Source organism: Allomuricauda sp. F6463D, from assembly GCF_023015965.1.
GTDB lineage: Bacteria > Bacteroidota > Bacteroidia > Flavobacteriales > Flavobacteriaceae > Flagellimonas.
Genome location: NZ_JALKAN010000002.1, coordinates 1,094,747 through 1,189,530 on the forward strand (window position 1 = coordinate 1,094,747; position 94,784 = coordinate 1,189,530).

At 38.5% G+C, this 94,784-nt stretch carries 76 protein-coding genes and 1 tRNA gene (1 of these 77 cut by a window edge); 32 read left to right on the forward strand and 45 right to left on the reverse strand.

What is annotated here, in order from left to right:
• From MWU56_RS13305 to MWU56_RS13325, 5 genes are all read left to right on the forward strand, one after another.
• Nucleotides 1–41: the 3' portion of a hypothetical protein gene (locus MWU56_RS13305; protein WP_247045061.1), read on the forward strand. The gene continues 847 nt to the left of window position 1, outside the view; 41 of the gene's 888 nt are visible here — the last part of the coding sequence; its start codon lies off the left edge, out of view; it ends in the stop codon at nucleotides 39–41.
• A 146-nt stretch (nucleotides 42–187) separates the two neighbouring features.
• Nucleotides 188–1,309, forward strand: coding sequence for an efflux RND transporter periplasmic adaptor subunit (locus MWU56_RS13310; protein ID WP_247045062.1), 1,122 nt, complete (start codon nucleotides 188–190; stop codon nucleotides 1,307–1,309).
• Between the two features lie 12 nt (nucleotides 1,310–1,321).
• Complete coding sequence (locus tag MWU56_RS13315) at nucleotides 1,322–4,612, forward strand: efflux RND transporter permease subunit (protein WP_247045073.1); 3,291 nt, start codon at nucleotides 1,322–1,324, stop codon at nucleotides 4,610–4,612.
• A complete protein-coding gene (locus tag MWU56_RS13320; RefSeq protein WP_247045075.1) occupies nucleotides 4,612–5,937 on the forward strand; it encodes a TolC family protein in 1,326 nt (441 codons plus the stop codon). The genes MWU56_RS13315 and MWU56_RS13320 overlap by 1 nt, the downstream gene beginning before the upstream one ends.
• A gap of 2 nt (nucleotides 5,938–5,939) precedes the next feature.
• Nucleotides 5,940–6,122: a CPXCG motif-containing cysteine-rich protein gene (locus tag MWU56_RS13325; RefSeq protein WP_247045077.1), complete on the forward strand. Its 183-nt coding sequence runs from the start codon at nucleotides 5,940–5,942 to the stop codon at nucleotides 6,120–6,122.
• A gap of 33 nt (nucleotides 6,123–6,155) precedes the next feature.
• Here the strand turns inward: MWU56_RS13325 and MWU56_RS13330 are convergent, their stop codons facing one another.
• From MWU56_RS13330 to MWU56_RS13360, 7 genes are all read right to left on the reverse strand, one after another.
• Nucleotides 6,156–7,349 carry an MFS transporter gene (locus MWU56_RS13330; protein WP_247045079.1) on the reverse strand — a complete coding sequence of 398 codons (1,194 nt, stop codon included), beginning with the start codon at nucleotides 7,347–7,349 and terminating at the stop codon, nucleotides 6,156–6,158.
• A gap of 348 nt (nucleotides 7,350–7,697) precedes the next feature.
• A complete protein-coding gene (locus tag MWU56_RS13335; protein WP_247045081.1) occupies nucleotides 7,698–8,498 on the reverse strand; it encodes a hypothetical protein in 801 nt (266 codons plus the stop codon).
• A gap of 23 nt (nucleotides 8,499–8,521) precedes the next feature.
• Nucleotides 8,522–10,237 carry a SusD/RagB family nutrient-binding outer membrane lipoprotein gene (locus tag MWU56_RS13340; RefSeq protein ID WP_247045083.1) on the reverse strand — a complete coding sequence of 572 codons (1,716 nt, stop codon included), beginning with the start codon at nucleotides 10,235–10,237 and terminating at the stop codon, nucleotides 8,522–8,524.
• A 30-nt stretch (nucleotides 10,238–10,267) separates the two neighbouring features.
• The gene (locus MWU56_RS13345; protein ID WP_247045085.1) at nucleotides 10,268–13,510 is read right to left on the reverse strand and encodes a SusC/RagA family TonB-linked outer membrane protein; all 3,243 of its coding nucleotides are present in this window, start codon (nucleotides 13,508–13,510) and stop codon (nucleotides 10,268–10,270) included.
• A 352-nt stretch (nucleotides 13,511–13,862) separates the two neighbouring features.
• Nucleotides 13,863–14,342: a helix-turn-helix domain-containing protein gene (locus tag MWU56_RS13350; RefSeq protein WP_247045087.1), complete on the reverse strand. Its 480-nt coding sequence runs from the start codon at nucleotides 14,340–14,342 to the stop codon at nucleotides 13,863–13,865.
• 75 nt (nucleotides 14,343–14,417) lie between these two features.
• Nucleotides 14,418–15,938, reverse strand: a complete 1,521-nt coding sequence (locus tag MWU56_RS13355; protein ID WP_247045089.1) for a helix-turn-helix domain-containing protein — start codon at nucleotides 15,936–15,938, stop codon at nucleotides 14,418–14,420.
• Nucleotides 15,939–16,646: 708 nt separating this feature from the next.
• A tRNA-Met gene (locus MWU56_RS13360) sits at nucleotides 16,647–16,719 on the reverse strand.
• A 113-nt stretch (nucleotides 16,720–16,832) separates the two neighbouring features.
• On the opposite strand from MWU56_RS13360, the gene MWU56_RS13365 reads away from it, so the two are divergent.
• Nucleotides 16,833–18,197 (forward strand): alanine/glycine:cation symporter family protein, encoded by a 1,365-nt coding sequence (locus MWU56_RS13365; protein WP_247045091.1) that lies wholly within the window; start codon nucleotides 16,833–16,835, stop codon nucleotides 18,195–18,197.
• Entirely contained in the window at nucleotides 18,187–19,068 is an 882-nt protein-coding gene (era, locus tag MWU56_RS13370) for a GTPase Era (protein WP_247045249.1), read from the forward strand. Before MWU56_RS13365 ends, era begins: the two co-directional genes overlap by 11 nt.
• Here era and MWU56_RS13375 read toward each other — a convergent pair.
• A complete protein-coding gene (locus MWU56_RS13375) occupies nucleotides 19,065–19,580 on the reverse strand; it encodes a GTP-binding protein (protein ID WP_247045093.1) in 516 nt (171 codons plus the stop codon). The genes era and MWU56_RS13375 overlap by 4 nt on opposite strands.
• Nucleotides 19,581–19,656: 76 nt before the next feature.
• Here MWU56_RS13375 and der point away from each other — a divergent pair, with 76 nt between their 5' ends.
• Complete coding sequence (der, locus tag MWU56_RS13380; protein ID WP_247045095.1) at nucleotides 19,657–20,958, forward strand: ribosome biogenesis GTPase Der; 1,302 nt, start codon at nucleotides 19,657–19,659, stop codon at nucleotides 20,956–20,958.
• Here the strand turns inward: der and pbpC are convergent, their stop codons facing one another.
• From pbpC to MWU56_RS13415, 7 genes are all read right to left on the reverse strand, one after another.
• Nucleotides 20,959–23,331 (reverse strand): penicillin-binding protein 1C, encoded by a 2,373-nt coding sequence (pbpC, locus tag MWU56_RS13385; RefSeq protein ID WP_247045097.1) that lies wholly within the window; start codon nucleotides 23,329–23,331, stop codon nucleotides 20,959–20,961.
• A gap of 6 nt (nucleotides 23,332–23,337) precedes the next feature.
• Nucleotides 23,338–28,899 carry an alpha-2-macroglobulin family protein gene (locus MWU56_RS13390; protein ID WP_247045099.1) on the reverse strand — a complete coding sequence of 1,854 codons (5,562 nt, stop codon included), beginning with the start codon at nucleotides 28,897–28,899 and terminating at the stop codon, nucleotides 23,338–23,340.
• 227 nt (nucleotides 28,900–29,126) lie between these two features.
• Nucleotides 29,127–29,912, reverse strand: a complete 786-nt coding sequence (locus MWU56_RS13395; protein ID WP_247045101.1) for a TPM domain-containing protein — start codon at nucleotides 29,910–29,912, stop codon at nucleotides 29,127–29,129.
• Nucleotides 29,893–30,330, reverse strand: a complete 438-nt coding sequence (locus MWU56_RS13400) for a TPM domain-containing protein (RefSeq protein WP_247045103.1) — start codon at nucleotides 30,328–30,330, stop codon at nucleotides 29,893–29,895. Before MWU56_RS13400 ends, MWU56_RS13395 begins: the two co-directional genes overlap by 20 nt.
• Before the next feature lie 3 nt (nucleotides 30,331–30,333).
• Entirely contained in the window at nucleotides 30,334–30,933 is a 600-nt protein-coding gene (locus MWU56_RS13405; RefSeq protein WP_247045105.1) for a LemA family protein, read from the reverse strand.
• A gap of 19 nt (nucleotides 30,934–30,952) precedes the next feature.
• Nucleotides 30,953–31,282 (reverse strand): MerR family transcriptional regulator, encoded by a 330-nt coding sequence (locus tag MWU56_RS13410; protein WP_247045107.1) that lies wholly within the window; start codon nucleotides 31,280–31,282, stop codon nucleotides 30,953–30,955.
• Complete coding sequence (locus MWU56_RS13415; RefSeq protein WP_247045109.1) at nucleotides 31,282–32,259, reverse strand: M23 family metallopeptidase; 978 nt, start codon at nucleotides 32,257–32,259, stop codon at nucleotides 31,282–31,284. Before MWU56_RS13415 ends, MWU56_RS13410 begins: the two co-directional genes overlap by 1 nt.
• Before the next feature lie 104 nt (nucleotides 32,260–32,363).
• Here MWU56_RS13415 and alaS point away from each other — a divergent pair, with 104 nt between their 5' ends.
• The 3 genes from alaS to MWU56_RS13430 are packed head-to-tail and all read left to right on the forward strand — an operon-like array spanning nucleotide 32,364 to nucleotide 36,562.
• Nucleotides 32,364–34,976: an alanine--tRNA ligase gene (gene alaS / locus MWU56_RS13420; protein WP_247045111.1), complete on the forward strand. Its 2,613-nt coding sequence runs from the start codon at nucleotides 32,364–32,366 to the stop codon at nucleotides 34,974–34,976.
• Nucleotides 34,976–35,935: a GSCFA domain-containing protein gene (locus MWU56_RS13425; RefSeq protein ID WP_247045113.1), complete on the forward strand. Its 960-nt coding sequence runs from the start codon at nucleotides 34,976–34,978 to the stop codon at nucleotides 35,933–35,935. The genes alaS and MWU56_RS13425 overlap by 1 nt, the downstream gene beginning before the upstream one ends.
• On the forward strand, nucleotides 35,936–36,562 hold the full coding sequence (locus MWU56_RS13430; protein ID WP_247045115.1) for a DUF4230 domain-containing protein: 627 nt from the start codon (nucleotides 35,936–35,938) through the stop codon (nucleotides 36,560–36,562).
• On the opposite strand, the gene MWU56_RS13435 is transcribed toward MWU56_RS13430, so the two are convergent.
• The 3 genes from MWU56_RS13435 to MWU56_RS13445 form a co-directional block, all read right to left on the reverse strand.
• Entirely contained in the window at nucleotides 36,530–38,287 is a 1,758-nt protein-coding gene (locus tag MWU56_RS13435) for an aromatic amino acid hydroxylase (RefSeq protein ID WP_247045116.1), read from the reverse strand. The two genes, MWU56_RS13430 and MWU56_RS13435, sit on opposite strands and share 33 nt — an antisense overlap.
• Before the next feature lie 102 nt (nucleotides 38,288–38,389).
• Nucleotides 38,390–38,959, reverse strand: coding sequence for a DUF4136 domain-containing protein (locus tag MWU56_RS13440; RefSeq protein WP_247045118.1), 570 nt, complete (start codon nucleotides 38,957–38,959; stop codon nucleotides 38,390–38,392).
• A 65-nt stretch (nucleotides 38,960–39,024) separates the two neighbouring features.
• Nucleotides 39,025–39,183, reverse strand: coding sequence for a DUF5522 domain-containing protein (locus tag MWU56_RS13445; protein WP_247045120.1), 159 nt, complete (start codon nucleotides 39,181–39,183; stop codon nucleotides 39,025–39,027).
• Nucleotides 39,184–39,357: 174 nt separating this feature from the next.
• Here MWU56_RS13445 and MWU56_RS13450 point away from each other — a divergent pair, with 174 nt between their 5' ends.
• From MWU56_RS13450 to MWU56_RS13460, 3 genes are read left to right on the forward strand one after another with little or no spacing between them, the layout of a single operon-like run.
• Nucleotides 39,358–39,687, forward strand: coding sequence for a hypothetical protein (locus MWU56_RS13450; protein WP_247045122.1), 330 nt, complete (start codon nucleotides 39,358–39,360; stop codon nucleotides 39,685–39,687).
• 37 nt (nucleotides 39,688–39,724) lie between these two features.
• The gene (locus MWU56_RS13455; protein ID WP_410548945.1) at nucleotides 39,725–40,603 is read left to right on the forward strand and encodes a 1-aminocyclopropane-1-carboxylate deaminase/D-cysteine desulfhydrase; all 879 of its coding nucleotides are present in this window, start codon (nucleotides 39,725–39,727) and stop codon (nucleotides 40,601–40,603) included.
• Nucleotides 40,600–41,442, forward strand: coding sequence for a glucosaminidase domain-containing protein (locus MWU56_RS13460; RefSeq protein ID WP_247045125.1), 843 nt, complete (start codon nucleotides 40,600–40,602; stop codon nucleotides 41,440–41,442). The genes MWU56_RS13455 and MWU56_RS13460 overlap by 4 nt, the downstream gene beginning before the upstream one ends.
• On the opposite strand, the gene MWU56_RS13465 is transcribed toward MWU56_RS13460, so the two are convergent.
• The gene (locus tag MWU56_RS13465) at nucleotides 41,436–41,627 is read right to left on the reverse strand and encodes a hypothetical protein (RefSeq protein WP_247045127.1); all 192 of its coding nucleotides are present in this window, start codon (nucleotides 41,625–41,627) and stop codon (nucleotides 41,436–41,438) included. The two genes, MWU56_RS13460 and MWU56_RS13465, sit on opposite strands and share 7 nt — an antisense overlap.
• Before the next feature lie 523 nt (nucleotides 41,628–42,150).
• Between MWU56_RS13465 and hemL the strand changes: the two genes are divergently transcribed.
• Together hemL and MWU56_RS13475 are read left to right on the forward strand one after the other, a co-directional pair.
• A complete protein-coding gene (gene hemL, locus MWU56_RS13470) occupies nucleotides 42,151–43,428 on the forward strand; it encodes a glutamate-1-semialdehyde 2,1-aminomutase (RefSeq protein ID WP_247045129.1) in 1,278 nt (425 codons plus the stop codon).
• A 165-nt stretch (nucleotides 43,429–43,593) separates the two neighbouring features.
• Complete coding sequence (locus MWU56_RS13475; protein WP_247045131.1) at nucleotides 43,594–43,893, forward strand: GIY-YIG nuclease family protein; 300 nt, start codon at nucleotides 43,594–43,596, stop codon at nucleotides 43,891–43,893.
• A 985-nt stretch (nucleotides 43,894–44,878) separates the two neighbouring features.
• Here the strand turns inward: MWU56_RS13475 and MWU56_RS13480 are convergent.
• The 19 genes from MWU56_RS13480 to MWU56_RS13570 all read right to left on the reverse strand — a co-directional run bounded on the left by MWU56_RS13480 (nucleotide 44,879) and on the right by MWU56_RS13570 (nucleotide 66,200).
• Nucleotides 44,879–45,430, reverse strand: coding sequence for an antibiotic biosynthesis monooxygenase (locus MWU56_RS13480; RefSeq protein ID WP_247045133.1), 552 nt, complete (start codon nucleotides 45,428–45,430; stop codon nucleotides 44,879–44,881).
• A 452-nt stretch (nucleotides 45,431–45,882) separates the two neighbouring features.
• Entirely contained in the window at nucleotides 45,883–46,407 is a 525-nt protein-coding gene (locus MWU56_RS13485) for a hypothetical protein (RefSeq protein WP_247045136.1), read from the reverse strand.
• Nucleotides 46,408–46,591: 184 nt separating this feature from the next.
• On the reverse strand, nucleotides 46,592–47,125 hold the full coding sequence (locus MWU56_RS13490; RefSeq protein WP_247045138.1) for a dihydrofolate reductase family protein: 534 nt from the start codon (nucleotides 47,123–47,125) through the stop codon (nucleotides 46,592–46,594).
• Between the two features lie 147 nt (nucleotides 47,126–47,272).
• Entirely contained in the window at nucleotides 47,273–48,976 is a 1,704-nt protein-coding gene (locus MWU56_RS13495) for an ATP-dependent nuclease (protein WP_247045140.1), read from the reverse strand.
• Nucleotides 48,977–49,126: 150 nt separating this feature from the next.
• Entirely contained in the window at nucleotides 49,127–49,411 is a 285-nt protein-coding gene (locus MWU56_RS13500; RefSeq protein ID WP_247045141.1) for a hypothetical protein, read from the reverse strand.
• Nucleotides 49,408–50,235 (reverse strand): tetratricopeptide repeat protein, encoded by an 828-nt coding sequence (locus MWU56_RS13505; protein WP_247045143.1) that lies wholly within the window; start codon nucleotides 50,233–50,235, stop codon nucleotides 49,408–49,410. The genes MWU56_RS13500 and MWU56_RS13505 overlap by 4 nt, the downstream gene beginning before the upstream one ends.
• Before the next feature lie 372 nt (nucleotides 50,236–50,607).
• Nucleotides 50,608–51,702, reverse strand: coding sequence for a DUF748 domain-containing protein (locus MWU56_RS13510; protein ID WP_247045145.1), 1,095 nt, complete (start codon nucleotides 51,700–51,702; stop codon nucleotides 50,608–50,610).
• 7 nt (nucleotides 51,703–51,709) lie between these two features.
• Complete coding sequence (locus MWU56_RS13515; protein ID WP_247045147.1) at nucleotides 51,710–53,245, reverse strand: DUF748 domain-containing protein; 1,536 nt, start codon at nucleotides 53,243–53,245, stop codon at nucleotides 51,710–51,712.
• 50 nt (nucleotides 53,246–53,295) lie between these two features.
• Nucleotides 53,296–53,694 (reverse strand): arsenate reductase family protein, encoded by a 399-nt coding sequence (locus MWU56_RS13520; protein WP_247045149.1) that lies wholly within the window; start codon nucleotides 53,692–53,694, stop codon nucleotides 53,296–53,298.
• Nucleotides 53,695–54,117: 423 nt separating this feature from the next.
• On the reverse strand, nucleotides 54,118–55,602 hold the full coding sequence (locus MWU56_RS13525) for a pyridoxal phosphate-dependent decarboxylase family protein (protein WP_247045151.1): 1,485 nt from the start codon (nucleotides 55,600–55,602) through the stop codon (nucleotides 54,118–54,120).
• A 285-nt stretch (nucleotides 55,603–55,887) separates the two neighbouring features.
• On the reverse strand, nucleotides 55,888–57,270 hold the full coding sequence (locus MWU56_RS13530; protein ID WP_247045153.1) for a hypothetical protein: 1,383 nt from the start codon (nucleotides 57,268–57,270) through the stop codon (nucleotides 55,888–55,890).
• Nucleotides 57,271–57,273: 3 nt separating this feature from the next.
• On the reverse strand, nucleotides 57,274–59,427 hold the full coding sequence (locus tag MWU56_RS13535) for a sensor histidine kinase (protein WP_215927504.1): 2,154 nt from the start codon (nucleotides 59,425–59,427) through the stop codon (nucleotides 57,274–57,276).
• Nucleotides 59,415–60,644 carry a DNA cytosine methyltransferase gene (locus tag MWU56_RS13540; RefSeq protein ID WP_247045155.1) on the reverse strand — a complete coding sequence of 410 codons (1,230 nt, stop codon included), beginning with the start codon at nucleotides 60,642–60,644 and terminating at the stop codon, nucleotides 59,415–59,417. The genes MWU56_RS13535 and MWU56_RS13540 overlap by 13 nt, the downstream gene beginning before the upstream one ends.
• A gap of 1 nt (nucleotide 60,645) precedes the next feature.
• Nucleotides 60,646–60,861 (reverse strand): helix-turn-helix domain-containing protein, encoded by a 216-nt coding sequence (locus MWU56_RS13545; RefSeq protein WP_247045157.1) that lies wholly within the window; start codon nucleotides 60,859–60,861, stop codon nucleotides 60,646–60,648.
• A 422-nt stretch (nucleotides 60,862–61,283) separates the two neighbouring features.
• Nucleotides 61,284–62,009: a DUF3307 domain-containing protein gene (locus MWU56_RS13550; protein ID WP_247045159.1), complete on the reverse strand. Its 726-nt coding sequence runs from the start codon at nucleotides 62,007–62,009 to the stop codon at nucleotides 61,284–61,286.
• The gene (locus MWU56_RS13555) at nucleotides 62,006–62,605 is read right to left on the reverse strand and encodes a transcriptional regulator (protein WP_247045161.1); all 600 of its coding nucleotides are present in this window, start codon (nucleotides 62,603–62,605) and stop codon (nucleotides 62,006–62,008) included. The genes MWU56_RS13550 and MWU56_RS13555 overlap by 4 nt, the downstream gene beginning before the upstream one ends.
• Nucleotides 62,606–62,785: 180 nt before the next feature.
• Nucleotides 62,786–63,238 carry a hypothetical protein gene (locus MWU56_RS13560; RefSeq protein WP_247045163.1) on the reverse strand — a complete coding sequence of 151 codons (453 nt, stop codon included), beginning with the start codon at nucleotides 63,236–63,238 and terminating at the stop codon, nucleotides 62,786–62,788.
• A 107-nt stretch (nucleotides 63,239–63,345) separates the two neighbouring features.
• A complete protein-coding gene (locus MWU56_RS13565) occupies nucleotides 63,346–63,537 on the reverse strand; it encodes a hypothetical protein (RefSeq protein ID WP_247045165.1) in 192 nt (63 codons plus the stop codon).
• A gap of 164 nt (nucleotides 63,538–63,701) precedes the next feature.
• A complete protein-coding gene (locus MWU56_RS13570; RefSeq protein ID WP_247045167.1) occupies nucleotides 63,702–66,200 on the reverse strand; it encodes a zinc-dependent metalloprotease in 2,499 nt (832 codons plus the stop codon).
• 265 nt (nucleotides 66,201–66,465) lie between these two features.
• On the opposite strand from MWU56_RS13570, the gene MWU56_RS13575 reads away from it, so the two are divergent.
• Nucleotides 66,466–67,179, forward strand: a complete 714-nt coding sequence (locus MWU56_RS13575) for a hypothetical protein (protein ID WP_247045169.1) — start codon at nucleotides 66,466–66,468, stop codon at nucleotides 67,177–67,179.
• Nucleotides 67,180–67,603: 424 nt separating this feature from the next.
• On the opposite strand, the gene MWU56_RS13580 is transcribed toward MWU56_RS13575, so the two are convergent.
• The 3 genes from MWU56_RS13580 to lysS form a co-directional block, all read right to left on the reverse strand.
• Nucleotides 67,604–69,034 carry an SLC13 family permease gene (locus tag MWU56_RS13580; RefSeq protein ID WP_247045172.1) on the reverse strand — a complete coding sequence of 477 codons (1,431 nt, stop codon included), beginning with the start codon at nucleotides 69,032–69,034 and terminating at the stop codon, nucleotides 67,604–67,606.
• Between the two features lie 156 nt (nucleotides 69,035–69,190).
• Nucleotides 69,191–72,121, reverse strand: a complete 2,931-nt coding sequence (locus tag MWU56_RS13585; RefSeq protein ID WP_247045174.1) for a TonB-dependent receptor — start codon at nucleotides 72,119–72,121, stop codon at nucleotides 69,191–69,193.
• 161 nt (nucleotides 72,122–72,282) lie between these two features.
• Nucleotides 72,283–73,974, reverse strand: coding sequence for a lysine--tRNA ligase (lysS, locus tag MWU56_RS13590; RefSeq protein ID WP_247045176.1), 1,692 nt, complete (start codon nucleotides 73,972–73,974; stop codon nucleotides 72,283–72,285).
• A gap of 203 nt (nucleotides 73,975–74,177) precedes the next feature.
• Between lysS and MWU56_RS13595 the strand changes: the two genes are divergently transcribed.
• From MWU56_RS13595 to MWU56_RS13650, 12 genes are all read left to right on the forward strand, one after another.
• Nucleotides 74,178–74,333, forward strand: a complete 156-nt coding sequence (locus tag MWU56_RS13595) for a YqaE/Pmp3 family membrane protein (protein WP_247045178.1) — start codon at nucleotides 74,178–74,180, stop codon at nucleotides 74,331–74,333.
• 8 nt (nucleotides 74,334–74,341) lie between these two features.
• Complete coding sequence (locus MWU56_RS13600; RefSeq protein WP_247045180.1) at nucleotides 74,342–75,076, forward strand: hypothetical protein; 735 nt, start codon at nucleotides 74,342–74,344, stop codon at nucleotides 75,074–75,076.
• Nucleotides 75,077–75,101: 25 nt separating this feature from the next.
• The gene (lipB, locus tag MWU56_RS13605; RefSeq protein ID WP_247045182.1) at nucleotides 75,102–75,818 is read left to right on the forward strand and encodes a lipoyl(octanoyl) transferase LipB; all 717 of its coding nucleotides are present in this window, start codon (nucleotides 75,102–75,104) and stop codon (nucleotides 75,816–75,818) included.
• A gap of 157 nt (nucleotides 75,819–75,975) precedes the next feature.
• Complete coding sequence (locus MWU56_RS13610) at nucleotides 75,976–77,001, forward strand: HNH endonuclease (RefSeq protein ID WP_247045185.1); 1,026 nt, start codon at nucleotides 75,976–75,978, stop codon at nucleotides 76,999–77,001.
• A 342-nt stretch (nucleotides 77,002–77,343) separates the two neighbouring features.
• Nucleotides 77,344–78,027: a hypothetical protein gene (locus tag MWU56_RS13615; RefSeq protein WP_247045187.1), complete on the forward strand. Its 684-nt coding sequence runs from the start codon at nucleotides 77,344–77,346 to the stop codon at nucleotides 78,025–78,027.
• Nucleotides 78,028–78,447: 420 nt separating this feature from the next.
• Nucleotides 78,448–79,074 (forward strand): porin family protein, encoded by a 627-nt coding sequence (locus tag MWU56_RS13620; protein WP_247045189.1) that lies wholly within the window; start codon nucleotides 78,448–78,450, stop codon nucleotides 79,072–79,074.
• A gap of 26 nt (nucleotides 79,075–79,100) precedes the next feature.
• A complete protein-coding gene (locus MWU56_RS13625) occupies nucleotides 79,101–79,559 on the forward strand; it encodes a lipocalin family protein (protein ID WP_247045190.1) in 459 nt (152 codons plus the stop codon).
• 43 nt (nucleotides 79,560–79,602) lie between these two features.
• Nucleotides 79,603–80,142 carry a hypothetical protein gene (locus MWU56_RS13630; protein WP_247045192.1) on the forward strand — a complete coding sequence of 180 codons (540 nt, stop codon included), beginning with the start codon at nucleotides 79,603–79,605 and terminating at the stop codon, nucleotides 80,140–80,142.
• A 412-nt stretch (nucleotides 80,143–80,554) separates the two neighbouring features.
• Nucleotides 80,555–81,181, forward strand: a complete 627-nt coding sequence (locus MWU56_RS13635) for a porin family protein (RefSeq protein ID WP_247045195.1) — start codon at nucleotides 80,555–80,557, stop codon at nucleotides 81,179–81,181.
• Nucleotides 81,182–81,225: 44 nt separating this feature from the next.
• On the forward strand, nucleotides 81,226–81,582 hold the full coding sequence (locus MWU56_RS13640; protein WP_247045197.1) for an RDD family protein: 357 nt from the start codon (nucleotides 81,226–81,228) through the stop codon (nucleotides 81,580–81,582).
• A gap of 19 nt (nucleotides 81,583–81,601) precedes the next feature.
• Complete coding sequence (locus tag MWU56_RS13645; RefSeq protein WP_247045199.1) at nucleotides 81,602–81,829, forward strand: hypothetical protein; 228 nt, start codon at nucleotides 81,602–81,604, stop codon at nucleotides 81,827–81,829.
• Nucleotides 81,830–81,940: 111 nt separating this feature from the next.
• Complete coding sequence (locus MWU56_RS13650; RefSeq protein ID WP_247045201.1) at nucleotides 81,941–82,480, forward strand: hypothetical protein; 540 nt, start codon at nucleotides 81,941–81,943, stop codon at nucleotides 82,478–82,480.
• Nucleotides 82,481–82,543: 63 nt separating this feature from the next.
• On the opposite strand, the gene MWU56_RS13655 is transcribed toward MWU56_RS13650, so the two are convergent.
• The 4 genes from MWU56_RS13655 to MWU56_RS13670 all read right to left on the reverse strand — a co-directional run bounded on the left by MWU56_RS13655 (nucleotide 82,544) and on the right by MWU56_RS13670 (nucleotide 87,770).
• A complete protein-coding gene (locus tag MWU56_RS13655; protein ID WP_247045202.1) occupies nucleotides 82,544–83,236 on the reverse strand; it encodes a hypothetical protein in 693 nt (230 codons plus the stop codon).
• 19 nt (nucleotides 83,237–83,255) lie between these two features.
• Nucleotides 83,256–84,572 (reverse strand): OmpA family protein, encoded by a 1,317-nt coding sequence (locus tag MWU56_RS13660; RefSeq protein WP_247045204.1) that lies wholly within the window; start codon nucleotides 84,570–84,572, stop codon nucleotides 83,256–83,258.
• A 118-nt stretch (nucleotides 84,573–84,690) separates the two neighbouring features.
• Nucleotides 84,691–87,144: a ribonuclease HII gene (locus MWU56_RS13665; RefSeq protein ID WP_247045206.1), complete on the reverse strand. Its 2,454-nt coding sequence runs from the start codon at nucleotides 87,142–87,144 to the stop codon at nucleotides 84,691–84,693.
• Between the two features lie 29 nt (nucleotides 87,145–87,173).
• A complete protein-coding gene (locus tag MWU56_RS13670; protein ID WP_247045208.1) occupies nucleotides 87,174–87,770 on the reverse strand; it encodes a ribonuclease HII in 597 nt (198 codons plus the stop codon).
• A 234-nt stretch (nucleotides 87,771–88,004) separates the two neighbouring features.
• Here MWU56_RS13670 and MWU56_RS13675 point away from each other — a divergent pair, with 234 nt between their 5' ends.
• The 3 genes from MWU56_RS13675 (at nucleotide 88,005) to MWU56_RS13685 (ending at nucleotide 94,595) form a co-directional block, all read left to right on the forward strand.
• Nucleotides 88,005–91,070: a SusC/RagA family TonB-linked outer membrane protein gene (locus MWU56_RS13675; RefSeq protein WP_247045210.1), complete on the forward strand. Its 3,066-nt coding sequence runs from the start codon at nucleotides 88,005–88,007 to the stop codon at nucleotides 91,068–91,070.
• A complete protein-coding gene (locus MWU56_RS13680; RefSeq protein WP_247045212.1) occupies nucleotides 91,057–92,424 on the forward strand; it encodes a RagB/SusD family nutrient uptake outer membrane protein in 1,368 nt (455 codons plus the stop codon). Before MWU56_RS13675 ends, MWU56_RS13680 begins: the two co-directional genes overlap by 14 nt.
• A 119-nt stretch (nucleotides 92,425–92,543) precedes the next feature.
• Nucleotides 92,544–94,595: a putative porin gene (locus MWU56_RS13685; RefSeq protein ID WP_247045214.1), complete on the forward strand. Its 2,052-nt coding sequence runs from the start codon at nucleotides 92,544–92,546 to the stop codon at nucleotides 94,593–94,595.
• Nucleotides 94,596–94,784: the final 189 nt, after the last annotated feature.

A 94,784-nucleotide genomic window follows, 5' to 3' on the forward strand; every position in this document is an offset into this window, starting at 1 on the left:
TGGCTGATACTAAGTTTGAGGACGACAATGAAAATGAGTAATAAACATTAATTTAGTTTGTTTGGTTATGGGGATACAGGCGTGTATCCCCATTTTTTTTATACTATTCTTATGTGCATTTTATGAAATATTTAACCATTGTAAAAATTGTAGGAGATAGCTTTGCAGGGTTTAAACCAACTAACACATGCGAAAGCTCATAATATCGGCAGTTGCAGGAGGGATTATAATTTTTGCATCTCTTTACTTTGCTGGCCTTATTGCAGGTAGTAAAAAAAATGGAAGATCACCATCCCAAAAGGTGGTTAAGACTGTATTTGTTGACACGGTAGTAAATGCTACCGTTCCTATAATGGTGCCTGCCAATGGTAATCTAAAGGCAAAAAAACGTGTTGAGCTATACTCAGAAGTTCAAGGAGTTTTTAGATCTGGCAGCAAATTGTACCGAACAGGCCAAAAATATGCTGTTGGACAAACATTGATTAAGATAGACGCCAGCGAATACTATGCATCCGTGCAATCTGCAAAGAGTAATTTGTATAATTTGCTAACATCCATAATGCCTGATTTAAGGTTGGATTACCCAGAAATTTATCCAAAATGGCAGCAGTACTTAAATGGATTCGATTTAGAGAAGACCACTCCTGAACTACCTGAATTGGATTCAGAAAAAGAAAAATTCTTTATTACGGGAAGGGAAATTATAACCACTTACTATAATGTAAAGAACCTAGAGCAACGTTTGGCAAAATATACGATTTCAGCTCCATTTAATGGAGTTTTAACTGAAGCTTTGGTTACTGAGGGGACCTTGGTGCGATCAGGACAAAAACTGGGTGAATTCATAAATACTGGATTGTATGAGTTGGAAGTGTCCGTAAGTAAAACGTATGGAGATTTTTTAAAAGAAGGGAAAGAAGTAAGTCTCACCAATTTGGAAAAAACCCAAGAGTTTACAGGCAAGGTTGCTCGCGTAAATGGTAGGGTAGATCAGAATTCACAAACAATAACAGCTTATATAGAAGTAAGTGGCAGCAATTTAAAAGAAGGCCAATACCTTGAGGCCAATCTTGATGCTAAAGAAGAGACCGACGCCATAGAAATCGATAGATCATTACTGCTGGAGAATAATCAAATCTTTGTTGTTAAAGATTCCATTCTAGATTTAATGGATGTGAAGCCTGTTTTTTTTACCGATAAAACCGTGGTCCTCAAAAACGTACCGGATGGAGAAATGATCGTATCCAAACCAATAGTAGGTGCCTATTCAGGTATGTTGGTAAAAATCTTTGACGAAAGTAAATCTTAAACCCCCTCGGCCGTGAGAAAAATTATCTCGTATTTTATTAAATACCACATGGCAGTAAATGTCCTTGTTTTGGCATTTTTTGTTTTTGGGGTTGTTGGTATAATCTCCTTAAAATCATCATTTTTTCCACTAAGCGAAGCCAAGAACATTACAATATCCATTGCTTATCCCGGAGCTTCACCCCAAGAAATTGAAGAAGGAATTGTGCTCAAAATTGAGGACAACCTCAAAGGACTGGAGGGAGTTGAAAGAGTAACCTCTACTTCAAGGGAGAACAGCGGAACCATCAATGTGGAAATTGAGAAAGAACGAAATGTTGATTTCATGCTGTTGGAGGTAAAAAATGCAGTAGATAGAGTTCCAACTTTTCCTACTGGCATGGAACCTTTGATAGTTGCCAAGCAAGAACCTGTTAGGCCCACAATTAGTTTTGCCATAAGTGGTAAGGAAATACCCTTGGCCACGTTGAAACAGATTGGGCGTCAAATTGAAAACGATCTTAGGGCAATCGATGGAATTTCACAAATATCTATCTCAGGTTATCCCGACGAGGAAATCGAAATAGCGGTAGATGAAAGTAGTCTTTTGGCTTATAACCTATCATTTAGTGAAGTTGCACTAGCAGTTTCTAATGCAAACATATTAGTTACCGGAGGGAATATCAAAACCGTAACCGAGGAGTATCTTATCCGGGCCAATAACCGTTCGTACTATGGAGATGAACTTTCCAATATAGTAGTTAGAGGCGACGCAGCAGGTAGGGCTATTAGATTAAAGGATGTAGCAATTATTAGGGATAGGTTTTCCGAAACACCAAATGCATCTTATTTTAACGAGGAGCTGGCCGTTAATATTACAGTTACAAGTACCAATACTGAAGATTTAATGGGCTCCGCTGAAAATGTGAAGCAGTACATTGAAGATTTCAATGAAAAATATACAAATGTTCAGTTGGATGTAATTGATGATAGATCTATTACTTTAACGCAGCGTACCCAACTGTTGACCGAAAACGCTATTGTTGGAATGATTTTGGTACTAGTGTTTTTGTCCCTCTTTCTAAATACCCGATTGGCGTTTTGGGTAGCCTTTGGGTTGCCTATCGCATTTTTGGGAATGTTTGTTTTCGCTCCCATGTTCAATGTTACGATCAATGTATTGTCCTTGTTCGGGATGATTATTGTAATTGGTATTTTAGTGGATGATGGGATTGTAATTGCTGAAAATATCTATCAGCATTACGAAGAAGGAAAATCACCTGTAAAAGCCGCCTTGGATGGCACAATGGAGGTGCTTCCTCCAATTATTTCTGCTATTATAACCACCATTTTGGCTTTTTCCATATTCCTGTACTTGGATAGTCGTATTGGTGAATTTTTTAGTGAGGTTTCGGTGATTGTGATTCTTACATTAGCTGTGTCCTTAGTGGAAGCCTTAATTATTTTACCCGCCCACTTGGCACACTCCAAGGCACTTCACCGCAATAAGAAAGAACCCAAAACAAGTATTGCCAAAGTTTTTGCCAAACTTAGGGTTATCAACAAAATCGGAGATCAAATAATGAATTATATGCGGGACAATTGGTATAGTCCAGCTCTTCGATTTATGATGAACTATAAGATACTGACTTTTGCACTTTTCTTTATGGCATTGGTGTTAACCCTTGGCTCCATAGGGGGAGGTGTAGTTAGAACTTCGTTTTTTCCTAGGGTAGCTAGTGATCAAGTATCCATAGAGCTTACCATGCCCAATGGTACCAACGAAACGGTAACAGATTCTATTATAAGCCTAATACAAGAGAAAGCACATATCGTAAACCAAGAGTTAACGGAGAAATACCTGCAGGGCGTGGATAAAATGCTTTTCGAAAATATGATCAAGAACTTAGGACCTGGATCATCATCGGCCCGCTTGGAAATCAACCTCCTTCCAGGGGAAGAGCGGCCAGATGGTATTCGTTCAGACATGGTCACTACTAGGTTAAGGGAGTTGGTAGGCCCTGTAATTGGAGTGGAGAGTTTAATATATGGTTCTGGTGGGAATTTTGGAGGTAATCCAGTTTCAGTGTCCTTGTTGGGCAACAATATTGAGGAATTGAAAAATGCCAAGGAAGAACTTAAGCAGGCCATGGAGAGCAATGCAACCCTTAAAGATGTAACGGACAATGATCCATCAGGAATCAAAGAAATACGCTTAGAACTAAAAGAAAATGCATATTTGTTGGGACTGGATCTTCGTACGATAATGAACCAAGTACGGGGAGGGTTTTTCGGGGCTCAGGCACAGCGCTTTCAACGGGGGCAAGATGAGATACGGGTTTGGGTACGATACGATCGGGAAAACAGATCTTCAATCTCCGACTTAGATGAAATGCGAATTTTGGCTCCTAGCGGAGACCGTATTCCTCTAAAAGAAATAGCGAGCTACACTATTGAAAGAGGAGATGTGGCCATCAACCATCTTGAAGGAAGAAGGGAAATCCAAGTATCTGCGGATTTAACAGACCCAGAGACCACTAGTGGAACCGATGCAATGTTATGGATACGAAATGAAGTGCTACCGGATATTCTGTCAAAATACCCATCAATTTCTCCTTCCTATGAAGGTCAAAACCGAGAGGCTAATAAATTAATTGGATCCTTGGGTGTTGTTGGGCCCATAGCACTGTTCCTTATATTTATTACAATAGCCTTCACGTTTAGGAGTATAAGCCAACCATTGCTATTGATTTTTATGGTGCCATTTAGTTTAACAGCCGTTGCTTGGGGACATTGGATACATGGTTTCCCCATCAATATTCTTTCAATGCTTGGGATAATTGCATTGATTGGGATTATGGTGAACGATGGGCTTGTACTTATAGGTAAGTTCAATATCAATCTACGTGGTGGAATGAAATTCGAAGATGCGCTCTACGAAGCTGGCCGTTCTCGATTTAGGGCGATATTTTTAACCTCTGTAACTACAATTGCTGGTTTGGCACCGCTGCTTTTGGAGAAAAGCCGTCAAGCACAATTCCTAAAACCAATGGCCATTTCCATTGCATATGGAATCGCATTTGCCACTATATTGACCTTGCTTATGTTACCATTGCTTCTATCCTTTGGAAATTATGTAAAAGTATCGACCAAAAGATTGTGGACCGGTGAAAGCGTTACAAGAGAAGAGGTGGAACGGGCTATTCGTGAACAGCATGAAGAGGAGGAAATGGAGGCAGGTAGCATTGCCTTAAATGGAACCAATAATAACAACGTTTCTCACAATGGAGAAGAAACCTCAAACGTAGTAGAAGAGACCACATAATGAAAAGTATTTTTTATACAGTATCCCTAGCCTTGGTGTTATTTGGTCCTTTGGCAAATGCGCAAGACCAAGTACTTACCAAAGAAAAAGCCATTGATCTGATTTTGGAGAATAATCTGGATATTCAAGTGGCTCGCAATATTAAATTGATTGATGAAAACAATGCCAATATCCTAAACTCAGGTTATTTGCCATCCGTAACCGGAGTTGCTGGCGGAAGTATCGACAAACAAAACTCTGAAGGGGTTTTGGCAAATGGTGATACAAGAACAGCGGAAGGAGCGGAGACCAGAAGATACAACGCTGCGGTAAATGTGAATTATACCTTGTTTGATGGATTGGGAAGGTATTACAACTACAAAAGTTTTCAAGAGAGGTCGCAACAATCTGAGCTCGAGGTAAGACAGACCATTGAAAATACCATACTACAATTATTTACTGTATACTATGAAGCCGCACGTCTTACAGAGAATACTGCAACTTTGGAACAAGCACTGGAAATTTCCAAGGATAGGTTAAAAAGAGCTCAATATCAATTTGAGTTTGGACAAAATACAGGACTTGATGTTTTGAATGCAGAGGTCGATATCAACACGGACAGTATCAATTTGTTGAATTCTAGGCAACAGCTTAGAAATACGATGAGGGACCTAAATTTGATTTTGAACCGAGATCTTTCTTCACAATTTTCTACAGATACAACGGTCACTTTTGTGCCTGAACTCCAAATGGAGGGTATGTTCAATGAAGCGCAGTTAAATAATGTAAGACTGCAAATCGTTGAAAAGGATATCAATATGGGTCTAAATGATATTAGGGTGGCCAAAAGCGGTTATTTGCCAACAATAGGTTTAACTGGAACGTATGGTTGGAACGAGTCGAGCAATAACAGCCCCTTGGCATTTACGTTGCAAAATAGCTCAACAGGTGTAACAGGCACGGTTAATCTTACTTGGAATTTATTTGATGGCGGTAGTACCATAACAGGGATTAAAAATGCCAAAATTGCATACAAGAACCGCGAAATAGCAAAAAAACAGATACTCTTGGAAGTTGAAAGAGATATACGAAACGCTTGGGACAGTTATACCAATGCCTTGTACGTTTTGAATGTGCAGGAGAAAAATTTACAGACCAACCAAAACAACTTCAACAGAACGGATGAGCGATACAAACTTGGGCAAGTTACTTCTATAGAATTTAGACAGGCCCAACTGAACTTGTTGAACGCGGAATTGGCTAAAAGTCAGGCCAAGTACAATGCAAAATTGGCGGAACTTCAAATGCTACAGATTAGCGGTCAGTTGCTCAATATTGATTTTTAAGTATGCACGAGCATTTTTTCCAATGTCCCTACTGTTGGGAAGAAATTTCTTTTTTATTGGATAGCTCGGTCAAACAACAAACTTATGTTGAAGATTGTGAAGTATGTTGTAACCCGATAGAAGCAACTGCTAAATTCAATGCTCAGGAGCTTGTTTTTTTTGATGTGAAGGAAATTGGGCAGTAGTGGAAAGTTGAGCAATTGAAGTGTTTGGAAATATCAAGATTTCTTATTTCCCTGTACTTTTTGTGAATATAAAATTGCAATTCCAATTATAGCGCCAAAACAAGCCAGCACACCCCCAACTAAACTCGCGTAGTTGACTCCAAGTCCGAAAACCATAGGTAATCCCCCAAAATAAGCTCCAGAGGCATTTCCCATATTAAACGCACTTTGGTTCATGGATGAGCCCAATTTTTCTGCGCCTTTTGCAGCTTTTATAATGGCAATCTGAATTGGTGCCGTGATAGAAAATGTTATGACCCCAACAATAAAGCTTAGAACAAATAAGACAATGCTGTTGCTAGCAAAAATTGAATTTAGGATCAGCACAGTTGTCATACAAAGCATACTTATGATCACAGATTTTATAGGGTTGAATATTTCCACCATTCTAGCCCCTAGAAAGTTTCCAAAAAACATCCCAATACCTGCTACAACAATTACATAACCAACATATGCCTCTGGTAGTTTTGTTACGGAGATAACCAAAGGGGCAATATAGCTGTACCATGCAAAAAAACCTCCAGTGCCAACTGTGGTCAAAGCAATCAATGCCCACAGTTTTTTGCTCTTTATTCCAGATGAAGGACTTTCGCTATTTGGAGCATCCAATGATTCCAAATTTTTCTTTGGCATCCAAAAATACAGACTGGTCAACGTGGCCACACCTGATATTCCCACGAGTATGAACGAATAGCCCCAGTGCCATTCTTGTCCAATATATGTTCCCAATGGCACCCCCAGAATATTGGCAACCGTTAGTCCAGAGAACATAATTGCCATGGCTTGGGCTGCCTTGCCCGGTTTAGCCAAATATCCAGAAACTACAGCCCCTATACCAAAAAAAGCACCATGTGGCATTCCAGATAAGAACCTAAAAAGCATCATAATCCAATAGTCTTCGGAAAATGCAGACAACGTATTGAATATTGTAAACCAAAGCATTAGAAAAAGTAATGTTTTTTTGGGGTTGAGGTTGTTTGTAATCCGAGCCATTACGGGGCCGCCTATAACTACACCCAACGCATAAATTGCAATAAAATGTCCAGCTTTGGGTATGGATATGTCCATGGAATCAGCGATATTGGGAAGGATTCCCATAATTACAAATTCTGTCAGGCCAATCCCAAATCCACCTATTGCAAGAGATAAAAGTGCTTTTCTATTGGTTGAATTTGAATTCTTGTCCAAGCTTATTTTTTATTGGACAAAGGTAGGGGGTAAATGTTGAACTGGAAGCAAGGATATTTGCTAAATTATATTTTAAATTGACCTTGTAAAAGCAAAAAAACAGCCTTGAGGATTGGACTAATTCAAATACATTCAAAAAATGAAACAAATACTTTTGAAAAGGTATTTTGATTTCAAGGCTGCTTTGAAGATTAGCTTTTACATATACTAAACTACATCTTTGTCTTATTTTTTATGTAATTCCTCAACTATAAGTACCAATCCCGATTCATAAGAACTATTTTATTAAAAAAATGAAAGGTCCGCTCTTAATCGAACGGACCTTTTTTATTGACTGGATGTAAAAAATTAATTGATGCAAGGAGACGGATTGGGGCCAAAGGGACCCAGAACTTCACCATCCGGTGTTTCAATAGTATAAACATGTTCTTCCTCAAAGGCACCACTGGTGTATGAAATTACAAGTTCTGCATTGTCATCTGGCACATCAACATTAAAAGTTGCCGTATCTCCAGATGTAAATGTATAATCTGTTGTCACGCCATCAATTTCGAAAGTCACGAAGGCACCGTCCCAACCATCACCGAACAGATCTTGCATTTCAATCACCCATGTTCCTGGTACGGTGGTTCCGGAAATTGGTGAGCATTTGACCAAAACGATAAAATTAAACGCTTGCAATTGCTCTGGTTGCCCGGTTACCGTGGCACTATAGTTTTCAACGGTGGTTTCTGTACCGTCAACTCCGGTAGATTTACCTAAAAACCGAATAAAGTCACCCCCAGAAATATCATCTACCGTTATGCCCAGTGAACTGGCAATTTCGGTATAGGGGATGGAGATATCGCTCGGAAATTGAGTTATCGTAGTCAAGGGTACGGTATCAGTTGAGACACCTCCCGACTCCAAAGTTACACTTAAGTCCCAAGAAGCTACATTGTCACTTGGGTCATCCACGGTTCCTAAAAGGCTGGAAGTGGCAAGATCACCTTTTGCAACAATTGACTGATCTAGCAGGATCCTAACATAAGGAGCGGCTGAATCTTCCAGTTCGAACACGTTGAGTGGGTTTTTGTCTTTATCCTCACAGGCAATAAATCCCAGTAATAAGAGTACAAGACCTAATATGTATTTATAATTACTTTTCATCTGTATTGTTTTTTGGTTATAGATCAATCAACGAATCCTTCAGGGTTAGTGTCCCAGAAAACTGGAGTACTTGGAGCACTTTTCTGCATAATGTTTGTGTTGCTGTCTGCAGCAGTTTGCGAATACCACATAGATCTAAGGAACGTTCCTGGATCGGGGGTGGTAAAGGCAGGGGTGAGATTATCTGGCTGACCCGTTCTTCTGTAGGTGTTATAAGCCTCTATTCCGTTGCACCATAATGCTATGAAGTACTGTTCAACAATAATGCGAAGTTTGTCGGTATCGTCTCCAGCATCGTAATTGGACAATATATCGGAAACATGATCATCTATTGCCGTGGAGGTGGCCTCATAACCTGTGCCATTTGCTAATTGAGCCCCAAAATTTACCACGGTGTTTATCGATTGTCTGATTCCTGTTTCAAAATAGTCCCTAGCATTACCTGTTGTGTTTAAAGTAAGTGCTGCTTCCGCCAACATAAAATAGGTATAGGAAGACATTAAGATGGGAGAAATTCCCGCTCCTGCCAGTCCTTCACTCACAGCTCCTGAGCCAGATACATTTCTAAAAGAGTTGTCATCAAAAGGTCCCCCGACTGGATAGGTGCCGTGTAATGTTCTAAAGGCATCATCTGGTGGGATACCGTCATCGTCCAAATGGTTTCTTCCCCAATATCCACTTAAACCATTGGTTGCCGGCACCAGACAATAAGGTTCCGAGGAATCCCACCAACTGGGTAGCGATATCTCGGTGACACATTCTTTGGTAACTACATCAGCACCAGAAAAGTCTACTTGTTGTCGATAAAAATAGTACCGTATTCTAGGGTCTGGTTCACTGTACTGATTGGCCATCAGATTCATATAATAGTTGGAGGTGTAAAAGTCCGAACTTGGTCCTGCACCATCATAATTGGCATCAAAATAGGGATGTCTACTATCTGGAGAGGCATTATTGGTACCCCACTGAAAGAAAAAGTCGTCGGAAGGGTCTAAAATCAATTGGTTTCCACTAATCAACTCGTTGATACGTGCGGTGGAAACCGATGCTCCAAAACCATCGGCATTGGCCACACGGGTTTGTAAGTATAGTTTTAACCGCATAGTACTGGCCACTTTTTTCCATTGACCCTCATTGCCGTTATAAAAAAGATCGTTTAAAGGCAATACCGTTTCATTTTTATTTAAATTGTCAATGGCATCTATCAAAAGTTGATCTGCCGCCTGGTAAATGGAGGCTCCTGAATCCACTGAGGGGTTGAGTATGCCTTCGCCCCCTGAAACTGCTTCGGAATATGGTACATCTCCGAAGAAATCTACCATGGACATCATGATATATGCTTCTAGAATTTGCCCGATTGCAATATGGGTATATTGACCCGCTTCTTGTGCCAATGGGTTCATTGTACGAATGTCGATTAATGCTCTTGCGTATACATTGTCCCACACCCTGTCAAAATTGTCCGGATCATAGTTCTCCCTGTATGTCGGTCCAAAACCGTGTTGCATTCTTACGGGCTCCATTCCAAATTGGCTGAGACCATTTTCGTTTCTTCCTTCCTCGCCGGAATGGATTTGGGCAGTCATGAGTTGTATTTGATTTAAAAAGAAATCAACACTTGCCTGCGACGGGTTTAAGGCATTTGGACTCTCCACCACATCCAAGGAAGTGGTCTCACAGCCCAACATAACTGTCAGTGCAGCGATTACGAGACTGAGTATATTTGATATTTTTTTCATAATATATTTTTTGATTCTAATTAGCTGCTATTAAAATGATGCTCTTACGGTAAGACCATATCTTCTTGTTGATGGTCCTGTAAAGAAATCGATACCCTGTCCGTTACCTACACCTGTACTCGAAGAGTTGGTATCGTAGCGAACATCGTCTGGAAAGTTTACCGCTTTGTACCATAAATTGGAACCAGAAAGTGTCAAGGACAAGCTGCCAAATGGTGTTTTGTCCAACATTTTCTTTGGAATGGAATATCCAAGCGAAGCTTCTTGCAACCTAATGGTGGTGCCATCAAAAATATTTACCTCGTTTATGCCGCCAGCAAAGAATGTGTTGAATCCAAACTCTGTGGCCGTAATGGCTACGTTGTTGGGTGTGCCATCGGCTAAAACTCCGGGTAAAATATAGTTGGATTCCCTATGGATCGGTTGGTCTGGAGCTACAACACCGCGACCGATAAGACCTGCAGTTGTTACCGAATACACATCACCACCATGGCGGTATTGTAAGTTGGCTGATAGGGTAAAGTTTTTAAATGTTATTGTTGGAATCAAGGCTGTGGTCCAATCCGGATTGGGATCCCCTATCTCCGTAATATTATTATCCACCAAGTACCTGCCATTACTTCCTACCACCTTGTTACCGTTGTCGTCCCTTTGGATGGTGCTTCCGAGCAGCACTCCGAACGGCCTGCCTTCCACAGCATAGTTGGCTGCTTCCCCAGCTACCGCAAAAGTCAATAGAATGTTATTGGTGCCTTCGGCCAAATCGGTCACAATGGTTTCACTTGTCGTAAAATTGCCGGCTAGGTTAAACCCTATTCCCGCATCACTTTCTCTGAAAAGGTTAAAATCATAATCCACTTCAACCCCTTTGGTCTCTACTTCGCCAATATTAACAAAGGTAGATCGGAAGCCTGTTGAGCTATCCAAGGTACGGTTGGTAATAAGATCTGTAGTGGATTTTTGGTACAAACTCACATTAAAATTGAGCCTATTGAAGAGCCTGGTGTCCAATCCAATTTCCAACTCTTGCACTCTTTCAGGGGATAGATCGCGGTTACCGAGCACATCCGAAACTGTATTCCCAGAAATCACATTGCCACTTTGATTAACAAAGGTTCTAGATCCCAAGGAAAGCACATCCCTAGTATTAAACGGCGTAGGAAAACCTGCAGAGGATCCATAACCTAATCTAAGTTTGGCGTAGTTGAGTACATTACCTTGTATTACAGGAAATGCGGTTGTAGGGATAAATGATAGGCTTGCACCTGGATAGAACAATGAATTGTTCTCTCTTTCCAATGTGGAGGACCAATCGTTTCTTCCTACTACATTGATATAGACCAGATCTTTATAGGATAAGGTTGCATCTAGATAAACACCCACCAAGTTTTCCTCAAAATTCTGATTTAAATTAAATCCGGAAAAAGAGTTAACGGATGATGGCGTTGTGAAGTTGAAGTGTTCAAGTACTCCAAAAACCAATTGTCCTTGACTTTCTATACCATCTTGCGCAAAGGTATCCCTGCGACTATTGGCACCAAAAGTTGCAGTGAGATTTAAATCATCGGAAATACTTTTTTCTGCACTCAATATTAAATCATGGTTCCAAATGGAATTTCTTACCGAGGTAGTTCTTAGTATGCCCAAGGTAGGGCCATCAACACCGCCTTTATTTTGGCCATAAAAATTTAACTCAGTGTATGTATCCAATCCTACCCGGTATGTTAAGTTCATCCAATCGTTTATAGCATAGCTTATGGATGCATTCCCGGTAAAACGATCTGTTTCTTGACCAGTTCTGGAATTGGCCACGGTCCAGTATGGATTTTGGATATCGTTTCCTGAGCGATAGTATAAGCTTCTACCATCTGCTGCTTGATAAGGAATATTTGTTAAATCGACATTCCGTGGGGTGTAAAGAACATCTCCGAATATGGCCGAACCATTAAAAGCAGCTCCACTACCTGTACTAACCGCATTAGGAGGGGATTTATACCCTGTTCTTGCAAAATTGAACACACCCGATACCGTAAAGTTGTTGGATAATTTGGCATTTCCACCCAAACTAAAGTTGTTGCGCAGTAACCTGTTTCCTGGTGTAACACCAATATCTTCGGTACGGCCATAGTTGGCATTGAAATTTACGTTTTCAGACCCGCCACGTACATTAACAGATGTACTGTATACATACCCTGTTCTAAAAAATTCTTCTATACCATTATAAGGTTTGTAAGGATACTCGAAATTTAAAAGATCTTCATATCCGACTATCAAAGTGGGGTCTGCAATATAGTTGAACGGATGTTGGGTAAGCGCTACGCCATTAGGACCGGTCCGTATGTATTGCGCTGCTGTGGCTATGCCATCATCATCAGTTCGGTCAAAACGTGGTCCCCAGTTACTAAAGAAAAACCCGAAACCTTGGTGGAACCCACTTCCATAATTATCCTGAAAATTTGGAAGTACAGCATTGGACATAAATACCGATTGGGTAACGGAGACTTCCGTTTTAGATGGGGCATCACCGGTTGCGGCCCCTTTTGTGGTTATAAGAATTACACCGTTTCTACCACGGTTACCGTAAAGTACAGTTGCACTTAACCCCTTTAATACACTTACACTTTCTATGTTGTTGGGGTCAAGATCCAAGAATCGACTTGATTCTGTATTCCCATCCAAAAAGTTGGTCTGTGCATTTGTTCCAGAATCAAAAGGAATACCGTCCACGATAAAGAGTGGTTGATTGGATTGAGTGGCCGAAGAGTACCCGCGAATAATGATGTTGGTACCTGATCCTGACATCCCGTTGTTAGAGGTAATATTTACCCCAGCAACCTTTCCGTTCAAAACGCGGGCAACATCCGCTTCAGGTCTGGCTTCTACTTTATCGGATTCAACGGTGGTAACGGAGTATCCTAAAGACCGTTTTTCCCTGACAATACCTTGCGCGGTTACCACTACTTCTTCCAATTGTGATGCATCTTCCTGCATTTGTACATTGATTGTGTTCGCTGTACCAACACTCCTTTCCAGTGTTCTTTGACCCAAATAAGAAAATACGAGAATATCAACTTCGCTTGCTTCGAGGGTGTAATTGCCATCAAAATCCGATTGTGTACCCCGTACGGTGCCCTTAACAATAATGTTAACACCGGGTAAGGGTACCCCGTCTTGGTCGGTGACCGTTCCGGTAACCGTTTTTTCTTGGGCATGGGCAAATGCTATTGATAGGCACATTGCCAGCAGCGCTCCAAACAGTTTCTTTACTTTCATACGAATAAAGTTTTGTTAGTAATTTGAAATGAGTTAGTGCAACTGAGAAAGGTGGGCGATGCTAGGAATATGATAGCTAATTCAAATAATACTTCTGGGAAGTAAACAAAACTCAATGGATTTTGTTTTTTTGAAGTAAGGCCTCTCACCGCCCTACCTTTACAATTGCATAACAAATCAACCTAAAACTGTTATGGATTGGGTACTTTTTAAACGGCTAGAACCCTAAAAACAAGAAAGCCCATGGGGAAGTACTCTTTTTAACAGATTAAGATTAATTTAATAACAGGCCAAAAAAACCTCTTGAGCAACAAGAGGTTTTAGGGAATTGTTCTAACAGGTATAAGTGTAGTTATGCCATTTGAATTTCATTTTGGGGAACTTTCAAGGTGGCTGCCGTTCTGTAACCGTTGGGACTAAACCCGGTAAGTTTTTTAAAGGCACAGTAAAAGCTGTTCTTACTGTTAAAGCCTACTTCGTACATAATGGCCTTTACACTCAATGAAGGATCGGAAACCAATAAATATTTTGCCTCTTCAATTCTATAATCGTTTAAACAAGAATAAAAGTTTTTTGCGAAATACGTATTGATTACTTGGGACACTTTGTACCTGTTCTCTTGGATATGTTCCGATAGATCATCAAGACTAATTGTGTTGTTCCTATAAATCCTGTCTTCCTCAAAAGCTATTTGGATTTTCACCCGAATGGCATTGGCTTCCGATTCTGTTAGCCCGGACTTTCTGTACTTTTCATGACTGTTTAATGGGAAAGTTGTCCGTTTCTCTTGCCCACTGTACATAAAGATGATGTGCTTTAGTAGCCGTTTCATATTGATTGATGATTTTTGATTGATGACTACTAGTTAGCTATTAAACCACTGATTTTCGGTGTTCCCGATAAGAATTTACCCTTGTTTTATATGATAAAGGTATTCGCTGGGTGTAAGCTGGGTATCTTTTTTGAAAGCTTTGTTGAAAGAAACTTTGTTATTGTAGCCCACTTCGTAAGCGATATCTATAATATTTAGTTCACTTTTTTTCTCAAGCAATTCTTTTGCTTCCTGAATACGGTAAGAATTCACAAATTCACGAAAGCTCATATTGAAATGCTCATTGATGAGCTGCGATGCATTATGTCGGGTAGTGTCGAGTTTTTTGGCTACCATGTCAAGATTTATTTCGCAGTTTCGATATAATTTCTCATTCTGAAAAAGATCTTTAAGATTTTCCTTTAGTTCTTCGGATAAACTATCTGTCAAACCGGATTTTACATATTTTGGAAATAACCGATTGGTATAGGAGTACAGTCCGCTAAAGACATCTGGTTGTACATTGGCAGCATATCCGATATAGAGCACCATGGTGCTCATCAAAATTATTGGGGAATGGTATAGGGTGCCGCTGTTTACCCCAGCAATAATATATACGCCATAAACTATATAGACCAAAACATAACCTACATGAATCAAGTAAATGTTTTTTTGCCAAGTTCTAGTTTTTTTACTCAAACCTGTTTTGTTTTTAGTGATAAGCAAATGGACAAAAAAGGCATATACACCCAAAGAAATGGCTTTAAGAGCTACCAATAAAACTAGTTTGGTGGAGTCGCCAGGATTTAAACCCTCTTCCAATCGTTGTAACATTTGAATGATTTTTTGAGAACCGGAGAAACCATAAACGGTAAAAATGAGATAGGTAGTTAGCGCTACGGTGGGTAAAAAATGCAATAAATCCTTTTTGCCCAAGTCGCTAGATTTGGAAACTCTTTTAAAATAAAGAAAAAGTAGAGGTCCATATAATAAAGAAGACCAAGTGGACATTAGATAAGTGTGTGGAAACTCAAACACATAATTTGTTTGGTTTACACAGATGTTCAAAATAAACAAGGAGTGTATGAAAACGAAAGTAGCAATAAGGACTCTAGCTTGGTTATCTATTTTTTTATTGATCAACAATCCAAAAGTGATATAAAGACCTATCAGTGAGACAAAAAAATAAAATATTGACCAAATTGTGAATTTCGGCAGTACAGTTCCTGAAAGTGTAGCAAAATCCGATTCATGTCTAATATTGTCAAAATCTTCATGCAATAGAAAAGTGGGATGGAAGTCTATTTTTAAATAATCGTAGATGTATGAAATGGACTCTGTTGGTTTATCCAATGCCGCTTGACTTAGTGCCAACTTTTTTAAAATATGTGTTTTTTGCTGTATATCCTTAACCTCAAGGTTCTTTTGATACAAGGGTACAGCTTCCTCAAAACGATGGATATTAAAATAATAATCTGCCCATTCCAAAGAATCTTTAAAAATTTCGGCAGGTGTTATAGGTAATTCATCATAACTGCTATTCACAGTTATGCCATAGGCAAACATAATGTTTAGCCATAAAGGAAGTAAGACAATATAATGGGTAGATTGTCTCATTATTGATTGATGATGAATTAGTTAATAACAATTTAAGAAAATAAGCCCTTATTATTGTTAAGAAACTATTAAAGTAGGTAAGCCCCGATAAAAGTTTACTACACCATAGGTGTTGGTTTCAGGTATGGTGGGATGTTTTTTTTAAATTTTAATATCGTTAATAAAGTTTGTCCAGTATTTTCCGTGTTCTTGCTAAGGGTGCAGTATCACGAATAATCAACCATATGGATATATTTATTCTAATATTTTGAAGTCCAATCATAATCACTGACTCTCTTGGGGCTGCGGCTCTACCTTTGATCTTGATAGCAACTTCTCCTCACCCTACAATCTGCTCAGCATGGCCAATCACTCCTGAAACAGTATAGTTCTCAGAGGTAAAATAAGGTTTCTAAAAAGCTAAAAAATATCTTTCATGGATTTACTTAACTTTTGTGGGGTAGACGGAGAATACATTGTAACCACTCTTTTCCATCATTATCATAGATTTCAAAGGTTTGAACATGCCACTGAGGGTTAACCTCACTAGAAAGTAAAATGTTGCAAATAACAGTAGTCATTTCAACTTAAATTTATTTCAGGGCGACTAAACTTTTTATAAGTTCTATGTGATTGAAAGGCGCAGTTGAAGTGTAAGGTCATTCGAACTGGCGGGAGAAAATAGCAATAATAAAAAAGCCTCTCAGTTTACTGAAAGGCTTTTTCTAGTAGCGGGGACTGGACTCGAACCAGTGACCTTCGGGTTATGAGCCCGACGAGCTACCTACTGCTCTACCCCGCGATGTGGACGGCAAATATACAACCCTTTTTATATCATTTCCAAACATAACTTAATATTCCTTTTCCACTAGCACCAATCCCGCCCAAAATCCATAAATTCGGGCTTTTTACCTTATGGACGCAATCAACGATTTTATTTCTTCACTTTTGCCCTACACGGAACTGCCCATGTTTATCCTGCTAATAGGAGGAGGGCTTTTTTTGGCTTTTTATTCCAAATTTGCTCCATTTCGCTATTTTGGGCATGCCATTGCGATAGTATCCGGTAAGTATGATGATAAAAATGCAAAGGGAGATGTAACCTCGTTTCAAGCACTATCCGCTGCTGTTGCTGCTACCGTTGGTTTGGGAAATATATCAGGAGTGGCCATAGCCATACATGATGGCGGACCAGGTGTTGTTTTTTGGATATGGATGACCGCACTTTTGGGAATGGGAATTAAATTTTATTCCGGTAGTTTGGCCATAATGTTCCGTGGAACAGATTCCGAGGGTCATATGCAAGGAGGTCCCATGTTCTATATAACCCAAGGAATGGGAAAATGGGCAAAACCAATGGCCATCTTTTTTAGTATTTGCGGGTTATTCGGATTTTTGGGCGTATTTACCGCCAATCAATTTACAGAAGCATTTATGGGAGTAGTGGAGCCCCAGGAGACCATATGGGTGACCAGTGAGTATAATTGGAAGCTGGGGATTGGTTTTTTTCTGGCCATTATCACATCTATTGTAATTTTTGGCGGTCTTACTAAAATAGCAAAGGTAGCATCCGCTATAGTGCCCTTTATGGTTGGGGTTTATCTTTTGGCCGTTATTTTTGTGATGGCTAGCCATGCAGGAGAAGTGCTTCCTGCTCTAAAATTGATTATGGTAGAAGCTTGGAATTTCGATAGCATGGTCACCGGTGGATTTTGGGGCTTGGTAATCGTTGGAGTACGTAGAGCCATGTTTTCGAACGAAGCAGGTTTGGGGAGCGCGCCGATGTACCACGGACAATCCAAAAATGATGAACCGGCCAAAGAAGGACTTGTGGCGATGTTGGGTCCGTTTATTGATACGATTTTAGTATGTACCTTTACAGCCGTAGTAATAATTTTGAGCGGCGCTTATTTGGAGGACAGTAGTGGAATCGTGATGACGATGTCTGCTTTTGAAACCACACTCTACGGCATAGGAGATGTATTGCTGATGGTTATTGTATCCGCATTTGCATTGTCAACCTTGTTCACTTATTCGTATTATGGCGTAAAGAGTCTTTCATTTTTGACCAACGCCAAAATTGGAAAATGGTACAATGTGTTTTTTGTGGTAATGATAGTTTTTGCCGCAATAGCATCCTTAAAATTGGTAAAAAACCTGATAGATCTATCCTATGCATTGATGGTGATACCCAATATGATTGCTGTGTTGTATCTTTCACCAAAGGTGAACGCAGCATCCAAACAATATTTTGAAAAAAGAAAGAAAGGTGGAGCATAAATCAGGATTTGTAAATATTATCGGTAATCCCAATGTGGGTAAATCTACATTGATGAACGCTTTTGTGGGCGAAAAACTTTCCATTATTACATCAAAGGCCCAAACTACCCGCCACCGTATATTAGGAATTGTCAATGGAGACGACTTTCAAATGATTCTATCCGATACCCCTGGAATCATAAAACCAGCCTATGAGCTTCAAAGCTCCATGATGGATTTTGTGAAATCTGCTTTTGAAGATGCAGATGTACTCCTTTACATGGTTGAAATAGGGGAAAAAGCGCTAAAGGATGAATCTTTTTTCAAAAAAATACAGCATAGCAAGATTCCGGTATTACTGCTCCTCAACAAAATTGACACTTCCGATCAACAGGTACTTGAAGAGCAAATGCAATATTGGCAAGAACAATTGCCCAGTGCAGAGATTCATCCCATATCCGCATTGGAAAACTTCAATGTAAAAGAAGTGTTCAATCGTATTTTGGAATTGTTGCCTGAAGCACCACCTTTTTATCCAAAAGATCAAATTACGGACAAGCCTGAACGTTTTTTTGTAAACGAGACCATACGCGAAAAAATCTTACTTCATTACAAAAAAGAAATCCCATATTCGGTTGAGGTAGAGACCGAGGAATTTGTGGAAGATGAAAACATTATACGGATTCGTTCTGTAATTATGGTGGAGCGCGACACCCAAAAAGGTATTATTATTGGTCACAAGGGAAGTGCCCTAAAAAGAGTGGGCGTAGAGGCCAGAAAAGACCTGGAAAAATTCTTTGCTAAACAGGTACATATAGAACTCTTTGTAAAAGTCAATAAAAACTGGCGTAGTAATTCCCAACAACTTAGACGCTTTGGCTATAATGGTTAAGCATCACTGTTAATTCTTTCAAATGGCGCAATCGTATCCCTGAAAAATCGTTTTAATTGATCCATTTGATTTTTACCTTTAGCTCTTCCCAAGCGTCCAAAAGCATAAAGCGAAAACCAGATTACCACCAAAAAGCCCATACCCACTAAATATAGGTTTATGTTTTTGCCCAATGAATAATTGGAATAGGCAAAGATTCCCAAAATGATAAAAAGGGTGCCAATTCCAAAATGCAGGAACATAAAAAAAGTCCAAAGCGTTGGATTGGGACCAAATACTCCACGAATGTTGCTCACTTCTTTTTCAAAAGAAGAAAGTTCCAAGTGTAATTGCGGGGTCCAAAAAGTTGTCTCCGATTTTTTGAATTTGACAAAGATGTGTTCGTCAAGTCTTTTTATATCAAAAGACTTCTCTTGAACTTCATCAAAAACAGCTTCTAAAAGCTCCAAATTTGTTTTAAGGGAAACACGAAAACGTGGCCGTAAAACTATCTCATTAGGCAAGTCACTCATAATCATTTGAAAATGATCAAAAAAGGTATCATTTTTTCTTCATAATAAATGGTATTTTTGCCAAAAAATAAACCTAATGGGAGCTATTGTAGCCATTGTGGGAAGACCCAATGTTGGGAAATCCACGTTTTTTAACCGACTCATTCAACGTCGAGAGGCCATTGTGGATGCTGTTAGCGGTGTTACACGTGATCGTCACTATGGCAAAAGTGATTGGAACGGTAAAGAATTTTCGTTGATTGATACTGGCGGTTACGTAGTAGGTAGCGACGATATTTTTGAAAAAGAAATAGATAAACAAGTAGAATTGGCCATTGATGAGGCAGATGCTATCATTTTTATGGTAGATGTTGAATCGGGTGTAACAGGAATGGATGAAGATGTTGCCAAATTGTTGCGCAAGGTAGATAAACCTACTTTTTTAGCTGTCAACAAAGTGGATAATTCTATGCGGATGGCTGATGCCGTTGAATTTTATTCTCTGGGATTAGGCGAATACTATCCGCTATCAAGTATCAATGGTAGTGGTACTGGGGAGTTATTGGATGCCCTTGTAAAAGTACTGCCAGAGGAAAATGAAGAAGAAAGTGAATTGCCCCGTTTTGCGGTGGTAGGAAGGCCAAATGCAGGAAAATCATCATTTATAAATGCATTGATCGGTGAAGACCGCTACATAGTAACCGATATCGCTGGAACTACCCGGGATAGCATCGATACCAAATATAATCGGTTTGGGTTCGAATTCAATTTGGTGGATACCGCAGGTATACGACGTAAGGCCAAAGTAAAGGAAGACTTGGAATTTTACTCAGTAATGCGTTCTGTTAGAGCTATAGAATACTGTGATGTATGTATTGTGATGTTGGATGCGACCAGAGGATTTGATGGACAGGTTCAGAATATATTTTGGCTTGCACAACGAAATAATAAGGGAATTGTCATTTTGGTGAATAAATGGGATTTGTTGGAAAAAGAGACAAATTCTGTAAAAGAATATACAGCCAAAATAAAAGAGGTGATTTCACCTTTTGAAGATGTACCAATTCTTTTTGTATCTGTTTTGAACAAACAAAGGATATACAAGGCGATAGAGACTGCTGTGGAGGTTTATAAAAATCGTTCAAAACGAATTCCTACCCGAAAGTTGAATGATGTTATGTTGCCCATCATTGAAAGAACGCCTCCGCCATCGACTAAAGGAAAATACGTAAAAATCAAGTTTTGCACTCAATTGCCCACGCCATATCCTCAATTTGCTTTTTTCTGCAACTTGCCACAATATGTGAAGGATCCATACAAAAGGTTTTTAGAGAATAAAATCAGGGAGAATTTTGACTTTACCGGAGTTCCGATGACCATTTTTATGCGGAAGAAGTAACTATTCACCAGAGGCAGATCGTACCTCGACAACTTGCTGAATGCGATTGCCATTATTGTCCACCGCGGTAAGCATATAATCACCCGGTGTGATATGTAAAATAAGCTCGTGGAAATTTTGGGTCTTGCCCACAAAAGTCTCATCCAAATACCAATAAACAATGGTATTGGATTGTTGATGCGCCAGTTTTACAATGATCTCTGAAGTTTTTGTTCCCAAATCTTTTGGGAGCAACACTGCTTCGTTTTTTTTGGGGTAGATAAATTCCATCAAATTGTTGTCCAAAATTGTACAGCCATCCAAATAGGGAGGCAATGGCTTGTAATTGGGATTGGAAGAAGCATAATAATATTCCAAAATTGGAGGTAGTGCCAACCAGTTTTTGGCTACCATATCTTCCAATGGATAACACTCCGAGTTCACTCTATATTTTTCTGATTTATCTAAAAACACCTGCTGATGATAAGGGCAGGGGCCACTTCGAGTACCGCGTGTAGGCACCCATTCTTTTTTTGCATCATCGCAATATGGGGAGGCACGATAACCGCTTTTTGAGCAAACTTCTATTTCAACTAAATCATCAAACGGTTCTTGGAACCAGCCACTATTGGGGAGTGCATCCAAAACATCAAAAAGCAAAGGGGCCGCAGCGGATATTCCTGTAAGCCCTGGTCTACCTTCCCCATCAGCGTTGCCCGCCCAAACGCCAATGGCATATTTTGGTGTAACACCTACTGCCCAGGCATCTTTAAAACCAAAACTAGTTCCTGTTTTCCAAGCAATGGGCTGGGAGGAATCAAAAAACTGCCAGTTTTCATCACCTTCTGGTCGGTTTACCTCGTACATGGACTGGAAGGTGCTATAAATTGCTCCTGCACCAAAAACCAACGGGTCAAATTGTTGTTCCCCATAATCTTTGGTTTCATTTTGTAAATAGGTAGCTTTTGTAAACTCAAGGTTTCTATATGTGCTGGAATGCGTTGAAAAATAATTTAAACTGGAAGCCATGGAAGCATAAGTCGAGGTCACTTCCCATAGGGAACTTTCCGCACCACCAAGAATCAAGGACAATCCATAATAAGATGCAGGTCTGTCCAAAGATTCCATGTTCATCTTATGTAGTTTGTTATAGAATTTTTGAAGCCCGTATTCCCGCAACAACCGAACTGCTGGTACATTCAGCGAACGGGAGAGTGCTTTACTGGCAGGCACGGCCCCAACATGTTTTAAATCAAAATTTTGTGGATGATATCCGTTAATCACTGTCGGGACATCTTCCACCAAACTGTTCGGGAGTAGTTGACCTTCATCTAATAAAGAAGCGAAAAGAAAAGGCTTCAAGGTGCTTCCGGTACTTCTTTTTTTGGTGATGATGTCCACATAGTTTCCATGCTTTTCCCCAGATGGTGAGTTTCCCACATACCCGAGTACTTTTCTGGTTTCCACATCAAGGATCAAAATGGCCAAATTATGGATCTCGTTGCTTTGCAATTGCCGATAATGCCTTTCAGCCAAAATATTTAGGCGCTGTTGTAGCGGTCTTTCAATTGAAGTCGTGATGCGTTGGCCGGGATATTCATTTCGGATACGTTCGGTAAGATGCGGAGCTATGTCTGGCAATGGCACTGGTTTTTGTGGGAGTGGTTCGGAAATGGCCAATTCGTAAGTGGTTTGGTCAATGATTTCTTTCTCCCATAGTTTTTTTAGTAATCGATTTCGTTTGTTCAAAAACGATTGTTCATTTCTGCCAGGGAAAATCAGCCCCGGCGCATTAGGTAAAACGGCCAATGCAGCAGATTGTCCCCAACTTAATTCGTGGGCAGGAATCCCAAAGTACCGCCACGCTGCCGTTTCCAATCCCACTACATTGCCACCATAAGGAGTGTGGGAGGCATAGCGTTTTAAAATTTCTTCCTTGGAGTAGCGTAACTCTAATCGAGTGGCCATAAATACCTCGATGATTTTTTCCCAGTAGGTCCTATTTTTGTTTTTTCTACTTAAACGAATGACCTGTTGTGTGATGGTACTGCCACCCCTACGAGTCTCTTTGGTGAGATTGTGTCCAATGGCCTTGATAATGGAAATGGGGTTAAACCCGGGATGCTTATAAAAATATTCATCCTCAAAAAGCAAAATACTCTGTTTGAAACGTTTTGGAATCGAGTCCATTTTTGGAAATCGCCATTGACCATCATCGGCGATACGGGCTCCGATAAGGAAACCATCGGAACTGTCCACAACGGTCGAAGTTGGGTCTATGAAAAGGGTTTTGGGTAGACAAAACAACCATAAAACCAAAATAATGCCCAAAACACTGAGCTTAATTTTATGGTTGACTAGAATTCTTTTTACTGGCGCTAAAAATTCACTCATGCAACATTACTGAACTATTTTCACCCATTTCCCCTTGTTTCGGGCTTGGTAGTTATTATCGTACATCGCTTCCGCTTGGGCACCTGGCAAATAATAGTCACCCAAGAAGGAAGCATTTAATTTAATGATAAAGGTTTTGGATTTTTTGGCATCCAAGTCAAAATATAGGTGGGTTCTATCATCTCTGGTATCCACATAATCCACTGCGGAAGTGTTTGCATTGCCTCCCCCTGCAAATGAGGTATCCACAATCTCCCAACCACTGGGTACAATATGGGTGAGTGCAATGTTGTTGATATAATCATCCGAACTATTGAAAATGCTGAGCTGTGCTTGGAATTCGGTTCCTTGCCTAAGTTCATCCACTTTGATGGAATTACCAAGAGGATCAATATAGTTTACGGTTAACCTTAGGTTCTGCTGTTGCGCCAATTCTTCACCCACAGGTAATTTGCCCGATTGGGTCAGCGTGGCATAAATAGTATTGCCCTCATTGTTTTTCATCTCAATTTCTTCTTTAAAAGAGGTAACGGCAAGTTGTCTTTGTGCAATGGCCCTATCCGTTTTTACAGAAACCTCTTTTCCATTGTTGGTAAACGTGAGGTTGATGGCTTTACCTCCATTTTTCATAACCATTTTGGACATGGCCAAGAGGGCAAATGCCGTTTCTTGGGTGCTGTACCATCGTTGGGATGATAAATTTTTGGCCAAAGAAACGGCCAATTCCCTTTGTTGGGAGTCACCCAAAATCACCATGGTTTCCAAAGCCATTGCCCGGTTTCTGAATACGGAACCATAGGTTCTGTAATTATAATTGTTGGGGGTGAAGTTGATGTTCGCTTTTTGTGCAATGGCTTGTGCTACTTCTTTTTTGCCGACCAAGGCATAAGCGGCTGCCAATCTCCATTTAGCCTCGTTGCTAAGATTTGAGGTTTCCCGTAAACGGTTCATGGCTGCCAGTTCGGGCTGTTGTGCCAGGGCCAAGGTGTATAGTCTGTACGCTTGAGAAACATCATCGTTGTAATAGGTGCTTTGGTTGCTCCATTGTCTTGCTGCATTTTTTTGGTATCTCAACCAATTGCTCAAGAAAGTCAATGGTAATTGGTATCCTTCTTGTTTTGCTTCCAACATAAAATGTCCGGCGTAAGAAGTGCCCCAATCATCGGCACTGCCATACCCGGGCCAATAGCTTAATCCTCCATTGGAAAGTTGAAAATCACTAAGCCTATCAATAGCAGCTTTGATATTTTTCTCAACATCTTTCTTTTTGTCAAAAGTAATGTCCAATACATCGCCCAAGAACAATTGTGGGAACGCAGCCGAAGTTGTTTGTTCTATACATCCATGTGGATACCGCAGCAAATAATCCATCCGTTTGGAGAAATCCATGGGAGGCAGCGTGGAGAATTCGATGAAGGCTTCGTTGGTGCCCGATGTACCAAAAGTTTCCATGGAAATGGTCTGTGTGCCATTGGTTTCCAAGGTATATAATTCACTTTTTGTGGTGACTGGGTTTGGGTTCTCCACATCAATTTCTGTTTCGTTACTAGCACTTTCCCCAGCTCCAGAAGCAGTGACTTTTATGGTCTGGAAGGCTGTTGCTGGGTTCACTTTAAAGTCAAAATTCACGATTTGCTCGCCAACGGCATTAAAGGTGATGTTTTTTGAAGTACCGTTGATAGGTTCCAATGCCTTTCCTGCATCAATACTCACCTTTACGTTTTTCACTTTGGGTTCCATCGCAAAAACCGTTACTGGAATGGTTACTTTTTCACCAGGCGATAATTTTCTTGGAATAGAGGTCAAAACCATCAATGGTTTGCGAACTGGAGTTGTTTTTTCTACATTACCGTAGGCACTGTTTTGGTTTCCAGCAACTACCATGGTCCGTACCGATCCCACATAATTTGGCATATTGATGGTGTGGGCAGCCTTTTCTCCTGCCTTCAAGTTGAATGGCCCTAGATAGGTGACGACAGGTTTGAAACGTTGTGCTTTTCGGTTTTTAGCCCCTGAACCAATTCCACCACCACCAATGGCGTATATATTGTCCACACTTACAGAGTAAGCTCCCATCACATCATCAAAAATATCGAAGGTTTTTACACCCAAGGCTTGCCTTGAATAGAAGGAGCTATGGATATCTGGCGTACTAAAGCGGGTAAGGTCCAACAGCCCTTCGTCCACCAAGGCCAGAGAATAGGTCATCGGTTTTTTACTTGCTTCGGAAACGGTAACCTTAAAGCTTTTTTCTGGCTCCAAAACATCCGGCATTTTGATTGCCGGTTCCAAGAATGTAGCGGGATTTTCCACTAAAAGGGGAACTACACCGTACAATCGTATGGGTAGGTCGTTTTTAGCTTGACTATGGGGCTGTAACAATGAAATATTGACATAGGCATTTGGTGCCATTTCAGCCGTAATCGGGATGGTGGCCCTCGTCTCTTTTTCCGAGGTTTCTATCCATTGTTGAGACAGTACTTCGGTTCCGTTCTCTATACTTACCAAAGCGCGTCCACCCCTGTCCGAAGGGAAAGTTACAACGGCTTCCTCACCCAAGGTGTATTTTTCTTTATTGGTGGAGAAAATCAGAATTTTGGAGCTTTCTGCATCTGCTGAAGCGGGTCTTCTCCACCAATTTTGATAAAAATAAGCAGTGCGACCCGTTGCATGGCCAGAAACTTCGTCTATAACGCGAATCAGGTAACGGCCACCTTCCTCGTCGGGAACATTGATATTGAAATTGGCTTTTCCATTACTTCCTGTGGTAATGTTCATTTCCTTAAAAGGACGGTGAACGGTTGCGTTTTCGTATCTAGATAGATTATCGTAACCGCGGTTCCACCACCAGCGCCATTCAATTTTGAACACTTGTACTTTTAACTTTCGGTTGCCCGATGGGTTGCCTTGGGCATCGACCGTGACTACATCAAAGGTATTATTGTCATCCGTTAAGAAAGAGCCGTATTGCTTAGCTTCTGGGGAACGAAGTCCAACAAAATTTGAGAACGGGGCTAAATTTTTGGAAAATACATCAATGGAAAAATCACCTCCCCCTTCAAAAACTTTGGTGGTGAAAGTGGCTCTCAACATGCCGGGTGCATTGCCATTGATTTCTATTTTTTTGTTGATGTCCAATTCACCGTTGGCATCCAACTTGGACGAGATCCATTGCAGTTCGGTTTCATTGAATGTGCGTGCGGGGTCTTGGAATGTATAATCTTTATATGTTGGGAATGCCGTTGAAGTTTGGCTCAAAGTGGCATTGATATCGATTTTGAGGTTGCGTGCGGGAGCGCCGTGAAGCCATTTTACCTCGGCTGTTCCTCTATTGAATGTATTTGCTTCCAACACTTCATTTTCAAAAGCAAAATTCACTTTTAATCGATTTGGTTTCACTGTGGCCACTTTTAAGCTTTTTGTGAACTGTGCGCCTCCAACAATCACTTTGGCCGACCAATTTCCAGTAGGGGCGGTTGCTTCTGTTGGAATTGGGAAATAGTAGAAATTATTTTCCTTTTTGGCATAATGACCATCAGAAACAGGAATACTCCCTTCTTTGAGTACATTACGCTGTACTAGTTTGCCACGGGCGTCATTCACCTCCAGAACAACGGGGTGCCCTTTGGGCAAAGGGTTAGCATTATCATCCAAAACAAAGGTCAAATGAATCACATCCCCGGGTCGGTGAACTCCTCTTTCGGTATACAAATAGCCTTGCAATCCTTTTTGGAGTTGCTCTCCCGAAACATCAAATTTACTAAGTGACAGTGCGTTTCCGTCGGTAAGTTTGGCATAGGCAAAATTGTTATTGTTTTCCGCTACGGCAAAGGCAATGCCCATATCGCTGTCATAAACCGAGAAACCTTTGGCATCGGTAGTGGTCTCGCCGATAAGTTGTTGTTGATAATTGTAGAGTTTTATTTTGACGCCAGCTATGGGCTGGGTCGTAAGCAAATTGGTCACGGCAAAATGATGGGAGCGGTTATTACCTTTTTTTACGATGAGTCCCAAATCACTTCCCAATAAATTTGTCGCGGCAATTCTATCGTAGTTGTAATAAGCAGCGTGACATGGATTGTCTCGTTCTTCCCAATTGTAGTCGTAGTTTCGGTAATTGTATATTTCGTTGTCCCAATAGCGTTCTTCTTGGGATGCTTCATCTGAAGTTTGTTCCAATGCATAAGCGGATGCTGATTCTTCAGTTTCCGAACTGTAGCCACAATCGTAGGTAGTGTGCTCTTTTTTAAAGCTGAACTCGACGCGATATAAGGAACCTGGTTGCATCTGAATCAATTCTGATAGATCCAAACCGTGTGCTTGCCAATAACTGGTATTTTCATTGCCATCTTTGGTCAGCGGGATCACCTTGTATGCCACTCTACGACCAACAGGTTTAAAATTTGGATTGTAGTTTTCAGTCAAGTTGTAGTTTTGAAGGTATTGTAGCATGTTGTTTTCATATACCTGTATTACCCTAACTTCGACTGCGGCAAGGTTGACGGTTTCAAAATAAATGGGTGTTGAGGCCGCATTGGGCAATATGGTTCCTTTGGAAATTAATCGAACGGCAGGTTTTAGTTGCTCAAATGAAACCAGTTCGGAAAAATTGTTCTTTAAAGTAAAACCATACTCACTTTTGATACCTTGAAAGGCATTGATACGAACTTCTCCTAAAATTCGGTTGGATGGATAAACACTTAAAACGTTTCCATTGATTTCGTACCGAAGACTTTCCGCATTTTCTATAGTCACCAAACCGTTTAGGTTTTGGTCTTGTTTTAAGGGTTCCGAGAAATTAAGGGTCAGTACGGCATTTGGGGAGGACGTTGTTTTGGCATCAATGATCACAAATTTGTTTTTTCCCGGTATAGGGTAACTTTCGGAGCCTTCGTTGTCTATATTGTACGCATCTCCTGTCCAATTTATTGTGAGTTCGCTATCATCTGTTTTTCGGGAAATGCTATCGATTTTAAAACTAAAGTATTGTGCATTCTCAGATGTATTGTCCCATTTTATAGGAATACTTTTATCTCCTTGTTTTACAGAAACCACCGTGTTGATTTTTGAAGCATCCAAGATATCCGAAGCGTCCAAGGTGCCTGAAAGGTATTGCCAATCTTTGTTATACGATTGTAGATTGCCTAGATTGATTCTAAAATTAGGTGCAATGGTCTTAAAACTGAAAGTATAGGTTTTAAACTCGCTATCAATGGCGTCAAAAAGTTTGTTGAGCTTCAAATTGACGGTATATTCCGTGTTGGGGACTAAATATTCCGAAGGTTGGAAAGTGAGTTCCCTGCCATTTTCAATAATGAGATCGCCATCCACCTTTGGTGAAATCTCCAAATACTCTGATGGTAAATCTTGTGTAAGTTCATATTGCTCCAATTGCTGGGCAAGGGCAATGGTGATGGGTGTGGAAATACTTTGGTTACCGTTTGTGTGATAGCTTATATAATTCTTGAATTTAAAGAGATTATCGGTATCGGAATAACTATCTTTTTCTTTACAGGAAGTTAATAGTACAAGTAGGGATAAGATGATTGTTTTGTATGATTGAGACATGCGGAAGTACGTGTTTTAATTTATCAAAAAGATAAGCTTTAGCAAGATAATTAAAATTGGACAGTGGCAGGGTAAAAGTTGATGGATAGATGGTGTGAGTTGATCAATAAAAGCTAATGATTGTTTTGATTCTTTCTATTAGATTTAATAGAACTTTGATCCTCAAACTTAAAATAGAGTTTTGGTACTATTAACTATGGCAGTTATGTAGTTTGATATGTAGAAAATTACCACCCACCGGATGCACCACCGCCACCAAAACCACCACCGCCGAATCCGCCGCTGAAACCGCCGCCACCAAAGCCTCCTCCGCTGCCAAAGCCGCCGGAAGAACCTGAACTACGGCCCATGTTGCTCAGAATGATCATGTCCCAAATATCAAGTCCGCTACCCCTGCGGCCACCATTACCGCCACCTTTGTTTTTACGGCTCCATAAAATAATGATAATAAGAATAAAGATGATGATTGGTAAAAATGCACTGAGAGGAAATTTTTTATTGTTGCCAAAAGTTCTGTCCTCCGTAAATTCTCCTGTGAGTACTTTAAAGATTGCATCGGACCCCTTGTCCAGCCCACTATAGTAATCTTCTTTTTTAAATTCGGGTATGATGACAGATTCTATTATGCGTTTCGACATCAGGTCGGTTAGACTTCCTTCCACACCGTATCCGGTATTTATGGCAATTCTTCGGTCATCTTTGGCAAGAAGCACAAGTACACCATTATCTTTGTCCGCTTGGCCAATACCCCATTTTTGCCCCCATTGTGCACCTAAGTAATTAATGTTTTCACCTTCGGTAGAACTAATAATGGCAACAACAATTTGTGTGGAGGTGCTGTCGGAATACCGAACTAGTTTTTGTTCCAATGCGCTGCTCTGCGAAGGGGACAACAAGTTTACATAATCGTAAACGCTGGTCTCTTCTTGTGGTTTTTCGGGTATGGCAAATTGCCCCCAAGCTATGGAAACCCATAAAAAAACTAGTAAAAAACTACCCTTTGGATATCGCATCGTTCAATTCATTGGAATCGTTCTGTTTATACGGAAAATGGTCTCGGAGTTCTTTGCCCGCCATAAGGATACCCTCCACAATACCTTGTTTAAAATTTCCTTTTTTAAAATGGGCACCAATAACATCTTTGGTTGTGTTCCAAAAACCTTTAGGAACAACCCTATCAATACCTTCCCCGCCGTAGATTACAAATTTTTTATCGTCCACAGCTACATAGAGAAGTACGCCATTGCCTTCTTTGGTATTGTCCATTTTTAAGAAATGGAAAATTTGCTGTGCCCTACTAAAATGATCTATTTTGGCAGAGGCTTCAATATGCACCCTTATTTCTCCAGAAGTGTTTTTCTCAGCCTCTAAAATGGCGTTGACAATTTCCTTTTCTTCCTTTGCGGTCAAGAATTCTTCTACGTGCGACATAGTTTAATCAAATTCGAAGTTTACTTCGGGAGCATCTTCGGAACCTGGATCTGCGGTGTATCTCGGCATTTCCTCAAAACCAAACCATCCAGCAAGTATTTTACCTGGGAATTTTGAGATGTGAACATCGTAAATGTTCACCGATTCGTTGTATCGGTCCCGTGCTACATTAATTCTATTCTCCGTACCCTCCAATTGTGATTGCAGTTCCAAAAAGTTTTGATTGGCTTTTAATTCCGGGTATCGCTCCACGGTGACCAATAATCTGGAAAGGGCAGAGGATAAGCCGGTTTGGGCTTGTTGAAACTCCGCCAACTGTTCTGGAGTAATATTGTTCGCATCTATATTGGTGGATGTCGCTTTGGCCCTAGCTTCGATAACATCTGTTAAAGTACCTCTTTCAAAATCAGCTGCGCCTTGTACTGTTTTCACCAAGTTTCCGATCAAGTCATTTCTACGTTGATAAGAACTTTCTACATTGGCCCAAGCTGTTTTGGCATCGGCTTCATACTGTACTGCATTATTGTTGAAGCTAACTGCCCACTGGTAGAGACCAAAAACAATGACTACGACAATAAGTACAGGGATTAACCATTTTTTCATTTTCCTATGGTTTTAGTGTTTATAGTTGTTCTTTTATTTTCAACAGTTCCGCCTTCACCTTTTGTAATTTTTGAATTACTTCGAAGTTGGAAAGTACTTTTTGTTTTTCTTCCTTTAAATGAGTTTTTGCACCTTCCAAGGTAAATCCCCGTTCCTTCACCAAATGATAGATCAATTGAAGGTTTTGGATGTCCTGTGGGGTAAATTTACGGTTGCCCTTGGCGTTTTTTTTAGGTTGTAGTACATCAAACTCTTTTTCCCAAAATCGAATAAGGGATGTGTTTACTCCAAAGGCCTTGGCTACTTCGCCAATGCCATAATATCGCTTTTCTGGAAGGTCTACGTGCATTAATCCAATGATTGGTTCTCTTGGTTGGCCAACCTGAGCATATTCTCAAATTCCTCGGCCGATAAACTTCCGTAATAGAAATTAATGGGGTTTATACGTTCTCCGTCCTTGAACACTTCATAGTGAACGTGAGGAGCTTGTGAGCGCCCTGTACTTCCTACAAAACCAATAAGGTCGCCCCGTTCTACTTTCTGGCCAACGGTTACATTGTATTTGCTCATGTGTCCGTATAATGACAGGTAACCATAACCATGGTCAATACGAACATGTTTACCATAACCTGAGGATCTATTGTCCGCACGAACTACTTTTCCATCCCCTGTTGCATAAATGGGGGTGCCTCGTGGAGCAGTGAAATCCATTCCCCAATGCATTTTACGTGCTTTTGTAAAGGGATCAGATCGCCAGCCATAACCAGAAGCCATACGGGTAAGGTTTTCGTTGCTTACCGGTTGAATTGCAGGTATGGAGGCCAATAATTTTTCTTTTTCTTCAGCCAATTTGGCAATTTCATCCAATGATTTGGATTGGATTACCATCTCTTTTTGAATAATATCCAGTCGCTTGGTGGCATCAATGATGATTTCAGAATTATTGAAACCTTCAAGGTCTTTATATCTATTTATACCACCAAAACCAGCTCTTCGCTGTTCTTCAGGTATTGGATTTGCCTCAAAATATAATCTATAAATATTATTGTCACGATCTTCAATATTGGCCAAAACATGCTCAATTTGGTCCATCTTTCTATTCAAGATATCAAACTGAAGCTCATAATTATGAACCTCACGTTGTAGAGAAAGTTCTTTGGGGGTGTTTACCCAACGAGTGTTCAAAAGTATAATCAGCCCAAGAAAGCCGAACAGCGCGGAGCCCAATAAGAAAAGGAAAACATTCCTATATCTTTTGGATTTTTTCGGCTCAATCTTTCTATATGAAAGTGTATCCGGATCGTAATAGTACTTTACTTTAGACATGAATGGATTTTATCCTATTTTTGCTCTCTCATTTTAATCAGAACAAACAAATATAAAAATTGTTTTGCTTAAAGTGTTAAATTTAAGAAAACCCTAGGAATTCAATGACATCCCAAGAAGTTAGAAAGCAGTTTTTAAACTTTTTTAAAGAAAAAAACCACAAAATTGTTCCATCAGCGCCCATGGTGATGAAGGACGACCCCACTTTGATGTTCACCAATGCGGGAATGAACCAATTTAAGGAGTATTTTTTGGGGAATTCCGTACCAAAGAGCAAACGGTTGACGGACACCCAGAAATGCCTCAGGGTGAGCGGTAAGCATAATGATTTGGAAGAAGTGGGGAAAGATACGTACCACCATACCATGTTTGAAATGTTGGGTAACTGGAGTGTGGGAGATTATTTTAAAAAAGAAGCAATTGAATGGGCATGGGAATTGCTCACTGAGGTGTTTAAAATAGACGAAGACAGTCTTTATGTTTCGGTTTTTGAAGGATGTGAAGATGATGGACTGCCACTTGATCAAGAAGCATACGATCTATGGAAGGCGATAGTACCCGAGAATAGAATCATTAAAGGAAATAAGAAAGACAACTTCTGGGAAATGGGTGACCAAGGTCCGTGTGGGCCCTGTTCGGAAATTCATGTGGATATACGCTCCGAGGAAGATAAAGAAAAAGTGGACGGAGCTTCGTTGGTAAATCAAGACCATCCGCAAGTAGTGGAAATATGGAACTTGGTCTTTATGCAGTTCAACCGTAAGGCCAATGGCAATTTGGAGCCGTTGCCCGAAAAGCACATCGATACTGGTATGGGCTTTGAACGTCTTTGCATGGTGCTTCAAGGTAAACAATCCAATTACGATACCGATGTCTTCACCCCATTGATTCGTGAGGTGGAAACCATCACAGGAAAAAAATACGGGAAAGACGAACAAACGGACATTGCCGTCCGCGTGATTGCGGACCATGTTCGCGCTGTAGCCTTTTCCATTGCCGATGGACAATTGCCGAGCAATACTGGAGCGGGCTATGTAATCCGAAGGATTTTACGTCGCGCCATTCGATATGGATTTACTTTTTTGGATACCAATACACCGTTTATCTACCGATTGGTAAAGGTGCTTAGCGAACAGATGGGCAAAGCATTTCCTGAATTGAAGGAGCAGTACCAATTGATTGAAAATGTGATCAAAGAAGAGGAAAACTCTTTCTTGAGCACTTTGGAACAAGGATTGGTATTATTGGATTCTGTTATAAAATCATGCAAAAGCAACACTATTGATGGTGAAAAAGCTTTTGAACTGTATGACACTTTTGGTTTCCCAATAGATTTGACTGCTCTGATTTTGGAGGAGAAAGGATATCAGTTGGATACGAAAGGTTTTGATAAAGCATTAAAAGCACAAAAAGATCGTTCCAGGGCAGCATCCGAAGTGTCCAAAGATGATTGGAATGTGTTATTGACGGATACTGAACAAGAATTTATTGGTTACGATAGTTTGGAAACCAAGGTAAAATTGGTAAAATATCGCAAGGTAACCAGTAAAAAAGACGGGGAGCAATACCAAATGGTGTTCAACCTTACCCCGTTTTATGCAGAAGGTGGTGGACAAGTAGGTGATAAGGGCTATCTGGAAGCTTCAAATGGCGATGTTATCTATATAGTGGATACCAAGAGGGAGAACAACGAAATAGTTCATTTTACAAAGTCCCTTCCAAAAGAAATTTCAGGAACATTCAAGGCCGTGGTAGATCAAAAGCAACGTTGGAGAACAGCTTGTAACCATACTGCTACCCATTTGTTGCACCAAGCCTTGCGAGAGGTGTTGGGAACACATGTAGAGCAGAAAGGCTCTGCGGTACATTCCAAATATTTACGTTTTGACTTCTCCCACTTTTCTAAATTGACCACCAAAGAGCTCCGAGAGGTTGAAAACTTCGTCAATGCACGTATTGATGGGCACTTGGCTTTGGAAGAAAGCCGCAATATCCCGATTGAAGAGGCGATGCAACAAGGAGCTATGGCGCTTTTTGGAGAAAAATACGGAGATACTGTTAGAACCATCCGTTTTGGACAATCCGTTGAACTTTGTGGTGGTACCCATGTGAAAAACACAGCCGATATTTGGCACTTTAAGATAGTCTCCGAAGGAGCTGTTGCTGCTGGAATCCGCAGGATTGAAGCCATCACTTCCGATGCCGTTAAAGAATTTTATTTCAACAATAACCGTATGCTCTTTGAAATCAAGGATATGTTGAAAAACGCTCAAGATCCTGTAAAATCGGTGGCTAGTCTGCAAGAAGAAAACCTTGCGCTTAAAAAACAGGTAGAGCTATTGCTAAAGGATAAAGCAAAAGGTCTAAAAAGCGAACTGATCGCCGAACTGGAAGATGTCAATGGAATTCAGTTTTTGGCGCAAAAAGTGGATTTGGATGCAGGGGGTATCAAGGACCTTGCATTTGAAATTGGAGGACAAATGGATAATCTGTTTCTATTGTTGGCCTCTGATAAAGGAGGTAAAGCGATACTTTCATGTTATATTTCCAAAGGTTTAGCAGTTGAAAAGGACTTGAACGCGGGAACCATAGTTCGTGAACTTGGTAAATACATTCAAGGAGGAGGTGGTGGACAACCTTTCTTCGCCACTGCGGGGGGTAAAAACCCAGAAGGGATTCCTGAAGCACTGGAAAAGGTGAGGGATTATATTTCTTGATGGAACTACAAACCAAAATACCCTTAAACCCTAGTGATAATCCAATCGATTATCAAAGTAAATTGGTGCTTTTGGGTTCTTGTTTTGTGGAAAATATGGGCAAGAAACTGAACTATTTCAAGTTTCAACAATACCCAAATCCTTTCGGAATATTGTTTCATCCATTGGCGATTGAGAACCTTGTCCAAAGAGCCATTCAAGAAGAAACCTATCAAGAAGAGGAAATTTTCGAACAAGATGGAATTTGGCGTTGTTTCGATGCCCATTCCGATTTGCGCTCAGGGTCTTCAGAAGAACTATTGAATCTTCTCAATCAAAGATTGGAAGAAACTAGGACAAGCCTGGTAACTTTATCGCATATTATTATCACTTTGGGAACTGCTTGGGTTTATGAGAACAATGTTTCGGGAAAGATAGTGGCCAATTGCCACAAAGTGCCCCAAAAGGAGTTTTCCAAAAAACTATTGAGCGTTTCCGAAATTGAATCCAGTCTTTACCATTTAATTGAATTGATTCAAAACGTGAATACCGAGACAGAAGTCATCTTTACGATTTCTCCTGTCCGTCACTTAAAGGATGGTTTTACTGAGAATCAAAGGAGTAAGTCGCATTTAATTACCGCGGTTCATTCGCTATTGTCATCTCGAGCGCAGTCGAGAGGTCTCAATTACTTTCCATCTTATGAAATTATGATGGACGAACTCCGCGATTACCGTTTTTACGAAAAAGATATGGTTCATCCGAACGAACTGGCTGTTGATTATATTTGGGAACGATTCAAATCGGTTTGGGTTAATAAAGATGTTTATCCTATTATTGATGAGGTCGATAGCGTTCAAAAAGGATTGATGCACCGCCCATTTAACCCGGATTCTGAGGGACATCAAAAGTTTAAAACATCGCTTCGTACAAAAATCACGTATCTTCAAGAAAGATTCCCTTTCATGAAATTTAGTTAAATGAAGAAAGTTTTAGTAGGAGCAATAATTGCCCTGGCCTCGGTTTTAATCTATAAATCGTGCACCGACGACCGTGAGCAAAAATCAATTCTCGAAGAAAATTCGATGCTGATCCAGCAAGAATTAAAAAATGTTTCCAAGTTAGTGGTCACCGAAGGGCATTTTGCTGAGGTGTACAATTATAAAGATTCCAAAGAATTGTTCGGCCCCCTGGTAACTGCCCATAAAAAAGCATTGGTGGTTGTTAATGCCGATGTTTCCATTGCTTATGATATGTCCAAAATCAATTACGAGGTGGACGAGGAGAACAAAATGCTCAAAATCATCCATATACCAGAACCAGAGATTAAGATACATCCAGATTTTGAGTACTATGATGTTACGGCGGATTACTTAAACCCTTTCAATGCTGGGGATTACAATACCATTAAGCGGAATGTAAATACATCTTTGATGAAAAAAATCGAAGCCTCTTCTTTACGTTCCAATGCAGAAAACCGTTTGGTGAGCGAACTTTCCCGAATTTTGGTGCTGACAAACTCCATGGGTTGGACCTTGGTTTACGAGGGCATTACGGTTGATACACCTGAAAAATTAATGGACCTTAACAAAAGCTTGGTCGATTAAACGAATGCCATCGTCAATTAAGTGGCCCACTTTGGGGTTGTCCCGTTTGATATTTTCCAGATGCTCCAAAATATCTTGCTGAAATTTTTGATTATTGTCCTGTTTGGCGAGTTCGTAGAGTTCAACGGGCAATAACCAATCGTTGGGATGGTCTTTTTTAAGTGCTTGGAAAACCTTGTTTCGGGAAATGGTGGTATTGGCGCCTTCTCGGAATTCTCGAACTTGTAGGTAAAACTGCTCTAGCTGCAACCTTTTTTTGTCCTTTTTAGATTTTATGGAGCTCTCCGTAATCTGATGGCTCATTAAATTGAAGCTGTGCAAGTCTGCCGGCCCATTGTAGGCAGAAACAATTTTTTGACCAACGGCCATGTGGTAGAGTCCCCATTCCGGTTGGAACAAGACTTCATTATTATGGGTGACTGTACAATTTTCAAACGTGATTAGAATAATTTTTCCCATCAGGTTTCGGGTTCCGGTAACTATGGTTCCTTCAACTTTTACACCTCCTTCAAATTCTAATACAATTTGTTCTCCTTCATAAACCTTATAGGCTTTGAGGTCACGTGGTCCCATATCCTCAATGGCAATATTGATGCCTTTCAGTTTTCCGATAGGGGAGCCAAAGCCATCAGCGTGGTGGGCGGTACTGTGTCCCACCAATTCTTTTTCTCGATAAGCAAGGGCAGTGGCCCCACTCGTTTGTATATAAATGGGTTTTCCGTCCTGTTCGACCGCATTGCTGAACTCGCCTGATATCTGAAGTCCTGTGCTTAATTCGATAGTGCCCAATGCTTTCGAGTTAATCAGTTTCTTGATTCCGGAAAGCCCTCCCGTGCGTACGGCCATGGTGTTGGCAAAATCTTCCAAAACCTGACTTAAAAAGGCAAAATCGGGGGTGACAAAAAGCTGTGGTTGCGGTTTGGTTATATCAAACTCCGTATGGGCCGCAGCAATAGCATATGGAATCTTTTTTACCTTATCCGTCATGCACCAAGTGCTTTCCCCAATGGAAGAAAGGAGTCCGGCCCCGTAAATTTTAGGGTTGTCCACCGTTCCGATCAAGCCATATTCCACGGTCCACCAATGCAGGTTTCTAATTAGGGCCATTTCACTGGGTTCACCCATATTTTCTTGAAGGTGTTCAATATGTTTTTCGGCTTCCTCTATCTCACTTTGTGGCGTGCCATGTGCTTCTTTGATTATGGAAAGATGTCTAACCGCATTATACAATTCGTAATCCTTAGCGCTGGAAATTGCCTTGCAGCCTATCTCACCAAAACGACGTAAATATTCGGCGTATTCTGGATTGGCAATAATAGGAGCGTGTCCGGCACCTTCGTGAATAATGTCGGGGGCTGGGGTGTACTCAATATTTTCAAGTTGTCGGATGTCCGAAGCGATCACGAGCACATTATAGGCTTGAAATTCCATAAAAGCAGAGGGCGGAATAAAACCGTCGACTGCTACGGCTGCCCATCCAATTTCCTTAAGGATTCGGTTCATGCCGTACATATTGGGGATGTGATCTATGGAAATCCCTGTTTTTTTGAGTCCATCCACATAGGATTTATGTGCTACTTTACTGAGGTAATCCACATTTTTTCGCATCACGTAGCGCCATACCGCTTGGTCAATGGCCGTGTACTCTTCATAATTTTGTGGTTTTATGAATTGTTTGAGGTGCTTGGGAAGTTTGTCCAGTATAGGATTGGATTCGTAGCTCATAAGTCATTTATTATGCGACTTAAAGATACAAAATAGGGAACGGATTTTCTCTTAAGGAAAGTTAAGAGCAGAAAAAAACCGTCCAGCGGACGGTCTATGTTATTAATTGGCTGCCATGGCCATGTTGGGCGGGTACTCTTCAAGAATCTGCGAAACAAATTCACGGATTCGTTGTTCTTTCTTTTCAATGCTATTGGTGTTGTTCAGAGTGCCAACGCCACGTCCTTGCCAAACCAATTCTTTTTTGTTGGCATCAATAACGTCAATGTACAAGGAACCTTCGGTGCGGGTACTTACATTATTGCCGTAGCCTCCCCAGCCCCATCCTGGTCCCCATGCCCATGGTCTGTAGAAGCCTCCCCATCCCCAACCGTAGTTGTTGTAGACGTCCACACGTTCACGTTCTTTGGTGAAAATGCTGATCAGTACATCGGGGTTGTCGGATTTTATAAAACCACGGGAACCCAACTCGGTCTCAATAGCTCTTAAGATTCTTTTTTTGTCCAAATCCGAAATTTGGGCTTTATCAATACCTGTTTTGTAGAAAGCATAGCTTTTATATGTGTTAAAGTCTGCTTTTTGATCATAATCAGAAATCACCCGCACAGAACTGCAGGAGACCAACAGGCCCAAAGTAAAAGCGGCCAGGGTAAAACGTTTTAAACTTTTCATAGGATTTTTTTTAGATGCTTGAGTTTTTACCTGATTATATCACAAATATTATGCCGAATATATAATTATTGCATGTTGGTTTTACTGCTATAGCCATACGGACAATGGCGGCATCCGCTTTCGCAACAGTATCCCCGTTTCAGGTGATATTGCTTGGTGAATACCCGATATCCTTGTTCCGATAAGTAATAATCACCTTCTTCCAAAGGAATACGCTCTTTCATCCGCTACATAGCATTTTACTATATAAATTTAAGGTTTTCACAGCAAAAAGACCAAGGTTTTATGATTTTGAAAACAATGTTATTCACCGAGTATGTTGATTGAATTATCGTAACTGTCCAATTTTGAGCACTTTTTGCAGTTATATTTGTAAGGAAACCAAAGATAACAGTCATTTGATACTAGTCTTTAAGCATTTCTTTTATAAAAATTATGTAGGTCTCTCGCTATGGCCTTTCATTATCCTAAAGGAAGATTCCCTTAAGACGGATGAGGTACTTATCAACCACGAACGTATCCACTTAAAACAACAACAAGAGCTGCTTATTTTACCATTTTATATACTCTATTTTTTGGAATGGTTGGTTCGCACCATACTTTATCTGAACAGTTACCGTGCGTATCAAAACATTAGTTTTGAACGGGAGGCATATGACAATGAGAAGGACATGGATTATCCGTCCAAACGTAGGACATTTGGTTTTTTAAAGTACTTGACCCGTTAATCTTTATTGATTGAACATACCCAATCAGCATATAGATATGTTCCTTCTGAAAGAAAAGGGCATTAGTCTCTACTTGAAAAGGGAAGACACCATACACCCATTTATTTCTGGTAATAAATACCGCAAGCTCAAATACAACCTGCTTGAAGCAAAAAAAAAGAGCAAGGATGTTCTACTCACCTTTGGAGGTGCCTTTTCCAATCATATAGCGGCAACCGCTTTTGCAGGGTGGCAAGAAGGGTTGAAAACTATTGGGGTGATTCGTGGTGAAGAACTGGCGGATACATGGCATAACAATCCAACCTTGCAATTGGCCCACGAACATGGCATGCACTTTCATTTTGTGTCTCGAAGTGAGTATAGGCGTAAAAATGAGCTTGCATTTATCGATGATCTAAAGGCGTTGTACGGTGATTTTTATCTACTGCCCGAAGGAGGGACGAATGCATTGGCGGTAAAAGGTTGTGCTGAGATTTTAACTGACGAAGATTCTCAATTTGATTATATCTGTAGTGCGGTCGGTTCTGGCGGAACGGTGGCTGGACTTATCAATGCATCGCAACTACATCAATCTGTGTTGGGGTTCCCGGCATTGAAGGGTGATTTTTTAGCTGAAGAGATTCGTGCTTTTGTTCAAAACGACCGTTGGCGACTTGTAACCGATTATCATTTTGGAGGTTACGCCAAAGTGGACCAACAATTGATTACTTTTATCAACCACTTTAAAAGAGAAACGGGCATCCCTTTGGATCCCATATACACTGGTAAGATGCTTTTTGGTATTTTTGACCTCATAAAACAAGATGTTTTTGAACCGGGAACCCAAATCTTGGCGATACATACAGGCGGATTGCAGGGCATAACAGGCATGAACCTTGTGTTGAAAAAGAAGAATTTACCGTTATTGGACGTATGATAAGGCGAATAGGATATGTATTGATGGCAGCACTTTTGCTCTCTAGCTGTGGTGCCAAAAAAAGAAGGACGACTCAACAAAAGGGTGCGCCCGTAGTGAGTAATTCGGAAAAAACGAATGCCAATAATGGCGTAAATACCAACGATGATGCTGGCTTATATCCCATGCCCGAAGATACGGGGCGTTTTGAACGCTTCCCCATTTCGGATACCCAGGATTATATTGAAACCTTTGCCGAGATTGCCCAGTACGAAATGCGTGCGTATGGCATTCCGGCCAGTATTACATTGGCACAAGGTATTTTGGAAAGTGGTGCCGGTCGTGGTGAATTAACGCTTAAAACAAACAACCACTTTGGTATCAAATGCCATACTGGATGGGAAGGGGAATTCGATTTTCATGATGATGATGCAAAGGGCGAATGTTTTCGTAAGTACAACCATCCTATGTATTCGTTCCGGGATCACAGTATTTTCCTGACCACACGCTCACGCTATGGGTTTTTGTTCAATTACAAAAGGGACGATTATAAGAAATGGGCACATGGACTTCGACAGGCCGGATATGCCACCGACCGTAAATATCCGCAAAAATTGATTGCTATTATAGAACGGTACAATCTTCATGACTACGACGAAGCGGTGGTCAAAAATGGGTTGTCCACGGTGCGGGAACCTAAACAATATGATGTGTTTACCCATGAAGTTATGAAAGGCGACACCTTATACGGTATTTCCAAACGTTATGATATTTCTGTGGATGAACTTCGTCGCCTCAACAATCTTAGAGACAATGTTATTTCCATCGGACAAATACTCAATATCCGACGGGCTCAGTAGTTTTTAAAGTCATTCTGGGCAGAACGAACAATCCTCATTACCTTTGTAGCACCTACGTCAACCTGAACTGGTTTCAGGTTATCACTGGATTTTTGACCAACAATAATGGGATGCTGAAATAAATTCAGCATGACGCTACGGTAGTTCTTCATGGCGCTAATATCATTTTTGACAGCGTACTGCATTTCTCATATCCATATAAATTCAGTTTCCATGAATGAATGTGTAGCACTTGCGTCAACCTGAACTGGTTTCAGGTTCTCACTGGTTTTTTGACCAATAAGAATGGGATGCTGAAATAAATTCAGCATGACGCTACGTTAGTTCTTCATGGCCCTAATACCATTTTTGACAGCGTACTGCATTTCTCATATCCATATAAATTCAGTTTCCATGAATGAATGTGTAGCACTTGCGTCAACCTGAACTGGTTTCAGGTTCTCCCTGGATTTTTGACCAACAATAATGGGATGCTGAAATAAATTCAGCATGACGTGACGGTAGTTCTTTATGGCGCTAATGCCATTTTTGACAGTGCAAAGCATCTCTCATATCCATATAAATTCTGTTTCCAAGAACGAATGATCCTCATTACCTTTGTAACACCTACGTCAACCTGAACTGGTTTCAGGTTCTCACTGGATTTTTGACCAACAATAATGGGATGCTGAAATAAATTCAGCATGACGGGAAGAATAAAAGTATATTATGATCTATCAACGAAGTAGTGCCCTGTTTGCAGAGGCAAAAAAATATATCCCCGGAGGGGTTAACTCACCAGTAAGAGCATTTAAAGCCGTAGGGGGTGATCCTATTTTTATAAAAGAAGCTAAAGGTGCCTACCTGTATGATGAAGATGGTAATCAACTTATCGATTATATCGCTTCGTGGGGGCCACTTATTTTGGGCCATGCCTACGAACCTGTGATCCAAGCGGTAATTGACAAGGCCAAAAAAGGAACTTCCTTTGGAACGCCAACCGAAGTGGAGACCGAACTTGCTAAATTGGCGGTTTCCATGGTGCCGAACATTGACAAGATACGTTTTGTGAACAGTGGTACCGAAGCCTGTATGAGCGCGGTACGCCTCGCGCGCGGGTACACGGGAAAGGACAAGATCATCAAATTTGCCGGATGCTATCACGGCCACTCCGATTCTTTTTTAATCCAAGCGGGGAGTGGTGCCGTTACCTTTGGTAGTCCCAACAGCCCTGGGGTAACGCAGGGCACGGCGAAGGATACCCTTTTAGCGGATTATAACGATTTGGAAGGCGTAAAAGCCTTGGTGGCGGCCAATAAAGGTGAAATTGCAGCCATTATTTTGGAACCCGTAGCGGGGAATATGGGTTGTATTATTCCTAAGGATGAATTTATAAGAGGGCTACGTGAAATTTGTACCCAAGAAGGCATTTTATTGCTTTTTGATGAGGTAATGACAGGTTTTCGTCTCGGTAAAGGAGGCGCGCAGGAAGCTTTGGGGATTGCTGCGGATATTGTGATGTTCGGAAAAGTGATTGGTGGCGGACTACCTGTAGGGGCGTTTGCGGCCCGAGCCGAGATCATGGCGCATTTGGCACCCGATGGACCTGTGTACCAAGCGGGTACTTTGAGTGGAAACCCCTTGGCTATGAGTGCGGGACTTGCCATGCTCACAGCCCTCGACAACCAGCCTGAAATTTTTGCCAGCCTGGCCGAAAAAACCGAATATTTGCACAAAGGCATTGCCCAAACTTTGACTGAAAAAGGTGTTGCCCACCAGATTAACCGTTATGGTAGTATGATCTCCGTACACTTTACGGATGAGCCCGTGGTGGATTTTGCCAGTTCGGCGAAGGGCAATAACGAAACGTTCAAGAAATATTTCCATGGCATGCTACAGAATGGGGTATACTTACCGCCTTCTGCTTTTGAAAGCTACTTTTTAAACGATGCCCTTAGTTATGCTGATTTGGATAAGACTATTGAAGCGGTAGGGAAAGTATTTTAGTCTTGTTTTGTCATTTCGAAAGAGAGGAACGACTGAGAAATCTGTTTGTGTTTTGGATTTCTCACGCTCCTTGGTCGGTTCGAAATGACGTGGGGGTTGTTGTTTCATTATAATGGAGTGGAATGACTGCGAAATCTGTTTCTCAAAAAACGATACCTTTATTAAATGCTTTCACCTTACTACGTATATATTGTTACGAATAACAAGAAGACGGTGCTTTATATTGGTGTGACCAATAATATTCAAAATAGACTTTCCCAGCACCATTTTGATAGTATTAATGCAAAAAAAACTTTTGCTGGTAAGTATAATTGCTATAACCTAGTTTATTATGAACAATTTAATGCTGCTTCAATGGCTATTGCAAGAGAAAAGCAGTTGAAAAAATGGCGCAGGGATAAAAAAGAGCGATTGATTTCTACCCTTAATCCTGATTGGGAATTTTTGAATAGTCAAATTATTTGAGATTTCTCACACTCCTTGGGTCGGTTCGAAATGACGTGGGGGTTGTTGTTTCATTATAGGGGAGAGAAATGACTGCGAAATCTGTTTGTGTTTGAGATTTCTCACGCTCCTTTGGTCGGTTCGAAATGACGTGGCAGTTGTTGTTTCGAGGGAGAGGAATGTCTGCGAAATCTGTGTGCGCTTGGGATTTCTCACGCTCCTTGGGTCGGTTCGAAATGACGTGGGGGTTGTTGTTTCGAGGGAGAGGAATGACAGCGAAATCTGTTTGCGTTTTGGATTTCTCACACTCCTTGGGTCGGTTCGAAATGACGAGGAAGTTGTCATTTCGATGGAGAGAAATGACTGCGAAATCTGTTTGTGTTTGAGATTTCTCACGCTCCTTTGGTCGGTTCGAAATGACGTGGCAGTTGTTGTTTCGAGGGAGAGGAATGTCTGCGAAATCTGTGTGCGCTTGGGATTTCTCACGCTCCTTGGGTCGGTTCGAAATGACGTGGGGGTTGTTGTTTCAATATGGGGAAGAGGAATGACTGCGAAATCTGTTTGCGTTTGAGATTTCTCACACTTCTTGGGTCGGTTCGAAATGACGAGGAGGTTGTCATTTCGATGGAGAGAAACGACTGAGAAATCTATCTGTGTTTGAGATTTCTCACGCTCCTTGGGTCGGTTCGAAATGACGTGGGGGTTGTTGTTTCGANAGAGGAATGACTGCGAAATCTGTTTGCGTTTGAGATTTCTCACACTTCTTGGGTCGGTTCGAAATGACGAGGAGGTTGTCATTTCGATGGAGAGAAACGACTGAGAAATCTATCTGTGTTTGAGATTTCTCACGCTCCTTGGGTCGGTTCGAAATGACGTGGGGGTGGTTGTTTCATTATAGGGGAGAGGAATGACTGCGAAATCTGTTTGCGTTTTGGATTTCTCACGCTCCTTGGGTCGGTTCGAAATGACGTGGAGGTTGTTGTTTTGATATAAAGAGCCTTCAAATTTAGTTATACAACCAATTTTTAATAAGCTTGGTATAGTGTGGCATAATGAGGTAAACCATCAAAAAAACAATAATACCTGTTATAAAAAGGGAATCTATATACGTGTTACCCACTATTTTAAAAATTTTTAACAGCGGCAGTACCAAGAAAGGCATAAAAAGCACCAACGGATAAATGGCGGACCAGGTCACTAAAAACTGCTTCCATTTTACGGGAGCATTGGATGTTTCGTCTTTTGGGGCGAACAAAAAATCCAGACCACTGTTTATTTCAAAGTCATCTCCTTTGACCAACATGGGACGAACTTTGGCAATCAATTTTTTTCTATCCTCGGAATCCATCCAATTTTTTAGATTTTCAATGGTGTCAAAACGAAGAATAACTGTGTAAGTGAATGTAAGATTGGCAATGGGACGGATAATCTGCCAGTCTATTTGCCCTTTGTAATTTCTGCATATCGGCCCTATTTCATTGAGCCAGGCTTCATAATCTTCTTGTTTTCCTTCAAGGATTTGATGGTTGATAACGACGGATGCCCCTTGTTTTTTCATGCGCGATGGATTCGTTCTTAGTTGTTTTAGAACGTTTTAAAACGTGCAGCAAAGATAATTCAGGATGGTGAATTTCTCCATGGCAACCTACTTATAAAGTTGTGCTTAGTTGTTATAAAAAATGGTTTTCAATATGTGATTGGCAGCTGATTGGGTTTACGTATTGGAAGGTTGATTTATACATTTTCACAATCGTTTATGACTTAATAATAAATTGGGCCATGCATAATTCCGAGAATACAAGTCCGATGGTGGTTGAGCGTATCCAAGGTGGATAACAAAAGACCGGGGCCTAATTTGAATCTAGGAGACTGGAACGTAAACGTCTTAATAGTAAGGAAGAATTTGTTTGTTTTGACTTCGTTTCTTTGTTGACGTTAGTGTTTTGCAATCTAGGTGCTCGCACCGGGTTTTTATTTTCCCAATTTTGGTGAACCTTCCCCAATTCAAAATCAATTTTCGTTGTTAAGTTTCAACTTGTTCTTTGCTAACAATTGCCATCTTTTTTGCCTGTGTTTATAAAAAGATTTTGCCCACCAAGATATAAACCCCGTTAAAACTCCACCATATATAATAATTTCATCTTTATAGTAAATTGAATTTTCTCCAGTTGACTTCATTGAAATTTTATGATTCCAGACCTTTGCGAAAATGTCTTTTTCTTTTGTTTCCATAACTTTGATTTCTTCATCTATTTTGGAAAAATATAAAGTATGTAATCCTCCAAAAGGTATAAAACCATATGCGATCATTTTTGTTGTTACGGTCATTCCTTGTTTCCATTTTTCTGGAAACTTTCCGGCAGTCGGAATGAATTTTATTTTCCCTTTGGCCACAAATTCTAGTAAAGCACTTGTCGTAACTTTTTTCCAAGCAATTTCTATGTTAATTGGAATCTCAGATGCTACAGTCAACTTATGTGCATTAATTTCTTTATTATCGAGGGGAATTTTTATTTTTTCAATTTTGGATGTCATTAGGTTCAATAAGGGTCTAATTTTAAAGTTTTTTGGTACTTATGCTAGTGGTTTCGTATAAGAATAGTAGCGGGTTTACGTGCGAAGATTTTCCGAAGGAAAATCGGATGTAGCAAATACGAAGCTACTTTTGTTTTAGCACTAAACCGCAATTAGTTTTATACAATTTCGAGGCTAGTACTTTTTATTTTTTCTTGTCGTATGTCAATATTTGAAGTCCGTCAGAAAATGATTCTTTGTCTGTTAGTTCCCAACTTTCATTTACTGTTGAAGAACCGAATAATTTTGTTCCGCTTCCAAGTACAACAGGATTCAATTTGAGTTTCAATTGGTCAATCAATCCGTTTTCCAATAGCCAACCTGCAAACTGTCCGCCACCACATAAATAGATATCAGTCTTGGCGTTTTGTTGAATTTCATTTACCCTATCCAAATTCAGTTTCTCAATTTTAACGACTTCCGATAAATTGTCAATCTTTAATGAATTTGAAAAAATGTAATGTTCCATATTTGGATAAGCAGGTTGGCCTGGTTCAAGTCCATATTGAAAACCAAACTCATAGGTTTTTCGTCCCATAATTACGGTTTTGAAATTTGCTAAGTCGGATTGATATTTCTCAACGCCTTCACCTTGCAAAATGAACTTACTTATATCGCCATTTTCTCCTGCGATATATCCATCTATAGAACTTGCAACGTAATAAATTATCTTATTCATAGTTGTTTTAGCCACAACGGTTAGTATAAGAATAGTAGCGGATTTTCACGCACTAACTTTTCGGTTAAACACAGACCTTTTTTTATATTTACTTACTTTCGTTTTAGCGATTAAACCGCTATTATTTTTATACATTGTTAGCTGCTGCTATTTTATTTTTTCAATCATTCTTTCTAGTGTTTTTACTAGAGCATCAATCGAACCTCTTTTATGAGTGCATAAAGCATTTTGGGGATTTTCTTTAATAGATTCAGCTACAGTATGCTTAACATTAGCTTCAATATTTTCATTCCAATTTTTGCCTTGTGAAAGAAAGACATTTCTCATTCTATCAGACCATTTAGAATTTCCTCTAAACTGAGTTACATTTATATCAACGCCATAATCATTTAGTATATTTTCCTCATAAACGACTTTATTTAGACAGTCTTCAAATTCTGAATCTGTCATACCATTACAGATTATAAAAGTTGCATCTTTTTGCTTAAGCATTCCTTCTTTTTCAGCTTTTTCAAAAGCTTCTTTACCTGCGGAATCGTTATCTAAAAGAACGTGGTTGGTGCATAATGCATTTTTTAATAGCGATAATTTATAACCCAAGTTACTGGCTCCACCTAATTTATCAATTACTAAATAATGATTTTTTAAGGCTTTAGATAATTTATCACTTAAATAGGGTAAGAGTGACTTTAATGCAACTACATCTTCTTCACCTTCAACAACAAGAACATAGCTTGCATTTAATAAATTATCTGAAGCTTTTACACCAATTAATTCTCTTATTTCTTTAATGTTTTTGGACGCTCTTGCCTTTCCTGAATCAATTATAATATTTCCTTTGACATTGTTTCTATTTACAAATAATGGATTGTGAGTTGAAACGATAACCTGATTAGAGTCTGCTAAATCATAAATTGTATCTTTTAAAATATGTATAGCTCCTGGGTGTAAGTGTGATTCTGGTTCTTCAATAGCGACTATAGAAGCTGTCCCTTTATCTAAGGTTATATCTTTTAAAAGTCCTAATGCAGATAGACTTTTTACGCCATCACCTTTATATTCAAGGTTTGTTTTATTTCCATCATCAATCATTACATCAAACTGTTGACGTAAAGCAAAACGTCTTCTTCTTTCTTGAATTTCAATATTAACTTCTTTTATATTTGGTATGAACTCAATCAAGGATTCTTTAATGTTATTTGATAGTTTAGCTAGTATAGGTGCTTGTAAGTTTTTAATAACCTGTAAAGCTTCTTTATACTCTTCTTCTCTTTCAAGTATAGATAATTCTTTGGAAAGCATATCGTCTACTACATCCATAGCTTCTTTGTCTGTTCTAACAGCAGGTATATAGTTGAAAACAATTCTTCGAGCAATATATTCGGCAATTCTACTAGATTTTGAATTAAGGGTTTTAGAACCTCGACCCGTTTTAATCACTTTAATTTTTGGTTCTAGGTCTTTACCAATTCTAATCTCAATAGGTAATGTTCCGTTTAGATTACTTTTGATTTCTTTTTTAAATTCATCAACTTCATCTTCTGTTAATTCAAATTCTAGTCTAAAAATTGATTGAGTATTAGTTTTTCTATTTTGTATAGAGATTGGAAAATCTCTTTCCCAATCATAAGACATTCTACTTCGTCTTCTCCTAGCTAAACTACTTAGATAAGCACTTCTTCTGTTTGAACCGTGAATTCTTAAAATTTCCATTGAAACATTCAACGCTTTAAGCATATTTGATTTTCCTTCATTATTTTTTCCGATTAGAACAGTGATTTCGGAAATAGGAATTTTATAAGCTTGTGTGATGCTTCTATAGTTGGTAACAGAAAAGTTTACAATGTTCATAGTTTGTTTTAGTTGCAGCTAACGGTCTCGGCTATGAGTAGTTGCGTGGATTAGCACTTAACTTAGCAAGTACACACCAAACTGAAAATCCTCGAGGATTTTCAGAACTAGGCGAGAACAAGCAATTACTTATAGCCATTGTTAGCAGCTTTAGTTATTATCCTTTTCTAATTGTTTTTTATAATTAGTTTTACTCCAGTTTCCTCCTAAAATATTAATCAAATAATTTAGTTTTTTTGTTCTTTCTTCCTCGGAATCTTTAAATGTTCTTCTTACATCAGAAAAATCCCATCCCATAAAACGTTTGCGAGTATTTTCATCTAAATCTGTAATGAATTTCTCTATTATTTCTGTTATTTTATCTGGGTCGTTTTGGTTATATAAATAAAGAGCCTGTAAATAAACAGATTTTGGATTATCGTAATTAATATTCAATTCAGTTTTGTAATATCTCTTAATTCAACAAACTCATCATTACGTTCAGTAATCAATAATAGTTCTGCTAAATCATATAATGAATTGTTGTTTTTTGGCTCATCCGCTAAAATAGATTTGTTAATGTTTATAGCATCCTCATATTGTTGCATTCTGAAATATGCTAAAGCCTTTAGGTGTCTTAAATCATTGTCTTTAGGTTCCAATTCAAGTCCAATAGTTATATATTCTAACGCTTGTAAATAATTTCCATTAGATATGTTAGTATTGGCTTTTTCTTTAACATCTAATATTTTTAACTTTTTGTCTTGTTCCTGATTTAAACTGTTAATTTCATTTATCTGTTTATCGAAAGATTTTTGATAATCCTTTAAATCGTTATAATCATTCTCAAATTTGGTCTTTAAGCCAGCAAATTCCTTTAATTCTTTTTCATATTCTTTTTTTGTTTTGACTATGCTATTTATTCCTAAAAATCCGAGAACAGATATTAATCCTAAAATGAGTGTAATTATAGTTTGAATACGTGAGTAATTGTTTGAATAAGTCTCCTTTAACAAATCCTTTTCAATCTTATAATTCAATTGATTTGTAGTCACTTGCTCAATTTTATTTTCTAATAAAGAAACTTGATTTTCTAATTTTACTATCTTAATTGAATCATTTTGACTAAATAAAAAGGTTGTTAGAAATATCAGGATGATAGTTAATTGTATTTTCATAAGTTGGTTTTGTATTGCTGCTAACTTGTTTATAGAAGCATAAAACACATCGCTATACCCCCAATTGAGGATGTAACCGATATATTTAGCTTTTCTATGCAAAGCATAACGGGTTGTTGTAAAGTTCTAGGGGAGGGGCTGCGTGTTGGCAAATTACTAATAACCAATAAAATAGCGTTGCGTAAAAACCTTAAAAAAACTAGGGGTTTTGTGCAATTGACAATTTGCAATGAACAATTTGCAATGAACAATTAACAATGAACAATAAACAATGAGGAATGGTTAATGGTGAAAGGGGGTGGTAGGGAATGTTTACAATTAAAAATGAAACATGTGATTTTTCAGTAACATTGCACTTTTTTTCTAAACTCTAAACTCTAAACTCTAAACTCTAAACTCTAAACTCTAAACTCTAAACTCTAAACTCTAAACTCTAAACTCTAAACTCTAAACTCTAAACTCTAAACTCCCTTTCTACTCCGAGTTTTGTTCGTTTGCTTTTTCCTGTACGTTTTTAAACTCAATATCATCGTCCACCATACCTTTAAAGGCTTGAATCCATGCATTTTTAAAAATGTTGGTGATCGTGGGCCATATTTTGGTATCCACATCATTCAGATCGCCTTCCAAGGGTACTTTGGTGGCCAAGGTATTTTCCTTTTGGTTTTTTAGGAGAAACTTAAAAAAGCCCACAAAGCCTTCCCATAAGGTTTCCAAAAATGCATCTTCTTTGCCAATAAGTTTGGCATCTTCGATTATGGGCTTTAGGTAGCCTTGCAGGTAACCATCGGCAATGGCCATTTCGCTGTACACATTAAAACTCCCTTTGTCAAAATCCAGTCCAGCGTAGTGGTCGGTAAAATCGTTGAGGGCGGTTGCGTTGGCATTTTCGAGGCTTAGGGCAAGATCCATATCCGGTATTTGCTTTACAATGTCCATTTCCCCTTCCAAATGGAGGTTGCCTCCGCCAAAACTAATGGCATCGGCAGAAAGGTTGCTGGGCAAACGGGCTTCTTCCCGCACCACGTTGCGCAGGTTGGTGGCATAGAGTTCCAAACTGTCCAAATGAAGGTCTATGTTGGGGTTTGCGGCCAATTGCACAAAGGCGACCTTACCCCCGTGAATTTCCAGTTTGTTGATGTCAATCGGCACCAAGTCGGTTAGTGCTTTGGACCAATCTTCAACATTGGCATTTTCTGGGGTTTCTTTTTGTTGGTCTTCAAATACGTAGATCAATTGCGGGCGTGTCATATTGATCTCGCTCACCACCTCTCCCTTTATAAGGGAACTCCATTCCACGGAAATATGGGTTCTTTCAAAATTGAGAAAGGGAATCTCGGAACCGGCATTCACCTTGTTCAAGTACAGATGATCTATAATGTAGGCACCTGTAAGCAGGGAAATGTCAATATCCTCTACATGGCCATAATGGCCGGGAATATCTGCCAATACCTTGTTCACATAATTTTTTACGATATAGGGCAATGCAATCCGTAGGCCTATCAATAGAACAAGAATGATGAAAGGTATGAGGTACCGCTTGCGCTTGTATATTTTTTTCTTTGCCATGTTAGTTTTAATTTTTTTCGCCACGCCCCGTCATGGTATCCAACAACCCTTCTTGTAGGTTGATCCACAAATAATTGAAGAAAGATTTGTCTTGATTTCGGGATACTTTAAAATCTCCGTAGCGGTAGCCGTCCTTATCTGCATCCTGGCCATCCTTGGCAAAAAGATTTACTACGGCGGTGAGTATTTTGTTTACGCCCAACCGGTCTTTTTTGAGAACGGTGAACTCAAAATCATCGTATTTCATTTTCATATCGCCCTGCGATTCCAATTCGTTCCCGCTGATTGTGAAATATAGTTCCTCCACGGTTCCTTTTACCCTTGCCCTCAGGTTGCTGCTCAAGAAGGGACTTATACTTTCGGATTGGAAATTGTACAGGGTGCCCTTGGCCAAAAAGCGGTTGGATGTGTTATGGGGATCAAAGGACCAACCGAGTGTAAACGGACCGTTGTTCATAAGTTTGGCTTCTATATCAACGTTCACATCACCACTGCCATGGGTGTGCACATTGTTTACAGTGGCCTCGATATCCGTAAAACTTAGGTTTTCCGGTTCCACATCCGGTTCTAGACGTTCTTGATAGGTGATGAGCCCTTTTTCAATCTCGATACTGTCCACCTTTAGGTCTATGGGCAAATCGCGTAGGGCTTGATTGTACAATTTTTTGTGCGAGGTGTCATCCGGTACTAGTTTATCGCGGTACACATGAAAAACGGGTTCTTGCAATTGCATTTTGCCTAGGTGGAAATAGGGTAGGTCGGTCTGCATACCAAAATCCCAATCTGTTAGAAGAATATTGGCAATGGTTAAATCATAATGATCGTGCTCCACTAAAAGTTTTTTGGAGAGATCCGCTTTACTATACCGGGATTGTAAGGCGAGTTGTTGAATGTTGCCATTCTTATGGTTGAGCGCTATTTTTTGGAACGTGATAAATTCCCAGGGGCTGAGAGTAAGGTAGCCCTGTTTGGTGTTGAGTTGGTACTCACCAAAGGTGAAGGGTATTTGTTGCGTGGAAGTCTCTTGGTTGAAAGTGATATCCGAAAGCTTAAAATCAATATTTTCCAAGGTCGCGATACTGTCCGCTTTTTGGTTCAACAATTTGTAGCTTCCACTCTGCAAGCTGATATTATCAATTGTGATGTTTTGTGAAACACTTTTTTCCTTTTCTGTGGTGGCGGAATTCTTTGGCTTTTGTTGCTGCACAATATTGGGAGATGCAATGGTGAGGTCGTTAAGCGCTATGGCACCATTTTTAAACAGGGGCCAATAGCGTAAGCCGGAAACTGTTATAGATTCAGCACCAAAATCGATGTGGTTATCTGGGGAGTCCATTTGCACATCGGTTAGTTTGATTTTGCCCAATAGTACATTGGTACTTAAATCGCCATAGCTTAGGTTGAGGGATTGTGGTACTTTTTGGTTTAGGATTGTTTTTATTTTATGGCTGAAGAACAGTTGCGCCGCAATCCCTACTATAATTACGAGTGAGAGAATTCCAATTCCTATTTTTTTGTTTCGGGATGTGCTGTTTTGCGGCATATATTTTTTTAAATGTTCTGGTGTTTGTGTTTAAGTGGGCAGGTACTGGTTCAGTCCTTCCTGTCCAAAAATGCCATAACTTCCGAAGGGGTGTCAATTTGTATGGCCCGATCACCGTTTACCAATATGGGCTGGGTGACTACTTTGGGATTGTTCTCCAAAATCTTGAGCCAATCGTTTTCATCTTCTAGATCTGGTTGGCCGCTGTATTGTTTTTTAAAATCGGGGTGATCGGTGTTGATCAATTCTTTAATGGGTTTCCGAAGGCGATTTGCAAGTTCCGTCCATTGCGTAGCGGTAATCTTGGTCTTGGAATAATCCACACTCAAAATTTTGTGTTTTGTGCTTTTTAAATAGCCCAACGTCTGCATGCCTTTGTTGGTTTCCGCATTGTAGAACAGCTTTATTTCCCTGTCGTTTGTTGATATAACTCCCATATCGTCCTTCATTAAAAATCTTTTACCGTAAACTAAAGGTTTTTTGGTTGCAGGGCTTAACGCTATCCATTTTTTTAATGTCTTAATTGATAGTATCGAACAGGTAAGCCTTCCAAAAGTTCGGATACGGTGGTCACGGGCTATCTCGGCAACGGATTAGCCATTGTCGGACTCTTTTAAAATCTTCGGGAACTGCGTGGGTGAAAATCGACTCTTCCTCAGTCTGCTGTTTAAAATTATAATTATCATTCTACTTTTAAACAGTTCGGTTTTATGGGGAGCTTATATTTTAGGGAAGGCTACAAAAGGGGTAAGGCTAAGGTCTTGTATATGGCTCGTAGCGTGCAAATTAGAAAATTTGGCGACTTTCTAAATATGCTTTAACCGCTATCAATCAAATAATTAGCTATAAGCTATATACATCTTAAGTTTGATTTATGATTTTTGTTTAGATAATTTCGAATGAGTTTTTCTTCCTTCTCGAATTATTATTTCAGTAATCTCTTTAATATCTTTTTTTGAGGTTCTGAAATTCACAATACAAGCTCTTAAACAATACATTTCATTCACCATAGCATTTGATATAAACAACTCACCGCTTGTTTGTAATTCATTTAATAATTCTTCATTTAATTCATTTAGATAATCAGTATCTCCTTCAAAATTTAATGGAACAAATCTAAAAGTAGTAATACTTAAATTTTGTGAAACTGCCTTTAATTCAGGATGATTTTTAGCTAGGTCAAATAATATTTGTGACAATTCAATATCTTCACTAATTAGTTTTTGATAACCGTTTCGACCAACTTGTTGTAAAGTTAACCAAACTTTTAATGCTCTAAATCCACGCGAATTTTGCATTCCAAATTCGTAATAGTTTTGAGCGTTTTCCCCTTCTGTACTTGTGAAATTGTAATATTCTGGATGAGAGCTAAAAGTATCAATTAAATGCTGTGGGTTTTTCACTAACGTGCATCCAGCTTCAAGCGGACTATATAGCCATTTGTGAGGGTCAAGAGCTATGGAATCAGCTTCGGAAAGACCATCAAACAGGTTTTTATAATCAGGAAGAACAGCTGCTGGTACACCATATGCACCATCAATATGAAACCATAAATTAAAAGCTTTGCAGATAGTTGCTATTTCTTTTAGGTTATCAATAACACCAGTACTTACATCACCAGCAGTACCAATTACCATAAATGGTTGTAAACCGTTTTCTATATCTTCTTTAATTGTTTCTTCAAGAACCTCAATATTCATTCTATTTGAAGAATCAGTTTGAATCCAGCGAATTGAATTTGTGCCTAAACCAAATAAAATAGCAGCTTTATCAATCCAAGTGTGTGTAGTTTTTGAGCAATAGACAGTTAATCTTTTAGATATAGTTGAAAGTCCATCTTCTTTTATACTTTTAGGAGATTTGGCTGTTCTAGCGGCTAAAAATGCGGTGAAATTTGCCATATTGCCGCCACTAACTAAAATGCCACCGTAGCTAGGTGAAACACCAATAAACTCAGCCAGCCATTGAACTGTTTGCTTCTCAATTTCAGTTGCCATTGGACTTAAAATATGGGCACCAACATTTGGATTTATAGATGCTGCAAGTAAATCAGCCAAGGCTCCAATTGGGGAAGCGGATGAAGTGATATAACCTAAAAATTTAGGATGTCCATTAAACAATGAATGATTAAGTAATAAATCTGTTACTCGTGGTATTAGTTCTGTTGCTGATATTCCATTTTTTGGTAATGAAGTATTTCCTAATATACTTTGCAGTTGACTGGGACTTTCGTTAACTGTAACAGGTTTTTTATCAATACTAGAAATGAATTCAGAAATGTCATCTATTAATTTATGTCCGATTTCTCGAAATTCTTCTTTGTTGATTTCTATTGAATTATCTCGATTTTCATTCATTCTACTATGTTTATTTGCAATGTGCTACAACGGTCTAGTATAAGAATAGTAGCGGATTTTTTACGTACTAACTTTTCGGTTAAGCACAGACCTTTTTTATATTTACTTACTTGCGATTTAGCATTAAAACCGCTATTATTTTTATACATTGTTGTAAGCTGGCTTTTCTTTCCACAAACTTGCTAGCGTTTGCAGAAGACATACTCTTTGACAAGTTTTGGCTTTAGCAGTGGGCTTTTGAGCGACTTGGCAATGTGTATGGCTTTCAGCGTTGGCTTATCCAGTTTATCTGTCATCCAAGAACAATATTCCTTGTCTGCTAATATGTCTTGATAATTTTGATTGAATTTCGGCTAGTAATTGTTGTCTTGCTCTAAATAATGGATTTAGATTTTTTAAATTTCCACCCTTGTTGCTTGTAAAGAAGTATCGAAAGTGTAATATCATCACGCAACTAACTTCTTTAAATAGAAATTTTGGCGAAATGAAAATTGCTTCTGATTTTGTATCAATATATTCCAAATGTTCTGAACTGATTATCATACCTTTCACACATCTATTATATTCATATTTATTCTGTACGTAATCGCACAAAGGTGTTGCAGTTAGATATATTCTTTTCCAAGTACTTCTAATTTCTTTTCGTTTAGAAGAAGATTTTTTATTAATTAATTTATTTATTGCAGATTCAGTTTTGTCTTTAATTTCCTCTTCTGTTAACTCTGTTTCAATCTTAGACCTACTGAAAGAATTATTAAGTAATTCTTGAAAAATTGCTTCTGTTTTTGTGTTTTGGTCTTCTATTACTGAACCAGGATATTCTATTGGTTCATTGTCATCAGAAAAAAGCAATTTTTTGTTAATAGAATGAAATGATTCAAATTTTGGGTTATCTGAATCTTCTACAGTTAATTCTTCTGGGTTTTCTATGTCCTTAGAATTAACGCTTTTTTCTAAAGTGTCATTGGCTAAATATGTAAGTGAATTATACGCACTTTTAATTTTTTCTGCAGAATCTTGTTTAAAATAAGCTTTACCTGAATAACTAATACCTAATTTATTAATCAAGTGATTTGCATTGTCAGTCCAGTTTTCATAAGTATGGTATGAGCTGAATATTTCTTGCAAGGTTCTATCAGATGCAGTGTGCACTTGATTTTCCCAATTTAGAAGATATGAATACGCGAGTTCTGAATTAATGATTTTATTTAATTCTTCAATAATGTCAATGTCAGTTTCTGCTTCTTCGCTTGAAAAGTTTGGAAAAAAATCTGATTTGACAAAACCTCTAATACTAATTGGTTGTCTATCCTTTAATTCATTTTCAAATAAACCCCTAACTAAACTTTCGTGTTCTTTTTGATGGCGACTCCAAAATATTAAAGCATACGGAAAATTCTGTGGTGATATTACTCTTCTTAAAACATTTATTAATGTGCTTTTTACTAACTTCTCATCTAAAGTTGCTTTTTCATCTACTAAGTTAATATCAAGAAATAAAACTCTAATATCATTAAACCTTGAATCAGCATCAGGTAAATAACTTATATCATTTCCTTTGTAAAACGCATAAGGAATCTGATTTTTGGATAAGGCTTTTAGCAATGGTTCTGCCTGTGATATTTCATCGTCAATAATGGCAATTCTTCCATTTAAAGGTATATTCATATTCTATTTTTTAAATGCAAAAACTACTGATGCACCATTATTAAATTCTTTAGGAAGTTCAAATTCGCCCTCTTCTGGAAAATATAATCTACCTTTTTGAGCTTCCATTATTTCATTAGCGATATGTAGACCTAATCCCATACCGCCTGGTTTGGCTGATACAAATGGTTCGGTGATGTCATCTGTCGGTATTAGAAATCCAGTACCATTATCTGCAATAATTAAGTTTATAAATTTTTCATCTTCAACTAAATCAAAATATATTCGCTTTTCATAAAGCTCATTCTTCTCTTTTTCTTTAATAGCTTTCTGGTCGAGCCAATAGATAGAATTGTCTATTAAATTCATTAAACTTCCAATGAGTAAATTTTTAGCAACTTTTACTCTTTGTGTTCCCTTATATTCTTTATAACCTTTAGTTATTTGAATTTTATGAGATTCCAAGCGATATTCTGTATTAAACAAAGCTTGTTCAATGATAGTAGTAATACTTTCTGTTGATTGATTTGATTTTCGAATAATATCTGCATATCCATCAATTAAGGAAGATAGATGCTCGACAAGTTTTAGTACTCTTTCAGATGCTTGTTCTGCTTTTAAAACCTTTTCAACTTCATAAATTATTTTTTCTACCTCGTGGACTATTACAGACATACTTAATCCTGCACCAGCGGCTTTTAAGAGGTTTTCACTTAAAATATTAAAATCTGATTCAATCTTATTGAAGTATTTAATAATTTGTTGTCGAATAGGTGTTTCTTTTACTTTTTCCTCAACATATTTTTTTGCTTCACTAAGTGTAGATTTTACTGGTGAAGATTTTGGTGTAGGTCCATAAACTTCTTTAAGCTTTTTTTTATCTGGAAATCGTAATGTTTCAATTAAATCAATAGTGTGTAATATTGATGCTCTCAAAGCTTGGTATGCATCGTTTTCTACAAATCCTTCTCGATTTGTTTTTTCAACTAAACCGCTACTTTCTTTTCTGTCTAATGAAATAGCCGATAGAATGTTGTTATTACTGATACGTTTTGCAGGTTGTTGAAAACGTCTATGGTCTAAATCTAGCCAATCATTTTCTGGCTCACCATAATCATAAACTCTTAGTCCATCTCTAAAAACTCTAACACCACCATTTTGACGAAGATATTTTTTAAAACCAGTTTTGTCAGACACACCTAATTTCAGGATAAATGGGTCTTGGTCAAAAATGTAACCTTCAAAAGTTATTTTACCAATATTGAATTGAGAAAGATTAATAATTCCTTCGTTATCAGATTTTGGCGGATATCTTAAGTTAATAGAATTGTCTATTAATTCATTTGTTTGGTCAACTGTTCTTGGATGAAGTTTGCTCATTGTATCCCAAGGTGTGAAGTTGTACTCAAAGTTTGTTATTTTACTGCCCTCTAAGGTTACTTTATAATTGAACAAAGAAAATTCTTTAACATCTTCCCAATTTAGTAAACCATCAAACCAATTAGGTTTGTCTAGTACACCAAAACTTGGTTTGAACGAATCGTTTTTTTCAAAAGGTGAAGCCAAAGCAGTTATAGACCTTTTAACTTCACGAGCCATACCTCTCGTCCAATTCTTACGTAAATTGGAAATTAGAATATTAGTTCCTGTTTTCCCATCTTTAAACAAAAGTGGATTTGGTCGCTCTTTGATTGTAATTGGTACATCCTCTAAATATTTATATTTTTCGAAATCAGTCCAATTTATTTTAACAAAAACCTCATTTTCATTTTCAGCCTTTGTTGTCATTTCAATAACATTTCCCAGTTTGTGAACGCCAAATCTGCCAATACCTTTTTCTCCAATTGGTAATCTATTAAATTTAGGTGAAGCCTCTTGATTTTTAATTTTTTGTGATTTGAAGTCACTACCAGGTTCTAACCATACATTTTCAACTACATAAGGGCTCATTCCATATCCATCATCTTCTATGATTATTACCCCTTCATTTGGCGAATCTACATTGTCCATATAGATGTTAACATTTGTTGCGTCAGCATCATAAGAATTCTTCACTAATTCAACCAAAGCTATGCTTTCGTTTTTTATTAGTTGGTCTCCCAGTTGCAGAAGTAAACGGGCTCTAGGTTTAAACCTTACTGGTCTTTCTTCTTCGTCTTTTTTGATTATATCTGACATAAATGTTTTTTCATTGATTTTGCAATAGCATTGGCCATTAATGGTGGAACAGCATTGCCTATCTGTTTAAATGCAGCTGAACGAGAACCTTCAAAAAAGAAGTCATCTGGGAACGACTGCAATCTAGCTGCTTCTCTTACTGAGATTGAACGACATTGTTTAATATCAGGATGAATATAGTAATGTCCGTCTTTTGCAATATGAGCTACTACAGTATGAGAAACTCCATTACCATTCACAACTTTATATCTATCAGTAAATGAAGTTTCGTTTTTATGAGTTTTTAATTCTTTAGGTAAATCGGGATATTTTAAACGTTCCTCATTTTTATTCCATTTTTTAATCGCTGTTTTGTAGATTTTTAAATCTCGCTCATTATGTGGTCGAGAAATATGCTGAGTAACAAAATCAACTCCGTTTCTTAATTCAAATTTTTGTAAGTAATCGTTCTTTAGACCTTTGTATTTAGCAATCTTTAAAGCGTCTCCAGGTTTCAATTTTGGTAAGTCCTTAAAAATATCATTTACGGTAAATTTTTCAGCTATTTTTTTAATTTCAGGAAAACCATAATCGTTATTCTTTTTCCAACCAACAATTATTATTCTTTTTCTGGCTTGTAAAACTCCATAATCGGCAGCATTCAAAGTGTCGTGATAAACCTCATAACCAATTTTTCTAAAGTAAGCCTTGAGGTTTCTAAAATGCTGTCCTTTGTTAGCACTTAATAGACCTGGTACATTTTCAAAAACAAATGCCTTTGGTTCATATTTTTTTAAGAATCGACCATATTGAATATATAACTTATTTCTTGGGTCATTCTCAATGTTCTCGTGATGCCTACCAAGTAAAGAGTATGCCTGACAAGGCGGTCCGCCAATTATTAAATCTACTTTTCTGTCGTTTAATGTCTTGTCGATTTGTGAAAATATTGATTTAATAGAATCGTCTGTAATTTCAATATTCAAAACAGAATCTAAAATCTTTTTTGGTACCTGAGTGTATAATTCTTCTCTTGAAATTTTTCCTTTTAGATAATCTATATAAGTTTCTTCTTTTCCATTTTTTGTTAGAAAATGATAGGCTGCTCTGGTTCTTATAGAATCACAAGCATAATTATCCATTTCTATATGTGAAATTGGGTTTAATCCAGCTCGGATAAATCCTTCTGACATTCCAGATGCTCCCGCGAATAAATCTATGAAATTCAATTCATCCATATTATATATTCAGTTTTAAATGTCCATAAATTTTCTCAAGAATCTCATTTGGGTCAGAGTCTATTGCTTTGGAAATCAGATATAGTTCTTCTGCTTTAAGATTTGTATTATCCTTCGTGCTTAGCTGACTTAAGCGAGATTTTCCAATCCCAGTTTTTCGTGAGACTTCCGCTTTATTTATTGATTTGTCAGTAAGATACTTACCAAGAATAGTCATATTTAATTATTTGTGATAGTTCTGTAAAAGTAAACAAAAGTTTCGATTAACTGGACAAAAGTGTTTAAATAAGTTACAATTGTATTCAATTTGTCAGGGTGGCGGTGGGGAAGAGAAAGCTCTTTTTATTTTGTGAGGTACGAGTAAAATGAAATGTACTTGAACGTTCGGTGGCTCTTTTTTCAGCTTGCTTACAACTTGTTTATAGAAGCATAAAATACACTTCTATACCCCCAAATGGGGATGTAACCGATGTATTTATCTAAAGCATGCATCGTTTTTAATTTCATAAAATAGGGGGGCTGCGAACGGCAAATTACTAATTCATAAATAAACAGCATTGTGGAAAAACCTTAAAAAAGCCGGGGTTTTTCCATAGAGCACAAAATAAAGAAGGTAAAAAAAAAGGAGTCGGCCAGTGGCTACAGTTGGTTGGACAGGTATAGGTAGCCTATTCCGGAAAGAATGGCCAGTCCAAAACTTAAGAGGGTGCCGATAAGAACGTACTCTGTTAATTTTCGGTTTTTGCCCTTGTTGAGGTCCCCAAATCGGAACACGGATTTAGCGGCAATCAAGAGACCGATGGCGGCCCATTGCTGCATCAAGATAAATCCAAATACAAAAAGCCGTTCCAACATACCAATATAGGTTCCTGCATTTTTTAGGGAACCACCTTCATCAGGTTCATCACTTTTGGCCACTTCATCAATATAGGGAGCCAACAGCATTCGCATGATAATGCCAGATACATAGGAAACAAATATCAAGCATGTTATCAGTAACAGGGCTTTTTCATCAAAAATTTGAGCGAAATCAATTTTAAAGGGATACACCCAATACAAAACACCACATAAAACCAAAAGATGCAGCACTTGGTCCACCACAAAAAGCCAGCGATAGTTTTTGGGGTTGGTGAGGTGCAGTTTTCCCAAATCAATCAGGTAATGGGTTGCCACAATAACCGCAATGGCGCCCAAATGTTGGAATTGCAATAGGAGCAAAAGTATCAATACATGCACCCCCATATGAAAATAGAGGTATTTAGATTTGCCTTTCTTTTGTAACTTATCTTCTACCCAATGCTTTGGTTGGAGCACAAAGTCTCCGATAAAATGGGCCAGTAACAATTTTAGGGCAAAAAGCATCATAATTGGACGAGTTGGTTGTTGTAAAATTGAATCATTTTTTTGACTTCGTCAAATCCAGCTTTGTTGAGTTCTTCGCTAATGTTCCCTTGTGATTTGTTGAGCAAGGATGCCAGCTCTTTTTGGTTCATGTCTGGGTTCTCCAGGGCATATTTCACTGTTTTTGAGATGGCAGGTGTCCAGTTGTCCATGGTAAGAAGGGCTAGTTGGAGCAATAAATTGATTTGTTCGTCAAACTTTTTATTAGATGATCGGATGCCTAAATTCTGCTTTTTGAGCTGTTCAAAACATTGACCGGAGTTAACAAAAGCAGGACCATTGGATTCTGTGATTTTAGCCGCTTCGTAGTTTTTTTCGCCCAGCCCAATGGCTATCCTAACATCCATATTCCGAATTTGCTTAATATTTGCCTTGATATAGATTGCCGCTTCCAGAGCATTTTCTTGGGTGGTCTGCAATTGAAAACTATCACCTCGGTATATTTCCCAATCGGCAGGTTCATTGCCATATTTGCCCAACGCTTGTTTGAGCAAGGGCAACCATATACTGGCTTTATATTCCGAAGAGTTTTTAATATCTCCTGTAAGTATGGCACTCATGGGCATTATATTTAATAAATATCTTCTAAAAAGCAGATAATTTAAAATATCTGTAAATAAACAGATAATCAAATATATCTGTAAAATAGCAGATAATCAAATATTTCAATAAAAAAGTGTTATAAAAAAGAAACCGCGACCATGGCAGGCGCGGTTTCTTAAAAAAATCAACAAAAAACACTATCCTCTTCTCCCTCTCTCCTCCATTTTTTTCTTGCCGTGCATAAACTTTTTGCGTTTGTGCATTTTTTTCCAGGATTCGTATTGATCCTCATCCAGTATTTTTTTCATTTGCTCCTGAACTGCAATTTGACGATCTAATCGTTCATTTTCCATTTTAAATCGTTCCTCAGAAGTTGGCTTTTTTCTTTCGCCACTTTCCCTTAAGGCCTTCATCTCTTCATGCTTTGCTCTTTTAGACGCTGCATTTTCTAAGTTGATGTCATATACCTTATCTTGTTGAGCGTTTGTCAAATCTAAAGCCAAGGTCATCTTTTTAGTTTGCAACGTGGCCATTTCTTCTGTGGTCAAGTCCATTTTTGCACCTTTGCGCATTTTTTTTGAACCATTATGTTTTTGAGCGGCCAAGCCAATACTCATCAGCATAACCAATACTACTGTCAATCGTTTCATATGTCTATATTTTAATGATTTATATCTTGGACAAATAGGGAGTCCAAAGGTTTAACCATCTTCATATAGTTTATGAAGCTTTTAACAATATGAATGTTTTTAGGGTGTTACTTGAGTTCTTCCTCAAGATTTTTCTCGGTATCATCTTCAAAATGGTCGTCATCTTGAAAATTGGTTTCTACAAAAGTGTCCGAATTGATGTGATCTTCGAATTTATCGTTTTGCTCCACAACGTAGTATAATGCGGAAGCTGCCACGAAACATAAAAAGTAGATGAAACTCTTAGCTTTGTAAGTCATGATGTTGAGATTTGGGATTACTAAAGTAATTAAACCGAATGGAAATCTCAGCGATTTGTTGTGAAATGATCTTGTTTAGATGTGAATGGAAAAAAAAATAAGGTGTAACCGAAAAACTCATCGGTTACACCTTAACAATTTGTACAAATCTAAAAAGGAAGCGCTTATTTAGGATCCAAAATCAAGTCTATACGCTCCAAAGCATCTTGCAAATGATAACGACTCATGGTGTCGGAAATTCTGGCAAGGCCACCTCTAATATCGCTCTTTAAATTGTTGAGCTCTGCACGTGCCACCGAACGAATGTCGGATTGACTTGTGTTGATGGGAGTTGATTTTCTATAACCTCCAAAATCAGGTGTTTTACTTTGGCTATCGGCGGTCATTAAATACTCCAAACGATCTATATGTGCTTTTTGCAGGTTTCTTCTGTAGGTATCGATGGTTGTACCATTTCGAGTCTCCGACCAAATTCCTCTTCGCAGGTCGCGCATCATTTCTACCAAACTGTAGGCTTCGTCACCGTTCAAGGCTTCACTTTCTATGAGCCTGGCCAATTTCCCCAAGTGCAACATGGTGTTCAAGGAGCGTTCTTGTGTGGCGCGAATACGCTCCACGGAACCAGAATATTCAATTTTGTTGAATATATTTTGATCAATCAACCATTCAGGTGTTTCAAAGAGTTGTTCTTGCATAAAAGCCATACAATTTTTCTGGTGCTCTTTGCTCACATGTACATATACTGCGCCTTCTTGGTCGGCGGTTTTATGGTACTCGTAAACACCTCCAATATTATTGGAAACGTGTCCCATGTATCTTTGGAACTGTGCGACCACTTGTCCGTACATGGTTTCCAAATCATCGTAGTTTTCACCTTCTTCGGTGGTCCATTCCATCAACTTTGGAACAATACGCTTTAGGTTCTCAATACCGTACAAACTGGCTTTAATGGCATTGTCCCCTAAATCCTCGGTTTGAGAGCTTGGATCGTGGATATCCCCAACTTGTTGGTGACCAAAACGGTACATTGGATCACCAGCATGCTCCAATATCCAATTATTAAGCGTGGTTTTTTCTTCTTTTGCCGTTTTGTCCAAAATAGGCTTGTATCCCCATTTAATGGCGTACTTGTCATAAATTCCAATATTGGGCATAAGGGCAACATCGTCATCACCAGGTTGGGCAACATAGTTGAAACGGGCATAATCCATAATAGATGGGGCCGTTCCATATTTTTCAGTAAAACTTGCCGAGCGTAACGAGTCTACTGGATAGGCTACGCTACTTCCCATATTATGGGGCAAGCCTAGGGTGTGACCCACTTCGTGGGAGGATACAAACCGTATCAACCGTCCCATGATTTCTTCTTTGAACTGGGTTTTTTGTGCTTCTGGATTGATTGCTGCCGTTTGCACAAAATACCAATTGCGCAACAAGCTCATTACATTATGGTACCAATTAATGTCCGATTCCAAAATTTCACCGCTCCTAGGATCGCTCACGTGAGGACCATTTGCGTTCGGAATAGGAGAGGCTAAATAACGTACTACAGAATATCTCACATCCTCTGGAGACCATTCTGGATCCTCTTCCAATGTAGGTGGGTCTTTGGCAATAATGGCGTTTTTAAAGCCTGCTGCTTCAAATGCAACTTGCCAATCTTCAATACCTTGTTTAATATAAGGCACCCACTCTTCCGGGGTTGCACGGTCCACATAATAAATAATGGGTTTTTTGGGCTCGACCAATTCACCTGCCTTAAATTTTTCAATGTCCTCATCTTTTACTTCGAGTCTCCAACGATCAAGGTAGGTAACCGTTTTACTTTCTTGGGCATCAAGACCATAATCTACTTGGCCCCGAGCAAACCAACCTACGCGTTCGTCAAAATAGCGACGTTTCATCGGTTCTTTAGGCAAAAGGATCATGGAGTTGTTTATTTCCAACGAAATGGAACCAAGGCTGGCATTGCTTGGTGGTTCACTGGAAAGATATGTTTTTACATGACGCGCTTCTATGTTCAGCGGATAACTCTTTATAGATTCAATATAGCTACGGTCGGCATCCATTCGGGTTACCTTATATCTTTTTCTGAAACGATCGGGAAAACCAAGAGCCTTTACATCTTTGGTGAACAAGGGGTCTATTTCTATTACCGTTGATGGGTTCAAGGAATCTTTTTTGTTGATGGCCTTGATGTTAAACGAGAAGAGGACAGGTTCGAAATTGGAATTTAAGACTGCCTCATGAACCGGCAAGGAATCGGCGGCTACATTCTCATAAGATGCTACCCGTACCAATACTTTCTTGTCCATTTTTTCCCAGCGCAACACTTGAGTATTTATTTTACCGCCACCAAAACCGATTCCAGTTGCCGTTTTGGAAATCCGGCTTACCATCAGCATTTCGCGATTAAATAAGGAATCGGGAATTTCGTAATATCGTTTGTCTTCTACAGTATGTACATTAAAAAGTCCGTTGTCCGTTACTGCATCCTTTGTTATTACTTTATCATAAGGTTTTATATCACCAGGTTTGGATTTGTTTTCCTTCTTTTGTTCGGTATCTTTCTTTTTCTTTTTAAAAAGTTGGGCTTCCGTAGTTTGAAATGTACCCAATAAAATAACTGCTAGTAAAAGTCGAAACAGTGAATTTTTGATCATTATATATCAGTTTGAAAAATTAAAGCGTCCAAAGAACCTAAAAATTGATTGAATTAATTGTTAAAAATATATTAACGGTTATTTTTTTAACGGAATTGCCCAACCTTTGGGAGTCCTGCGTTTTACTAATGGTTTGAGCTGTGTCCCCCTGTGTATCTACCTTCAGAGAGTGTTTGGTTTTTGTGAAAATATCTTAAAGAGTGTAACGTTTTGGTTTCTGTGTAGTCTTATAAGCATAACATCAATCACAAAATTCAATCAAAAAATGAACAAGTTATTATTAATTTATGGAAGTGTATTATTAAGTAGTACCGCCATAGCGAACGACCAACAAAATGCCCAGGTTGTGGAAATGCAAATTGAGACTCTTGGTAGCATAGAAAACAATTTGACTGCATTGAACATCAATGCCGAATTCTACGATTCAACTTTGGAGATGGAGAATTATCAGTTGAATTTGAACGAAGTAGCTTATTTAGAGGAAGAGCCGGTAACGGATTTAGGTTTTGATACCGCTGATTACCTTCCCGAGGATTTTGATCCTTACAAAAGCTATTTTGATTTGAATTCCATACTATATCTCGAAAATAAAGTTGATCCAGTGTTAGGTTTTGATACCCATAAGTACTTGCCGGAGCATTTTAACGCTTATACCCAAGTAGTGGACGTGCACTCAATCAATTACATGGAAGAAAAAGATATGGATCTAGGTTTTGATACTAAGGACTATCTGCCTGAAAACTTTTCTCCATATGAGGCTTACGTAGATTTAAGATCAATTCCTTTTGTAGAGGAAAAGATTGAACTCGAATTAGGCTTGGACAGTGATTATTTATTGCCTGAAGATTTTAATCCTTATACCGATGTAATTGCTATTACTTCTATCAATTATATGGAAGAAGATAATTTGGAATTGGGTTTTGATACTTCCAAGTATCTACCCGAAAATTTTGACCCCTATTCTGGGTCAATTCAGTAAAGTGTTTTTCATTTTACAACTTATTTGAGTTAGCTAAAAAACCCCTCAACCGAGGGGTTTTTGTTAAATATATCTTATAAGATGCTGGTTAACAAAAATATAACACAGGTTTTCGAAGGAATGGGATTCTTAATGAAATGATTATTTAGATATAGATAATTCAAACAATCCTCATATTGCGCTTAAGAAGTTCAACATTCTTAACCTTTTAGTGGAAAAAGGAGTTTCAGCGAAAATGGTATAGGTCGTTAATAAAAAATTAATTACAATAAATTTCACAAAAAAGGGTTTTAACTTTATGCCTAACAAAGAGTTACGAGTATCTTTTTAAGATAGCGTAATGTTAGTTTAAGTTAGTTTTTACATTTTTTTGAGTTAGTTAGTTTGTAAAAATGCTCTTCTGCCCAGAAGGGCATTTTTAGTTTTAGAACAGTAGTGGAATCACAAACTGAAACATAAGTATAAGCAATGCCACAGCAATAAGGTTCAGCAAAACGCCAACTCGCGCCATTTGTGGAATTTTTACATAGCCGCTAGCAAATACAATGGCATTCGGCGGGGTGGCCATAGGCAACATAAAGGCACAGCTACTAGCAATGGTAACTGGAATCAGTAAATGAAGCATTGGGATATCAAGCCCAATCGCTATACCGGCCACAACTGGAGCCAAAACAGCAACTAGGGCTACGTTGCTCATCAATTCCGTCATAAACAGCATTAAGAAAATCAATAATGCCGCCGTGAACAAAATACTTATGTCACTTTGGGCAATTCCGGTGGCGACCAGATCAACAATTCCACTGGTTGACATTCCTTGGGCCAATGCAAGCCCTCCACCAAATAGGATTAAAATTCCCCAAGCCAGTTTGGAGGTATCTTTCCATGTGATTATAAAATCTGCTTTTTTAATATTGTAAGGGATGGCAAAAAGTGCTACGGCAGCAAAAATACTGATCATAGTATCCGTTATTCCCAAATTTGGAAAAATACTATTGATCAGTGTCCTGAAGATCCATAGAAAAACAGTTACGCCAAAAATGACCAAGACCATTTTTTCCTTGCCCGTCGTTGTCCCCAACTTTTTAAGCTCGGCATAGATCACGTCTTTTGAAGCGTTGAATTTTAAATCGCGGTTAGGAAACATCAATTTTACCAATACTAAATAACTGATGGCAATCATGATGATAGAAAATGGCAACCCGATGGTCATCCATTTTAAAAAAGATATTTCGGTATTGTATTCGTTTTCGAGCAATCCAATCAATACAGAGTTTGGGGGTGTACCTATTACTGTGGCTATACCTCCTGCATTTGCTGAAAAAGCAATACCGAGCATCACACTTAAAGCAAAATTTTGGTCACTTTTTGTAAAACCATCTTCATCATCGATCAATAGATTAATAACTGAAATGGCAATGGGAAGCATAACCACCGTACTCGCTGTGTTACTGATCCACATGCTCAAGGTGGCAGTGGCAATCATAAACCCTAAAATAACTTTGTTGGGAGTAGTACCTGTAAGCCTGATAATATTGAGCGCAATGCGACGGTGGAGGTTTACTTTCTCCAAGGCCAAAGCCATCACAAATCCTCCAAAGAAAAGGAAAACAATGGGGCTGCCATAGTTGGCACCGACCTCTGCAATTGGTAATACTTTTAAAATAGGGAGTAGCAGTAAGGGAAGTAATGCGGTTACCGATATGGATACCGCTTCAGTAATCCACCAGATCAGCATCCAAGCAGCTATTGAAATTACGGGGTCGCCTTTTTCCGATATCAATTCAAAAGGCAATAGGTTTAAAATAAGAAAGGCGACCGGCCCCAAGATCAGCCCAATTTTTTTGCTTAGCTCCATTGGGGTTCTAAGCTATGCTTTTTTGTTAAAACATAAAAATATAAGTACTCAACTTGTAATCAGAAATCCATAATTGCGTGGGTGCAATATGTCCAGAAAAGAAAAAGCCCCAAAAAATGGGGCTTATATAATATGATTGTGAAAAAATGGGATTACTTACTTTAAAGTAAGGCTGATTCTTCCAAAGAGAAACCTACCGCCAATACCGAATTGTTGCGCCCTTCTGGACCAATCAAAACGTCCGTCACTTCGGTTATTTCCACCATCAGCCAAAGTTTCGGCTGCCCTATCGGGATAAATGTCGAGCAAGTTGTTCGCTCCAACGGTGAAGGTAAGTGAAGGAGTGGCTTTATAACCAATAGATAAATCGGTAACCAATTGGGTGCCGAATACTTGTTGTCTATCTATATTGGTAGTAGCTTCTGTAACTTCTCCAAAGTATACATTTCTTACAAAGACAATTAACTTGTCCGATGTTAAGCTATTGGATAGGTTTATCTTAGTTCTAGGAACAGCCTCTTCCAAGTACACCCTACTATCTTCTGGAAAATAAGTATCTACCAACCCTGCATTTTCCAAAACTTCTGAGGCATTTATGTCGCCCACTTGCTGTGTTTTTGAAAAAGTACCAGCCAAATCAGATTTTAAATTCCACTTATCACTAAGCTGTGCCTTATGCGTAATAACCACATCCAACCCTTTGGATTCGGTGTCAATGGCATTGGCAAAGAAAGATGCTGCGGTAGCACCTGCTTGCCTAAGAAGATTATTTAGTTCTAATTGAGCTCCAGAAAAAACAGGATTCCCATTTAGATCTTCAATTACATCACCATTATCATCAGTATCTGGACTTGCTTCAAATTGACCTGTATAAACTACCCTATCATTGATTTTAACAAAATAGCCATCTACCGTAAAGGTTAGGTTGGCATCTGGAATTTTGGCTGTAAACCCTAAACTTACACTGCTGGATGTTTCTTCTTTAAGTTGTGGTATGCCCAAAAGTTTTGCGGCCCTACTATCATTCGCAAAGGTACCAACTTCTTGTGGGTTTCCATTCTGGTCAAAAATTGTTGATGTGGAATTAAAATTGATTTGATGTAACGAAGGAGCTCGGAACCCTGTGTTTCCAGCAGCACGAATATTTATATTGTCTGTAATTTTGTAACGGGTAGCCAATTTAAAATTAATGGTGGATCCAAAATCGCTATAATCTTCAAATCTAGTGGCAAAACTTGCCAAAAATCTTTCTGAGAAATCAGCTTCTACATCAAAATACCCTGCAACACTACTTCTAGCTCTAGAGAGTTCGTTATCTGGACTAAAACCAGGAAAAACTTGGGACCCTTTTGGTCTTGGGTCTCCAAAGAAATCTCGGGAAGGTTCTTGTGAGGCTATGGTTATGACCTGTCCATCTGCAGTGTATTGTGCGTAGGATGCCTCTTCACCCGCTTCAATATTATAGTTTTCAACTCTATATTCCGCTCCAAACGCCACGTTTAAACCTGACATTACATCATCAAAAAATTGATTGACGTCTAAGTTGGTGGTGTTTTGACTAAAAGAAAATCCCCCTGCATCAAAAATAGTGGGAGAAGAACTTTGCAAGGATGCGTTGAAGGTATTCCCTATAGTGTATAAGAAGGCGTTTTTCCCGTAGGTATTGCTAAAATCCACATTCCAATCACCAACCATACCTTTTATGCCTGCGGATAAAGAATGATCTCTGATAGCAGAATTGATTTCAGGTAAAAAGCCATTTATATAGGCTGGGGTGAATGTTCTGTTTTCACTGGGAAGTCTATAGAATCCAGCAGAATTTCCTGTTCTTGAGCTAATACCCGCAAAAGAGTATATCTCAGTACCCTTATCATCCAAGGGTAAGGAAAAGTTGGTGAAGAATCTACCGCCGCGCAAGGCAGATTGGCCTACGCGCATATTAAAATCGCTTCTTTTGAGCCCTCTTGCAGCCAATTCCGCTTCGGTATTATCTGCAGATAGGATAGGTTGAAGTTCTGCTTTGGTCATGGCCCCATTCAAGTTAATATTGGCCTGATTTGCATACTGGATTACATCAGTAACATCGTCGTCCAATAAATTGGCCAGATCATAACCATCAGCACCTGCAAAACGTTCAACGGTATTGTAAAGATTAAAGACATTGCCTTCCCATTCTTTCATGCGATTATAGTCTTGGCGAACGTCAAAATCACCTGAGAAGGTGATATACCCGCCATTTTCACCAAGAGGCAAACCATAACTGGCTGCAAAGTTTGTTGTTTCACCATCAATGCCACCGGTTTGCTGGTTTGCATTTTTGGAAAAGTTGGCACCGCTTGTAACGGTTGCAGTCAACTCATTTACAGTAGTATTCAAAACAATATTGATAACACCGGCAATGGCATCAGAGCCATATTGGGCCGCTGCACCATCCCTAAGCACTTCAATGCGCTTTATTGCCGCTGCGGGAATTGCGTTTAAATCGGTGCCCACACTGCCTCGTCCAAATGTACCGTTCACGTTGACCAAAGAGGAGGTATGCCTACGTTTACCATTGATCAATACCAACACTTGGTCTGGCCCAAGCCCTCTTAAAGAGGCGGGATCCACGTGGTCTGTTCCATCCGAAATGGTTTGCGTGTTGGAAGTAAACGAAGGAGCTACGTAATTTAATATCTGATTTAAATTTACTTGTGGGGCAACGTTGTTTAGTTCCTTTATGTCAATGACATCCACTGGAACAGTACTTTCCGTTGCTGTTCTATTTGGATTTCTAGAACCGACAACCACTACATTTTCCAGTTCCATACCTGCTTGTAGTGTTACATTTAAATTGTTTCCGGTTACGGTTGCTTCTTGTGTGTTGAAGCCTACGTAGGAAAATACCAAAATGTCGCCATTTTTGGCTTCGATACTGTAGTTTCCATCAAAGTCTGTGATTACCCCAATAGTGGAGCCTTTTAAAAGAACCGATGCTCCGGGCAAAGGCACATTTTGATCATCATAAACGGTTCCTGTTACCTCTTGTGCTCGACCAATAAACGATACCAACAGCACAAAAAGGAATGCTAATTTCATTCTTTTCATTTAAATAGGTTTTAGTAAGATTATTGGGGATAGCTGCTGGAAATTTTCCTCAGATTAGGAGGAAAACTGGGGGAAGATAATACTTTTTTTAAAAACGACGCCCCCTGAATTTATTTTCAAATTCAGGGGGCGTGCTTCTGTATTTTCGTAATTTTTACAGTTTAACCTGTATACTTCACATTAAGCGAATCCTCGGTTTTTTCTACTTTAACAAGTCCGTGCTTGGTTAAACTTTTAATGCTCTTGTCCCATTTTTTATTGCTTAGACCAGTTTTGCTTTTTAGGTCGGCCAAAGCCATTTCTCCTTGTGGTTTAAGGATATCCAATACAACTTTTTCCTCGTCAGTAAGTTCTACCTGCTTTTTCTCTGGTCGCATTTGCGGGAAAAACAGTACTTCTTGAATGGATGAGTTATTCGTCATTAACATTACCAAACGATCTATTCCGATTCCTATTCCAGATGTAGGGGGCATTCCATACTCCAATGCACGCAAAAAATCTTGGTCTATGAACATGGCCTCATCGTCTCCTTTTTCGGATAGCTTGAGCTGATCTTCAAATCGCTCGCGTTGATCAATCGGGTCGTTAAGCTCGGAATAGGCATTGGCCAATTCTTTGCCGTTTACCATGAGTTCAAAACGCTCCGTAAGTCTAGGGTTTGTTCTGTGTTCTTTGGTCAACGGACTCATTTCCTTTGGATAATCAATGATAAATGTAGGCTGAATGTAAAAGTGCTCACATTTTTCGCCAAAAATCTCGTCGATCAATTTACCGACGCCCATGGTTTCATCCACTTCAATGTCCAATTTTTTGGCCACTTCGCGGAGTTCATCTTCTTCCATTCCAGCCACATCATAACCTGTGTGAATTTTTATGGCTTCCAAAATGGGAACTCTTGGGTAAGGTGCTTTAAATTCAATTTCATGGTCACCTACGGTAACCTTGGAACTGCCAGTGGCGTCAACGGCCACTTTTTCCAATAGTTCTTCGGTGGTATCCATCATCCAATTGTAGTCTTTGTATGCCACATAGAGTTCCATTACGGTAAACTCTGGATTGTGGGTACGATCCATACCTTCGTTACGGAAATCTTTAGCAAATTCATACACCCCATCAAAACCTCCAACGATCAATCTTTTTAAATACAATTCGTTGGCAATTCTCAGGTACAATGGAATGTTGAGTGCATTATGGTGCGTTAAAAATGGTCGTGCAGCAGCTCCTCCCGGAATGGGTTGTAAAATAGGGGTCTCTACTTCCAAATACCCTTTTTGATTGTAGAACTCCCGTATGCTGGTGGTGATTTTTGTTCGTTTTATAAAGGTGTCCTTAACATGAGGATTTACCACCAAATCTACATAACGCTGACGGTACCTTTGCTCGGGGTCGTTGAAGGCATCGTACACTTTTCCTTCATCGTTTACCTTTGGTAATGGTAATGGTCTTAAGCTTTTGCTCAACAGTGTGAAGTTTTTTACCATCACGGTTTTTTCACCCACTTGGGTAGTAAAAAGCTCGCCCTCAACACCAATAATATCGCCTATATCCAATAATTTTTTGTATACATCATTGTACAAAGTTTTGTCATCACCAGAACAGATTTCGTCTCGATTAAAATAGACTTGGATACGTCCTTCGCTGTCTTGTAGTTCGGCAAATGAGGCTTTTCCTTGGATTCTTCGCGACATCAACCTACCGGAAATCACGACTTTCTTTCCCTCTTCAAAATCATTCTTGATGCTCTTGGAAGTGGCATCAACAGGATATAATGCTGCTGGATATGGATTGATACCCATTTCCTTTAATTTGGTCAATTTTTCCCTTCGAACGATTTCTTGTTCCGATAGTTGCATAGTCTATAAAAAATTTAAAGCGCAAAATTACACTTTTGCGCTTTAAATCCTTGCCTTGAGCCAGTTTATTGTATGTGTTTTGGTGATGAGAGATCAATAAAACATTTCAGATGTAACTACTTTTTATCCCAATGGCCTATTAATCGTGTAACAAAATCTATAAATTGACTACTAATATAGTACATCAATCAAAATATATATTCATGAGTATTTGGAGAGTATTGCTTGCCATATTTTTTCCTCCGCTTTCCGTAATCGGGAAAGGTTGTGGGTCATTCCTTATTGTATTACTTTTGACCCTTTGTGGATGGGTTCCCGGGGTTATTGGGGCCTTGGTCATATTAAACAAAACTAACTGATTTTTTTTATGAAAAGAACCCAAATCTTTTTTATGGCAATGGTTGTTGCCCTAGTCTGTTCATGTAATTTTACGGAAGAAATTTACTTTAACGAAGATGGTACCGGTAGGCTAAATATTAGTTTTGACGGTAATGAAATGTTTGGAATGTTACCAGCAGATTCTACAAGAACCAATGAGGTGATAGACTCCACGTTAGTTTTCAAGGAAATGCTGGTAGAGAAAAGAGATAGTATTTCCATGCTTTCTGCTAAAGAACAAGAAAATTTAAAACGTTTGGAGCCCTTTAGTCTTCGGATGCAAATGAACGAAGCTGAAGAGTTGATGCTTTTTGATATGTTTGCTGATTTTGAAGATATATCAGAAATGAACAATGCCTTTAATACTTTTCAAAGTGCAGCGGCGGTTGGGCCTAGTGCTGGCTCCAAACCCATGCCAAACGGAGCTGAAAATGAGGCGACAAAAGTATCCTATGAGTTTAATGACAACAAATTCAGACGTGTAGCTAAAATTGTTGATCAAGAGATGTTTGAGAGAAGCAAGGATAGTTTGCAAAGTGCAGAGATGTTTCTCGGCTCTTCCAATTATACATTTAAATACCACTTTCCAAGACGAATAAAAGAAACAAATTTGGAGGAAGCTACCTTTTCAATGGACGGTAAAACGTTGATTTATAAAGTTAATTTTCTTGATGTTTTAAAAGATCCTGAAGCTTTTTTGATTGAAGTGGAGTTAGAGGACTAGACTTCCTATTTTGTATTTTTGTGGGATGAACAAGAAAGTCGCCATACAAGAGTTGGGATTAAAAGACTACAAGGAAACTTGGGATTATCAAGAGGCACTCTTTAAAAACATTGTGGACATTAAGGTGCGCAACCGACGGGAGAATGCCGGCCTTGAGACCCCAAACCATTTTTTGTTCGTGGAGCACCCGCATGTGTACACTTTGGGTAAAAGTGGGGACATCAACAATTTGTTGGTGGATGAACAAAAACTTGCGGAAAAAGGGGCTACTTTTTATAAAATCAACCGAGGAGGGGATATTACCTATCATGGTCCCGGACAGGTGGTGGGCTATCCCATTTTAGATTTAGACAATTTTTTTACGGACATACACAAATACCTTCGTTTTTTAGAAGAAATGGTGATTCTCACTTTAGCCGAATATGGCATAAAAGGGGAGCGCTCAAAAGGTGAAACCGGGGTTTGGTTGGATGTGGGCACTCCATTTGCCCGTAAAATATGCGCTATGGGCGTGCGTGCCAGCCGTTGGGTGACCATGCATGGTTTTGCCTTAAACGTAAACACTGATCTAGGCTATTTTGACATGATGATTCCCTGTGGTATCAAAGACAAGGCGGTTACTTCCCTGAATGTGGAACTTGGACAAAAGGAAGTGGATGTGTCAGCAGTGAAAGAAAAATTACTAAATCATTTTACCGCTCTTTTTGAAGCGGAATTGATTAGGGAAGAGGCTGGGACTTAGATTATCTTTTATCTGCCAACTCAAAAGCACCATTCATCAATTGTCGGTGGAATTTAAACGAGAAAAATGCTAACTTCACTTATCGGTCGATATAATTCATTTAAAAACGAATCATATCTTAAACGTTGTATGCAATAAAACCAAACATCGACAATAAATGAACAATAGAGAAAAAAGAGAATTTATTTTCAAAATCTACTCTGATAATTTTCAATCTATTATCGATAACACCAAACTAAAAAATACTTACGATAAAGATTATGGTTATTATTGTCCACTTTGTACAAACCATTTTACTAAAAAGCATTTACACGATAAAACACTAACTCTTGAACATAATCCACCGAAATCACTTGGCGGAAAAGGGACAATTTTAACTTGTAAAAAATGTAATTCTAAATCTGGTCATAGCATTGATGTGGAATTAGCAAATGCTTTAAAAACTTCTGATGCATATTCATTTAAACCTAATTCGGAATTTAAGACAAACTTTACGAATGAACATACCGGAAATAAAGGTGTTAATGCTAAAATTAAAATTGATGAAGATGGTGAGTTCATAATAAATGTTGATAGTAAAAATAACAATCCGAAAACATCCAAAAGATTTTTTGATAGCGCAACACAAACTTATCACAACCCAATATTTGCAACGGATTTAAAGAATATTGGATGGCAAAAAAAGCTGTCTTTTAGTTTTCCTAAACCAGAACCTTTAAACGAAAACATTTTAAAAATTTCATTGCTGAAGATTGCTTATTTAAAAGCATTTGAGAAACTTGGTTATATCTTTTTGTTCAGCAAGAATATGCAAATTGTTCGCAAGCAATTAGATAATCCCGAAAAGGAAATTATAAAACCGCCATTTTGGATTAATTATGATTTCCCAGATGATAAACTTGGAGTAAATATTATTACGAAGCCAAGAGACTTAAGAGCCTTTCTAATTATATTTGATTTAAAGACAAGTTCAGACAAATACAGATTTGCAATAGTTCTTCCTGGATTAGGAGAAGATGATGATAAAATTTATGATATTTTATCTGACCAATTGACTAATGGAGAAGGTTTCTTAAACTGTGAATTAAATAATTATATTAACTTTCACTACGACATTAAAAAAGCAGAAGAAACATTCAAACTTGTTCGTTATTGGGACGAAATAATTGAAAAAATGGAATGAAATTATTGCACACAGCAACGTGCATAGCTCATTGATAATCATCTGATTAATCGAAGTTAAGGCATATTTGGAAAGTCGCTAAATTTTTAAATTTGACGATTTCCAATAAAAAAAATAAATAGTAAAATTTAAAAATCTGGCTTGTGCTTAAACAGAAAATAATTCTATAATTTGCACGCTACGAGCCATATACAAGACCGATAAGTGTAACTCCAACAAACCCTTGTCCTAAAAATTCTTATCTTACTACTGTACTAAATAGGTTCTTGTAGCACAAACCAGAGGTTAAATTTAGATTCTGCTCGCTAGCTTCCCTATTTTCGATAACTAAATTACTATACCATGAAACAATTTATCACAGTAATTGCCTTAACAGGAGTTTTGATTTCCTGCAAGAATACAGGCGAAAACAAAAAAGTCACAGAAGAAACCGCTATTTCAGAAACAGTAGAGGATACCACAACCGATCAAGTAAATGTAAACTACGTTCCTATTGATTCAGATGAAACCCTGATTGCAGCGTCATTATTGGCCGCTCCGGAGGCAAGCCGGGATGGATGTAAAGTCATAGGGTACAATATGGCAGGTGAGTTTGTGACACTTCGTGAAGGAGATAACGAATTTATAGTGCTCGCGGATGATCCTAAAAAATCTGGATTCAATGCAGCTTGCTATCATAAAAGCTTGGAACCTTTTATGGCACGGGGTAGGGAACTGCGGGCCGAAGGAAAAACAGGACCCGAAATTTTTGATATTAGGGAAGAAGAAGCAAAATCGGGCCAACTGGATATGGGAAAACCAGGGTCTACGCTACATATTTATTTCGGGGAGAGTGATCTGTACAACCCCGAAACTTCTAAAGTACAAGGAGCAAAGTACCGGTATGTAGTTTATTTACCATTTGCTACGGCAGCGTCTACTGGGCTTCCTGAAAACCCTATTGGTTCTAACCATCCATGGATCATGAACCCCGGAACCCACAGAGCTCATATTATGATTTCACCTTTGCCAGAAGATAACGATTGATTCAATAAAAAAGAGGCTGTCTAAAATGTCGGTTTTCGTCAACATGAACTAGTTTCAGGTTCTCATAATGATTTAGTTATCAATATGATGGGATTCTGAAACTAGTTCAGAATGACGTATTTCAATATTTTTTAGACAGCCTCTTCTGTTTTTGCAAAGTATATACTTCATTTGTTGCTTAGGGTGAGCATCTTACTGCTTATTAGCTTGCCCTTTTTTATTATAGGATTCTTGTTTTACCATACCAATCTAATATTTACACCTATTATATAGGTGATTTTCATTTGTCCGTCAATTGAGAAAGGGCATCCGTCAATTTGCGGCATAATTTCCTTGCCAAACTTGTTACTTTCCCCGTCAAAACAGAATAAGTTGTGCTTACCTGTCACTTAAAAAGTATAGCTAATTTAATATCAAGGAATGAAAAAAATTAACCTACTCATTGCACTATTAATTTGTATTACCGCATCAGCACAATTGGATAATACCTTTGGTATTAAGGCAGGAACCAATTATTCTCAATTTAGACCAGATGTGGAATACTATGGAGAAAAAGTTCAGGACTTTCAAGGAAAAATCGGCTATTATATTGGTGGGTTTTTTAATGTCAGAATTTCAGATAAGACAAGTATAAGGCCTGAATTACTACTTGCAAATCAAGGAACAACTTTAAATGAAATTTATAGCGAATTCTTATATGGAGAAGAAGGTGAAGTTGTAAACAAGGTAAATGAGTTAGTGATTTTATTGCCCATTAACTTTAGGTTTGAATTGATTGAATCCTTTTTTCTTGAAGTTGGTATACAGCCAGGATATGCACTGAAAAGAACAATAGTTGCAAAGAAAGTTTCTTTCGAACCTTCATGGGAGGGGGAAAAGACGACGTATTCCAATTTTGATAGATTTGATTTTGGTCTGAATGGTGGCCTAGGTTTTGATCTTACCGATCAATTGGAGTTGAACTTGAGATATAGTTACGGATTGATAGAGCGAGATAATACAATCAAAACCTCCGTGATTAGTTTTGGGCTAGGATTTAACTTATAACAAACCACTGCAAAAATAAAAGGAAAATGGAAAGATTTATAATATGTTTTTTGGCATTATTAGTTGTTGCATGCAGCAAAGATGAAGCAAGCGATTCAAAGCAAAACGATTTGCTTATTGGTACATGGATGGAGTCTAGCAGTAGTGTTGTGGTCAATGATGGTACAGATGAGTTTTTTCCGTATGATGATTACTGTACACTTCAAAGTCGCTTTATCTTCAATAAGGATGGAAGCTTTAAAGTAGAAACATTTGATGGTACGCAAAATGATTGCTTTAGTACAGGGGTTACTACAGGTACTTGGGAAAATCAAGGTGAATCGTATAATTTTAAAATTATTTCAGATACCTCGGATACATCTGATGAAGGAAGTAGTGCCAATATTACTATTCAATTCCCTGATTCTGATACCATGCGCTGGATTTTTAATCCAAGTACTCAGGATGAAGGGTACACTTACGAAGAGTATACAAGAGTAAATTAGAATAAGCAAGAACATAAAAATCAATCAAACACAATCATAAATTATGAAACAATTAAAAGTTTGTCTTTTAGCCTTTTTAGTAATGGCCTGCAGCAAAGATGACACCGCTTCAGATTTGCCTTTGGATGAGCAACTGTTGGGCAAGTGGACAATGACGAATTACTATGATGACCACTATTTTGTACAAGATGAATATGGGATTATAGAACAAATTGTCCCTGATGAAACGGATTATGAAATTGAGTTTATCGATAATCCCAAAGAAATAAAGACTACAGGCTTTTTAAAATATAATTGGGGAGAATATGAAATAGTCAATGGGGAAAAAGTGGTTGAAAATCTAGATGGGTTCAATACTTGGCAAGGTGACGAAGGAGATGGTTTGCACACGGGTACTTGGAGAATTGAAAATGGAAAACTAATATCTACAGATGTTAGCCAACAAGGACCAGATGAGTTTGAAGAGTATTCTATTATATCATCGATAGAATTGAAAGGTGATGTTTTAACATTGACTATCGATAACTCCCAGTTTGGGTCGCATTTAACAGGGGAAATAATTATTGAATATAAGAGGCTATAAAATTTCTGTAGAAGTTAAAAAGAAGCTGTCCAAAATGTCGGTTTTCGTCAACCTGAACTAGTTTCAGGTTCTCGTAATGATTTAGTTGTCAATATGATGGGGTTCTGAAACTAGTTCAGAATGACGTATTTCAATATTTTTTAGACAGCCTCTTCTGTTTTTGCAAAGTATATATATCATTTGTTGCTTAGGGTGAGCATCTTACTGCTTATCAGCTTGCCCTTTTTGTTATAGGATTCCTGTTTTACCATGCCAATCCAATACTTACACCTATCATGTAAGTGATTTTCATTTGTTCGTCAATTGAGAAAGGGCATCTGTCAATTTGCGGCATAATTTCCTTGCCAAACTTGTTACTTTCGTCGCCCGAATCGAACAGGTTTAAAAATTATAAATAATTTAAAATCAAGGAATGAAGAAAATTAGCCTACTTATTGCACTATTAATTTGTGTTACTGCATCAGCACAATTGGATAATACCTTTGGTATTAAGGCAGGAACCAATTATTCTCAGTATACAACGGATTTTGATACCTACAAAAGAAAAATCGGCTATTATGTTGGCGGGTTTTTCAATATCAGTATTTCAGATAAGACAAGTATAAGGCCTGAATTACTATTGGCTAACCAAGGAACAAAAACTTCAATAGAAATTAATAATGATTTTAACGGTGGTGCACCAGTGATAGCGGAAGGTGAAATTGTTACCAATATAAATCAATTGATGATTTTATTGCCTGTCAACTTTAGGGTAGAACTGATAGATCGCCTTCATTTGGAATTGGGATTACAGGCAGGCTATGTTGTGAAAATACAGGAAGTCCTCAAAAAGGTTCCTTATGACCCTTCATTGGAAGGTGAAAGGACTAAATATCCACTTTCTGAGTTGGACCGATTTGATTTTGGACTCAATGGAGGTCTAGGCTTTGATCTTACCGATAAATTGGAATTGAACGCAAGGTATAGTTTGGGGTTGATTGAGCTTAACAATTTTTATAAAACCTCCGTGATTAGTTTTGGGCTAGGATTTAAAATATAATATAAAGTAGTGCTTTGTAATATATCAATCTTTGAACAGGCCATATGAAAAAGAGAATTAGGATTTGCAACTTTTTATTGGACTCAATTGTATTCTTCATTGCTGTTGTGTTACTATCAATGATATTGAAAAATCATGTTGAAAGGGAAAGCCTTAAATATTTTATGATTCCATTATACTATGCTTATTATTTTGTTTTTGAGTATACATCCGGTCAAACAATTGGAAAAATGATTACCAAAACTAAAGTTGTTAATGTTAATGAACCCAACAGAGTAGGCGTATTAAATATTTTTTGGAGAACAATCTCAAGACTGATACCCATTGATATTTTGTCATATCTATTTTCAAATAGAGGGATTCATGATATTTTATCTCAAACAGAATTAAAGAAAATTTAAATTAAATATATCATATAAAATGAAAAAGATGAAAAAAGTAATGGCTCTTGGATTGATGGCAATAATGCTTTCAAGTTGTGCAACAATTTTAGGAGGTAAAGTAACCCAGCATCAGAAAACGAAACCAGTTCCAGGAGAACAACAAAGGGAAGTTCGAGTGGTTGCGTTGATAGCAGATCTTGTGTTTTTTTGGCCAGGAGCTATAGTGGATTTTGCTACAGGAGCAATTTACAGACCGAAAAGATGAGCTTATATCCTACTACTTTCTTAAACTAGCCCTGCACGACCATTAAAAATCTCAGTTAAAAGTCTTGGAATAGCAATCAATATGTTACCTATTATAAGAGCAATACAAATAATGAAAAGAGTGACAATGTATTTTTTGGCAATATTAGTTGTTGCCTGCAGCAAAGATGACACCGCTTCAGATTTGCCTTTGGATGAGCAACTGTTGGGCAAATGGATAATGACGAATTACTACAATGATACTTATCTTGTAGAATATCAATATGGAACCATTAAACAAATTGTTCCCGATGAAACGAATTATGCCATTGAGTTTACCGATAATCCCAAAGAAATAAAGACGACCGGGTTTTTACGGTATTCTGTGAAGGAATACGAATTAGTTAATGGGGAAAATGTGTTCGACGGTCCTACAGGGACCAATTTTATGGATGGAGATGATGGAGAAGGGTTTCATACGGGCATCTGGAAAGTCGAAAATGGAATTCTAATTACTACAGGTTTTAACCAAATAGGACCAGATGAGTTTGAAGAGTTTTCCATAATATCAACAATACAATTGAAAGGTAATGTTTTGACATTAACCTTGGACAATGCTCAGTTTGGTTCACATTTGACAGGAGAAATTATTTTGGAATATGTTAGAGATTAATCTAAAACATTAAAAAAAACCGAGGCTCGCACCTCGGTTTTTTTATTTTATAAAGGATATATTTTATTTGTTGAATTCGGAGAGCATCATACTGCTTATTAGCTTGCCCTTTTTATTGTAGGATTCTTGTTTTACCATACCAACACCTTCAGCCAACCATGCACGCGATGGGAAAGTTTGGTTTGTCATCATCATTTTGGTTCGGGTTTCGGTGTAGATTACATAGCAGTCAAATGTGCCGGCCGGAGTGGTCACATTTTCTTTTTTTTCCACTTTGCGGTTAATGGTTTCAATATTGGTGTTCATGTTTATGGCGCCTCCCATCTTCATTTTTACCATCATATTTGCATCTGGCAACTCCTGTCCAACTGTTAGATTATTGGGTAGTTCCACATCGGTTCCCGAAATATCCATTTCAATATCACCCATTTGACTCAGCATTTGTTCGTTCATTAAAGATTTAAAATCAATCTTCACTACATCTCCCTCGCAAACAATAGTATAATCGGAAGTATAGGTTTTCCCTTTACGGTCAACCATTTCCATCAGCATTGTGGCACTTACGTAGTCGCCACTATTTTCTACATTAGTGACGCTATAATTGATTTTTCCTTCTTCCTTACCTTTTTTATCGTAATTGGTATATTGAAAATTGGCGCCGTCCACTAACGGGTAGTAAGTGCTGCAGCTAGCTTGTGAATAGGAATTGTGTATTGCAAATACTGCGAGAAAGAGTAAAAGAAAATGATGTTTCATAGGTGTGGTATACTAGTTATTATAGTTTAATAAATTCAACTCGTCTATTTTGTGCTTTGCCTTGTGCTGTGTCGTTTTCGGCAACAGGTTCCGTTTCTCCTTTTCCTTCTGATTTTAATCTGCTCTCGGAGATTCCGTAAACGGATACCAAGGCTTCTTTAACGGATTCTGCCCTGCTTTTTGAAAGGGCAATATTGTTTTCATCTGAACCATCGGAGTCTGTATGCCCCACAATATTAAGGCTCATGGAGGCATCTTGTTTCAGAACCTGGGAAATTTGCCTAATAATGCCCATGGATTGTGGCAGTATATCAGCCGAACCCGAGTTGAACAAAATTCCATTGGTGGAAATTTTCCCCTCCGCCATGAGTTTTCTGCGCAAATCGACTCCTCCTTCTGCTATTTTTAGATTGCTGATCAGAACTTGTTCCTGTTTTTTTAGCTTATCTATGCCATGGGCGTAAAATTTCACATAATTGACCAATTCAGGATTCACGATGAATTGTGGGAGGTCCACTATTTTGATCTCATTGAGCCAAAGCCGGTATCTGTTTTTATTGACTGCTATGGAAACATGAACTACATCCTGATACATATCCCTTAAATCATGTTGCATGGTATTTTGGATGGGAGAGGGGTCTCCTTTAAAATTATTATCCACTTTAACACCCATTGGAATGTATTGACAGAAGTAAAGACTGGATAATGCATTATTCTCATTCACTTTTAAATTGGAAGTTTCCGACAAATAGATTCGTAAAAAGGCTTGGGAACTGGTTTCACCTGTTAAATTGGTCACTTTCAAATCAAATTCCATAGTGAAATCTTCTGGTAGTGTTGAACCCATGTTCGGAACCGTCAAGCTTTTGTTGGCAATAGAGTACCACTTACCGGGAATTGTCCCTGTTGTAACTATTTCACCAGATCCATTGGTATTCCATTTAGACGGAAAATCACCTATAAACTCATCATTGAAGTCATCAAAGAACAAAGGTTTGTCGCCTGGCACAAAATCAAATTTGCTGTATACTTCAATGGTTTTTGGGCCGGTACTGATAGGGCCTGTTGTAGTTGTGTTTTCGGTGTTGGTTCCTTCGGTATTTCCATTTGTCGGGGTAGTACGTGGGGCTTGTTTTCCACCTGAGCCTGGTTCCAAAATACTATCCAGTGCTTGGTCTGTTTTTTTTGAAGTTTCCCTTTCCACTCGATTTTCAACAGTGCGTTCCGCTGCTCTCTCTGCTTTTTTAGCCAGTTTTTTAAAAAATTGGGCTTCCATGCTGGTGCACAACAATAGGGTAAAGGATAAACAATAGAGTAGTTTGTCGGAGGTTTTCATTTTTATAGCGTTCTAGTTTGTTGATATATGTTCAACAAATTACTAAATACAATTTTATACTCTAGCGAAAGATGTATGTTTCGTACCAACTATTGTATAGGTAGTAGTGGAAACCTTTCTAGTTTATTTTATAAACAATTAAAGAGTTGTCTTGGTCTTTAGCGACCAATTCCAATTTTCTGTCGTTGTCCATATCGGTAATATCGATTATAGAACTTCCAAACACTGGAAAATTTGGAATAGGTTCTGCTTGGCTATCGAACAAATACACCTGATAATTTTGTAGATCTGTAACGCCTACATATATTTTATCATAGATGTAAAAGATTTTTGGTTTTGAATAAACGCCCAATTCCAATTCCACTTTTTTTCCTCTAATACTTAGTATATTATCATCCATAAAAACCAAAGTGTTGCTGGTGGCATAGAAACCGTGGTCCGGATTTAAATTAAAATTAGTGGCGGTAAGTTTACCATTGGTATCAATTTGATGCAGTACGCCCTTTTTATTGGTGACAGAAAACTTGTTCTTGTACAGAAATACCTCGTTGTTGGAAAAATCGATCTTTTCAGACACCTTTATTCGGTCGCTACCCACACGATGTAGAATCCGCAACGTACTATTGTCCTGTTTAAACACTAAATAATCTTTGTTGCTTATCCTAAAATGTTTAGGGGCATCCAATATATTGCTTGTTGCTTCCTTAAAGGTAAACCCGTTTACAATTTTAGCTTGATTATTGTACATATAAACTTTGCGTCCTTGGGTAACCACAAAACGGTAGTTCCTACTTCCATCATAATCAAAGACGGCCAGTGGATTTAGGTTGCCCCCCTCAAAATCAATCTTAAATGGAGGTACTTCCTCGCCATTACGATCCAAAACCAAGAATTGGTCATTGGTGCAAAAGGCCATTTGAAGCTTACCGTTTTTGTAAATATCCACTTGTTGAATATTTCCTTGAATTCTTCCTTCCAACTGTTTTGTCCAAAGTACCTTTCCATTAGCTGAAATTAGATAAAGCACATTGTTTTGGTCCTGTACCACAATTTCTTGCTCTTTGGTCCTATGGTTCTTTACGAACTGAGGGTCGGTCGCTAAATCGGTGTTCAGTTCCAAAGTGAAAAGTGGAGAGACTGTACTACTTTCTTGATTTTTTTTGATTTTGGAAACGAGTATATTGAAATGTCCAAAACCATTGTCCATTACTATTTGTGATGCAAAAACCTGCTCCTTAATATCTTTGTCTTTTATGTTTTCAAATGCCTCTTTAGAAAGGTGCTGTTCCGTAAAAAAATCAATGCCGGAAGCGTTGGAAACAAACAGCATACTGGATTCACTGGCCAAAGATGCCTTTGCGGTTTGAAATACTTGGTCATTATCGAAAGAAGAGGAGCTTTTATGACTGCTTATGATTGTCTGTAATGCTTCTTTGTCTTGCGAAAAAATGAAGCTGTTTTCCAGTAGGGTGCAGTAGTTGGATTCAAAATTCTTCACCAATGGGGTAAAGCCCATTTCAACAAGTTTTTCATCTTGAAGTTCAAGGATTTCACTTCCTTGATAAGTTTGTGAGGCTGTTTTTCGACTGTCCAAATAATCATACAAACTCTCTGTACCATAAGATTTCAGTAGAACCACTTTTTTATTGTTCATATAAATAAGACCAACTTCCTCCACAGTGTTAAAAAGTGAATCACTTTTTTTAACTCTATCCAAATATGTGTTCTGGTTTTCTGCAAAGACTTGGTAATCGTCAAAAGTATAGGAGAGTATGGCTTGGGCGCTCAATGGAGCATACAAAGGTGTTTTGTTGGTCAATGGCGAAGTTCCCTTAAATAAATTGATAAAGTTTTTTGTGGAATCGGGAGCCATGGCCACACCATTTAGGTTTACTTCGTCCGAATTGGCCGAAAAATCCAAAGAAATCCAAGAAGAGAACGGTTTAGATTTATCATTTTCTTCTTTTAACGAAAGTAAGGATGCGTTGCCAATGGGGTTGATGAAGAACGTTGCCGATTTATCTAGTGCGCTCGCCCCGTAAAGCCTCTCTAGGTTGGGGTCTACTGGCGTATTGTTACTCAATCTTACAATGTTTTCCATTAATATCATGGAAGAGCTCATTAATATTGCATTGTTTTTACGCATGCTAAATACTTCCTGATTGTCAACGGTGTATTTGGTCAAGTTGGTTTGCTGATAGGTAAGAGTCTCTACCTTTTTATTGTCTACGCTGTCCACATTGAACAACCCAGAATCATTTTTTGCAACTAAAATATAATCGAAATTGTTCTTGCCTACCTCGTAAAGTGCAAGCACGCAAGTTTGGTCGGTAGAAAGATAGTCCAGGGCATTAATTTTGTCCAATACTTCCTTTGTGTTGGAAAAACCTTCAACAATCGTTAAGAATGAATTGTTTTTGAGCTCACTTTTAAAATTAGTGAGGTTCGTGATCTTTAAAACAAGAGCAGGGTTAGGGGGTAAATGTTCCAATAAGGAATCTTTGGTTGTTACCTCTTTCGTACAGGATGCAATAAAAATGGGGAGCAAACAAAAAAGTACCTTTAATCTCATTCTTGAAGTTTGACACAAAGTTAGGGTTTTTAAATATCCAGTGTCAACTGTTCTGGTAGTTGTCTAAAGCTTTTCCGATGATATTTGGTGAGGCCGTATTGTTTTATGGCTTCACGGTGTTCTTTGGTTGGGTATCCTTTGTTCTTTTTCCAGTTGTACATGGGAAATTCTTCATGGATTTTCTTCATGTATTCGTCCCGAAAGGTCTTTGCCAGTACTGATGCGGCTGCAATGCTCATATATTTCCCGTCTCCTTTAATAATACATTCATGCTCAATATTTGGATAGGACTTAAAACGGTTTCCATCCACAATAATAAAAGAAGGTACAGGATTTAATTTCGCAATTGCCCTATGCATGGCCAAAAAAGAGGCGTTCAGAATATTTAATTCATCAATTTCATCTTCAAAAACATGGCAAATCGAAAAAGAAACTGCTTCTTTTTCCAAAATAGGCCTTAAAAATGATCGTTTCCGCTCCGAAAGTTGTTTGGAGTCATTTAGGATAGTATTTTCAAATTTTTTTGGTAGAATTATCGCTGCAGCGGTCACTGGACCAGCCAGGCAGCCTCTTCCCGCTTCGTCGGTCCCTGCTTCAGTAAAAGAGCGATAACACAATTTTAACATTTTCTATTGAGTTTTAACAGTGTGCTTGTGTGGAATAATGGAATCATCAGTAAACAGGTAAATAAATTCTTACATACTCAAAAAAAGAAATGTCGACATGAAAATAATGTGTTAAAATTATAAAAAAACATAGTTATTTTATATCTAAACAGCCGTTTGCAAGGTTGTTAATTTTTTTGAATAGTAACTATTTATATTGAATTTTGTTACGGACTAATTCAAAAAATGAAATAAATGAAAGCTAAGTTAGCATGGATGCTAGCACCTTTTTTGGTGCTATGTATGTCTTTCTCTTATGGACAAGAGAAAACAGTTTCAGGTAATGTAACAGACGAAACGGGTCTGCCCTTACCTGGTGTATCTATTGTGGTTGTGGGAACAACCAATGGAACACAAACCGATTTTGATGGAAATTATGCCATTTCAGTTGATGAGGGGCAGGCCTTACGCTTTAGTTATATTGGTCAGAAGACTGTAGAAAGAGCTGTAGGAGCCTCCTCAACAATTAACGTACAAATGGAAACTGATGCCCAAGCATTGGAAGAAGTGGTTGTGACTGGTTACGGTACTACTTCTAAGAAGAAGGTTACAACCTCCATTGCCCAAGTAAGTTCAGAAGATGTGCAAAAGGTCTCTACGGCTAACATTTCTGGTGCCCTTCAAGGTAATGCTACTGGAATTCAAGTGAGTCAAGCTTCTGGTGCGCCAGGTGGAGAGATTAGACTTAGGGTTAGGGGTGCTACTTCCATTAATGGATCTAACAGTCCTCTTTATATAGTGGATGGGGTTCAAATAGAAACTGGGACGACAGTCTCTGATACATTCGGTGGTCAACGAAACAGTGCTCTTTCGAGTATTAACCCAAACGACATTGAATCCATTGAGATTTTAAAGGATGCTGCATCTGCAGCAATCTATGGATCTAGAGGTTCTAATGGTGTTGTAATTATTACTACTAAAAAAGGTAAGGCTGGAAAGCCGACAATTTCTGTTGGTTCATATGTAGGATTTCAGAATCCTGTAGAAAAATATGAGATTAGTAACTATGGAGAATGGTTAAGATATGGCGATGACTATTATGCTAATTCAGGAAGGTATGATAACGGGACTTGGTCAGGAAATGTTGGTATGACTCAAAGTGAGTTGGACGATTTCTATGCTTCCGTTGCTGACCAGGGAGATGATTATATGGATGCCATCTACAAAGACAATGCTGTTGTTCGTGGATTGGATGTTAGTATTTCCGGTGGCTCTGATAAGACTAAGTATTTTATTGCTGGTAACTCTTTTAATCAAGAAGGGGTGTTATTAGGGCAGTCATACTTAAGGGAGAGCTTTAGAATGAACTTGAGTCAAGATTTTACTGATAAATTTAGGTTTATCGGTGGTGTTTCCGTTACCAACGAGCAACAGACCTTGGTAAATGGAGATAATAATATATACGGTGTATTGTCAACAGGGATACTTGAATCTCCAGGTAATAACATTTATAATGAAGATGGAACTTTTGATAGTTCGTCTTGGTTGTTCTCCAACCCTGTGCAAAACGCCTTGGAAAACGAAGCTAATGGTGAAACATTCCGAGTTTTGGTAAATGCTGAATTCCAATATGATTTGTTCGATTGGATGACTTTTACTTCTAAATGGGGTATGGATAATTTAGATTTTTATCAAAAAACATATTTGCCATCTACTTCAACAAGAGGAGCTGGTTCCAATGGATATGCGGAAGACAGACAGCGTGTTATCAGAAGGTTGATGACAACCCAAGGGCTTCTGATGGATAAAAATTTCTCAGATTTTAATATTGGTGGATTCCTTGGTTTTGAGTACAATGGACGTCATTCAAGATTGACCATTGCTGAAAGAACAGGGTTTGCCTCTCCATTATTAAAAAACGTTACATCCGGAGCAACCGTTACAAACGCTGAAGGTGAATTTGTAGAAGATAATTTGGTTTCTTACATAGCAAGAGCATCTTTCGGGTACAAGAACAGATACCTTTTAGAAGCCTCAATGAGGGCAGATGGATCTTCTAAATTTGGTCCTAACAATAAATATGGTTATTTCCCTTCTGTATCTGCAGGATACATTGTTTCTGAAGAAGATTGGTTCAAAAATGATGTGCTTACTTTTATGAAGCTTAGAGGTTCTTATGGTGTTACCGGAAACGATACTGGTATTGGTTCATACGACGCATTGCCAGGTGTAGGCGCAGTAAGTTATGCTGGAACAGTAGGAACAGCTATTACTACGATAGGTAACCCAGATGTAAAATGGGAAGAAACAACTCAGGTTAATATTGGTGCTTCATTAGGTTTTTGGAATGATAGATTAACCTTGGAGTATGATTATTTTGACAAAGAAACCAACGACTTATTGTTGGCTGTGCCTTTACCGGGGAACACTGGTTTTGGTGTAGCTGTAGATGGAAGTACAGCGGGTATCTACAGTAATGTAGGTTCCATGACCAACAAAGGGCATGAAATTGGCTTGAATGCTGATATTTTTGCTGGAGACAATTTTACATGGTCTTCATCTATAGGGGTAAGTACTTTGGATAATGAGGTTACTTCGTTAGACGGGAATGCGCCATTTATAACAGGGTTTGTAAGTCGTATTGAAGAAGGTGCTCCACTTGGCGCATTCTATACATTGCAGGCTGATGGACTTTACCAAGAAGGTGATGTTATACCTGCTGCCTTAGCTGCAGACGGTGTAGGTGCTGGTGATGTTAAATATGTCGATCAAAATGATGATGGAATAATTAATGATGAAGATTATATCATTGGTGGTACTCCATGGGCGGATTTTACTGCGCATTGGAAAAATACGTTGACCTTTAAAGGTTTTGATCTGGACTTCCTTTGGGCCATGTCAGAAGGCAATGAAGTATTCAACAATACATTGCAATTTGCTGGGTCTGCCGCTAACCCTAACTACGGTAAGGTTAAGAGTCAATTAGATTATTGGTCTCCTAATAATACAGGTTCGAATTTACCAAGGCCTAATATCGATACTGCTAGTTACAATAACCAAGATTCTTCTCGATTTGTTGAGGATGGTTCTTGGATCAAGTTGAGAAACGTAACATTGGGTTACACACTTCCAAGTGGAATTATGGGTCTAGATAATGTAAGGTTCTATGTTTCAGGTGACAACTTGTTGTTGTTCACAGATTATTCTGGAATTGATCCAGAGGTGAATTTCAGTGGTGCTTCCGCTGTAACATCCGGTACTGATTTCTTGACACAAGGAGCTAACAAAGTGTGGAAATTTGGTGTAAATGTCACATTCTAAAAAAAAAATGATGAAAAAAATATTATATAGTTTAACATTGTCTTTGCTTGTATTTAGCACAGGTTGTGAAGACACATTATTGGATTTGGACAACCCATCACAATTGGGTACTGATCAGTTTATTATCGATGATCAAAGTGCAGAACAAGCTGTAATAGGTATTTACAGTGCGTTTCAAGTAACTGATGTCGGTGGAGCGGTTCCTATTCAACTTTCTGGTTTATATGCTGACGAACTCTCTCACACTGGATCTTTTCCAACGTATACCGAGTTTTTTGTAAACAACGTTACTGCGACAGGGAATACCAATAATTCTAACGTTTGGGAAAGTTTTTATGGAGGTATTTTTAGAGCAAACTCTGTAATTTATGCTCTAGAGAATCTTACTGAAGGCGAGGTTTCAAGTAGTGTAAGTGCTGCTTCTATAGCTGAAGCAAAAGCATTGAGAGCATATTTTTACTTTTATCTTGCACGCGCATACGGTGGAGTGCCAATTCCTGAAGGTTTGGTTACTCAAGAGGGTTCTGCAGCAGGTAACGTAGCTAGATCTACAGAAAGTGAGGTTTATGCATATATCCAGGCTGACATTGATGCGGCTTTAGGTAACCTTAATGATAATGGAGTGTATAGATTTTCTAATGATGCATTAAGAGTATTAAAAGCTAAAGTCCATATGGAACTTGGTGAATATCCGGATGCTCAAGATGCACTAGAGCCTTTAATTGGCAGCTATACATTGCTTGGTAATTATGAAGATTTGTTTGTTCCTGGTGACAATAGCGAAGCTATATTCAGATTGAACTATTCTACTGATGACAGTAATGCATTGGCCTTTTATTTCTTCCCATCGGCAGATGGTGGTAGAAGGGAGACTGCGCCGACCATGTCGTTAGCATCTAGTTTCGATGTTGATGACACACGAATATCAATGATAGACAACCCTACGGATGCTTCATCAATTATTTTAACCAAATATAATGATGTTGCTACTGGTACAGATCAACCTTACATTTTCCGATATGCGGATGTATTGTTAATGTACGCAGAGCTATTGGCTCGTGACAACGATGCCACTGCATCGGATTATATCAATGAAGTAAGGTCTAGGGCAAATCTTGGTGGTGTTGCTCTTACATCCACTAATGTTGTTGATGTAATTGCACAAGAGAGACTTTGGGAGCTTTATGGTGAAGGACAAAGATGGTTTGATGTAAAGAGACTTGGACTTGCTCAAGAAGTAATAGAGGCAAAAGGTCTTACTTACAATGCAAACAGATTGGTTTGGCCATTGCCACAAGATGAAATCAATGCAAATGAATCTATTACCCAAGCGGATCAGAATCCTGGATACTAGATTTATCTGATAATTTTATTTTAAGTGACCCCCGCCAATCGGCGGGGGTTTTTTTATGGGTAAAGTTTCACATTTCTTTAGAAACAAAACTTATACCTTTGTTCAATCAATATCGCGGAATGAGATTTTTAGTGTTGCCCCTGCTTTTATTTACTGTCCAATCAGTCTTGGCACAACAAGATTCGATTCCTTCCCAAAAAGAGATGGATTCTCTACAATTTCAAGGAGAAGATTCCCTTTTGTTACGATCGAGGGATACCATATCAATGGATTCCACAAAACGACTACGGAAAGGCGATAAGCCAAAAGGTGTAAAGTCTAAGGAAAAGGACTCTATTGGAATCGGAGACTATAAAATCGTTTCATATCAAAGGGATACTACGTTGTTCGACACCACCCTGACTATTAGAAAAGAATATAAATACAACTACCTGCGTAAAGATGATTTTGAACTGATGCCCTTTGCCAATATGGGGCAACCCTATAACAAACTGGGGAGAAGTTTTACAAAAACAACATATTACCCAAATATCGGTGCAGCTGCAAAGCATCAAGGGTATTTTGAAAAAGAAGATGTCGACTATTACAGTGTGCCCACTCCAATGACGGAGCTCATGTTCAAGACAACCATGGAGCAAGGTCAATATTTGGATGCATTGCTGACTTTCAACATATCAAGGCGATTTAATGCTTCAATTGCATACAATGGATTTAGGTCATTGGGTAAGTATAGGTACGAAGAAGCTCAGGATGGAAAATTCAGGGCAACTTTTAATTATATCACTGAAAATGGTCAATATGGAATTCGAGGGCATATTGCGGCTCAGGAAATGAAAAGTGAAGAAAGTGGCGGCTTACTGGATAAAATTCAATTTGAAGACGATTTACCAGATTTTCAAGATAGGGCAAAAATAGATTTGTTATACACGAATGCCAATACAAGAATATTGGGGAAGCGTTATTTTTTGGATCAACAATATAAATTGATAAATCAAAAAAAAGACTCAACAGACAATGATCCCACAACTTTGTCCATAGGACACGAGTTCAGTTACGAATCTCGAATTTACGATTTTGAACAGACCTCTCAGAACGATGCATTTGGTGAGGACCCATTTGTAACCCCAATTGAAGATCGGGCGCGACTCAAGACTATGTTTAACAAAGGTAAGGTAGAGTTTGTCAATAAAACATTGGGTAGACTATCTGGAAATATAAGCCTCTATAACTATAATTACTTTTTCAATAGCATTTTAATTACAGATACCGAAACTATAGATAACCAATTGAAAGGAGAGGAGATTTCAATAGGAGGAACCTATTCCAATACCATAGGAGCTTTCCATCTCGAAGGAAATGTCGACTATACCGTTTCGGGAGAGCTTACAGGTAACAACTTTGATGCGGTAGCCAAGTATAGGCTCAATAAAAATAACTTGGTTACAGGCGCTCTACATATATCTTCTCGAATGCCCGACTTTAATTATCTGCTCTATCAGAGTGATTATAGAAATTTTAACTGGCAAAACAACGATGCATTTGAAAAGATTCAGACCCAAGGTATAAGTTTTGGACTTGATTCGGATTTATTTGGATTCTTGGAAGCCGAATACAGTATTGTGGATAACTATACCTATTTTGCATCTACAGCAGCTAATGATGAGGAAATTGAATCAAGTCAAGAGACAGCTTTTGTAAACCCGTTCCAAGAATCGGGAACCATAAACCATCTGAAAGTCAAATATCAAAAAGAATTTAAGTATCGGAAATGGTCTTTGATGAATACGGTGATGTACCAAGAGGTGGCTCAGGACAATCAAGTGCTCAACCTTCCACAAGTAGTAACTCGGAATACCTTGTACTTTTCGAGTGATATTTTTAAAAAGGCTATGTTTATACAAACAGGAGTTACCTTCAAATACTTTACCTCATATAATATGGATGCCTATAATCCCTTGTTGGGAGAATTCTATATACAGAACAAAGAAGAGTTGGGAGGGTATCCATTATTGGATGTTTTTATAAATGCTAAAGTGAAACAAACTCGAATTTATTTAAAAGCAGAACACCTGAACTCCATGTTTTCGGAACCTAATTATTACTCCGCACCCAATTATCCATATCGTGATTTTGTAATCCGTTTTGGATTGGTCTGGAATTTCTTTTCTTAAAATTCACCAATGGTGAAAAGAAAGTAAACCTGATAAACAAGCACTTATAAATTATTTGCATTTTTTTAAAAAAAATATTGAAAAACATTTTGTGGGAAGAAAATAAGGTGCGTATATTTGCACCCGCTTAGCTGATAAGGCAGGGCGTAAACGAGGGAGGATCGGGATTGATATCTTGGTTTTTCGGAG

Bases quoted from the DNA above. Each gene is read 5' to 3' on its own strand.
- der (WP_247045095.1), top strand. From the start codon at position 19,657: ATGGGAGCTATTGTAGCCATTGTGGGAAGACCCAATGTTGGGAAATCC.
- MWU56_RS13570 (WP_247045167.1), bottom strand. From the start codon at position 66,200: ATGATCAAAAATTCACTGTTTCGACTTTTACTAGCAGTTATTTTATTG.
- MWU56_RS13440 (WP_247045118.1), bottom strand. From the start codon at position 38,959: ATGAAAAGTTTAAAACGTTTTACCCTGGCCGCTTTTACTTTGGGCCTG.
- MWU56_RS13430 (WP_247045115.1), top strand. From the start codon at position 35,936: ATGAAGAAAGTTTTAGTAGGAGCAATAATTGCCCTGGCCTCGGTTTTA.
- MWU56_RS13350 (WP_247045087.1), bottom strand. From the start codon at position 14,342: ATGAAACGGCTACTAAAGCACATCATCTTTATGTACAGTGGGCAAGAG.
- MWU56_RS13365 (WP_247045091.1), top strand. From the start codon at position 16,833: ATGGACGCAATCAACGATTTTATTTCTTCACTTTTGCCCTACACGGAA.
- MWU56_RS13680 (WP_247045212.1), top strand. From the start codon at position 91,057: ATGTCACATTCTAAAAAAAAAATGATGAAAAAAATATTATATAGTTTA.
- MWU56_RS13485 (WP_247045136.1), bottom strand. From the start codon at position 46,407: ATGACATCCAAAATTGAAAAAATAAAAATTCCCCTCGATAATAAAGAA.
- MWU56_RS13515 (WP_247045147.1), bottom strand. From the start codon at position 53,245: ATGCCGCAAAACAGCACATCCCGAAACAAAAAAATAGGAATTGGAATT.
- MWU56_RS13340 (WP_247045083.1), bottom strand. From the start codon at position 10,237: ATGAAAAAAATATCAAATATACTCAGTCTCGTAATCGCTGCACTGACA.
- hemL (WP_247045129.1), top strand. From the start codon at position 42,151: ATGATCTATCAACGAAGTAGTGCCCTGTTTGCAGAGGCAAAAAAATAT.
- MWU56_RS13390 (WP_247045099.1), bottom strand. From the start codon at position 28,899: ATGTCTCAATCATACAAAACAATCATCTTATCCCTACTTGTACTATTA.
- MWU56_RS13525 (WP_247045151.1), bottom strand. From the start codon at position 55,602: ATGAATGAAAATCGAGATAATTCAATAGAAATCAACAAAGAAGAATTT.
- MWU56_RS13610 (WP_247045185.1), top strand. From the start codon at position 75,976: ATGAACAATAGAGAAAAAAGAGAATTTATTTTCAAAATCTACTCTGAT.
- MWU56_RS13415 (WP_247045109.1), bottom strand. From the start codon at position 32,259: ATGTCTAAAGTAAAGTACTATTACGATCCGGATACACTTTCATATAGA.
- lipB (WP_247045182.1), top strand. From the start codon at position 75,102: ATGAACAAGAAAGTCGCCATACAAGAGTTGGGATTAAAAGACTACAAG.
- MWU56_RS13410 (WP_247045107.1), bottom strand. From the start codon at position 31,282: ATGCACGTAGACCTTCCAGAAAAGCGATATTATGGCATTGGCGAAGTA.
- MWU56_RS13535 (WP_215927504.1), bottom strand. From the start codon at position 59,427: ATGTCAGATATAATCAAAAAAGACGAAGAAGAAAGACCAGTAAGGTTT.
- MWU56_RS13335 (WP_247045081.1), bottom strand. From the start codon at position 8,498: ATGAAAAGTAATTATAAATACATATTAGGTCTTGTACTCTTATTACTG.
- MWU56_RS13630 (WP_247045192.1), top strand. From the start codon at position 79,603: ATGAAACAATTAAAAGTTTGTCTTTTAGCCTTTTTAGTAATGGCCTGC.
- MWU56_RS13650 (WP_247045201.1), top strand. From the start codon at position 81,941: ATGAAAAGAGTGACAATGTATTTTTTGGCAATATTAGTTGTTGCCTGC.
- MWU56_RS13445 (WP_247045120.1), bottom strand. From the start codon at position 39,183: ATGAAAGAGCGTATTCCTTTGGAAGAAGGTGATTATTACTTATCGGAA.
- MWU56_RS13540 (WP_247045155.1), bottom strand. From the start codon at position 60,644: ATGGATGAATTGAATTTCATAGATTTATTCGCGGGAGCATCTGGAATG.
- MWU56_RS13520 (WP_247045149.1), bottom strand. From the start codon at position 53,694: ATGAAGGACGATATGGGAGTTATATCAACAAACGACAGGGAAATAAAG.
- MWU56_RS13435 (WP_247045116.1), bottom strand. From the start codon at position 38,287: ATGAGCTACGAATCCAATCCTATACTGGACAAACTTCCCAAGCACCTC.
- MWU56_RS13670 (WP_247045208.1), bottom strand. From the start codon at position 87,770: ATGTTAAAATTGTGTTATCGCTCTTTTACTGAAGCAGGGACCGACGAA.
- MWU56_RS13675 (WP_247045210.1), top strand. From the start codon at position 88,005: ATGAAAGCTAAGTTAGCATGGATGCTAGCACCTTTTTTGGTGCTATGT.
- MWU56_RS13310 (WP_247045062.1), top strand. From the start codon at position 188: ATGCGAAAGCTCATAATATCGGCAGTTGCAGGAGGGATTATAATTTTT.
- MWU56_RS13640 (WP_247045197.1), top strand. From the start codon at position 81,226: ATGAAAAAGAGAATTAGGATTTGCAACTTTTTATTGGACTCAATTGTA.
- MWU56_RS13490 (WP_247045138.1), bottom strand. From the start codon at position 47,125: ATGAATAAGATAATTTATTACGTTGCAAGTTCTATAGATGGATATATC.
- MWU56_RS13475 (WP_247045131.1), top strand. From the start codon at position 43,594: ATGCTTTCACCTTACTACGTATATATTGTTACGAATAACAAGAAGACG.
- MWU56_RS13620 (WP_247045189.1), top strand. From the start codon at position 78,448: ATGAAAAAAATTAACCTACTCATTGCACTATTAATTTGTATTACCGCA.
- MWU56_RS13480 (WP_247045133.1), bottom strand. From the start codon at position 45,430: ATGAAAAAACAAGGGGCATCCGTCGTTATCAACCATCAAATCCTTGAA.
- MWU56_RS13355 (WP_247045089.1), bottom strand. From the start codon at position 15,938: ATGAGACAATCTACCCATTATATTGTCTTACTTCCTTTATGGCTAAAC.
- MWU56_RS13375 (WP_247045093.1), bottom strand. From the start codon at position 19,580: ATGAGTGACTTGCCTAATGAGATAGTTTTACGGCCACGTTTTCGTGTT.
- alaS (WP_247045111.1), top strand. From the start codon at position 32,364: ATGACATCCCAAGAAGTTAGAAAGCAGTTTTTAAACTTTTTTAAAGAA.
- MWU56_RS13405 (WP_247045105.1), bottom strand. From the start codon at position 30,933: ATGAAAAAATGGTTAATCCCTGTACTTATTGTCGTAGTCATTGTTTTT.
- MWU56_RS13615 (WP_247045187.1), top strand. From the start codon at position 77,344: ATGAAACAATTTATCACAGTAATTGCCTTAACAGGAGTTTTGATTTCC.
- MWU56_RS13585 (WP_247045174.1), bottom strand. From the start codon at position 72,121: ATGAAAAGAATGAAATTAGCATTCCTTTTTGTGCTGTTGGTATCGTTT.
- MWU56_RS13665 (WP_247045206.1), bottom strand. From the start codon at position 87,144: ATGAGATTAAAGGTACTTTTTTGTTTGCTCCCCATTTTTATTGCATCC.
- MWU56_RS13565 (WP_247045165.1), bottom strand. From the start codon at position 63,537: ATGACTTACAAAGCTAAGAGTTTCATCTACTTTTTATGTTTCGTGGCA.
- MWU56_RS13510 (WP_247045145.1), bottom strand. From the start codon at position 51,702: ATGGCAAAGAAAAAAATATACAAGCGCAAGCGGTACCTCATACCTTTC.
- MWU56_RS13460 (WP_247045125.1), top strand. From the start codon at position 40,600: ATGATAAGGCGAATAGGATATGTATTGATGGCAGCACTTTTGCTCTCT.
- MWU56_RS13560 (WP_247045163.1), bottom strand. From the start codon at position 63,238: ATGAAACGATTGACAGTAGTATTGGTTATGCTGATGAGTATTGGCTTG.
- MWU56_RS13495 (WP_247045140.1), bottom strand. From the start codon at position 48,976: ATGAACATTGTAAACTTTTCTGTTACCAACTATAGAAGCATCACACAA.
- MWU56_RS13425 (WP_247045113.1), top strand. From the start codon at position 34,976: ATGGAACTACAAACCAAAATACCCTTAAACCCTAGTGATAATCCAATC.
- lysS (WP_247045176.1), bottom strand. From the start codon at position 73,974: ATGCAACTATCGGAACAAGAAATCGTTCGAAGGGAAAAATTGACCAAA.
- MWU56_RS13595 (WP_247045178.1), top strand. From the start codon at position 74,178: ATGAGTATTTGGAGAGTATTGCTTGCCATATTTTTTCCTCCGCTTTCC.
- MWU56_RS13555 (WP_247045161.1), bottom strand. From the start codon at position 62,605: ATGAGTGCCATACTTACAGGAGATATTAAAAACTCTTCGGAATATAAA.
- MWU56_RS13530 (WP_247045153.1), bottom strand. From the start codon at position 57,270: ATGAATATACCTTTAAATGGAAGAATTGCCATTATTGACGATGAAATA.
- MWU56_RS13550 (WP_247045159.1), bottom strand. From the start codon at position 62,009: ATGATGCTTTTTGCCCTAAAATTGTTACTGGCCCATTTTATCGGAGAC.
- MWU56_RS13600 (WP_247045180.1), top strand. From the start codon at position 74,342: ATGAAAAGAACCCAAATCTTTTTTATGGCAATGGTTGTTGCCCTAGTC.
- MWU56_RS13685 (WP_247045214.1), top strand. From the start codon at position 92,544: ATGAGATTTTTAGTGTTGCCCCTGCTTTTATTTACTGTCCAATCAGTC.
- MWU56_RS13655 (WP_247045202.1), bottom strand. From the start codon at position 83,236: ATGAAACATCATTTTCTTTTACTCTTTCTCGCAGTATTTGCAATACAC.
- MWU56_RS13660 (WP_247045204.1), bottom strand. From the start codon at position 84,572: ATGAAAACCTCCGACAAACTACTCTATTGTTTATCCTTTACCCTATTG.
- MWU56_RS13395 (WP_247045101.1), bottom strand. From the start codon at position 29,912: ATGCGATATCCAAAGGGTAGTTTTTTACTAGTTTTTTTATGGGTTTCC.
- MWU56_RS13400 (WP_247045103.1), bottom strand. From the start codon at position 30,330: ATGTCGCACGTAGAAGAATTCTTGACCGCAAAGGAAGAAAAGGAAATT.
- MWU56_RS13320 (WP_247045075.1), top strand. From the start codon at position 4,612: ATGAAAAGTATTTTTTATACAGTATCCCTAGCCTTGGTGTTATTTGGT.
- MWU56_RS13325 (WP_247045077.1), top strand. From the start codon at position 5,940: ATGCACGAGCATTTTTTCCAATGTCCCTACTGTTGGGAAGAAATTTCT.
- MWU56_RS13625 (WP_247045190.1), top strand. From the start codon at position 79,101: ATGGAAAGATTTATAATATGTTTTTTGGCATTATTAGTTGTTGCATGC.
- MWU56_RS13575 (WP_247045169.1), top strand. From the start codon at position 66,466: ATGAACAAGTTATTATTAATTTATGGAAGTGTATTATTAAGTAGTACC.
- MWU56_RS13465 (WP_247045127.1), bottom strand. From the start codon at position 41,627: ATGCAGTACGCTGTCAAAAATGATATTAGCGCCATGAAGAACTACCGT.
- pbpC (WP_247045097.1), bottom strand. From the start codon at position 23,331: ATGAGTGAATTTTTAGCGCCAGTAAAAAGAATTCTAGTCAACCATAAA.
- MWU56_RS13455 (WP_410548945.1), top strand. From the start codon at position 39,725: ATGTTCCTTCTGAAAGAAAAGGGCATTAGTCTCTACTTGAAAAGGGAA.
- MWU56_RS13545 (WP_247045157.1), bottom strand. From the start codon at position 60,861: ATGACTATTCTTGGTAAGTATCTTACTGACAAATCAATAAATAAAGCG.
- MWU56_RS13645 (WP_247045199.1), top strand. From the start codon at position 81,602: ATGAAAAAGATGAAAAAAGTAATGGCTCTTGGATTGATGGCAATAATG.
- MWU56_RS13345 (WP_247045085.1), bottom strand. From the start codon at position 13,510: ATGAAAGTAAAGAAACTGTTTGGAGCGCTGCTGGCAATGTGCCTATCA.
- MWU56_RS13635 (WP_247045195.1), top strand. From the start codon at position 80,555: ATGAAGAAAATTAGCCTACTTATTGCACTATTAATTTGTGTTACTGCA.
- MWU56_RS13580 (WP_247045172.1), bottom strand. From the start codon at position 69,034: ATGGAGCTAAGCAAAAAAATTGGGCTGATCTTGGGGCCGGTCGCCTTT.